112 protein-coding genes and 1 pseudogene (2 of these 113 cut by a window edge) are annotated in these 109494 nt (G+C 61.2%); 47 read left to right on the forward strand and 66 right to left on the reverse strand.

Annotated features, from left to right (window positions below; genetic code table 11):
- The 3 genes from yidC to ACSQ3F_RS03955 all read left to right on the forward strand — a co-directional run.
- On the forward strand, positions 1–1189 hold the 3' portion of the coding sequence (yidC, locus tag ACSQ3F_RS03945; protein ID WP_436099023.1) for a membrane protein insertase YidC. The gene continues 653 nt to the left of window position 1, outside the view; the window shows 1189 of its 1842 coding nt (coding positions 654–1842); its start codon lies off the left edge, out of view; the stop codon is at positions 1187–1189.
- A gap of 400 nt (positions 1190–1589) precedes the next feature.
- Positions 1590–2243, forward strand: coding sequence for a ribosome biogenesis GTP-binding protein YihA/YsxC (gene yihA, locus ACSQ3F_RS03950; RefSeq protein WP_436099024.1), 654 nt, complete (start codon positions 1590–1592; stop codon positions 2241–2243).
- A gap of 102 nt (positions 2244–2345) precedes the next feature.
- Entirely contained in the window at positions 2346–2885 is a 540-nt protein-coding gene (locus tag ACSQ3F_RS03955; RefSeq protein WP_436099025.1) for a DUF1269 domain-containing protein, read from the forward strand.
- A gap of 6 nt (positions 2886–2891) precedes the next feature.
- On the opposite strand, the gene msrB is transcribed toward ACSQ3F_RS03955, so the two are convergent.
- The 4 genes from msrB to ACSQ3F_RS03975 form a co-directional block, all read right to left on the reverse strand.
- Complete coding sequence (gene msrB, locus ACSQ3F_RS03960; protein ID WP_436099026.1) at positions 2892–3383, reverse strand: peptide-methionine (R)-S-oxide reductase MsrB; 492 nt, start codon at positions 3381–3383, stop codon at positions 2892–2894.
- A 236-nt stretch (positions 3384–3619) separates the two neighbouring features.
- Positions 3620–4177, reverse strand: a complete 558-nt coding sequence (locus ACSQ3F_RS03965) for a fasciclin domain-containing protein (RefSeq protein WP_436099027.1) — start codon at positions 4175–4177, stop codon at positions 3620–3622.
- Between the two features lie 249 nt (positions 4178–4426).
- Positions 4427–5143: an anti-sigma factor gene (locus ACSQ3F_RS03970; RefSeq protein ID WP_436099028.1), complete on the reverse strand. Its 717-nt coding sequence runs from the start codon at positions 5141–5143 to the stop codon at positions 4427–4429.
- A complete protein-coding gene (locus tag ACSQ3F_RS03975) occupies positions 5140–5679 on the reverse strand; it encodes a sigma-70 family RNA polymerase sigma factor (RefSeq protein ID WP_436099029.1) in 540 nt (179 codons plus the stop codon). The genes ACSQ3F_RS03970 and ACSQ3F_RS03975 overlap by 4 nt, the downstream gene beginning before the upstream one ends.
- A gap of 187 nt (positions 5680–5866) precedes the next feature.
- On the opposite strand from ACSQ3F_RS03975, the gene argB reads away from it, so the two are divergent.
- Entirely contained in the window at positions 5867–6754 is an 888-nt protein-coding gene (gene argB / locus ACSQ3F_RS03980; protein ID WP_436099030.1) for an acetylglutamate kinase, read from the forward strand.
- A 278-nt stretch (positions 6755–7032) separates the two neighbouring features.
- Here argB and ACSQ3F_RS03985 read toward each other — a convergent pair whose 3' ends face one another.
- The 3 genes from ACSQ3F_RS03985 to ACSQ3F_RS03995 form a co-directional block, all read right to left on the reverse strand.
- Positions 7033–7803 (reverse strand): isocitrate lyase/PEP mutase family protein, encoded by a 771-nt coding sequence (locus tag ACSQ3F_RS03985; RefSeq protein WP_436099031.1) that lies wholly within the window; start codon positions 7801–7803, stop codon positions 7033–7035.
- A gap of 94 nt (positions 7804–7897) precedes the next feature.
- Entirely contained in the window at positions 7898–8812 is a 915-nt protein-coding gene (locus tag ACSQ3F_RS03990; RefSeq protein ID WP_436099032.1) for an EamA family transporter, read from the reverse strand.
- Positions 8813–8872: 60 nt separating this feature from the next.
- The gene (locus tag ACSQ3F_RS03995; protein ID WP_436099033.1) at positions 8873–9664 is read right to left on the reverse strand and encodes a sterol desaturase family protein; all 792 of its coding nucleotides are present in this window, start codon (positions 9662–9664) and stop codon (positions 8873–8875) included.
- A gap of 171 nt (positions 9665–9835) precedes the next feature.
- Between ACSQ3F_RS03995 and ACSQ3F_RS04000 the strand changes: the two genes are divergently transcribed.
- The 3 genes from ACSQ3F_RS04000 to ACSQ3F_RS04010 all read left to right on the forward strand — a co-directional run bounded on the left by ACSQ3F_RS04000 (position 9836) and on the right by ACSQ3F_RS04010 (position 11992).
- The gene (locus ACSQ3F_RS04000) at positions 9836–10561 is read left to right on the forward strand and encodes a class I SAM-dependent methyltransferase (protein WP_436099034.1); all 726 of its coding nucleotides are present in this window, start codon (positions 9836–9838) and stop codon (positions 10559–10561) included.
- A gap of 56 nt (positions 10562–10617) precedes the next feature.
- Positions 10618–11331, forward strand: a complete 714-nt coding sequence (locus tag ACSQ3F_RS04005) for a pyrimidine 5'-nucleotidase (protein ID WP_436099035.1) — start codon at positions 10618–10620, stop codon at positions 11329–11331.
- A 139-nt stretch (positions 11332–11470) separates the two neighbouring features.
- A complete protein-coding gene (locus ACSQ3F_RS04010) occupies positions 11471–11992 on the forward strand; it encodes an EF-hand domain-containing protein (protein WP_436099036.1) in 522 nt (173 codons plus the stop codon).
- Between the two features lie 174 nt (positions 11993–12166).
- Here the strand turns inward: ACSQ3F_RS04010 and ACSQ3F_RS04015 are convergent, their stop codons facing one another.
- Positions 12167–13066, reverse strand: coding sequence for an LOG family protein (locus ACSQ3F_RS04015; RefSeq protein WP_436099037.1), 900 nt, complete (start codon positions 13064–13066; stop codon positions 12167–12169).
- 205 nt (positions 13067–13271) lie between these two features.
- Here ACSQ3F_RS04015 and dapD point away from each other — a divergent pair, with 205 nt between their 5' ends.
- Both dapD and ACSQ3F_RS04025 read left to right on the forward strand, forming a co-directional pair.
- On the forward strand, positions 13272–14132 hold the full coding sequence (dapD, locus tag ACSQ3F_RS04020) for a 2,3,4,5-tetrahydropyridine-2,6-dicarboxylate N-succinyltransferase (RefSeq protein WP_436099038.1): 861 nt from the start codon (positions 13272–13274) through the stop codon (positions 14130–14132).
- Between the two features lie 3 nt (positions 14133–14135).
- The gene (locus ACSQ3F_RS04025) at positions 14136–14495 is read left to right on the forward strand and encodes a DUF805 domain-containing protein (protein WP_436099039.1); all 360 of its coding nucleotides are present in this window, start codon (positions 14136–14138) and stop codon (positions 14493–14495) included.
- A gap of 7 nt (positions 14496–14502) precedes the next feature.
- Here the strand turns inward: ACSQ3F_RS04025 and ACSQ3F_RS04030 are convergent, their stop codons facing one another.
- From ACSQ3F_RS04030 to ACSQ3F_RS04050, 5 genes are all read right to left on the reverse strand, one after another.
- A complete protein-coding gene (locus ACSQ3F_RS04030; RefSeq protein WP_436099040.1) occupies positions 14503–15651 on the reverse strand; it encodes a GAF domain-containing sensor histidine kinase in 1149 nt (382 codons plus the stop codon).
- A 109-nt stretch (positions 15652–15760) separates the two neighbouring features.
- Complete coding sequence (locus tag ACSQ3F_RS04035) at positions 15761–16807, reverse strand: aldo/keto reductase (protein WP_436099041.1); 1047 nt, start codon at positions 16805–16807, stop codon at positions 15761–15763.
- Positions 16808–16947: 140 nt separating this feature from the next.
- On the reverse strand, positions 16948–18276 hold the full coding sequence (locus tag ACSQ3F_RS04040; protein ID WP_436102031.1) for a histidine kinase dimerization/phospho-acceptor domain-containing protein: 1329 nt from the start codon (positions 18274–18276) through the stop codon (positions 16948–16950).
- 26 nt (positions 18277–18302) lie between these two features.
- Positions 18303–18965: a response regulator transcription factor gene (locus ACSQ3F_RS04045; RefSeq protein WP_436099042.1), complete on the reverse strand. Its 663-nt coding sequence runs from the start codon at positions 18963–18965 to the stop codon at positions 18303–18305.
- A 147-nt stretch (positions 18966–19112) separates the two neighbouring features.
- Positions 19113–20756, reverse strand: coding sequence for a phosphoethanolamine transferase (locus ACSQ3F_RS04050; protein WP_436099043.1), 1644 nt, complete (start codon positions 20754–20756; stop codon positions 19113–19115).
- Between the two features lie 255 nt (positions 20757–21011).
- On the opposite strand from ACSQ3F_RS04050, the gene ACSQ3F_RS04055 reads away from it, so the two are divergent.
- The 4 genes from ACSQ3F_RS04055 to ACSQ3F_RS04070 all read left to right on the forward strand — a co-directional run bounded on the left by ACSQ3F_RS04055 (position 21012) and on the right by ACSQ3F_RS04070 (position 25285).
- Positions 21012–21173, forward strand: coding sequence for a hypothetical protein (locus tag ACSQ3F_RS04055; protein ID WP_436099044.1), 162 nt, complete (start codon positions 21012–21014; stop codon positions 21171–21173).
- A 575-nt stretch (positions 21174–21748) separates the two neighbouring features.
- Positions 21749–22816: a cyclic nucleotide-gated ion channel gene (locus ACSQ3F_RS04060; RefSeq protein WP_436099045.1), complete on the forward strand. Its 1068-nt coding sequence runs from the start codon at positions 21749–21751 to the stop codon at positions 22814–22816.
- Positions 22817–23508: 692 nt separating this feature from the next.
- A complete protein-coding gene (dapE, locus tag ACSQ3F_RS04065) occupies positions 23509–24702 on the forward strand; it encodes a succinyl-diaminopimelate desuccinylase (protein WP_436099046.1) in 1194 nt (397 codons plus the stop codon).
- Positions 24689–25285 (forward strand): hypothetical protein, encoded by a 597-nt coding sequence (locus tag ACSQ3F_RS04070; RefSeq protein ID WP_436099047.1) that lies wholly within the window; start codon positions 24689–24691, stop codon positions 25283–25285. Before dapE ends, ACSQ3F_RS04070 begins: the two co-directional genes overlap by 14 nt.
- An 11-nt stretch (positions 25286–25296) precedes the next feature.
- Here the strand turns inward: ACSQ3F_RS04070 and truA are convergent, their stop codons facing one another.
- From truA to def, 5 genes are all read right to left on the reverse strand, one after another.
- Positions 25297–26040 carry a tRNA pseudouridine(38-40) synthase TruA gene (gene truA, locus ACSQ3F_RS04075; protein ID WP_436099048.1) on the reverse strand — a complete coding sequence of 248 codons (744 nt, stop codon included), beginning with the start codon at positions 26038–26040 and terminating at the stop codon, positions 25297–25299.
- Positions 26040–26975 carry a methionyl-tRNA formyltransferase gene (gene fmt, locus ACSQ3F_RS04080; protein ID WP_436099049.1) on the reverse strand — a complete coding sequence of 312 codons (936 nt, stop codon included), beginning with the start codon at positions 26973–26975 and terminating at the stop codon, positions 26040–26042. Before fmt ends, truA begins: the two co-directional genes overlap by 1 nt.
- Positions 26976–26997: 22 nt before the next feature.
- The gene (locus ACSQ3F_RS04085; protein ID WP_436099050.1) at positions 26998–27420 is read right to left on the reverse strand and encodes a type II toxin-antitoxin system VapC family toxin; all 423 of its coding nucleotides are present in this window, start codon (positions 27418–27420) and stop codon (positions 26998–27000) included.
- Positions 27417–27704 carry a FitA-like ribbon-helix-helix domain-containing protein gene (locus ACSQ3F_RS04090; protein WP_436099051.1) on the reverse strand — a complete coding sequence of 96 codons (288 nt, stop codon included), beginning with the start codon at positions 27702–27704 and terminating at the stop codon, positions 27417–27419. Before ACSQ3F_RS04090 ends, ACSQ3F_RS04085 begins: the two co-directional genes overlap by 4 nt.
- Positions 27705–27769: 65 nt before the next feature.
- Positions 27770–28294: a peptide deformylase gene (gene def, locus ACSQ3F_RS04095; RefSeq protein WP_436099052.1), complete on the reverse strand. Its 525-nt coding sequence runs from the start codon at positions 28292–28294 to the stop codon at positions 27770–27772.
- A gap of 144 nt (positions 28295–28438) precedes the next feature.
- Between def and ACSQ3F_RS04100 the strand changes: the two genes are divergently transcribed.
- The 4 genes from ACSQ3F_RS04100 to ACSQ3F_RS04115 all read left to right on the forward strand — a co-directional run bounded on the left by ACSQ3F_RS04100 (position 28439) and on the right by ACSQ3F_RS04115 (position 33680).
- Entirely contained in the window at positions 28439–29638 is a 1200-nt protein-coding gene (locus ACSQ3F_RS04100; RefSeq protein WP_436099053.1) for a DNA recombination protein RmuC, read from the forward strand.
- Between the two features lie 50 nt (positions 29639–29688).
- Positions 29689–30588, forward strand: a complete 900-nt coding sequence (locus tag ACSQ3F_RS04105) for a ribokinase (protein WP_436099054.1) — start codon at positions 29689–29691, stop codon at positions 30586–30588.
- Positions 30589–30877: 289 nt separating this feature from the next.
- Positions 30878–33235, forward strand: coding sequence for a methyl-accepting chemotaxis protein (locus tag ACSQ3F_RS04110; protein WP_436099055.1), 2358 nt, complete (start codon positions 30878–30880; stop codon positions 33233–33235).
- A gap of 190 nt (positions 33236–33425) precedes the next feature.
- Positions 33426–33680: a hypothetical protein gene (locus tag ACSQ3F_RS04115; RefSeq protein ID WP_436099056.1), complete on the forward strand. Its 255-nt coding sequence runs from the start codon at positions 33426–33428 to the stop codon at positions 33678–33680.
- Positions 33681–33787: 107 nt separating this feature from the next.
- Here the strand turns inward: ACSQ3F_RS04115 and ACSQ3F_RS04120 are convergent, their stop codons facing one another.
- Positions 33788–34726, reverse strand: coding sequence for a nucleoside hydrolase (locus tag ACSQ3F_RS04120; protein ID WP_436099057.1), 939 nt, complete (start codon positions 34724–34726; stop codon positions 33788–33790).
- A gap of 154 nt (positions 34727–34880) precedes the next feature.
- On the opposite strand from ACSQ3F_RS04120, the gene ACSQ3F_RS04125 reads away from it, so the two are divergent.
- Together ACSQ3F_RS04125 and ACSQ3F_RS04130 are read left to right on the forward strand one after the other, a co-directional pair.
- The gene (locus ACSQ3F_RS04125) at positions 34881–35312 is read left to right on the forward strand and encodes an Hsp20 family protein (RefSeq protein WP_436099058.1); all 432 of its coding nucleotides are present in this window, start codon (positions 34881–34883) and stop codon (positions 35310–35312) included.
- Between the two features lie 142 nt (positions 35313–35454).
- On the forward strand, positions 35455–35712 hold the full coding sequence (locus ACSQ3F_RS04130) for a DUF1150 family protein (protein WP_037125415.1): 258 nt from the start codon (positions 35455–35457) through the stop codon (positions 35710–35712).
- A gap of 122 nt (positions 35713–35834) precedes the next feature.
- Here ACSQ3F_RS04130 and trmB read toward each other — a convergent pair whose 3' ends face one another.
- From trmB to trpS, 14 genes are all read right to left on the reverse strand, one after another.
- Entirely contained in the window at positions 35835–36533 is a 699-nt protein-coding gene (gene trmB / locus ACSQ3F_RS04135) for a tRNA (guanine(46)-N(7))-methyltransferase TrmB (RefSeq protein WP_436099059.1), read from the reverse strand.
- 92 nt (positions 36534–36625) lie between these two features.
- Positions 36626–37906: a methionine adenosyltransferase gene (gene metK, locus ACSQ3F_RS04140; protein ID WP_436099060.1), complete on the reverse strand. Its 1281-nt coding sequence runs from the start codon at positions 37904–37906 to the stop codon at positions 36626–36628.
- A 257-nt stretch (positions 37907–38163) separates the two neighbouring features.
- Positions 38164–38586, reverse strand: a complete 423-nt coding sequence (locus ACSQ3F_RS04145; RefSeq protein WP_436099061.1) for a helix-turn-helix domain-containing protein — start codon at positions 38584–38586, stop codon at positions 38164–38166.
- A 156-nt stretch (positions 38587–38742) separates the two neighbouring features.
- A complete protein-coding gene (gene lnt, locus ACSQ3F_RS04150; RefSeq protein WP_436099062.1) occupies positions 38743–40338 on the reverse strand; it encodes an apolipoprotein N-acyltransferase in 1596 nt (531 codons plus the stop codon).
- Between the two features lie 155 nt (positions 40339–40493).
- Entirely contained in the window at positions 40494–41657 is a 1164-nt protein-coding gene (locus tag ACSQ3F_RS04155; RefSeq protein WP_436099063.1) for a transporter associated domain-containing protein, read from the reverse strand.
- Positions 41658–41669: 12 nt separating this feature from the next.
- Positions 41670–42176 (reverse strand): rRNA maturation RNase YbeY, encoded by a 507-nt coding sequence (ybeY, locus tag ACSQ3F_RS04160; protein ID WP_436099064.1) that lies wholly within the window; start codon positions 42174–42176, stop codon positions 41670–41672.
- A gap of 18 nt (positions 42177–42194) precedes the next feature.
- Complete coding sequence (locus ACSQ3F_RS04165; RefSeq protein ID WP_436099065.1) at positions 42195–43250, reverse strand: PhoH family protein; 1056 nt, start codon at positions 43248–43250, stop codon at positions 42195–42197.
- Positions 43251–43279: 29 nt separating this feature from the next.
- A complete protein-coding gene (miaB, locus tag ACSQ3F_RS04170) occupies positions 43280–44680 on the reverse strand; it encodes a tRNA (N6-isopentenyl adenosine(37)-C2)-methylthiotransferase MiaB (RefSeq protein ID WP_436099066.1) in 1401 nt (466 codons plus the stop codon).
- A gap of 102 nt (positions 44681–44782) precedes the next feature.
- Entirely contained in the window at positions 44783–45571 is a 789-nt protein-coding gene (locus tag ACSQ3F_RS04175; protein ID WP_436099067.1) for a lysophospholipid acyltransferase family protein, read from the reverse strand.
- 111 nt (positions 45572–45682) lie between these two features.
- The gene (locus tag ACSQ3F_RS04180) at positions 45683–46180 is read right to left on the reverse strand and encodes a GNAT family N-acetyltransferase (protein WP_436099068.1); all 498 of its coding nucleotides are present in this window, start codon (positions 46178–46180) and stop codon (positions 45683–45685) included.
- A 9-nt stretch (positions 46181–46189) separates the two neighbouring features.
- Positions 46190–46855: a tRNA (adenosine(37)-N6)-threonylcarbamoyltransferase complex dimerization subunit type 1 TsaB gene (tsaB, locus tag ACSQ3F_RS04185; RefSeq protein WP_436099069.1), complete on the reverse strand. Its 666-nt coding sequence runs from the start codon at positions 46853–46855 to the stop codon at positions 46190–46192.
- Positions 46856–46902: 47 nt separating this feature from the next.
- Entirely contained in the window at positions 46903–47469 is a 567-nt protein-coding gene (locus tag ACSQ3F_RS04190; RefSeq protein WP_436099070.1) for a NifU family protein, read from the reverse strand.
- 142 nt (positions 47470–47611) lie between these two features.
- A complete protein-coding gene (locus tag ACSQ3F_RS04195; RefSeq protein ID WP_436099071.1) occupies positions 47612–48103 on the reverse strand; it encodes a universal stress protein in 492 nt (163 codons plus the stop codon).
- A 53-nt stretch (positions 48104–48156) separates the two neighbouring features.
- Positions 48157–49224, reverse strand: coding sequence for a tryptophan--tRNA ligase (trpS, locus tag ACSQ3F_RS04200; protein WP_436099072.1), 1068 nt, complete (start codon positions 49222–49224; stop codon positions 48157–48159).
- A gap of 444 nt (positions 49225–49668) precedes the next feature.
- On the opposite strand from trpS, the gene ACSQ3F_RS04205 reads away from it, so the two are divergent.
- Entirely contained in the window at positions 49669–50151 is a 483-nt protein-coding gene (locus ACSQ3F_RS04205) for a YcbK family protein (protein WP_436099073.1), read from the forward strand.
- Here the strand turns inward: ACSQ3F_RS04205 and murJ are convergent.
- From murJ to mutS, 3 genes are all read right to left on the reverse strand, one after another.
- On the reverse strand, positions 50123–51715 hold the full coding sequence (murJ, locus tag ACSQ3F_RS04210) for a murein biosynthesis integral membrane protein MurJ (RefSeq protein WP_436099074.1): 1593 nt from the start codon (positions 51713–51715) through the stop codon (positions 50123–50125). The two genes, ACSQ3F_RS04205 and murJ, sit on opposite strands and share 29 nt — an antisense overlap.
- The gene (locus ACSQ3F_RS04215) at positions 51712–54561 is read right to left on the reverse strand and encodes a [protein-PII] uridylyltransferase (RefSeq protein WP_436099075.1); all 2850 of its coding nucleotides are present in this window, start codon (positions 54559–54561) and stop codon (positions 51712–51714) included. The genes murJ and ACSQ3F_RS04215 overlap by 4 nt, the downstream gene beginning before the upstream one ends.
- Before the next feature lie 97 nt (positions 54562–54658).
- Positions 54659–57403, reverse strand: a complete 2745-nt coding sequence (gene mutS, locus ACSQ3F_RS04220) for a DNA mismatch repair protein MutS (protein WP_436099076.1) — start codon at positions 57401–57403, stop codon at positions 54659–54661.
- A gap of 102 nt (positions 57404–57505) precedes the next feature.
- Here mutS and ACSQ3F_RS04225 point away from each other — a divergent pair, with 102 nt between their 5' ends.
- Entirely contained in the window at positions 57506–59791 is a 2286-nt protein-coding gene (locus ACSQ3F_RS04225) for an NADP-dependent malic enzyme (RefSeq protein WP_436099077.1), read from the forward strand.
- Between the two features lie 220 nt (positions 59792–60011).
- On the opposite strand, the gene ACSQ3F_RS04230 is transcribed toward ACSQ3F_RS04225, so the two are convergent.
- From ACSQ3F_RS04230 to ACSQ3F_RS04250, 5 genes are all read right to left on the reverse strand, one after another.
- The gene (locus ACSQ3F_RS04230; RefSeq protein ID WP_436099078.1) at positions 60012–60890 is read right to left on the reverse strand and encodes a GNAT family N-acetyltransferase; all 879 of its coding nucleotides are present in this window, start codon (positions 60888–60890) and stop codon (positions 60012–60014) included.
- Between the two features lie 93 nt (positions 60891–60983).
- On the reverse strand, positions 60984–63287 hold the full coding sequence (locus ACSQ3F_RS04235) for an ATP-binding protein (protein WP_436099079.1): 2304 nt from the start codon (positions 63285–63287) through the stop codon (positions 60984–60986).
- Between the two features lie 55 nt (positions 63288–63342).
- Positions 63343–63834 carry a signal peptidase II gene (gene lspA / locus ACSQ3F_RS04240; RefSeq protein ID WP_436099080.1) on the reverse strand — a complete coding sequence of 164 codons (492 nt, stop codon included), beginning with the start codon at positions 63832–63834 and terminating at the stop codon, positions 63343–63345.
- The gene (locus ACSQ3F_RS04245; RefSeq protein ID WP_436099081.1) at positions 63831–64691 is read right to left on the reverse strand and encodes a TrmH family RNA methyltransferase; all 861 of its coding nucleotides are present in this window, start codon (positions 64689–64691) and stop codon (positions 63831–63833) included. Before ACSQ3F_RS04245 ends, lspA begins: the two co-directional genes overlap by 4 nt.
- Positions 64688–65656, reverse strand: coding sequence for a class I SAM-dependent methyltransferase (locus tag ACSQ3F_RS04250; protein ID WP_436099082.1), 969 nt, complete (start codon positions 65654–65656; stop codon positions 64688–64690). Before ACSQ3F_RS04250 ends, ACSQ3F_RS04245 begins: the two co-directional genes overlap by 4 nt.
- Positions 65657–65958: 302 nt before the next feature.
- Between ACSQ3F_RS04250 and ACSQ3F_RS04255 the strand changes: the two genes are divergently transcribed.
- On the forward strand, positions 65959–66411 hold the full coding sequence (locus ACSQ3F_RS04255) for a CoxG family protein (RefSeq protein WP_436099083.1): 453 nt from the start codon (positions 65959–65961) through the stop codon (positions 66409–66411).
- A gap of 3 nt (positions 66412–66414) precedes the next feature.
- Here ACSQ3F_RS04255 and ACSQ3F_RS04260 read toward each other — a convergent pair whose 3' ends face one another.
- From ACSQ3F_RS04260 to sppA, 3 genes are all read right to left on the reverse strand, one after another.
- On the reverse strand, positions 66415–66759 hold the full coding sequence (locus tag ACSQ3F_RS04260; protein WP_436102032.1) for a LapA family protein: 345 nt from the start codon (positions 66757–66759) through the stop codon (positions 66415–66417).
- 118 nt (positions 66760–66877) lie between these two features.
- Positions 66878–67261, reverse strand: a complete 384-nt coding sequence (locus ACSQ3F_RS04265) for an integration host factor subunit beta (protein WP_436102033.1) — start codon at positions 67259–67261, stop codon at positions 66878–66880.
- Positions 67262–67315: 54 nt separating this feature from the next.
- Positions 67316–68275 (reverse strand): signal peptide peptidase SppA, encoded by a 960-nt coding sequence (sppA, locus tag ACSQ3F_RS04270; RefSeq protein WP_436099084.1) that lies wholly within the window; start codon positions 68273–68275, stop codon positions 67316–67318.
- A 217-nt stretch (positions 68276–68492) separates the two neighbouring features.
- Here sppA and lptC point away from each other — a divergent pair, with 217 nt between their 5' ends.
- From lptC to ptsN, 6 genes are all read left to right on the forward strand, one after another.
- On the forward strand, positions 68493–69161 hold the full coding sequence (gene lptC / locus ACSQ3F_RS04275) for an LPS export ABC transporter periplasmic protein LptC (RefSeq protein WP_436099085.1): 669 nt from the start codon (positions 68493–68495) through the stop codon (positions 69159–69161).
- 16 nt (positions 69162–69177) lie between these two features.
- The gene (locus ACSQ3F_RS04280) at positions 69178–69738 is read left to right on the forward strand and encodes an LptA/OstA family protein (protein ID WP_436099086.1); all 561 of its coding nucleotides are present in this window, start codon (positions 69178–69180) and stop codon (positions 69736–69738) included.
- Positions 69739–69751: 13 nt separating this feature from the next.
- Positions 69752–70561, forward strand: a complete 810-nt coding sequence (lptB, locus tag ACSQ3F_RS04285) for an LPS export ABC transporter ATP-binding protein (protein ID WP_436099087.1) — start codon at positions 69752–69754, stop codon at positions 70559–70561.
- A gap of 404 nt (positions 70562–70965) precedes the next feature.
- Complete coding sequence (gene rpoN / locus ACSQ3F_RS04290; protein ID WP_436099088.1) at positions 70966–72540, forward strand: RNA polymerase factor sigma-54; 1575 nt, start codon at positions 70966–70968, stop codon at positions 72538–72540.
- Between the two features lie 307 nt (positions 72541–72847).
- Positions 72848–73423 carry a ribosome hibernation-promoting factor, HPF/YfiA family gene (gene hpf / locus ACSQ3F_RS04295; protein WP_436099089.1) on the forward strand — a complete coding sequence of 192 codons (576 nt, stop codon included), beginning with the start codon at positions 72848–72850 and terminating at the stop codon, positions 73421–73423.
- 173 nt (positions 73424–73596) lie between these two features.
- Positions 73597–74061, forward strand: a complete 465-nt coding sequence (ptsN, locus tag ACSQ3F_RS04300) for a PTS IIA-like nitrogen regulatory protein PtsN (protein ID WP_436099090.1) — start codon at positions 73597–73599, stop codon at positions 74059–74061.
- An 8-nt stretch (positions 74062–74069) separates the two neighbouring features.
- On the opposite strand, the gene ACSQ3F_RS04305 is transcribed toward ptsN, so the two are convergent.
- Positions 74070–74285: a helix-turn-helix domain-containing protein gene (locus ACSQ3F_RS04305; protein ID WP_436099091.1), complete on the reverse strand. Its 216-nt coding sequence runs from the start codon at positions 74283–74285 to the stop codon at positions 74070–74072.
- 99 nt (positions 74286–74384) lie between these two features.
- On the opposite strand from ACSQ3F_RS04305, the gene ACSQ3F_RS04310 reads away from it, so the two are divergent.
- Positions 74385–75152, forward strand: a complete 768-nt coding sequence (locus ACSQ3F_RS04310) for an SDR family NAD(P)-dependent oxidoreductase (RefSeq protein ID WP_436099092.1) — start codon at positions 74385–74387, stop codon at positions 75150–75152.
- Positions 75153–75175: 23 nt separating this feature from the next.
- On the forward strand, positions 75176–76411 hold the full coding sequence (locus ACSQ3F_RS04315) for a D-arabinono-1,4-lactone oxidase (protein ID WP_436099093.1): 1236 nt from the start codon (positions 75176–75178) through the stop codon (positions 76409–76411).
- 186 nt (positions 76412–76597) lie between these two features.
- On the opposite strand, the gene grpE is transcribed toward ACSQ3F_RS04315, so the two are convergent.
- Positions 76598–77212 carry a nucleotide exchange factor GrpE gene (gene grpE, locus ACSQ3F_RS04320; protein WP_436099094.1) on the reverse strand — a complete coding sequence of 205 codons (615 nt, stop codon included), beginning with the start codon at positions 77210–77212 and terminating at the stop codon, positions 76598–76600.
- 114 nt (positions 77213–77326) lie between these two features.
- The gene (gene hrcA / locus ACSQ3F_RS04325; protein WP_436099095.1) at positions 77327–78385 is read right to left on the reverse strand and encodes a heat-inducible transcriptional repressor HrcA; all 1059 of its coding nucleotides are present in this window, start codon (positions 78383–78385) and stop codon (positions 77327–77329) included.
- Between the two features lie 209 nt (positions 78386–78594).
- Here hrcA and rph point away from each other — a divergent pair, with 209 nt between their 5' ends.
- Genes rph through hemW form a run of 4 tightly spaced genes read left to right on the forward strand, consistent with a single transcriptional unit; the run spans position 78595 to position 81605 of the window.
- A complete protein-coding gene (rph, locus tag ACSQ3F_RS04330; protein ID WP_436102034.1) occupies positions 78595–79314 on the forward strand; it encodes a ribonuclease PH in 720 nt (239 codons plus the stop codon).
- Between the two features lie 3 nt (positions 79315–79317).
- A complete protein-coding gene (locus ACSQ3F_RS04335; RefSeq protein WP_436099096.1) occupies positions 79318–79734 on the forward strand; it encodes a VOC family protein in 417 nt (138 codons plus the stop codon).
- 35 nt (positions 79735–79769) lie between these two features.
- On the forward strand, positions 79770–80414 hold the full coding sequence (gene rdgB, locus ACSQ3F_RS04340; protein ID WP_436099097.1) for an RdgB/HAM1 family non-canonical purine NTP pyrophosphatase: 645 nt from the start codon (positions 79770–79772) through the stop codon (positions 80412–80414).
- A 15-nt stretch (positions 80415–80429) separates the two neighbouring features.
- Complete coding sequence (hemW, locus tag ACSQ3F_RS04345; protein WP_436099098.1) at positions 80430–81605, forward strand: radical SAM family heme chaperone HemW; 1176 nt, start codon at positions 80430–80432, stop codon at positions 81603–81605.
- A gap of 8 nt (positions 81606–81613) precedes the next feature.
- Here hemW and ACSQ3F_RS04350 read toward each other — a convergent pair whose 3' ends face one another.
- Positions 81614–82108, reverse strand: coding sequence for a MarR family winged helix-turn-helix transcriptional regulator (locus ACSQ3F_RS04350; RefSeq protein ID WP_436099099.1), 495 nt, complete (start codon positions 82106–82108; stop codon positions 81614–81616).
- Between the two features lie 81 nt (positions 82109–82189).
- Between ACSQ3F_RS04350 and ACSQ3F_RS04355 the strand changes: the two genes are divergently transcribed.
- A complete protein-coding gene (locus ACSQ3F_RS04355) occupies positions 82190–83092 on the forward strand; it encodes an EamA family transporter (protein ID WP_436099100.1) in 903 nt (300 codons plus the stop codon).
- A gap of 38 nt (positions 83093–83130) precedes the next feature.
- On the opposite strand, the gene ACSQ3F_RS04360 is transcribed toward ACSQ3F_RS04355, so the two are convergent.
- Together ACSQ3F_RS04360 and ACSQ3F_RS04365 are read right to left on the reverse strand one after the other, a co-directional pair.
- A complete protein-coding gene (locus ACSQ3F_RS04360; protein ID WP_436099101.1) occupies positions 83131–84384 on the reverse strand; it encodes an aminopeptidase in 1254 nt (417 codons plus the stop codon).
- Positions 84385–84480: 96 nt separating this feature from the next.
- Entirely contained in the window at positions 84481–85173 is a 693-nt protein-coding gene (locus ACSQ3F_RS04365; protein WP_436099102.1) for a glutathione S-transferase family protein, read from the reverse strand.
- Positions 85174–85252: 79 nt separating this feature from the next.
- Here ACSQ3F_RS04365 and ACSQ3F_RS04370 point away from each other — a divergent pair, with 79 nt between their 5' ends.
- Positions 85253–85708, forward strand: coding sequence for a MarR family winged helix-turn-helix transcriptional regulator (locus ACSQ3F_RS04370; RefSeq protein WP_436099103.1), 456 nt, complete (start codon positions 85253–85255; stop codon positions 85706–85708).
- Positions 85709–85717: 9 nt separating this feature from the next.
- On the opposite strand, the gene ybaK is transcribed toward ACSQ3F_RS04370, so the two are convergent.
- The 5 genes and pseudogenes from ybaK to ACSQ3F_RS04395 all read right to left on the reverse strand — a co-directional run bounded on the left by ybaK (position 85718) and on the right by ACSQ3F_RS04395 (position 87936).
- Entirely contained in the window at positions 85718–86191 is a 474-nt protein-coding gene (ybaK, locus tag ACSQ3F_RS04375) for a Cys-tRNA(Pro) deacylase (protein WP_436099104.1), read from the reverse strand.
- Positions 86192–86330: 139 nt separating this feature from the next.
- Positions 86331–86549 carry a toxin-antitoxin system HicB family antitoxin gene (locus ACSQ3F_RS04380; RefSeq protein WP_436099105.1) on the reverse strand — a complete coding sequence of 73 codons (219 nt, stop codon included), beginning with the start codon at positions 86547–86549 and terminating at the stop codon, positions 86331–86333.
- 27 nt (positions 86550–86576) lie between these two features.
- Positions 86577–86930 carry an ArsC family reductase gene (locus ACSQ3F_RS04385; protein WP_436099106.1) on the reverse strand — a complete coding sequence of 118 codons (354 nt, stop codon included), beginning with the start codon at positions 86928–86930 and terminating at the stop codon, positions 86577–86579.
- 86 nt (positions 86931–87016) lie between these two features.
- A pseudogene (locus tag ACSQ3F_RS04390) lies at positions 87017–87220 on the reverse strand (peptidase M14); the annotation flags it as partial.
- Between the two features lie 116 nt (positions 87221–87336).
- Positions 87337–87936: a 2'-5' RNA ligase family protein gene (locus ACSQ3F_RS04395; protein ID WP_436099107.1), complete on the reverse strand. Its 600-nt coding sequence runs from the start codon at positions 87934–87936 to the stop codon at positions 87337–87339.
- Between the two features lie 267 nt (positions 87937–88203).
- On the opposite strand from ACSQ3F_RS04395, the gene ACSQ3F_RS04400 reads away from it, so the two are divergent.
- From ACSQ3F_RS04400 to ACSQ3F_RS04410, 3 genes are all read left to right on the forward strand, one after another.
- Positions 88204–88338 (forward strand): hypothetical protein, encoded by a 135-nt coding sequence (locus ACSQ3F_RS04400; RefSeq protein WP_436099108.1) that lies wholly within the window; start codon positions 88204–88206, stop codon positions 88336–88338.
- A 62-nt stretch (positions 88339–88400) separates the two neighbouring features.
- Complete coding sequence (locus ACSQ3F_RS04405; RefSeq protein WP_436099109.1) at positions 88401–88952, forward strand: methylated-DNA--[protein]-cysteine S-methyltransferase; 552 nt, start codon at positions 88401–88403, stop codon at positions 88950–88952.
- Between the two features lie 163 nt (positions 88953–89115).
- The gene (locus ACSQ3F_RS04410) at positions 89116–89622 is read left to right on the forward strand and encodes an Hsp20/alpha crystallin family protein (RefSeq protein WP_436099110.1); all 507 of its coding nucleotides are present in this window, start codon (positions 89116–89118) and stop codon (positions 89620–89622) included.
- Between the two features lie 188 nt (positions 89623–89810).
- Here the strand turns inward: ACSQ3F_RS04410 and ACSQ3F_RS04415 are convergent, their stop codons facing one another.
- Positions 89811–91406 (reverse strand): sugar porter family MFS transporter, encoded by a 1596-nt coding sequence (locus ACSQ3F_RS04415; RefSeq protein WP_436099111.1) that lies wholly within the window; start codon positions 91404–91406, stop codon positions 89811–89813.
- Positions 91407–91516: 110 nt separating this feature from the next.
- Between ACSQ3F_RS04415 and ACSQ3F_RS04420 the strand changes: the two genes are divergently transcribed.
- The 5 genes from ACSQ3F_RS04420 to ACSQ3F_RS04440 are packed head-to-tail and all read left to right on the forward strand — an operon-like array spanning position 91517 to position 94923.
- Positions 91517–92554 (forward strand): LacI family DNA-binding transcriptional regulator, encoded by a 1038-nt coding sequence (locus ACSQ3F_RS04420; protein WP_436099112.1) that lies wholly within the window; start codon positions 91517–91519, stop codon positions 92552–92554.
- Between the two features lie 32 nt (positions 92555–92586).
- Entirely contained in the window at positions 92587–93288 is a 702-nt protein-coding gene (locus tag ACSQ3F_RS04425; protein WP_436099113.1) for a hypothetical protein, read from the forward strand.
- Positions 93212–93871 carry a helix-turn-helix domain-containing protein gene (locus tag ACSQ3F_RS04430; protein WP_436099114.1) on the forward strand — a complete coding sequence of 220 codons (660 nt, stop codon included), beginning with the start codon at positions 93212–93214 and terminating at the stop codon, positions 93869–93871. The genes ACSQ3F_RS04425 and ACSQ3F_RS04430 overlap by 77 nt, the downstream gene beginning before the upstream one ends.
- On the forward strand, positions 93868–94245 hold the full coding sequence (locus ACSQ3F_RS04435; RefSeq protein WP_436099115.1) for a nuclear transport factor 2 family protein: 378 nt from the start codon (positions 93868–93870) through the stop codon (positions 94243–94245). Before ACSQ3F_RS04430 ends, ACSQ3F_RS04435 begins: the two co-directional genes overlap by 4 nt.
- A 30-nt stretch (positions 94246–94275) precedes the next feature.
- Complete coding sequence (locus tag ACSQ3F_RS04440) at positions 94276–94923, forward strand: hydrolase (protein ID WP_436099116.1); 648 nt, start codon at positions 94276–94278, stop codon at positions 94921–94923.
- Positions 94924–95223: 300 nt separating this feature from the next.
- On the opposite strand, the gene ACSQ3F_RS04445 is transcribed toward ACSQ3F_RS04440, so the two are convergent.
- Entirely contained in the window at positions 95224–96129 is a 906-nt protein-coding gene (locus ACSQ3F_RS04445) for a LysR family transcriptional regulator (RefSeq protein WP_436099117.1), read from the reverse strand.
- A 112-nt stretch (positions 96130–96241) separates the two neighbouring features.
- Here ACSQ3F_RS04445 and ACSQ3F_RS04450 point away from each other — a divergent pair, with 112 nt between their 5' ends.
- Entirely contained in the window at positions 96242–96835 is a 594-nt protein-coding gene (locus ACSQ3F_RS04450; RefSeq protein WP_436099118.1) for an isochorismatase family protein, read from the forward strand.
- Positions 96836–96872: 37 nt separating this feature from the next.
- On the forward strand, positions 96873–97637 hold the full coding sequence (locus ACSQ3F_RS04455) for a pirin family protein (protein ID WP_436099119.1): 765 nt from the start codon (positions 96873–96875) through the stop codon (positions 97635–97637).
- A 399-nt stretch (positions 97638–98036) separates the two neighbouring features.
- On the opposite strand, the gene guaA is transcribed toward ACSQ3F_RS04455, so the two are convergent.
- The 3 genes from guaA to ACSQ3F_RS04470 form a co-directional block, all read right to left on the reverse strand.
- Positions 98037–99599, reverse strand: coding sequence for a glutamine-hydrolyzing GMP synthase (guaA, locus tag ACSQ3F_RS04460; RefSeq protein WP_436099120.1), 1563 nt, complete (start codon positions 99597–99599; stop codon positions 98037–98039).
- A gap of 108 nt (positions 99600–99707) precedes the next feature.
- Positions 99708–100346: a 5'-methylthioadenosine/S-adenosylhomocysteine nucleosidase gene (locus tag ACSQ3F_RS04465; protein WP_436099121.1), complete on the reverse strand. Its 639-nt coding sequence runs from the start codon at positions 100344–100346 to the stop codon at positions 99708–99710.
- Positions 100343–100729, reverse strand: a complete 387-nt coding sequence (locus ACSQ3F_RS04470; protein ID WP_436102035.1) for a PaaI family thioesterase — start codon at positions 100727–100729, stop codon at positions 100343–100345. Before ACSQ3F_RS04470 ends, ACSQ3F_RS04465 begins: the two co-directional genes overlap by 4 nt.
- Before the next feature lie 268 nt (positions 100730–100997).
- Here ACSQ3F_RS04470 and ACSQ3F_RS04475 point away from each other — a divergent pair, with 268 nt between their 5' ends.
- Positions 100998–101552, forward strand: a complete 555-nt coding sequence (locus ACSQ3F_RS04475) for an N-acetyltransferase family protein (RefSeq protein ID WP_436099122.1) — start codon at positions 100998–101000, stop codon at positions 101550–101552.
- On the opposite strand, the gene ACSQ3F_RS04480 is transcribed toward ACSQ3F_RS04475, so the two are convergent.
- From ACSQ3F_RS04480 to ACSQ3F_RS04505, 6 genes are all read right to left on the reverse strand, one after another.
- Positions 101543–102643, reverse strand: coding sequence for a DUF1513 domain-containing protein (locus ACSQ3F_RS04480; protein ID WP_436102036.1), 1101 nt, complete (start codon positions 102641–102643; stop codon positions 101543–101545). The two genes, ACSQ3F_RS04475 and ACSQ3F_RS04480, sit on opposite strands and share 10 nt — an antisense overlap.
- 96 nt (positions 102644–102739) lie before the next feature.
- On the reverse strand, positions 102740–103726 hold the full coding sequence (locus tag ACSQ3F_RS04485; protein WP_436099123.1) for a magnesium transporter CorA family protein: 987 nt from the start codon (positions 103724–103726) through the stop codon (positions 102740–102742).
- 228 nt (positions 103727–103954) lie between these two features.
- The gene (locus tag ACSQ3F_RS04490; protein ID WP_436099124.1) at positions 103955–105085 is read right to left on the reverse strand and encodes an imelysin family protein; all 1131 of its coding nucleotides are present in this window, start codon (positions 105083–105085) and stop codon (positions 103955–103957) included.
- Complete coding sequence (locus tag ACSQ3F_RS04495; protein WP_436099125.1) at positions 105085–106593, reverse strand: di-heme oxidoredictase family protein; 1509 nt, start codon at positions 106591–106593, stop codon at positions 105085–105087. Before ACSQ3F_RS04495 ends, ACSQ3F_RS04490 begins: the two co-directional genes overlap by 1 nt.
- 311 nt (positions 106594–106904) lie before the next feature.
- Positions 106905–108185 (reverse strand): imelysin family protein, encoded by a 1281-nt coding sequence (locus ACSQ3F_RS04500; protein WP_436099126.1) that lies wholly within the window; start codon positions 108183–108185, stop codon positions 106905–106907.
- 235 nt (positions 108186–108420) lie between these two features.
- Positions 108421–109494 carry the 3' portion of an RsmB/NOP family class I SAM-dependent RNA methyltransferase gene (locus ACSQ3F_RS04505; RefSeq protein WP_436099127.1) on the reverse strand. 216 nt of this gene lie beyond the right edge of the window, so the window shows 1074 of its 1290 coding nt (coding positions 217–1290); its start codon lies off the right edge, out of view; its stop codon occupies positions 108421–108423.

Raw genomic sequence — 109494 nt, forward strand, 5'->3', positions numbered from 1 at the left:
GACGACGCCGAGCGTCTACGTTCTTCATGAAGGCTTCATCGGCGTGATCGGTGAGCATGGCCTCAATGAAGTCGGCTATGGCAAGGTCGAGGACGAAGCGCCTCTCCAACCCGGCAAGGCAACCACCGGCTGGCTTGGCATCACCGACAAGTACTGGGCTGCCACGATCGTGCCGCCGCAGGCCACACCATACGAAGCAAAGTTCGCGCATTTCCCCGACGGCCGCCCGCGCTATCAGGCAGACTATAAGCAGGATGCGATCACGATCGCTCCTGGCCAGTCCACGGAACTCAAGAACCTCGTCTTCGCAGGCGCCAAGGAAGTCTCCGTTGTCCAGAGCTATTCAAAGGATGACAGTTGGTTCAGCTCGATCTTTTCGAGCTTCACGAACACCGATAAGACGAAGGCAGCGACCTACGCCATCCCGCAGTTTGACCTTCTGATCGACTGGGGCTGGTTTTACTTCATCACCAAACCGATGTTCATGCTGATGGACTTCTTCTTCCGTTATTTCGGAAACTTCGGCGTCGCCATCCTGATGACCACCATCGTCGTCAAGGGGCTGTTCTTCCCGCTCGCCAGCAAGCAGTACGCTTCGATGGCGAACATGAAGAAGGTTCAGCCGAAGATGGAGGAACTGAAGAAGAAGCACGGCGACGACCGCATGGCGCTGCAGCAGGCGATGATGCAGCTCTACAAGGACGAGAAAATCAACCCGATCGCCGGCTGCTGGCCGATCCTTCTGCAGATCCCGGTGTTCTTCGCGCTCTACAAGGTGATCTACGTCACCATTGAAATGCGCCACGCGCCGTTCTTCGGCTGGATCCAGGACCTTTCGGCGCCGGATCCGACCTCGCTGTTCAACCTGTTTGGCGTCCTGCCCTTCGACGTGCCGGCCGCGCTGATGATCGGCGTCTGGCCACTGATCATGGGCGTCACCATGTTCCTGCAGATGCGCATGAACCCGACGCCGCCGGATCCGACCCAGGCGATGCTCTTCACCTGGATGCCGCTGGTCTTCACCTTCATGCTGTCCAGCTTCCCCGCCGGCCTGGTCATCTACTGGGCCTGGAACAACACGCTGTCGATCGCTCAGCAGGCGGTCATCATGAAACGCCACGGCGTCAAGGTCGAACTGTTCGACAATCTCAAGGGGTTATTCGCGAGGAAGCCGAAACCGGCCGAATAGGCGGACATCGCTACGAATTGAAAAGCCCCGGACGCGCTGAACTGACCCCGTAAAATTGGACATCCACTTTCGGGGGTCAGTTCAGCGCATCCGGGGCTTTTTTCGTCTTTCGGCGGCGCAAAGAGCATCGTCACCTCAAGGTTTGCGACCTCTGCTCTTGCTGCGCTCCTCGGCACCGCCGAGACGGTGCTTGCGCCGCTCTGGGTCGCGGCCATCCACGGCGAGATCCCGAGCGTCAACACCATCCTTGGCGGAACGGTGGTGCTCTTACCTATCTCAGCGTCGAAATGTGGCGGCAGCGGCGCGCGCTCGATTGAAACAGAACCGCGAAAATCGCAAGTTTCCTTGACATGGCGGCGCAAAACCTCGAAGTCCTGAGCGAACCAAGGACAGGACCGCCATGACAGACATCAAGCCGCAGGACGACAAGCCCCTTTTCGGGCGGCCATGGATCTTCATTCGCGGCGTGCCGTCGATGAAGTTCCTGCCGCCGGAGGGTCCCTTCGAGATCGCCTTTGCCGGCCGCTCCAATGTCGGCAAGTCGTCGCTGATCAATGCGCTGGTCGGCCACAAGGGTCTCGCGCGCACCTCCAATACGCCGGGCCGCACCCAGGAACTCAACTATTTCGTGCCAGATGGCTTTTCCGGCGAAGCCGGGGACCTGCCGCCGATGGCGCTCGTCGATATGCCCGGCTACGGCTATGCGCAGGCGCCGAAGGAACATGTCGATGCCTGGACCAAGCTGGTCTTCGACTATCTGCGCGGCCGCTCGACGCTGAAGCGCGTCTACGTGCTGATCGACAGCCGCCATGGCCTCAAGAAAAACGACGAGGAAGTGCTCGCCCTGCTCGACAAGGCGGCGGTGTCTTACCAGATCGTGCTGACCAAGACCGACAAGATCAAGGAACCGGCGGTTCCAAGGCTGATTTCCGAAACGCTGGAAAAGATCAAAAAGAGGCCGGCGGCTTTCCCCGAGGTTCTCTCCACCTCGTCGGAAAAGGGCAACGGGCTCGAAGAGCTGCGCAGCGCCATCCGGACCGCAATCGCCTCTTAATCGGGGCAGTCACACTACCCCGACACCAAATGTGCCCTATCTCCCGGCGCGGGGTAGCCTTGCGGCCACCCGCGAGACGTCAAGCGTTGAGGGAGAAACGACATGTCTGATCTGATTGCCATCGGCTTCGACAACATGGACGAAGCCGACAAGGTGCTTCTGAAGCTGCACAAGCTGAAAAAGGAATATCTGGTCGATCTCGAGGACGCTGTCGTCGTCGTGCGTGACGAGGCCGGCAAGGTTCACCTGAAACAGAGCATGAACCTGACCGCGATCGGCGCAACCTCCGGCCTCTTGAGCGGTGCATTGTGGGGCGGGCTCGTCGGGCTTCTGTTCCTCAACCCGCTTGCAGGCTTTGCCATCGGCGGCGCGATCGGCGCAGGCACAGGCGCCCTCTCTGGCTCGCTTGCCGACTACGGCATCGATGACGACTTCATCAAGTCGCTCGGCGAAACCATTCCCAGCGACTCCTCGGCGCTTTTCGTGCTCGTGCGCAAGGTGCAGCCGGAAAAGGTGATGGCGGAATTTGCCGGGCTGCGCGGCAAGGTGATCAAGACCTCGCTCTCGCCGGAGCAGGAGACGAAGCTCCAGGAAGCGCTCTCCGGCACCCAGCCGCAATCGCCGACGCCGGGCACGTTCTAAGGCCGCTCAAGCCGCCGTCGCCGGCGTAAACGTCATCGCCATGCCGTTGATGCAGTGACGCATGCCGGTCGGCGGCGGGCCGTCGTCGAAGATATGGCCGAGATGCCCACCGCAGCGGCGGCAGTGGCACTCGGTGCGCGTCATGAACAGTGACGTGTCCTCGCGCGTGCCGATCGCATTGGGCAACGATTCCCAGAAGCTCGGCCAGCCCGTGCCGCTGTCATATTTCGCTTCCGAGGAATAGACCGGCAGGTCGCAGCCGGCGCAATGGAAGATGCCCTTGCGCTTCTCGGTGTTGAGCGCGCTGGTAAACGGCCGCTCGGTATCCTCATGGCGCAGTATCCGATACTGCTCGTCAGTCAGCATCGCCTTCCATTCCGCATCGGTTTTCGTCACTTCGAACGTTTCCGCAGCAACGCTTTTCGGCGTGAAAACGCGAAAGGCGGCGGCTGCCAAAACGGCGGTGCCGGAAAGAAGAAAAAAGCGGCGGCTCGTCATGGTCGTTCTCCCATTTGCCGGATGCGCCCAGCAATTCCTTGTGGTCAACCTAATGTTCCCGACCGCGGACTGCAAAACAAATACCGATCAATCCGGCGTGAGGAAGTGCTTGAATACGGATGCGAAAAGGCCACCGGCGAATGAAGCCGGTGGCCTTCAGGCCGGAAGGGACGTGGTCCGGCCCGGAGCCGAAAATGCAATCGAGATCGCATCCGGCTCCCAAGGCCGTGGCCCCGTCAGGACTTCGGCAGCAGCACCTTGTCGATCACGTGGATGACACCGTTCGACTGCTTGACGTCGGCGATGGTGACGGTCGCCACCCCGCCAGTCTCGTCCGTCAGCGTGATCTTGCCGCCATCGGCCTTGGCCTTCAGCACGCAGCCGCCGACCGTTTTCACATCATGCGTGCCGCCATCGTCCATCACCATCTTGTTGATGGCATCGGACATCGCATTGGCCGACACCACATGGCAGGTCAGCACCTTGGTCAGCATGTCCTTGTTTTCCGGCTTCAGGAGCGTATCCACCGTGCCGGCAGGCAGCGCGTCGAAAGCCGCATTGACCGGTGCAAACACCGTGAAGGGACCGGCGCCCTGGAGCGTTTCGACGAGGCCAGCAGCCTTGACGGCCGCAACCAGCGTCGTGTGATCTTTCGAATTCACCGCATTTTCGACGATATTCTTGTTGTCGTACATCGGAGCACCGCCGACCATCGGGTTTCCGGCATGGGCGGCAAAGGCGCCTGCAGCCAGTATCGAAGCAACGGTCACCGTGCGCAGCATGGACTTGAACATCTCTATTCCTTCCTATTGATCTCGCGGACCCGCCTTGCGGGTCTCTCCCAATTTTCTGGAGTTCATGTTCTCTGCGCAGAGGACAAAGCGAGTAACGGGAAATTTGAAAAAAGAGTTTCAGGAAAATCGAGAGATTTCCAACGGACTGAAATTAAAATGCTTTTTTAAAATATCGGCAGCGAAAATGAAAAATGCTGCGCAGCAGGGGCGCAGCATCTGGTCAGTGATAACTGACATACGATCAAACTGTCAGGGAAGCCGTGTCTTTCCAACAGCGACGACAGGTCCCGTCGCAGCGCCTGTCGGCGAGCCGCCGAACGGTTCGACACTGACGGCGAGCGTGACACCCTCGCCGAACTTCGCGCGCAGTTCCGGCGCGATGACGATCTCGCCCTCGCCCGTCTGCGGCAGGACGCCGAGTGATTTGGCGGGATTGTCGCCTTCGATCAGCCAGACTTCCAGCGACTTCGCCTCTGCCTGCCTGGCAGCAACCGGCGTCACCTTCAGCGCACCGGTGCCGGCGTCATACTGCGCCAGAAGATTGATCGCGGCGCTACCCTCGCCGGCAAGCTCGGCGACCAGCGGCCGTTTCTGGTCCGCGGGCTCGAGGATCCCCGACGCAACCGTGACAAAGGTGACGAAACCAGCAACGGACGCCAGCGACAAAATCCGCCAGAAAACCAGCGAGTTCCAGAATCCGCCGGCTGCGGCCTGCGGCTGCTCGACAAAGAGCCGGCGCTCGATCGCGGTGAAGACCTGCGGCGACGGCGGGAGCGGTTCATAGCTCTCATCGAAGGAAGAAAGATTGCTCTGCCAGTGCTTGACCATGGCCGCAAAAGCGCGGTCGAGGACCATGCGTGCCTCGACCTTTCGGCGGTCGTCGGCAGAGAGAACACCAAGCACATATTCGCCCGCGATCACCTGGTCGCGGCGGGAATCTCCGCTTTCGGGGTCCTGTGTGGTCATCGCTCCATGCACTCTCTCAGTTTCAAAAGGCTGCGGCGCAGCCATGTTCGCATCGTGTTCAGAGGAACGCCGAAAAGGCCGGCAAGTTCCTGGTAGCTCAGCCCTTCGACATAGGCCTTGCGCACCGCATCCGCGCGGTCTGCCTCAAGCTGGCCCATACAATTGTCGATTTTGCGGCCCTCTGCCTTGGTGATGGCGGATTTTTCAGGGTCAGGAGCAGAATCGGCCAAATCATAGGCCTCGTCAATCGTGTTTGCCACAGGCTTTCGCGCTCTCAACTGGTCGATTGCATGATTGCGTGCGATCGCCGAAAGCCAGGACATCGGATTGGTTTCGCCGGCGACATACCGGTCGGCACGCTGCCAGATCTTGATGTAGATTTCCTGCAGCGCTTCTTCCGCTTCAGCCCTGTCCCGCAAGATACGCACGCAAATGGCGAAAAGTTTCGGGCTGGTCTGGCGGTAGAGCGCCGTAAACGCCGCGCGGTCCTTCAGCGAAACCCGGCCGATCAGCGTGGAAATATCGTCAATGCCCATGAAAGCTTCCGGTCCTCGCCCCTGTGGCAGCGAAGATAGGGCAGAAATCCGGGGATAAAAAGGGAGGGCCGCCAGATAAAACCGACCAGCCAAACCAATGTCACATTGGCTTTATCTTTCGTGCAGATCATTCCCTCCGCCGGAAACATGCGCTAAACAGCACCCGGCTTTTTCCAGAGGTATTTCCATGTCCGCATCAGAGAGCGAAATCCAGGCAGACCTTCTCGCCAAGGCACTGCCCTATATGCAGCGCTACGAGAACAAGACGATTGTCGTCAAATATGGCGGCCACGCCATGGGCAATCCCGAGCTCGGCAAGGCGTTTGCCGCGGATATCGCGCTCCTGAAGCAGTCGGGTGTCAACCCGATCGTCGTCCACGGCGGCGGCCCGCAGATCGGCGCGATGCTGACCAAGATGGGCATCGAATCGAAATTCGAAGGCGGCCTGCGCGTCACCGATGCCAAGACCGTCGAGATCGTCGAAATGGTGCTGGCCGGCTCGATCAACAAGGAGATCGTCGCGCTGATCAACCAGACCGGCGAATGGGCCATCGGGCTCTGCGGCAAGGACGGCAACATGGTCTTTGCCGAAAAGGCCAAGAAGACCGTCAAGGACCCGGATTCCAACATCGAGCGCGTGCTCGACCTCGGCTTCGTCGGCGAGATCGTCGAAGTCGACCGCACCCTGCTCGATCTGCTCGCCCGCTCCGAAATGATCCCGGTCATTGCCCCGGTCGCGCCCGGCCGCGACGGCCATACCTACAACATCAACGCCGACACCTTCGCCGGTGCCATCGCCGGTGCGCTGAACGCCACCCGCCTGCTCTTCCTCACCGACGTTCCCGGCGTGCTCGACAAAAACGGCGAGCTGATCAAGGAACTCTCCGTCGTCCAGGCGCATGCGCTGATCAAGGACGGCACGATCTCCGGCGGCATGATCCCCAAGGTCGAAACCTGCATCGACGCCATCAAGGCCGGCGTCCAGGGCGTCGTCATCCTCAACGGCAAGACCGCCCATTCCGTGCTTCTGGAAATCTTCACGGAACAGGGCGCGGGAACGCTGATCGTTCCTTAAAGGAGATGAGAGGCAGCGCGGCCCCCGAGCCGCGTTGGCTACGATGGACCTTTCCACCCCTGATACCCCGGCGTCTTTTTTTTGACAGGCGCAAACCAACACCACCGTCATCCTCGCCCTTGTGGCGGGGATCCAGCGACCCGACGTCCGTCGGGTCAAAAGACTCTTTAAGCCCAAGGACTTGGGCTTGCTGGATTCCTGTGACGAGCACAGGAATGACGGAAAGTGAGTTGTCCGCAGCAGCCATTTCGGCCCCGCGTGGAGTGCGAACACCCCTGTTAGCGACGCTGATAAACGTTACCCGCCTCGACCTTCAGCCATTCAATCATCGCCCTATACGGCCCCGGTCCGTAGCTGACACGAGCGACGCCGAGGCCGGCGAGCGTCTGCACATCCGGCACGCCCGGCCGCATCATGATGTTGACCGGCAGCGCGACGGCCTCGCAGACTCTTCCGATCAAATCCGGGTTCGACAATCCCGGCACGAAGAAACCACTGGCGCCGGCCTCGGCATAGGCCGCTCCCCGCTCGATCGCCTCCTCCACCAGCAGCGGATGCCGGGCGGGGTCGGAGACCTTCAGGAACAGATCGGTGCGGGCATTGATGAAGAAGGGCACGCCCCTCTGGTCGGCCGTCGCCCGGATCGCCTTGATCCGCGCTGCCTGCGCCTCGAGCGTGTGCAGCCCGCTGCCGCCGACCACCTGGTCCTCGAAATTGATTCCGATGGCGCCGACGTCGATCACCCGCCCGACATTCAGCGCCGCCTCGGCGGCGGCGTCGGCGTAGCCGCCTTCAAAGTCGATCGACACAGGCAGATCGGTTGCTGCGACGATGGCGCGGGCGATATCGACGAGCTGCAACAGTGGAATTTCCTGGCCGTCGCCATAACCGTTGGCAGCCGCCACTGACCAGCTTCCTGTCGCCAGCGCCTTGGCACCCGCCTCCGCTACGGCCTTGGCTGTGCCGGCATCCCAGATATTGTAGAGCACCACCGGATCGCCCTTGCGGTGCAGTTGCGCGAACGCCCTTGCCTTCTCCACCTGGTTCATCGTTTTTCCTCCGAAAACAATCCCAGTGGACTTCATGCCGCAAAAGCCACTGCTTGCGCCAGAGGCGACCGTCAGATTTCGCGGGTCTGTTGGGTCAAACCACCAGCAGCATGACGACGCCGAGAACGATCAGCAGGCAGCCGATCACCTCCAGCCGGTTGATCCATTCGCGGAAGATGAAGACGGCCGAGGCGAAGGTGAACAGCATCTCCACCTGCGCCACCACCTTGACGATCGCCGCCTGCTGCAGCGTCATCGCCATGAACCAGCCGAAGGAGGCCGAGGCGCCGGCAAAACCGACCAGAAGGCCCGGCCGCCAGGCGGTAATCACCCGCTTCAACTGCTCCGGTTCTCGCAGCAATATCCAGGCAAGCATCGTCACCGTCTGCAGCAGAATGACGAAGCCCAGCGTAAAGCTCGCCTGCATGACGAAATCCGGCTGCGGCAGGCTGGGCGCCAGCGCCAGCGAGGCAGAGCGGTAGGACACCGCCGACAGGCCGAAGAAAGTGCCGGACAGAAGACCGACCCCAGCCGTTCGCGTGAAGACCGACGTCACCAGCGATTTGACGCTGAGCGGCGTGCGCGCCACCGAAATGATCATCACGCCGACGACCGAGATCGCAATCGCGATCAGCGTTCCCCGGCTTGCCGTCTCGCCAAGGAAAATCAGCCCGAAAACAGCCGCCTGCGCCGGCTCCGTGCGCGAATAGGCCGTGCCGACCGCGAAATTGCGAAAGGAAAACAGATGCACCAAAAGGAAGGTGGCGACGATCTGCGACATCCCGCCGACCACCGCCCAGAGGAAGAAATGCCCGTCCGGCACCGGCAATGGCCGATCGAAGCCGCGCCAGAGGATCGCGAGATAGAGGAGCGCAAAGGGCACGCCATAACCGAAGCGCACGAAGGTCGCCCCGGTCGTTCCCATGACGCCTTTCAGGTGTTTCTGCATGGCGGAGCGGATGTTCTGCAGAAAGGCAGCCGCGACGGTGATGAGGATCCAAGTTTGCATGGCTGCGGGCTAGCACGCAGGTCCGGACATTGCCAAGTACGGCGGGCGACTAAAGACGGCTCAGCCTGAATTTTCCTGAATCGCCGGCGCGGGCTCGGCCTGCCTGAATGTCAGCGACGGGACGTCCTCCTCGAATTTCTTCACGCGCTGGTCGTAGTCCGGCGAAACGGTGCCCAGCACGCGATCCCAGAAGGAGAAATAGTTGCCGTAATTGTACCGGAATCCCGAATGGTGCTGGTCGTGGAAGGTCGTGCACAACAACGGCGACGGGTAACGCGCCGTCGATGAGGCAAAATACTCGAATCCGCAGTGGCCGAACATGCCGTTGAAATGCTCGAACAGTCTTTGTCCCACCAGAATGGCCGGCGGGAACGGGACGACGAAGACGATGACGGCCGAAAAACTCTGCAGTAGAAAATTATCCAGCACATCCTCCGAATAGGTGCTCCAGATCGTCGGCGCGACACTTTTATGGTGAAGTGCGTGCAGCGGGTAGAGCCATTTCGTGTGCAGCAGCCGGTGCATGAAATAGAACCAGGTGTCGTAGAGGAACATGACGAGGATGAAGAGCGGCACCGCCGCCCACCAGTTGAAGGCCCAGGGCGCCGGCGCCCAGCCTTTTTGCTGGGCGTAGAGGCCGATCGTCACCGGCAGGCAGGCGCTGAACATCGAAGCCAGGCTCTGGCGGATTTCCGCCTTGCGGCGTTTGCCGGAGCCGCGCCCCTTCTGGATCTTCCGCTCCGGATTGCGGTCGTTGACCCAGGTCAGGCCGTAGCCGAGGGCGAAATAGGTAACGACTGTCGTGGCGTAGAATCCGAACAGAAATGCAAGATAGAAGACTTCATCCGACATCGGTATCAGCAGCTCCCGAACCAAAATCGCCCCGGCCGGGAACGTGCCACATCCTTTCCGCAATTCAAAGTGGAAATGCACGCAGGCACGACAAAGCCATTTCCTCGCCACAGTTGCCATGCCATAAGGCCTCATGGCCTCCATCGACAGACTTTGATCCGGGAAATCTCGATGCCTGACCTGCACTATGAAGACCCCTTGCTGGCGGACCTCTACGATCTCGACAGCGGCTGGTCGATCGACCGGGATTTCTATCTGGCGCTGGCCGGCAAGGAGCCGAAGCGCATTCTCGATCTAGGCTGCGGCACCGGGCTGCTCAGCGACGCCTATGCCGCTTTGGGCCACGCTGTCACCGGCGTCGATCCGGCGAAAGCCATGCTCGACGTCGCACGACAAAAACCCAATGGCGCGCGGATCGAATGGGTGCAATCGCCAGCGCAGGCGTTCCGCTGCGAGCAGCAATTCGACCTGATCATCATGACCGGCAACGCCTTTCAGGTGTTCCTCGAAGATGAGGACATCCTTGCGACCTTCGCAACGATGCGAAGGCACCTTGCTCCGGACGGCATGATTGCGTTTGAAACCCGCAACCCCGCAATAGACTGGCCAGCACTCTGGAACAGGGATACCGATCTCGACATTGGCGGGCGCGCCATTCGCCAGTCCCGCCGGATCCTGAAGACAAGAAACAGCCGCGTCTCGTTTGAAACCCGCTATGCGCTCGCTGAGCGAACGCTTGTCTCCACGAGCGAACTGCTTTTCCTGTCGCGCCCGGAGATCGAAGAGCGCCTGAACGCATCAGGCCTGCGCGCCGAAACCGTCTACGGAGATTGGCAGCACGAGCCATTCGACGAGGCCGTGTCGCACGAAATGGTCTTCATCGTCAGGGCCGCCTGACCACGCGCGGCACATTTCCCGTTTGCGTCCGCTGCTGCTCGTGGCATAAGGCGCCCATGACACAGCTCGATCGCCTGCCGACCAAAGCCGACTTCGCCCATGTGACGGACTGGGTGTTCGACCTCGACAACACGCTCTATCCGCACAGCGTCAATCTGTTCTCGCAGATCGACAGCAACATGACGGCCTATGTGGCGGCCTTGCTGATGATGGAGCCGGCGGAAGCCAGGGTCCTGCAGAAGCAATATTACCGGGATCACGGCACGACGCTACAGGGCCTGATGATCCATCACGGCATCGACCCGAACGACTTCCTCGAAAAGGCGCATGCGATCGACTATTCCGTCGTACCCGCCGATCCGGCGCTTGGCGACGCCATTCGCGCTTTACCGGGGCGTAAGTTCATCTTTACCAATGGCAGCATCAAGCATGCCGAGATGACGGCGCGGGCGCTCGGCATCCTCGATCATTTCGATGATATCTTCGACATCGTCGCGGCGGACTATGTGCCAAAGCCGGCCGGCGATACCTATCACAAGTTCATGAGCCTGCACCGGGTCGATACCCGCAATGCCGTCATGTTCGAGGACCTGCCGCGCAACCTCATCGTGCCGAAGGCGCTCGGCATGACAACCGTATTGCTGGTGCCGCGCAATTTCGAATACGAATTCGCCGAGGCCTGGGAAAAGACATCCGACGGCGACGCCCAGGTCGACTACGTCACCGAGGATCTGACGGGTTTTCTCACGCGGCTTGTTTCTGAAGGTTGAGCTCGCGTAACGAAACACAATTTCGACACGGAAAAATCCCTTTTTGATCAAAGGGTTATATTACCAAAAATTAACTGGTCATCCGGCCGGACCGGTCTATCCTCCTTTCAGGCACCATGATCGCTGAAAGGATTTTGACATGCGGAAGAACACGCTCATTCTCGGAGCCGTCGCAGCCAGCCTTGCCCTCACAAGCCTTGCCGCCCCGACATTCGCCGCCCGGCAGCGGCCGACGCCGGAACAGCGCGCCGAGTGGATGATGAAGCGCCTCGATGCCAATGGCGACAAGAAGGTGTCGCTTGAGGAAATCCAGGCCCGCGCATCCGAAGCCTTCAGGAGCTTCGATGCCGACGGCAACGGCCAGGTGACGCGCGACGAGATCGAGGCCAAGCGCCAGGCCTTCCGCGAAGCCCGCAAGGAATGGCGCGCCGCCAGGGACAAGACCGGCGCGGAACAGACCGCCGCCATGGGGAAGCTGAGAGAAATGCGCCCGGTGATGCTGCCCGGCATGCGCCCGCGCGTGTTCGCCACGGCTGACACGGACAAGAACGGCTCGCTCAGCCTTGCCGAGGTTTCCGAACAGGCCGGAAAAATGTTCAAGCGCCGCGACAAGAATGGCGACGGCTTCATCGACGCGTCTGATTTCACCCGCAAGATCTGACGTTGAAAAGGCCCGGCGCCAGCAGCATCGGGCACGGGCCCCATGCCCAGGTCGGCTGAGCCGACGGAAGACTATTCCTTCCCCTCATACCCGCCCTTGTGGCGGCTATCCGGCGCGCCCAAGTCCCTGGGTGCAAAAGACTCTTTTCACGAGGCCGGGAGCTGGCGATCTATCCTACCGAACGCCGGATGCCATCGGCACCTTCTTGGGGTCGATCGTCTGATAGAACTTCGCGATGATCTCCCAGGCCTCGTCCGCCGTTTCGACAAACCGGAGGAGGTCGATATCATTGGGCGCGATCGTGCCGAATTCGGCCAGCGCCTCGAAATCGATGATCTTGCGCCAGAATTTCTCACCGAACAGGATGAGCGGCACCAGCGCCAAGCGGCCTGTCTGCATCAGCGTGATCGTCTCGAACAGTTCATCCAGCGTGCCGAAGCCGCCCGGAAACACCACGACCGCCTTGGCGCGCAGCAGGAAGTGCATCTTGCGGATGGCGAAATAGTGGAAGTTGAAGGAAAGTTCCGGCGTTACGAAGCGGTTCGGCGCCTGCTCGTGCGGCAGCACGATGTTGAGGCCGATCGAGGGCGCGCCGATTTCGGCCGCGCCGCGGTTTCCCGCCTCCATCACGCCCGGCCCGCCGCCGGTGATGACGACATATTCCGTGTAGCCCGACTCCGCCGAATGCTGCGAACACAGCTTCGAAAACTTCCGAGCCTCTTCATAGTAGATCGACGCGGCCGTCAGGTTCTTGCGCTGCGTCTCGTTCCTCGCCGCCCAGGCGTCGCCGCCGGGTTCGGGAATGCGCGCGCCGCCGAACATCACGATCGTCGAATTGATACCGCGCTCGGAGAGGACCATTTCGGGCTTTAGAAGCTCGAGTTGCAGCCGCACGGGGCGCAGTTCCTCACGGGACAGAAAATCGTCGTCCGTATAGGCGAGCCTGTAGGAGGGCGACATCGATTGCGGCGTCTGCGGCACGCCTGCTGCCCGCACCCGCGCCTGCCGGCTGTCGACCAGCGGATCCCAGACCCCGTCCTTGCGCCGCAAATTCCGCTTTTTCATTCTTGCCATATCACACTTTCCTGCCGCAAACCGGCAGCCTTTCATCGCTGCCGAATGCTCCTTCGAACATACGGGGCGCTACGATCAAATCACCGCAGCCATTCCCGTGACATACACCTTCATCCATCGCCGACCGCAACCGAAAAGGCTTCAATTTTTCGGGATCATGCTCTAGAGCATGTTCACGATAGACGCCGAAGTTTAAGGAATTCCGATGACGAACCATGATCTCGCTTCCCTGTCCCAGACCATCGACACGGCTTACGACAATCGCGACAGCATCACCACCTCCACCAGGGGCGAAGTGCGCAACGCCGTCGACGCCGCGCTCAACCTGCTCGATGGCGGCAAGGTGCGGGTGGCCGAGCGCGGCGCGGACGGCAACTGGACCGTCAATCAGTGGCTGAAAAAGGCGGTCCTTCTCTCCTTCCGCCTCAACCCGATGGAAATCATCAAGGGCGGCCCCGGCGAAGCCGCCTGGTGGGACAAGGTGCCCTCCAAGTTCGACGGCTGGAGCGTCAACGAGTTCGAAAAGGCAGGCTTCCGCGCCGTGCCCAACGCCATCGTCCGTCGCTCGGCCTATATCGCCCCGAATGCCATCCTGATGCCGTCCTTCGTCAATCTCGGCGCCTATGTCGGCGAAGGCACGATGGTCGATACCTGGGCGACGGTCGGTTCCTGCGCCCAGATCGGCAAAAATGTGCACCTCTCCGGCGGCGTCGGCATCGGCGGCGTGCTGGAGCCGATGCAGGCCGGCCCGACGATCATCGAGGACAACTGCTTCATCGGCGCCCGCTCGGAAGTCGTCGAAGGCTGCATCGTGCGCGAGGGCTCGGTGCTCGGCATGGGCGTCTTCATCGGCAAGTCGACCAAGATCGTCGACCGCGCCACCGGCGAAGTCACCTATGGCGAAGTGCCGCCCTATTCGGTCGTCGTTGCCGGTTCCATGCCGTCCGGCAATGCGACCATGGCAAACGGCCAGCCTGCGCCGAACCTCTACTGCGCCGTCATCGTCAAGCGCGTCGATGAAAAGACCCGTTCCAAGACCGGCATCAACGAACTGTTGCGGGACTGAGCTATGCCTGCGGAGGGGCAGAAGACCATGCAATGGCTGTTCTTCAGCCCCTCCGGCCGCCTCAGCCGGCTGCCCTATTTCCTCGGCTGGCTGTTCTGGGTGGCGATCAGCGGCTTCGTGCTGACGCGCATGTTCGCCAATGAGGGAAACGACATTGCGCTCGCGCTCTGGACGCTGATCCTTGTTGTCACCGGTCTCGTCTCCACCGCGTCGGTCGTCATGCTGACGATCAAACGCCTGCACGATGTCGGCTATCCCGGCCCGCTCGCCATCTGCCTGTTCATTCCGGTCTTGAGCCCTGTCGTCTTCATCACGCTCTGTCTCTGGCCGGGAAAGCCGGGAGCCAATGAATACGGGCCGTGAAAAGGCCTTATTGCAACGGCATCCGGAAGGTGAAGCAGGTTTCCTCCGGCGTGGAGGACACCGAAAGCCTGCCCCTGTGCGCCTTGGCGATTTCCGAGGCGATGTAGAGCCCGAGACCCAACCCCTGCAGATTTGCCTTGGCTGAGGCGCGCACGAAGGGCTTAAACAAGTCCTTGACGACCGTTTCCGGAACCGGCTCCCCCGCATTTGCTACCGCAAGCTCGAAGCGATTGCCCACAATTGCAGAGCGAACCCGGATGGGTGTCTCCGGGTCGCCATGTGTCAGCGCGTTGGCGAGCAGGTTGGACAGAAGCTGGCCGATCCGGCCCTCGTCGCAGCGCACCAGCGCCTCGGTAAAATCAGCCTCGATCGTCCGCCCGGGATTGGCCATTCGAAGTTCCGCGACCACCTGCTCCATCACCGGCTTCAGCGGAACCCGGTCGGCCTGCTCCACGGGGATGCCGCCGCCGAGCCTGCCGCGGGCGAAATCGAGCACATTGTCGATCAGGCCGGACATGCGCGAAATGCTGCTCTGCATCAGCCCGAGCACGGTCTTGCCCTTCTCGTCCTCGACTAAACGCTGCAGCATGCGCGTGCCGGCATCGAGCGAGGCCAGCGGATTGCGCAGATCGTGCCCCAGCACGGCAATGAACTGCTCGCGCAATTCGCTGCCCTGCCGCTCCTGGTCGATGCGGTCATGGGTATCGAGATGAAAGGCGATCAGATTGGCGAAGAGCTGGAACATGCCGATGGTTTCCGGCCTGTTCAGTCTGCGCGGCACGGTATCGATGGCGCAGAGCGTGCCGAAGAAGGAACCATCGGCCAGCGTGATCGGCACGGAAATATAGCTCTGCAGGCCGTAGATCGCCGGTGTGTGGTGACTGGAATAGACCGGGTCGTCGGCGACGTTGTCAATGATCACCGCCTGCCGGTGTTCCCGGATCTCGTTGCAGATGGTCGTCTCGATCTTCAGTTCTCCGCCGGCCTCGAGCCCGAAGGCGATTTCATCGCGAACGCTGCAGGCGATCCACCGGTCTGCCGTCACCCGCGCCACCGCCGCAAAGCGCATGCCGGTCGTCTTGCAGACGACATCAAGGATGGTCGGCACGGCATGGATTTGCGCGATGGCGTCGACGGCAGCGATGGGTTCGTTCAATGCACGACTTTCGATCGACAGATATTTTCGGATCCCTTGTATGTCGGTGCATTACCGCCAGGATGCAAGCTTCCGCCTGAAAGACCCCGTAAACTGCGGTTCTACGGCATCATGCCTTCGGCTCGAACGGCTGCGGGCGCCGGGCGGCGCTCTGCCGCTCGAGCATCCAGCCGGGATATTCCGGCGGCAATGCGCTGACCGCATCAAGCCGTGCGAGATCGTCGGCGTCGAGCTTCAGCTTCACCGCCTTCAGGTTCTCTTCCAGTTGCTCCACCCGCTTGGCGCCGATGATGACGCTGGTGACGAAGGGTTTGGAGAGGATATAGGCGAGCGCGACTTCGGCGACGCTGGCATCGTGCTCGGCCGCGATTTCGCGCATGGCCGCAACGCATTCCCAGGCGCGGTCCTTGTCGACCGGCGGGAAATCGAAAGTCGCCCGGCGCCCCTCGCCATTGCCCGGCGCACCCGGACCGTATTTGCCGGAAAGCAGCCCGCCTGCCAGCGGCGACCAGACCATCAGCCCCATCTTCTCCTCGTTGAGCAGCGGCACGATGTCCCGCTCGAGGTCACGCCCGGCGATCGAATAATAGGCCTGCAGGCTTTCGAACCGGGCATAGCCCTTGCGCTCGGAAACGCCGAGCGCCTTGGCGATCTTCCAGGCTTGCCAGTTGGAGACGCCGGCGTATCGCACGAGCCCACGCGACACCAGATCGTCCAGCGCCCGGAGCGTCTCGTCGATCGGCGTGACCGTATCGGTCGCATGGATCTGGTAGAGATCGATATGATCCATCTGCAGCCGCTCGAGGCTCGCCTCGACCGAATCCATGATGTGCCCGCGCGAGGCGCCGCGATCGTTCGGCCCCGCGCCCATCTGGCCATAGACCTTGGTGGCGATCACCACATCCGTGCGCTTGACCCCGAGATTGCGCAGCGACTGCCCGAGCAGCCGTTCCGAATCGCCGAAGGAATAGACATCAGCCGTATCGATGAAATTGACGCCCGCTGCCAGAGATTTCTCGACGATCCGGTCGGCTGCATCCTGGTCGACGTCGGCGATCGCGCCCCAGAAGTCGCCATCGGCCGCGCCGAAGGTCATCGTCCCCAGGCAGATCTCCGAAACGAACAGGCCGGTATTGCCAAGCTGATTGTATCGCATGGTGTGTCTCCGTGTGTTTTTCAAAGAATTCATAAGGTGGGAGGGCCCGGCGTTGCGGGCGCTGACGGAATAAAATGTAGGGAGCGGAAGGCAATTTTCCAGCGCGGCCGACGCGAATTTACAAGGCAGCAGCTGGCTCGCTATACCGCAGCTTTGTCGGAAAACCGCATGACGACCTCGAAACCGTCCTTCCGCCCCGTCGCCGGCGAAAGGATCTCGAAGCGAACGTTCATCTGCTGCAGCAGCCGTTCGGCGATCGACAGGCCGAGGCCGGAACCGGGAGACAGAGTGGCGCCGCGGCCGAACCGCTTGCGGATGATTGCAAGTTCAGCCGGGGCGAGCGGCACGGCACCGTTGACGATCCGCATCACGCCGCCCTTCTCCAGCCGGACAACCACCGGCTCCTCGGCCCGGCCGTGCAGCAGGGCGTTCTCGATCAGGTTGCGCAGGACGATGGCAAAGGCGTCCTCGCTGTAGGGACCCTCCAGCCTGGCACCCTCCTCCCGCTCGAAACGCAGCCTTGATGAGGCTTGATCGCCGCGCTCAAAATCGATCAGCACCAGTTCGAGAACGCGGGCCAGATCAACGTTCGTGCTGCCCGCACCGATCCCCGCCTCGGCGCGGGCCAGCTGTAGCAATTTTTCGGCCGTATGGCCGAGATTGATGAGCGAGGCTTCGATCTGCTGGGCCCGGCGCTTCTTCGGTCCGTCAAGCTCGGCGATCAGCATCTGCGTCTGCGCCAGCGCGCCAGCGATCGGCGTGCGCAGTTCATGCGCGCTGTTTGCCGCAAACTCCCGCTCGGCGTCGAAGGCCGCCTGCAGGCGTGTCAGGAGATGGTTGACGGAGCGGGCGATCGGCTGGAGCTCGCGCGGCAGCATGCGCGATGGCACAGGCGCCATGTTGCCGCCGTCCTTCTCCTCGATCGCCCTTCGCAGGTCATCGACCGGCGCCAGCGTCCGGCGGACGATCAACCAGATCAGGCCGATGCTGACGGGAATGAGCACCAGCACCGGCAGGAAAAGCGCCATGCCGCCTTCGGTGATCGCCTCGTTCCGGTTTGCCATCGCATCCGCCACCTGCACGAAGACCGTGCCGTCGCCAGCGCTCGCGGTATAAAACTGGAAGTCGTCGTTTCCCCAGAAGCCGCGCTTCAGCGGCGCTTCGAACGGTTCCACCGGCGCATCATGCGAGCGGATAAGAACATGGCCTTGCGTATCGCGGACCTGATAGACGAGATACTCGTCGCCGATGTCTTCGGCCTGTCGCCGAAGATGCTGCGGCGACAAAGGCCCCTGCCGGCGCTTGAGGTCATCGAGGACGAGCGGCAACAGCCGTTCGGCCGTTTCCTGCAGCGAACCGTCGAAGAACTCGCCGAATTCATCCTGCATGACGGAAATGCCGAGGCCGGCGGCGATCAGCCAGAAGGCGGTGGTAGCACCCGTCAGCCAGAGGATCAGCCGCCGCGTCATGCTTTGCCGGCTTGCTCTTTGCTGCGTCACGCCGATGCTCCGATCTTGTAGCCGACGCCGCGCACCGTCACCACGTGATCCCTGCCGAGCTTCTTGCGCAGGCGGCTGACATAGACCTCCACCGTGTTGCTTTCGATCTCCGAACCGAAGGCATAGAGCGCCTCCTCGATCTGGGCCTTGGAGATGATGGCACCGGGCCGGGCAAGCAACGTGTCGAGCACAGCCCATTCGCGGCCGGAGAGACCCACTTCCTCGCCATCGGCAAACACGCGCCGGTCGACCGGGCTGATCGTCACGTCGCCGAAGCGGATCTCCGGCGAAATATTGCCGCCGTAGCGGCGGATGACCGCGAGCATGCGGGCGCTGAGTTCGCCGAGATCGAAGGGTTTGACGAGGTAATCGTCGGCGCCGCTGTTCAAGCCTTCGATCCGGTCGGAAATCTGGTCGTGCGCCGTGAGGATGATGACGGGCGTTGCCGTAGCCGCCGCCCGCAGTTCCCTCAATAGGGCAATACCGCTGCCATCCGGCAGCCGCAGGTCGAGGAGAATGAGCCCATAGGTAACGGTGCGCAGCGAGACGCGCGCATCCTCAAGCGTCTTCATCCAGTCGACGGCGTGATCGGCCGCCGCGACATGATCGCGGACCGCCTCGCCCAGAATGATGTTGTCCTCGACAAGCAGAATGCGCAAGCCGCTGGTCCTTCTTTCGGTCAGCTTCCCCCGCATTCTTATTTCCTCTTTGGGTTTTCCCGTCAAACGGCTTCGCTTGGCGCGACGAAACGTCCGCTATTCGGGCAGGGAGAGCGGACGCCGAATTCGGATCATATGGCCCGCCGGTTACGAAGCCGCACCAGTCCGGCAGGACGACAGGACGTCGAGCGCCGGGTCGTAGACCCTGGTGGCGACATTCATCATGCCGAGGACCGTGTGGAAGAGGTTGTCGTGGGACTTCGGTTCGCCGGTCTTTCCGGCAACGCATGACTGCTCGATGCCGGCCTTTGCCTCGCGGCCGAGCCAGAGGACGAAGGGAATATGCGTCTGCTGGGAGGGGGCGATGAAATAGGGAGCGCCATGCAGATAAAGCCCATGCTCGCCCAGCGATTCGCCGTGGTCGGACATGTAGATCATCGAACCGGCCATCCGGTTCTCGCGGTTCTTCAGCTTGTCGATGATCGTCGAGAGAACGTGGTCGGTATAGAGCACGGTGTTGTCATAGGCGTTGACGATCTCGCCGCGGCTGCAATTGCCGAGTTCCGAGGTGCGGCAATCCGGCGTGAAACGTCGGAAGGCATCGGGATAACGCTGGAAATAGGACGGCCCGTGGCTGCCGATCTGATGAAGCACCAGCACGCTGTCACTCTTCACCGCGTCCAGCCAGGCATCGAGGCCGGCAAGAAGCACGTCGTCGCGGCATTCGTGATTGATGCAGAAGCGGGGATCGTTCCGGTCCGAAAACGAGGTATAGGCGATGCGATTGGCGATCGCCTTGCTGCCGGTATTGTTGTCCCACCATTCCGCCTTGATGCCGGCATGCGTCAGCACGTCGACGAGGTTTTCGGTCTCCAGGCCCTTTTCATGGGTGTATTCGCCACGGGTATAGACCGAGAACATGCACGGCAGCGAAACGGCGGTTGCCGTGCCGCAGCTCGAGGTTTCCTTGAAATAGCTGATGTCCTGGCGCGACAGTTCCGGATTGGTCAGCCGCGAATAACCGCCAAGCGAGAAATCGTCCGCCCGCGCGGTTTCGCCGGCAACGATGATGGTGACCCGCGGTTTGCCGGAAACGGTCGGCGCGATCACATGCGCATCCGTTCCGAGCGGCTGGGCGACGATGTTCTTTTCTGCGCCGCTGGCCTTCAGATAGCGCGCGACGCTGGCGATCGGCGTCACCGGGTTCAGCGTCTCGACGAGATCGCGGTGTTGCCGGATCGTGGCGGCAAAGGTGCGGACATTGGCAAGTGCTGCGGCGGTGAACACCGCAAGGCAAGGCAGGATCACCACGAGATTCCAGAAAACCTTCTGGGCGATCGGCCGGTGGCGGATGCGCACCAGCGCGATCACCACGGACGGCACAAGGGCAAACACGGTCATGTGGGTCAGGAACCCGGCCGTCACCAGATGGCCGGCCTCCGAGCCCGTCGTCTCGGCCGCGTTGCGGATCATGTCGAGGTCGATGATGGTGCCGTACTTGTCCATGAACCACGAGGCGGTCGCGGCGCTTGTGACCAGAAAGATGAACAGCGGCTTGGTCAGATATTTGACCGAGACGGTGACGCACAGCGCCGTAAACAGCGCAGTGAGCCCGATGCAGAGCAGGATCAAACCGAAACTCGGCAGGCCGAGGTAAGTCACCGCCTTTCCCCAGAATGTGCCGTTGGTCACGAAGAGGAGATAGAGGGCGACCACCACGCTCAGCGTCGCACTGCCGATTGCCGGCCGCGCCAGCCGCGGCGCCGTTGCCGGAAGGGTTTCGAAAGCCATCAATCATCTCCTGCTTCATCACACGAGTGGATCCACGGGAGCGCTGATACGCACGCAAGATTTGCCTGGCGCTGCGCGTCAGCGGCGTCTCCACGGCGGACATCTGGGCCGGTTTTCTGACAGGAACCTGAATGGGGAATAAGCGGGATAAGGACATGCCGGGCGACGGCGCGCGGCAGGAGAGTGTCGGCCGTCAACGTTCAGCCTGCTGTCAGGATTGCCCGGCAGACTGCTGCGGATACGGGAGATTATTGTTTGAAAGCGCGTCGAATTCCTCTGGGGCTGCTCTACGTCGCCATTCTCATCCTCATCGTTATAACGATCCCGCTCGCCCAATTTGCCGAACGGCAGTCGATGACAATCAACCACAAGCAATCGACAGCACTTACGGTCCGCCTCGATCAAATGAAGATGTAGCGCAAGGGTCCACTATTGCGGGCAGCTCGTCTGCGTTGGCGCGCTTTGCGCCAGTCGGTAGGAACTGCCTCCAATACTGGCCTGTGGCCTAAGACTGGCGTTCGCGCGCCGTCGCGGCAACGTCGAGAAAGCGATTGAAACTGCCCCTGCGAACAACCGCTCTTCGTCTGGCCGTAACCACGACTACTGCCGCCACCTTGATCCCGAGAATTGCCAGTGAGAGACCAGCGGAAGACCGCGCAGGCGAACCCCGGTTCAACTTTTCACACTGTACCAAGGCCAGCTCTGCTTCAGGGCGGCTGGCGTTTTCCAAGCTACTGCATAATTCCTTAAATCGGAATCGATTTAGGGATAAAATTATGCAAAAGTTTCAAAGTGCTACAGCGTCCTTTGCGCGTCATGTTTGACGCGCGGCGCTGTAGCGGTCAGGAGAGGACAGGCTAGGATGTCGCAATGACGGACACCGCACGTGCCACTTGGGACCTGGCTGCAAGACGTCTCGCCGGCCCCTTTGCACTTGGCCTGAAGGCATCCTATTATTCCAGAAGGGTGGTAGGCGGGTCGGGGGGTATTGAATGTCGGCACTGCCTTTCTCGAAGCTTTCGGCGCCGCTCAACGCTCTCATCGCTGCGATTGGGCTCATGGCGGTAGCTGCGCTCACGATACCGGATATGGCCGGACGAACCAGGCTCACTTTGGAGGTCCTGCTCGCCGGCATCTGGGTCGTCTATTGCCTGCAACTGATCGAGACGCTGATTACCCAGCGGACGAGAGGCGTTCGGGACAGGATGCCGGCAATCGCCGTCGATGTACTCGCCGTCTTGGTCCCTCTCGCCGCTTTCCTGCTCGACGGCACGCGCGACCAGAGCCTCTACTGCGCCATCTGGCTGCTCAAGCCGCTGCGCGATTCGACCTTCTTCCGGCTGATGGGCAGGGTCCTCACCAACGAGGCGCGCAACCTGATCGGCGTTACTTCGGTCTTCGGCATCGTTCTGTTCGGTGCGGCACTTGCGGCCTATATCATCGAGCGCGACGTCCAGCCGGACAAGTTCGGCAGCATCCCCCAGGCGATGTGGTGGGCGGTGGTCACGCTGTCGACCACCGGCTATGGCGACGTTACTCCGCAAAGCTTCATCGGCCGGGTCCTTGCCGGGCTGATCATGATGTGCGGCATCGGCATATTTGCGCTCTGGGCCGGCATCCTTGCCACCGGCTTCTACGAAGAAGTCCGGCGCCAGGACTTCGTGCGCACTTGGCAGCTGGTTGCAGCCGTGCCGCTGTTCCAGAGGCTTGGCTCGGCCGCTCTGGTCGAGATCGTGCGAGCGCTGAGACCTCGCGTCGTGCCGGCCGGCACCGTCATCTGCCGCAAGGGCGAGACCGGCGACCGGATGTTCTTCATCGTCGAGGGCCGCGTCAGTGTCGCGACTCCGAACCCGGTAGAGCTTGGTTCCGGCAGCTTCTTCGGCGAGATGGCGCTGATCACCGGCGAGCCCCGCTCGGCAACCGTCAGCGCCGTGACTGAGGTCTCGCTTCTGTCGCTGTACTCGGTGGATTTCCAGATGCTGTCTAAAAGCAGTCCGGAGATCGCGGACATCATCCGCAAGACCGCACTCGAGCGGCGCGGCGCGCCACCGAAGGCCTGACGGGCTGCCCCGGAGCTTGCCTCTCCCCTTGTGGGAGAGGACACAAAATCAACCTTAGCCAAAGGCTAAGTATTAGATTTTGTTGGTGAGGGGATCCGTCCGCGAGCCCGAAATTTCCCCGCTTATCCCCGCCCTCAAAACCTGTGCCATGATCATGCCGTTCCGTCATCGGCTACCCCGCGAGGCGTCGCGGCGAGGCGGGACCGGTGCCGGGTGCGGGAAGGACGTGAGCCTTCATCCGGTGGGCGATCAGAAAATGGTTCCCCTCCGCAGGCTGTTGCTGCTGCGGGCGTGCCTGTGTGGCACAGAGGGTCGGCGCGAATGCCGGTCGTAGAGGAACCGGAGTTGCCGCCGACGACCACCGAACGGGGCGCTGGGAAGCGTCATATACATTACCTTCGTCTCGGCACTTTTCAGCGCCCCGGCCAAGTGAACAACAAGCAGAATCACGGCGGATTTTTCCGGGCGTGGTTATCGGGCGTTGGGACCGCGGCACCCTCCCACCTCCCCTAGAGGGGGAGGTCGCAGCTAAGCGGCGGGTGGGGTGATCCATTGTTTGACGCAAAAAGTCACCCCATCCCGGAGCTTCGCTCTCACCCTCCCCTTCACGGGGAGGGTGAGAGGGTGGCCCCCGTGACAGCCCGGTGGGGATCGGCTAAACCAAGCCCTTAAAAAACAACAGGCCTTTCTTGATGACCGCTACCGATCCCGTCGCCAATCTCGCCACCCTGATCCGCTGCCCGTCCGTGACCCCTGCCGAAGGCGGCGCCTTGAGTGCGCTCGAAACGATGCTGAAACCGCTCGGTTTTGCCGTCGATCGGGTGATGGCCACCGAGGACGGCACGCCGGATATCGAAAACCTCTATGCCCGCCTTGGCACCGATGGTCCGCACCTGATGTTTGCCGGCCATACCGACGTCGTGCCGGTCGGCGACGAGACGGCCTGGACGCATGGCCCCTTTTCGGCCGATATCGCCGGCGGCGAGATGTATGGCCGCGGCGCCGTCGACATGAAGGGCGGCATTGCCTGTTTTGCCGCCGCCGTCGCCCGCCATATCGAAAAACATGGGCCACCGGAGGGTTCGATTTCCTTCCTGATTACCGGCGACGAGGAAGGCCCGGCGATCAACGGCACCGTCAAGCTGCTCGAATGGGCGGCGGCGAAGGGCGAGCGCTGGGATGCCTGCCTCGTCGGCGAGCCGACCAATCCGGACAAGCTCGGCGACATGATCAAGATCGGCCGGCGCGGCTCGCTCTCGGGCACCATCACCGTGCACGGCGTGCAGGGCCACGCCGCCTATCCGCATCTCGCCGACAGCCCGGTGCGCGGCATCCTCGCCTTGACGCAAGCGCTGATGGATCCGCCCTTCGACGGCGGCACGGACAATTTCCAGCCGTCCAATCTCGAGGTGACGACGATCGACGTCGCCAACAAGGCGGTCAACGTCATTCCGGCCAAGGCAACGGCGCGCTTCAACATCCGCTTCAACGACAGTTGGGACGCCGATAGTCTGAAAGCCGAGATCATCACCCGCCTCGACCGCGCCAGCGCCGACAGCGTGCTTCGTCCAGGCCGGCCGCCGGTCAAATACGATATCGTCTGGAGCGAGCGTCCGAGCCAGGTCTTCCTCACCCGCAACAACGCACTGATCGCTTCCCTGTCGGGCGCCGTCGAAGCCGTCACCGGCCGCGAACCGAAGCTGTCGACCACCGGCGGCACGTCGGATGCGCGCTTCATCAAGGACTATTGCCCGGTCGTCGAATTCGGCCTGGTCGGCCAGACCATGCACATGGTCGACGAACGCGTTGCTGTTGCCGATCTTGAGACGCTGACACAGATCTACGAAACCTTCATCAGCCGCTGGTTTGGCCATGCCGCAGATTGAAGAGGTCGGCAACTACATCAAGGGCCTCTGGCTGCTGATCCTGGGTGACCGGAGCGGATTCGACTGGCTCGACATCACCGCGCTCGGCGTCTGGCGCTCCTTTGCCGCGTTTCTCTGGTGCCTTCCGGCCATGGCCGTCGGCTGGGCCGCCTGGCGTCTCTACTACCTGGCGAACATGCCGCAGGGCGCCGAGACGGGGCTGGTTTTCATCCTCAAGCTGCTCTTCGTCGATATGGCCATGTGGGTCGTGCCGCTGGTCCTTGTCGCTGCCCTCGCAAAGCCGCTCGGCTACGCCGAACTGCTTGCGCCGATCATCATCACCAGCAACTGGCTGGCAGTGCCCACTGTCTATGCGATGGCTGTTCCGCTTGCGATCAGGCTGGTCATTCCCAACAGCGAGGGCCTGACAAGCGTGCTGTCGCTGATCCTTCTGCTGGCGAATTTCACCGCAATTTTCCGGCTGGTGAAAACCATCGCCAAAGACCAGACGCTACTCGCCTCGGCGCTTTCCGCCCTGCTGATCCTGCCCTCGCTCATGCTCAGCGAAAGTCTTCCGCGCGTGCTCGGCCTGATGCCGGCCTGAATCGCTGGTTGTCAGTAATCGACCTGCATGAAATAGAGCCCGTCCGGCGGCGCCACCGGACCGCAGGCCCTGCGGTCCCTGGCCTCCAGTGCAGCGCGTACATCGTCCGGCGTCCACTTGCCCTCACCCACCAGCTTCAGAGTGCCGGCGAAGGAGCGTATCTGGTTGTGCAGGAAGCTCTGCGCCGTGGCGCGAATCTCGACGAGGTCGCCGTCCCGCGTCACGTCGAGCCGGTCGATCGTGCGCATCGGGCTGTTGGCCTGGCAATGGGTCGAGCGGAAAGTGGTGAAGTCGTGATGCCCGACGAGCATTTGCGCCGCCGCATGCATCGCCACGTGATCGAGCTTCTTCGGTACCCACCACGCCCGCTTCGCCTCCAGCGCCAGGGGCGCCGGACGCGAGATGATACGGTAAAGATAATGCCTCCTGAGCGCGGAAAAACGCGCGTCGAACTCCGGCGTCACCTCGGCGACATCAATGATCGCCACCTGTTCGCAAGCCTGTCCGAGATGGGCATTCAGGGCATTGCGCAGGGTCGCGGGCTTCCACGGCCGCGAGAGGTCGGCATGCGCCACCTGTCCCTTGGCGTGCACGCCGGAATCGGTACGCCCTGCGCCACGGATCGAAACGGTCTCGCCGGTGAGGCTGAGGATGGCCTTTTCGATGGCGCCTTGTATCGATGGACCATTCTCCTGCCGCTGCCAGCCGACATAGGCCGAGCCGTCATATTCGATCGTCATGCGGAAACGCGGCATCAGAAAAGCCTTGTGCCGGCCGGAATGGGCGTGCCGCGGCGGAAATCATCGGCATCGAGCACCTTGCCGCCCGCCTTCTGCAGGCGTGTCAGCCGCACCGAACCATTGTCGCAGGCAATCGTCAGGTCATCGAACAGGGCGGCGCCGGTTTCGCCACCCACCTTTTCGACAACGGACGAGAGAACCTTGATCCGCTCCATCTTGCCACCGATTTCGACCTCGAACCAGGCGCCGGGGAAAGGCGAAAGACCGCGAATATGATTGTGAACCTCGGCCGCCGTCCTGGAGAAATTGATGCGCGTTTCCGCCTTGCTGATCTTGGCGGCATAAATGACGCCATGCTCCGCCTGCGGCGTCAGCGGCAGATCGCCGCCGTCGAGCTTTTCCATGGCGTCCTTCATCAGGTCCGCGCCAACCAGCATCAGCTTGTCGTGCAGTTCGCCGGCCGTCATCTCGTTGCCGATGGCCACCACCTTGGTCAGCGCCACCGGGCCCGTGTCGAGCCCCTTATCCATCTTCATCGCCATCATGCCGGTCTCGTGGTCGCCAGCCATGATCGCCCGCTGTATCGGTGCCGCCCCGCGCCAACGCGGCAGAAGCGAGGCGTGGCCGTTGTAGCAGCCAAGCCGCGTTCCGTTGAGGATGTCCTCCGGCAAAAGCAGGCCATAGGCGACGACGACCGCCACATCCGCATCGAAATCGCGAAAGGTCTGGCGATCGGCAGCCTCCTTGAAGTTGACGGGCGTCAATACCTCGATGCCAAGTAGCTCGGCCGCCTGATGGACCGGCGACTTTTGCAGATCAAGACCGCGGCGTCCGCCCGGCCGTGGCGGCTGCGTATAGACGGCAACGATCTTGTGACCGGCCTCGGCCAGCGCCGCCAATGTCGGAACCGAGAACTCGGGGGTTCCCATGAAGATGATACGAAGCGGCACGGCGCGCGGACTCCCGTTCTGATCAGGCCCCTTCAAACGGGTTTACAAGCTTCAAATCAAGCCCCTCGAAGTCTTTTATGTTACGCGTCGCCAGCGTTGCATCGTGGGAAAGGCAGATCGCGGCGATCATGGCGTCCTGAACCGAGATCGGGCGCCCCACGCTTTCACGCTTGGCACGGATACGGCCGGAAAGGACGGGCGTTCCTTCGACAAATTCCAGGACACGTCCTCGAAACTGGGTCGCCAGCAGATTTTCCAATGACCGAATATATCGGTCTGAACCTGTACGCAGATAATACCGCTCCGCCCCGAATGATTGCTCCATGACGACGACGGAATTCAAATACAAATACGATTGAGCCTCACGCCGAAACCATACGACGACATTTCGATCCGGGGATGATTTTACGAGCTCCGAAATGATATTCGTATCGAGGACGATCATTCAAATTCCACCGGCGGGCGACCAAAGTCTTTCTTCCGCTCCGCCTCTACTTCATCCAGAATAGCGGAAAAATCGTCACCCCACCCTTCGTCGGCCCCAAAGGCAGCGCGTAGAACATCGTAGGCGGATTGTTCTTCCACAGGCTTGATATCTTTTTCGGCTATCAGCCCCTTGCGTAAAAGCTCCTTGGCTTCATCGGAAAGACTGCGCCCGGTACGGTCGGCCGCAGCGGCGATGTCGCGCTTCAGAGCATCGGAAATATTTCGGATCAGCAGATCGCCCATGCGCAACCTCCACTATGATATCACTGATATCATAGGCCCGAACGTGATCATTTCCAATGGAATCGTCAGATCGCCTTGGCGCCGCGGACCTTGGCGGCTTTGGTGAATTTGCGGATCACCATTTCGCGCTTGAGCTTGGAGAGATGGTCGATGAACAGCACGCCGTTCAGGTGGTCGATCTCGTGCTGCAGGCAGGTCGCCAGCAGGCCATCCGCCTCCACCGTCTGCTGCTTGCCGTCGCGATCGACATATTCGACGGTGATCGCGGCGGGGCGTTCGACTTCGGCATAGTAGTCCGGGATCGACAGGCAGCCTTCCTCGTAGACCGAGCGCTCGTCGGAGGACTTCAGGATCTGCGGGTTGATGAAGACCAGTGGCTGCTTTTCCTCGCCTTCCTTCGATACGTCGATCACCAGCAGGCGGCGGGGAACGCCGATCTGGATCGCCGCAAGGCCGATGCCGGGCGCGTCATACATCGTGTCCAGCATATCTTCCGCGAGGCGGCGAACGTCGGCATCGACCGTTTCCACCGGCATGGAAAGCTGGCGCAGCACGGGATCGGGGAGGATGATGAGCGGCTTGATTGTCATCCGGCTCCCATAACCGATCTTTGGCGTTGATGGAATTCTCGTTTTCAAGATTTTTGCCGGGAAAGTGGCAGCTTATGCCTTTTGATTCACCAATGTTCTCGTTTTGATCTGGCCACAAACGTCGAATCCGCTTAGGTTGCGCCCATGGAACCTGTGACACTCACTCTCGACCAGCCTCTTTTCATCCTCGGTGCCTATCCGGTCACGCTCGGCATGTGCCTGTTCGCCACCGTCGCGATCCTGCTCTTCGCCGGCATTCCGGCCGTGCTTCGGCGGCAGCGCACACGGCGGGCGGCACTGGAGGCGGAACAGCGGATGACGGCACTCTTGGCCGCCCAGACGGAGATGCAGGGCCGCATCGCGGCGATGGCGGAGGTGTTCGGCGCCCGGCAATCCGAGCTCAACCAGTCGATCAGCCAGAGGATCGACGGCATGACGCACCGGCTCGGCACCTCGATCAGCGAGCAGACCAAGGCGACACACGAGAACCTGCGCCGGCTGCAGGAGCGGCTGGCGGTGATCGACACGGCGCAGACCAATATCCAGTCACTCGCCAAGGACATGGCAGGGCTACAGAGCATTCTTTCCAACAAACAGACACGCGGCGCCTTCGGCCAGTCGCGCATGGAAACGATCATAGCCGATGGCCTGCCGATGGGCTCCTATGCCTTCCAGACGACGCTCTCGAACGGCTCGCGGCCAGACTGTACGGTCCGGATGCCGAATGGCCAGCCGGTGCTGGTGATCGATGCGAAGTTTCCGCTGGAAGGCTGGAACGCAATCCGCAACGCCGCTGATCCGGAAGCTTCCCGGCAGGCGGCGCAGCAGTTCCGCCGCGACATGGAGGTGCATATCCGGGATATTTCGGGGAAATACCTGATCCCCGGCGAAACCCAGGACACCGCTTTCCTTTTCGTACCCTCCGAATCGATCTTTGCCGAAATCCACGAGAATTTCGAGGCCATTGTCCAGAAGGCGCACCGGGCGCGGATCGTCATCGTCTCGCCGTCGCTGCTGATGCTGTCGATCCAGGTCATCCAGGCCATCCTGCGCGATGCCCGGATGCGCGAACAGGCACATCTCATTCAGGGTGAGGTCATCCGGCTGATGGAAGACCTGACCCGGCTCGACGACCGGGTGCGCAAACTGCATGGCCACTTCCTCACCACGCAGAAGGATGTCGACGATATCCTAACCTCGTCGGAGAAGCTCAAGCGGCGTGGCATCAGGATCGAGGCGCTGGACCTCGAAACCGCCGGCTCGCCGCCCGATGCCAAGCCGGAACAGAAAACCTTCGACAATCGCATGGGGCAATTGAAGCTGCGGGTGGTTGACGAGGACTGACGGTCTCGGGCACTGTCCGGCAAAATCGCCTGCCGGGGGAGACGCATCAGATGATTACAGTTTTTGGTTCCATCAACATGGACCTGATCGCCACCACGGCGCGGCTGCCGAAGCCCGGCGAAACCGTTGCCGGAACGGGTTTCTCGACGGCCGCCGGCGGCAAGGGCGCCAATCAGGCCTTGGCGGCGCGACGCGCCGGAGCGGCTGTGCGCATGGCGGGTGCCGTCGGATCGGACAGTTTTTCCGATGGCGCGCTAGCGCTGCTGAAGCAGGCCGGGACCGACCTTTCCCTGACCAAGACCGTGAGCGAACCGACCGGCACCGCTCACATCCTCGTCGGCGGTGACGGGGAGAATGTCATCGTGGTGGTGGCGAGCGCCAACGGCACGGTTAGCGAGGGCGACGCCCTGACTGCCTTAGAGGCGATGGGTGCCGGCGACACGCTGATGCTGCAACTCGAAATTCCGCCGCAATCCGTGGAACGGGCACTGGTAACGGCGAAGGAACAGGGCGTCACCTCGATCATCAACATCGCCCCGCTGACGAAAGACGCGGCGCGCCTCGGACGCATGGCCGATATCGTCGTTGCCAACGAGACGGAATTCGAGTTGCTGGCGGGCCGTCAAGGATTGTCGGCTGAGGAGCGTATAGAGGCGATGCACAGCCTTTCGCGCGAAACAGGGCAAACGGTAATCGTAACCCTCGGCGCCGAGGGTGTGGTTGCCGTGCGCAATGGCAATGTACATCGCGCCAGGGGGCTGAAAATTGAGCCGGTCGACACCGTCGGGGCGGGCGATACATTCTGCGGCTATCTCGCCGCCAGTCTCGACGCGGGCATCGATTTCGACAAGGCGCTTCGCCGTGCCGCTGTCGCCGGCTCGCTCGCCTGCCTGAAAGCCGGTGCGCAGCCCGCCATTCCGGAAGCCGCCGAGGTCGACGCAGAAGTCTGATCGCGTCGGACGCAGTCGAACGTCTGCGCAATCAGGACACTGAACGTCGTCGCTGTGGCATAAGCGTTTGATTTGTCCATGAAACGCGCGATTTAGCCACATCGCGTTGGCCTATTTTTAATAAATACCGCGTTATTCAAGCAGCTACAAAGGCTCGCCTTCCCAGGATCAAAGACGGCCTTACGATGTCGGTCGGCATCTGGCGCTCCATGAAGGAGCATCTCCCAAAATAGATCGCGTCACGCCGCGGCTTTGAAAACCCGCGGACCTTCACCATGCGGGGACATTCATGTTCAAGTTCCAAGCCAAATCGCTGGCGACCAAACTGATCGCGGTAACGGGCGGCATCATTGCGCTCGTCCTTCTTGCCTCCAACTATGTACTGATTTCCCAGACCCAGGACCGTGTCGAAACGCTGGTGCTCGACCAGGCGCGGACCGAAGCGAAGGCGATTGCATCCGACATCGCCAGCAACATTGCCGAACTTGCGGGCGCCGCCCGCTCGACGGCAGGTGTGATCGGCCGCGGCCACGAAGGCGGCTATCTCGACCGCAAGGGCGTCGTCGACATGCTGAAGGCCAATGTCGAGAAGAACGCATTCGCGTTCGGCAGCTGGTTTGCAGAGGAGCCGAATGCCTTTGACGGCAAGGCCAAGGACTATGCCGGCAAGAAGGATTTTGGCGCCAGCAAGGACGGAACGCTCAATCCCTACTGGACGAAGGGCAAGACGGGCATCGACTTCTCGACCTTCGATTCCGATTATCCGGCCGACTGGTATGCGCTGGCGGCCAAGAGCCTCAAGGGCGCGATGTCGCCGCCCTATGTCGAAACGACCACAGGCGACAACAACTCGATGTCCTCGATCGCCTACCCGGTCACGTCGAACGGCAAACTGCTCGGCATCTCCGGCGTCGACGTTTCGCTGACGTCGCTTGCCAACAAGGTGAAGGACATCCGTCCCTTTGGTTCCGGCCGCGTGACGCTGCTGTCGCAGACCGGCAAATGGCTTGTGGCCCCGATCCCGGACCTTCTGATGAAGGATTATGACGGCATCGGTGCCGATGTGGTCAAGACTGCGCTTTCAGCGTCGCAGCCGGGCATGATCCACGACCTGAGCTATGACGGCCACGAGACCTTCGACCGCGTCGTCTATCCCTTCACCCTGCCGGACGTGAACACGACCTGGGTCGTCCTGGTCGATGTACCGCAAACCGCAATCAATGCGCCGATCGTCGACCAGACCTACATGATGATCATCGGTGGCCTGATCGTGCTCGGCGCCGTGCTTCTCGGCCTTTATCTCGCCGTTCGCCGCTTCGTTCAGAAGCCGCTTGCTGGCCTGGTCAGCGATGTCGAAAACCTGAGCAAGGGCGTCTACACCGCCCCGGTTTCCGGTCAGGATCGCACCGACGAGACCGGTTCGGTCGCCAAGGCACTGGAAGGCTTCCGTCACCAGCTGGCCGACACCAAACGGCTGGAAGCGGAAGCCCAGCACGAACGTGAACAGTCCGAGCAGCAGCGCAACCAGTCCGAAGCCGAACGCGCTGAGGCGAACGCGACGCAGCGCGAGATTGTCGCCAAGCTTGCCAAGGGCCTGTCGCAACTTTCCGCCGGTGATCTGGCCTATCGCATCACCGAGGATTTCCCGGGCGAATACGCCCAGTTGAAGAGCGACTTCAACGCTGCCATGGAAAGCCTCGAAGAGACGATCCAGACCGTCAACACCTCCGTTGTCAACATCGGCACCGGCACCAGCGAAATCAGCAATGCTGCCAACGACCTTTCGCACCGCACCGAGCAGCAGGCCGCAAGCCTGGAAGAAACGGCAGCCGCGCTCGATCAGCTCACCTCGCAGGTCAACGCCAGCGCCGACAACGCCAAGGTCGCGGCGAAATCGGTCGAGACCGCCAGCAACGACGCCGAGCAGTCGGGCGAAGTCGTGCAGAAGGCGATCGCTGCGATGAAGGGCATCGAGCAATCGTCCGGCGAAGTCAGCCGCATCATCGGCGTCATTGACGAAATCGCCTTCCAGACCAACCTGCTGGCACTGAACGCAGGCGTCGAAGCAGCCCGCGCCGGCGATGCCGGCAAGGGCTTCGCGGTTGTCGCCCAGGAAGTGCGCGAACTCGCCCAGCGCTCGGCAAACGCCGCCAAGGAGATCAAGACGCTAATCAACACCTCGGCCGGCCAGGTGCGCGACGGTGTCGACCTCGTCGGCCGTGCCGGCGGGGCGCTGCAGAAGATCGCCGACCAGGTGGTCCAGATCAACGGCCTGATCCGCCAGATCTCCGGCTCTGCCTCTGAACAGGCCGTCGGCCTCAAGGAGATCAATACGGCGGTCAACCAGATGGACCAGGTGACGCAGCAGAACGCCGCGATGGTGGAAGAAACCACCGCTGCCAGCATGGCCCTGAACGAAGAGGCGCGCGCGCTGAGTACACTCGTCTCCCGCTTCCACGTCGCGCGCCAAGGCCGGGCCGAAATGCTGCGCAACACCGCCGAAAAGATGCGCGCGCCTGCCAAGGCAGCGAGCTACAGCGCCCCTGCCAAGCCGGCGCCGGCACGCTACGTCGCTCCACTGCCAAAGGCCGTGCCGCAGGTTTCCGGCAACACGGCACTCGCCCAGGACAACTGGGAAGAGTTCTGAGCCGCAGGCCTGCCTATTAGAACGGCTGATGCAAACGGCGCCCGTGTGGCGCCGTTTCGACTTTGATCCGCCGCGCGGCGGCGCTGCGGGCATCGGGCCATCGGCAACTCATGGCAGATCGCCAACCTATGGGGGAACTTTCGCGGCATTTCTGCGTTGAAGCTTTAACATCAACCCGGAGGAGTTCGAGATGGCTGATCGTGAACCAACAGTTATCAAAACAGGCGGTGGCGGAAATGCAAGGTGGGTCGTGGCTGTGATTGTGGCGCTTGTGGTCATCGGCGCGCTGCTGGTGTTTACCGGCGTTATCGACATCTACGGCGGCGGTGGCGGGGCCGATGTCAATGTGAACGTACCGGCTGTCGAAACCCCTTCGACGGAAAAGCCAGCAACAGACACACCGGCGACGGGCACACCTGCGACGGGCACGACCACCACCCAATAAGTGGGAAATTCTGGCGTGGGCCATGTGCTCGAGAGCTGCGGCAAACGGAAGAACGGCGCCCTGCGGCGCCGTTTTCTATGCCAGACGCTGGAATTACCGTTTGGGGATTAGAGACGCGCCAAGCGCTCCGTCAAAAGGTCGAAGAAGCCCTGATCGTCGATCTCACGCATGACCTTGGCGTTGTGCTTGCGCTTGGTGACCTGCCACCAGTCGACGACCGTCATGCCGACCGTCAAATCCGACTTGGTCTCGATCTCGACATTGCAATCACGGCCCTTGAACAATTCCGGGCGCAGGAGATAGGCGATCACCGTCGGGTCGTGCAGCGGGCCACCATCGGAGCCGTATTTCTCGATGTCGAAACGCTCGAAGAACTCCAGCATCTCGGCCATGGCGACGGCAGCCGGCGAGCCGATCGCCTTGATCTTTTCGACGCGGGCCTTGTAGGTCAGCACCCGGTGGGTGACATCGAGCGGCATCATGACGATCGGGATGCCGGACTTGAAGACGATCTCGGCGGCATCCGGATCGACGTAGATGTTGAATTCGGCGGCGGGCGTGATGTTGCCGCCCTCGAAGAAGCCGCCGCCCATCATGACGAGTTCGCGCACACGCGGCGCGATTTCGGGCGCCTTGATAAGCGCCAAAGCGATGTTGGTGAGAGCTCCGAGCGTACAGAGTGTGACGGAGCCGGGCTCTTCGGCAAGCAGGGTCTCGATGATGAAATCGACTGCGTGCTGCGGCTGCAGCGGCATGGTGGGCTCATCGACCACGGGTCCGTCGAGGCCGGTCTTGCCGTGCACATGTTCGGCGGTCACGAGTTGGCGAACCAGCGGCCTGTCGGCGCCGGCGAACACCTTCACATCGCGACGGCCGCAGAGCTCGCAGACAACCCGGACGTTGCGGGAGGTGAGTGCAACGGGAACATTGCCCGCGACGGCGGTGATGCCAAGCACGTCGAGTTCGTCCGGGCTGCCGAGCGCCAGCATGATCGCGGCGGCATCGTCCTGCCCCGGATCGGTATCGATGATGATCTTTCTCGGCATCCGGGTCTCCTTACCAAATCAGCGGGCGGACTATGATTTGCCTCTCAGCCCGGCGCAAGCGCCTTGCGCTCGCTACGCACAGCTACCATATTGGGAGCAGCGGATGCCGCCCCGCGGGTCCGCAAACGGTCGCTTGAGAGCCAAGGACTACTGTATGACCCGGATTACGCCTTTTACGAGCCCGCTTCTGCTCGGTTTCGATGCCATGGAAAAGACCCTTGAGCGGATTGCCAAGGGCAATGATGGCTACCCTCCCTACAATATCGAGCGCATCCATAGGGACGAATCGTCCGGCGAGCCGGAGCGTTTGCGAATCACGCTGGCCGTCGCCGGGTTTTCCGACGACGATCTCGACGTGACGACCGAGGAAAACCAGCTGATCATCCGAGGCCGCCAGACGGAAACAGGCGAACGCGACTATCTGCACCGCGGCATTGCGGCGCGCCAGTTCCAGCGGATGTTCGTGCTTGCCGACGGCATGCAGGTTTCCAAGGCGGAATTGCGTAACGGTCTGCTGTCCGTCGATCTCATCCGGCCGGAACCTGTCCGTATGGTAAAGAAAATTAATATTTTAGTCCCAGAGTAGGATAACCGGCATGCTTTGCCGGCTGCATAAAGGTACCCGGCAGCCCAAGATAGCCGCGAACTTCGTGCAGAAAATCAATGAGTTGCGGTTCCTGTATGTCCTTTCAGGGCAGAAAGCGCCGCAAAGCCACGGAGTAAGTCTCATGGGATTGAAACACGTCAGCACCGCCCTGTCGAAAAACGACCTGGCGCATCTGGGCGCCGGTGAAGTCGGCTATATCCGCAAGATGCGCTCGGAGGAAGTGTCGCGCGTCTTCCCGGAAGCCCCCGACATGGATCCTGGCCTTGACCTGTGGGCCCTGTTCGGCGCCGACGGTACGCCGATCCTCCTGACCGACAACCGTTCCAGCACCTTCTTCAAGGCCGCCGAAGACGACCTGAAGACGGTCAGCCTGCACTAAAGCGCCTGGCGCTTTAGATTCTTGTTTTATGCATGTCGTTATCCCAAAACCGCGGTACACTTTTGGGCGACATGCACTAAGCTGCCAGCGTTTCTCCGTCCAGCGTTTCTCCGTTTGGGCCGTCAGACCCGCCGGAACGTCAGATAGGCGGACTTGCGCCCTTCGCGGCGCGCCTTGGCCTCGTAGCGCGTGCTCGGCCAGCCGGGATAGGGCGTCAGCCAGTCGCTGGCATTTTCCGCCGTCCAGTCGAAGGCCGCGTGATCGCGGCAGCGCAACAGCGTCCAGTTGACATAGGTATCGATATCCGAGGCGAAGCAGAACACACCGCCGGGTTTCAGCACGCGTGCAAACCGATCGAGATTGACCTTTGAAACGAAACGGCGTTTCCAGTGCTTCCGCTTCGGCCAGGGGTCCGGATAGAGCAGATCGATGTGGTCGATCGATGCTTCCGGCAGCCAATCCAGCACCTGCGTGGCGTCGTCGTCGTGCAGACGGATGTTTTCTGCGCCGCGCTCCTCGATATGGCCTACCAGCTTCGCCATGGAATTGACGAATGGCTCGACGCCGATGAAACCGGTCGATGGGCTTTCGATGGCCCTGTGGATCAGATGTTCGCCGCCGCCGAAACCGATCTCCAGCCTGACCTGATCGACGGGATGCCAGAACAGCGTCTTGATGTCCGACGGCGCCGGCGCCGCCAGATCCAACCGAAGGAGCGGCAGCACCGTTTCGAGATGGGTTGCCTGCAGCGCGCGCAAGGGCTTGCCCTTGCGGCGTCCGAAGAAGGCTTCGGTCGAGCGGCTGCGGTGCTGTTCAGTCATGTGTGGGTCTTTCACCTATAGAAAAGCGGGCGTCTCCCGAAGGAAACACCCGCTCTTTACTGTCTTCTACAGTCGTGCGTCCAGAGGCGGGATCAAGCGGCCTTCAAAGTATCCTCTTTCAGGGCGTCCTTGAGCGGCTTGACCAGATCGAGCTTCTCCCAGGAGAAGGAGCCGTCACGGCCGGCCTTGCGGCCGAAATGGCCGTAGGCGGAGGTCTTGGCGTAGATCGGCTTGTTGAGATCGAGATGACGGCGGATGCCGGAGGGCGACAGGTCCATCGTCTTGCGGATGGCCTGTTCGACCTGGTCCTCGGTCACCTTGCCGGTGCCATGCAGATCGACATAGATCGACAGCGGCTGGGCAACACCGATCGCATAGGAGATCTGGATCGTGCAGCGATCGGACAGGCCGGCGGCGACGACGTTCTTTGCCAGATAGCGGGCGGCGTAGGCTGCCGAACGGTCGACCTTGGTCGTGTCCTTGCCGGAGAAGGCGCCACCGCCGTGCGGCGCAGCACCGCCATAGGTGTCCACGATGATCTTGCGGCCGGTCAAACCCGCATCGCCGTCAGGACCGCCAATGACGAATTTGCCGGTCGGGTTGATGTACCAGTTGCAATCGTCGGCAATCTCGATGTCGTGCAGCGCTTCGCGGATATAGGGTTCGACGACAGCGCGAACCTTCGCGGAATCCCAGTTCTCATCGAGATGCTGCGTCGACAGGACGATCGACGTAACTTCACGCGGCTTGCCGTTGACGTACCGGACGGTCACCTGGCTCTTTGCATCCGGCCCGAGCAGACCGGCATCACCCTGCCCGGCCTTACGGGCAGTTGCGAGCAGGGCCAGGATGCGGTGCGAGTAATAGATCGGCGCAGGCATAAGGTCGGCCGTTTCGCGGCAAGCATAGCCGAACATGATGCCTTGGTCGCCGGCGCCTTCGTCGCCTTGCTTGTCGGCTGCGTTATCAACGCCCTGGGCGATGTCGGCCGACTGCGGATGCAGCAGCACATCGATCTTTGCGGTTTTCCAGTGGAAGCCAGCCTGTTCATAGCCGATTTCACGGATCGCCTTGCGGGCGGCAGCCTTGAATTTAGCGGGATTGATCAGCGGATGCCCGACCGCATCCTTTACGACGTTGCCATCCCTGTCCTTCTTCAGCAGGGTATCAGGTACACGGACTTCGCCGGCGATGACGACCCGGTTGGTCGTTGCCAGCGTTTCGCAGGCGATGCGAACAGTCCAGGGGTCAACGCCCGTTTTTGCAGCTTCACGATACACAAGATCAACAATTTCATCCGAGATCCGGTCACAGACCTTGTCCGGATGGCCTTCTGCCACGGACTCACTCGTAAACAGGTAGTTTGCGCGCATGCGGGAAGTCCCCTCAAAGAAAAAACGGCTTGGAACGTGTTAGTGATAATGCCACTAAAAGACAAGCACACAAGGACATAAATATATCTTTATATGTGCGTTATGGGAACGTTTTTCCTGCCTTTCGGGGGGTTAAGCGGCATTTTCCGGGTGATGGATGCTCGACCCAGGGCCGCCGCTCTATCGGCGTCTTGCGCCAGGCACAAAAAAAGCGGCACTATCCGGCCGCTTTTTTTCAGTCCAGCCTCGCGTCAGCCTTATTCGGCTTCCGCCTCTGCTGCCAAGGCCTTGACCAGGTCCACCAGCTTGCGGCGCACCTTGGGATCGCCGATCTTGACGAAGGCTCGGTTGAGTTGAAGCCCTTCCGAAGACGACAGGAAGTCGACCACGTAGTTCGAGCTTGACGCTTCGGCCATGCCCGACGGACCGGAAGACGACGAGTCGCCCGGTGCATCTTCGAAAAAGAATGAAACCGGGACATTCAAGATGCTTGAAATGTTCTGGAGACGGCTCGCGCCGACCCGGTTCGTTCCTTTTTCATATTTCTGGATCTGCTGGAAGGTGATCCCGAGGCTCTCTCCGAGCTTTTCCTGGCTCATGCCCAGCATGGTGCGGCGAAGACGGATCCGGCTACCGACATGAATGTCGATCGGGTTCGGTTTTTTCTTGTTCTCTATCATAACGGTTTCCTAATAAGCGAGTTTCAGTTGCCCCATAACCTGGCCACTTACAGAGAGCAGACTACACACGCTGCGTTGTGCCGCCGGGCGGAAACCCTCTGAACCATAGGTAAAGATCATTGGTGAGTACCACTATGCAATTTTAGGGGTTTTTGGTCAATTCTCTCGAAAAATAAAACTTGCGCGGGAAATAATCGCGAGAGCGAGGAGAAGACACGCAAGCAGCACTCCATTTCGCCCTTGTTCTTGAGGGCTCATTGGTGGAGCAAGCTTTCCCGGCAAGATTGTGTCCACAAACCCCTTGGTGCCGAACGGAAAACCGGTCACGATTTCACCGCGCGCATTGACGATTGCAGATACGCCGGTGTTGGCGTCGCGGATCAACGGCAGGCCCGTCTCGACGGTCCGCAACTGCGCCTGCTGGAAATGCTGGTAGGGTCCGGGCGTGTTGCCGAACCAGGCATCATTGGTGATATTGAGCAGAGCATTTGCGGCAAGGGCATCATTGCCGATCTCACGCGGGAAGATCGCCTCATAGCAAATCAACGGGTAAAGCGTCTTGCCACCCGGCAAGGTCAGGAGCGAGCGCGTCGCGGCGGACGAGAAACCGCCGGGCATGGTGGCTGCGATCGCATTCAAACCCGCCGACATCAACAGGTTTTCCAGCGGCAGGTACTCTCCGAAGGGCACGAGGTGCATTTTGTCGGAAGCGCCGACGATCTGGCCGCGATCATCGATCACATAGATCGAATTATAGTAACGCGGCGGCTGGCCGGCCCCTGCATCCTCAGCCCGGACCGCACCGGCAATGAGGATCTGGCCCTCCTGCAGGACATCGGAAATCCTGATGAGCGCATCCGGATTTTCGGTCAGGATGAACGGCACGGCGGTTTCCGGCCAGACGACGACATCGGGGCGCTTGCCGCCATCTTCCACTGGCGCCTCGGTGAGCTTGAGATGCTGTTCAAAGATCGATAGCCGCTCGCCGTCATCGAACTTCTTTGACTGGTCGATCAGCGGCTGAACGAGACGGATGGTGACGGCCGGGTCTGCCGGAGGCGACAGCGGCTGGTTCAACCGGTAAAATCCGTAACCGAAATGGGCCGCGACGAGAAGCGCCGCGAGGCCCAGGCCAGTCCGCAGACCCTTGCGGGTGCCGATAAGTGCAGGAGACGCAAAGACAAAGACGGCCAGCATGTTCACGCCGGCAAGACCGATCACCGCTGCCGACTGCATCATCAGCGGCACCGGCATGACCGCATAGCCGATCGCGTTCCATGGAAAGCCGGTGAGGATGAAGCTGCGCAGCCACTCGAACAGTCCGAAAGCGAAGGCGAGCGCGGCGACACGACCCACGCCATCCGACCAGAGAAGGCGGGCGAGCGCCGCCGAGGAGGCATAGAAGAAGGCAAGAAAAGCAGGCAAACCGACAACGGCGAGCGGCACGGCCCAGGCGAATTCGTCGGCCTCGACGAGCAGCGCGTTGCCCAGCCACCACAGGCCGCCAAGGAAATAGCCGAAGCCGAAACACCAGCCGACGAAGAAGGCGGGAAAGCTGCGCCTCAGCACTCCATGGTCAGGATTGCCCGATGCGCCGTCGATGAGCCAGACGAGGATGGGGAAAGACAGAAACGGTGCCGCGAATATGCCGAAGGGCGGCAGGGCAAAGACGGCAATCAGTCCGGCGGTAAAGGCGACAAGCGCCCGGCGAGCTCCTGACAACAGCATGATCCTGCCCGCAAGCCACTCCATTCATTTCCCCCAAACCGGCGCGAACCGCACTTTGCCAGGCAAGGCATGCGGCCGAGGCGCAAACCGTCCATTCGAATCAACGCGCCGGCAGTCTTCCAAAAAAGCGGCTGCTTGTCGTGCCTCGAAACAGCGTCCGGCTACGGGAAACGAAGCTTTTATCCGGTTTCGCGCAGGGATTTTTCGTCGCTGGCAAACGGCGTTGCCTCAAGGGGCGCATCCTCGTCGCCCTTGAGCGGGCGGCGGCGGGCCGGAGGACGCTTGCGGACGATCCGCACGCGCTTCACCCGGCGAGGGTCGGCGTCGAGAACCTGGAATTCGAAGCCCGGGATCGCCTGGACGACTTCACCGCGGGCCGGAATGCGGCCGAGCGAGGCAAAGACCAGACCACCCAGCGTATCGACGTCTTCGAGCTGCTGGCGCACATCGAAATCAGGACCGATCGCCGCGGCAATCTCCTCCAATTCCACGCGAGCGTCGGCGACGAACACGTCGTCGGAGGTCTTGGCGAACATGACCTCTTCATCGTCATGCTCGTCCTCGATATCGCCGACGACCATTTCGACGATATCCTCGAGCGAGGCGAGACCATCGGTGCCGCCATATTCGTCAATGACGAGTGCCATCTGGATGCGGGCCGCCTGCATGCGCTGCATCAGGTCGGATGCGTGCATGGACGGCGGCACGAACAGGACCTGGCGGATGATGCCGGCCTCTTCGACCGTCTTCGACAGATCGATGCGTCCCAAATCGAAGCCCGGCTTCGGCTGGCGCGCCGGCTTCTCTGATTTTTCAGCTGTGTTTGCGGCAGCGCTTGCGGTGGAACGGCTGCTGGCACGGCGCTTGTTGCGCGCCTGCTTGGTGACATAGGAAAGCAGGTCGCGGATGTGCACCATGCCGCGCGGATCATCGAGGCTTTCGCTATAGACCGGCATACGCGAGCGGCCGGATTCGTCGAAGATGACCATCAGTTCACCGATGGTGATCGAGAGATCGACAGCTTCGATATCGGCGCGCGGAACCATCACGTCCTCGACACGCACCTCACGGAAGCGAAGAATGTTGTTAAGCATGGCCCGTTCGGCCGGCGAAAAGGCCGCGTCGCCTTCGGCTCCGCCAGTCATCAGGGCGTCGGCAAGATCTTCACGAATACTGGAGCTGCTGCTGGCACGCCAAATTCGGGCTGCGCGGCTCCAGAAGGAGGAACCGGATTTGCCGCTCTCAGGTTTCTGAGCGGCGCTACTACTGCCCGCTTCGTCCTGACTGGAGGCTTCCGCCTCATCTCTTACAGCCGCGGCCGGCTGTGTTCTATAATCGCTCATCGTTCCAAACTATCATACGGGATCACTGTCCCCATAGGGATCAGATAACCCAAGACCGGCCAAAATGCGAGTCTCAAGGCCCTCCATTCTTTCGGCATCGCTCTCTTCCATGTGATCATACCCGAAAAGATGCAGAAATCCATGCACGAGGAGATGAGTCAAATGCTCGTCGAAAGGCTTGTCGAGAGCCTGTGCTTCACGCACCAGCGTTTCCTGGGCGAGGATGATATCGCCGAGCATCGGCCCCGGCATCTTGCCGGGCGTGAGCGGAAAAGCCGGGAATGAAAGCACATTGGTCGGCTTGTCCTGACTGCGCCATTCCGCATTGATTTCACGGATGGAGGCGTCGTCCGTGAACACCAGCGAGACTTCCGGCGGCATTTTCGGAAACGGCTGCTTTTCCTCCTGGCGGAGAAAATCGGCGGCCGCGCCGAGGACGCGCGCGCTCAGAGACTGGAGTTTGGCCTCGGAGGGCCAGGGGCCCTCCTCGACACTGATCTGGATATCAAGGGTGGTCATGATTGGCTGCGGCCGCCTTTACCGGTCGCTCTGCTCGCTTTCGTCATGTACGGCAGTCGATGCCTCGTAGGCGCGGACAATGCGGGCGACCATCGGATGGCGCACGACATCGGCATCCTTGAAGCGGACGACGGACACGCCTTCGACGCCCCGCAGTATCTGCAGTGCCTCGACGAGGCCGGACTTGACGCCGCGCGGCAGGTCCACCTGGCTCGGGTCACCGGTGACGATCATGCGGCCATTTTCGCCGAGACGCGTCAGGAACATCTTCATCTGCATTGCCGTGGTGTTCTGCGCTTCGTCAAGAATGACGGCGGCATTGGCGAGCGTGCGGCCGCGCATGAAAGCGAGCGGGGCGATTTCGATGACACCGGCTGTGATCGCGCGCTCGACCTTATCGCCCGGCATCATGTCGTAAAGCGCGTCGTAGAGCGGCCGCAGATAGGGATCGACCTTGTCCTTCATGTCGCCCGGCAGGAAGCCGAGGCGTTCGCCCGCCTCCACGGCGGGACGCGACAGGACGATGCGATCGACCGCGCCGCGCTCCAGAAGCTGGGCCGCATGGGCCACCGCAAGATAGGTCTTGCCGGTGCCGGCCGGGCCGATGCCGAAGACCAACTCGGAACGTTCCAGCGCGCGGATATAGGCATCCTGTGTCGGCGTGCGGGCCGCAACGGTCTTCTTGCGGGTGGAAATCTGGGCGAGGTTCAGCCTGGCTTTCTTTTCCAGGGTCGGAAGCTGCAGCTGATCATCCGCGGCAACGGCCATGCGAATGGCGCCTTCAACATCGGAGACTTCGACGGTGCTGCCGTTCTGCAGGCGACCATAGAGATAATCGAGCGCCCGGCGAGCCTGATTGGTGGCGACCATGTCACCCGAGATCGCAACCGAATTGCCGCGCGGGCGCGCATCGATGTTGAGACGCTGCTCGATCAGCTTCAGATTCTGGTCGAATTGGCCGAAAAGCTCACTGGCAAAGCGGTTATTCTCGAATGTGAGCACGAAGTGATTGACGTCTGTCGCGGATGTTTTCGACTGGCGCGGCGATGATGAGACCAATTCGTGTCCGTTCAAGCGGTCAGGCTCCTTGAGTTAGCGGTCCCTTAGCTTACCACCTCGGCAAACAGACTGTTAGGGCCCGCACCAGTGATTCGTACAGAGACAATGTCACCGATTTGCGATGACTTTGCATCAACATTCACCGACTGCAGCCAGGGCGAGCGGCCGATCAGCTGGCCCGGCATGCGGCCCGGCTTCTCCAGAAGCAGGTCGATGGTCTTGCCGATGCACTGCTCGGCAAAGGCATGTTGCTGCTTCAGCAGCAAAGTCTGCAATCTTTCCAATCGCTTGGCTTTGACATCTTCCGGCACCTGATCCTCGAGATCGGCGCCCGGCGTGCCCGGACGGGTCGAATACTTGAAGGAAAATGCCTGTGCATAACCGACCGCCTCTACGAGCCGGAGCGTATCCTCGAAGTCCTCATCGGTTTCGCCGGGAAAGCCGACAATGAAATCGCCAGACAACGCCAGATCGGGCCGCGCCGCCTTGATGCGGGCAATCAGCGCGATGTATTCGGCCGTCGTGTGGCGCCGGTTCATCGCCTTCAATATACGGTTGGAGCCGGACTGGATCGGCAGGTGCAGATAGGGCATCAGTTGCGGGAGGTCGCGATGCGCGGCGATCAGGCTGTCGTCCATATCGCGCGGATGGCTGGTCGTGTAGCGCAAGCGGGCGAGGCCGTCGATCTCCGTCAGACGGTGCAGAAGCTCACCGAGCCCCCATTTTTCGCCATTCGGGCCGGTGCCGTGCCAGGCATTGACGTTCTGGCCGAGCAGCGTGATTTCGCGCACGCCGCCATCGACGAGCTTCTGCGCTTCAGAAACGATCTGGGCGACCGGGCGGGAGACTTCGGAGCCGCGCGTATAGGGCACAACGCAGAAGGTGCAGAACTTGTCGCAGCCTTCCTGAACGGTGAGGAAGGCGGTGACGCCCCTTGCCCTGGTCTTTGCCTTGTCCGGCGCCGGCAGATGCTCGAACTTGTCCTCGATGGCGTAGTCGGTCTCGAGCACGCGCTCGCCGCGCTTGACACGCTTCAGGGCTTCGGGAAGCCGGTGATAGGTCTGCGGGCCGATGACGAGGTCGACGGCCGGCGCCCGGCGCAGAATCTCGTCGCCCTCGGCCTGAGCGACACAGCCGGCGACGCCGATCATCATTTCGCGGCCTTCGCCGGCCTTTTTCTTCTTCAACTCGCGCAGACGGCCAAGCGCCGAATAGATCTTTTCGGCCGCCTTCTCGCGGATGTGACAGGTGTTGAGCAGCACCAGATCGGCGTCTTCCATGACGTCGGTCGAGACATAGCCGTCCTTCACCAGCGCGTCCGTCATCCGGTCGGAATCATAGACGTTCATCTGACAGCCATAGGTCTTCACAAAAACCTTGCGGACTGCTGAGCTCTCGAGCGCCATTTCGGGCTTTGCGGACAAAACTGCTGTTTCCTGTGTCATGGGCGGTTCCATAGAGCAAACAGGGGCAAAATTGAAGCCCTAAGAGACCGTTTGGAATTGATGAGGCCGGCCTGACCAATTCCGAAACGGTCTCTTGCGCGTTCAGCGGCCGCGCAGCTTGAGCGCCAGCATGGAACGGATGCTCTTCTCCACCTGCCGGCTGACAGCCTTGCGGTTGCTCTGCGGCGTATAGGTGATCTGTTCGCCATAAATGACATCCACATCGACCGCACCCTCGTAAAGGATGCCGAGCAGGTGCGGTGCCAGCGCGATATCGCCGGGCCAGGCTGCGATCGGCCGATGGTAGCGCCCCATCGGCATGCCGTGAATGCCGGTATAGGCGATGGCAACCGGCTGGACATGCACGACACCCGTCGGGGATAGCGGAACTGCGGCGGCGGCGGCGCCGAAGAGCGATGTCTTGATTTCGAGCAGCCGGTTGCCGTCTGAGGTCGTGCCTTCGGGAAAGAGAACGACTATCTCGCCGTCGGCCAGCCGCTTGCCGATCTCGTTGACCTGATTGCCGGTGGTGCGCTTCTGGTCGCGTTCTATGAAGATCGTCTTCTGGAGCAGGGCAAGGATGCCGAAGACCGGCCAGGCCTTCACGTCGGACTTGGCAACGAAGACCACGTCGGCGATGGAGCCGAGAACGAGAATATCCTTCCAGCTCGCATGGTTTGACACCAGCATCAGCGGCCGCTGACGGTCCGGCATGCCGTGAACGCGGACGCGGATGCCGACCAGGCGGCAGGCCATTCGGTGCCAGAGACGCGGAAGCCTGCGCCGCTGCGGCGTATCCAGCCAGAGAAAGACCAATTGCATCGGGATGAGGACGAGCGTCGCGACAAACAACAGTGTCATGCAGAGCGTGACGCGCAGCCAATTGATCACGCGCGCAAACTCCACGCCTGCAGCCGGACAGCGGCGCGGCGTATATCTCGATCCCTGATTGTCTCGTCGGCGTGGCGGCGCAAGTGCGTCCCTCTTTCAAAGCCAGTACGGCTAGCCAAGATCAAGGCGCATGACAAGGGCTGCGGTTCTGGTACCACCAACACCTTGATAATAGGCCCGTCTTTCGCCGACATTGGCAAAACCGAGCTTGCGATAAAGGCCAATGGCAGCAACATTGGTTTCATCGACTTCGAGGAAGACCGCTTCAGCCGCCTGATCGCGCGCCTCGCGCAGTGCCGCCCGCATCAGCCGCCAGCCGAGGCCCAGGCGCGAAAAACGCGGATCGACGCCGATGGTCAGGATTTCCGCCTCGCCGGCGGCGACACGCGACAGCACGAAGCCGCCGGTCAAAGGCCGCGCAGAGGCATTGCTCTGGCGCGCGATAAACCCAAAGACAGTATCCTGAACCAAGAGGGAATGCAGTTCGCCATCGCTCCACGGGGATGTGAAGCGCAACTTGTGAATGGCAGCGGCCTGCGGCAGATCATCCGTTTCCAGCGTGACGATTTCGAACTCGGGTTTGCGGGTAAAATAGTCAGTCAGTGCCATCTTACGCTCTTACGCCCGCGCCACGGCAAAGCCGGCCTGCGGCCTCACGTCCGGCCCGCGCAAATAGAGCGGGCTCGGTTTGCCCAACGACGGATCGGCAACCACGCCAAGCCGTGCCACAGTGCCGATGTCGGCGACGTCGATCTGCGCCACATCCGGCAGTGGAGCATCAGTAAGATGCCTTGTGGCGGAGCCGCAGATTACGCCGTCGAAACCCGCGAACATGTGGCGCGCATCGTCAAGCCCGACGATCTGCGCCTCGGCCCGCGGAGCGCCGGCCGCCTCGAATATCTGGCAATAGAGTTCTTCGCGTTTGGCATCCATTGCGGCAAGGACCGGCCGTCCCGGATGTTTCTCGCCCGCGGATTTGGCAAGCGCTGCGAGGATGGAAACACCGACGGAAGGTACACCCAAGGCCAGAGCAAAGCCCCGCGCGGCGGCAACGCCGACCCGGATACCGGTGAAGGAGCCCGGACCGACGGTGACGGCAATGCGATCGACGTCGGACAAGACCTTGCCGCTTTCGGCAAGTGCCTGATCGATGAAAGCTAAAAGCTGCTCGGCATGGCCACGGCCGATGTCGGCGCCGGCAGACGCCAGTACCTTATCGGTGGTGCTGTCATAAACGGCTGCAAAACATCCCGTCCCAGCCGTATCGATGGCCAGGACGATCATGGGTTGCGCACTCCAATGCATAGTAGCGACACTGTTGGAACGCTCGCTCAGACAGCTTCGACCGCCTGCACTTCGGGGATGAAATGGTGCAACAAATTCTGCACCCCATGCTTCAGCGTCGCCGTCGAGGACGGGCAGCCGGAGCAGGCACCCTTCATGTTGAGGAAGACAACCCCATCGCGGAACCCCTTGAAGGTGATATCGCCCCCATCCTGGGCAACGGCGGGGCGGACGCGGCTTTCCAGCAATTCCTTGATCGTCGCGACGATGGTTTCATCGCCTTCCTCGAAGAACTCGCCATTCAGGTCACTCTCTTCGGCGCGGGTCTGAACCGCCATGACCGGCTGGCCGGACATGAAATGTTCCATGATCGAGCCGAGAATGGCCGGCTTCAGGTGCTGCCACTCCTGATCTTCCTTGGTCACGGTGATGAAATCGTAGCCGAAATAAACGCCGGTGACGCCGGGGATCGAAAACAGGCGGGAGGCAAGCGCCGAACCGGCAGCGGCTTCTTCCGCATCACGGAACTCCGCCGTGCCGTTTTCCATGACCACCTTGCCAGGCAGGAATTTCAGCGTCGCCGGGTTCGGGGTGGCTTCAGTCTGGATGAACATATCTTTCTCCGCGTCGGCCAGGATGACGTTCAACCAGCCTGTTTAGAATTATTCAAAAGAATATAGGCCGTTTGAACAACGGCTTCAAGATGCGCCAGGGACCGTTTCCAACCGGGAAGGATGAAAACGAGTGATGCTGCTTTCAGCTTAGCGCATCGATTTCCGCGTCCGTTAGACTGTCCGGTATGACGGTCACCGGAATCGGAAATGCCGCCGTCTTGCCGGCGATCGAGGACACCAGCGGCCCCGGACCATCTTTGGCAGAACCGGCAGCAAGCACGAGGATCGCGATGTCCCGGTCTTCCTCGATCAGGCTGTAAATCTGCTCGGTTGCGCTGCCTTCGCGGATCACCATTTCCGGCTCGATGCCGATCGTCTCGCGCACCGTCTGGGCGATCCTGGCCAGCGTCGCCTCGGCCTCTTCACGCGCTTCTGCCCGCATGATGCCTTCGACGCCCAGCCATTGCTGGAAATCGCCATCGGCAATGACGTACAGAAGAACCATGCCGCCATTGGAATTCTTGGCCCTCATGCCGGCATAGTGAACGGCCCGGCTGCATTCCGGCGTATCGTCGATCACCGCCATAAACTTGCGGCGGTGACCTTCCAGTCGTGAGAGTCGTGTTGAAACCATAGCGGGACTCTTACACCCGATATTTTTGGCTGCAAGAACTCTTTTGCGGCGAATTATTGCAGAAAGCCGACGATTTCCCGGACCTGTTTCATCGTCACTTCCGCCCGCGTCCGGGCCCGCTCCCCGCCATCGCGCAGGATGGCGTCGATGTGGGTCGTGTCATCCATCAGGCGACGCATTTCGCCCGAAATCGGCGCGAGAACGTTGACCGCCAGATCCACCAACGCCGGCTTGAAGACGGAGAACTGCTGGCCGCCGAACTCGTCCAGAACCTGGCTCTTGGTCTTGTCGGCAAGGGCCGCATAGATGCCGACGAGATTGTCCGCTTCCGCGCGCCCCTTGAGGCCCTCGACCTCGCCCGGCAATGCATCCGGGTCGGTCTTTGCCTTGCGGATCTTCTTCGAGATTGTATCGGCATCATCCATCAGGTTGATGCGCGACAGGTCGGAGGCATCCGATTTCGACATTTTCTTGGTGCCGTCGCGCAGGCTCATGACGCGAGGGGCCGGGCCGTCGATCAGCGGCTCGACCATCGGGAAATAGGCGTGAACCGGCTCTTCGCCGACCTTGATGTCAACGCCGTAGCCGGTCTTGCGGATATGCTCCATGAAGTCGATGTTGAACTTCATCGCAATATCGCGGGCAAGCTCCAGATGCTGCTTCTGGTCATCCCCGACCGGCACGTGCGTGCCGCGGTAGACGAGGATGTCGGCGGCCATCAGGCTCGGATAGGCAAGCAGGCCAAGCGACATCTGCTCGGCGTTCTTGCCGCCGGACTTGTCCTTGAACTGCGTCATGCGTTCCATCCAGCCGATGCGGGCGACGCAATTGAAGATCCAGGCAAGCTCGGCATGCTGCGGCACAGCCGACTGGTTGAAGACGATGTGCTTCTTCGGGTCGATGCCGGAGGCGATGAAGGCGGCGGCGATCGAGCGTATCTGGCCGGGCATGTCCTCATGGACGAGTTGCGCGGTGATCGCGTGCAGGTCGACGACGCAATAGATGCAATCGTTGTTTTCCTGCAGCGCCACGAACTTGCGGATCGCGCCGAGATAATTGCCGAGATGGAGATTGCCGGTGGGCTGGACGCCGGAAAAAACGAGCGGCTTGAAGTCTGACATTATGTCCTCATTCGGGCTTGTGGAGGGCCCGGCCTCTGTTGCTGTTGGCGGGCTTATGCACACAGGTGTGGCGGTGATCAAGAGGCGAGCCACGGTGTTTTGGCTTTCGCTCGCTCAAGCGTCCGCCAAATGAGGTAGCTGACTGCCGGCCGTATGCCCCGCAGGCTGGCGCCAAGGCTTTGATTCTCCATCCCCAAGTTGGAATTTTATCCTCTAATATTCCATTAGCGTTAACAAAGAAGGCCAAATTGCGGGCTACTACTTTCGAGGTATCGGTAGAAAATTTCATAAAATTGCTACATTTCAGATTATTTTCCCAATTCGCGACCATGGCCAAGGTCGTCCTGTTGTACCGCGCGCATCGAACCGCGCGGCGAACCGACATTTGCGTGCGCCCCCATCCAAAAGCGGATGTTGAACGGGGCTTATGCCAAGGGGATTGCAATGCGTGACATACTCTGGATTGCTCTTGCATGCCTGCTGACCGTTTCTAACGTTGCCACGGCCGATGCCAAGGATGGCCGGGCGCGCAAAGTGAAGCTCCCTGCGTACGGCAGGTCTACCGCCTACACCGCCCAGACCGTGTCGGTCAGGACGGGCTGTTTTTCACCCCGTCTGGAGGGAATATTGGCGCATATCGCCATGAAAATCGGTCAACGCCCGCTGGTCACATCAGGTCACCGCCCCCGCGCATATCGCCGCGGCTCGCTGCACCGACTGTGTCAGGCCGCCGACATTCGCGTGCCCGGGGTGTCGGAAAGCAGGATCATCGCCGCAGCAAGGACAGCGCCGGGCATCGGCGGCATCGGCCGCTACTGCAACGGTATCGTTCATGTCGATACCGGTCCCCGTCGCCAATGGGTTCATTGTGGGAGGGGGAAAGGCGGCCTCCTGGCCCTCAAGCGTCGGTCGGCGCGTCGGGCTTGACGGCTGCTTTCCGCTTCAAATTCCGCCGGATCATGCCGAGATCGGCGCCGCCGATCAGGAAGGCGACGGCGAAATAGACGATCATCGAGACGGCAATCAGCAGGCCCAGCGCGCCGATCTTCGTCAACAGCGACGCGCCTGAGGCGAGCGATGCCTCGAAGATATTGCGCAAATAATAAAGCACGCCGCCCATGACAGCCGCGGAAACGATGAGAAGAGCTGTCCGGCGCATAAGCGCCCATTCCCACACGAGATGGCCGCGGCGCAGCAGCGTCACAAAGAGGAGAATGGTGCTGATCCACCCCGCCGTGGCTTCGGCAGCCGCGATGCCCGGCGCACCGAGACGGGGAAATAGCGTCAGCGCGAGGCCGCAGTTTACCGCAACGGCGACGACGGAAAAACGCATCGGCGTCTTCGTGTCCTCACGGGCGTAAAAGCCCGGCTGCAGCGCCTTGATCAGGACGAAGGCCGGCAGGCCGATACCGTAGATGGCGAGGATCGACCCGACGATGGCGGTGTTCTGGGCGTGGAAGGCGCCGCGCTCATAGAGCACGCGGATGATCTCGTCGGACAGAACCCAGAGCGCGAAAGCCGCCGGGATCGTCAGGAACAGGACGAATTCGATCGAGCGGTTCTGCAGGTTTCCGGCTTCGCGCAGATTGCCGCCCTTCAGCGCGCGCGACAGTTCCGGCAGAAGCACAACGCCGACGGCAATGCCGACGACACCGAGCGGCAGTTGATAGATGCGATCGGCATACTGCAAGGCGGCGATGGCGCCATCCTGGGCCGAGGCGATCGCCTGGCCGACCAGTTGGTTGATCTGGGTGATGCCGCCGGTGATCGCGGCAGGCACGGCAAGGATCAACAGGCGCTTGACGTTGGGCGTGAAGCGTGGAAAGCGCAGGCCGATGCTCATGCCGGCATGGAGGACGCCGAAATAGACGACGGCCAGCTGCAGGACGCCCGCCGCCAGCACGCCCCAGGACAGGTACCAGGCGGTCGCCAACGGATCCGCGCCAGTATAGAGCGCATAGAACAGCGCACCGATCATCACGACATTGAGGAAGATCGGCGCGACGGCGGCGGCGAAGAAATGATGCAGCGAATTCAGCATGCCGCTCATCATCGCCGTCAGCGACATGCACATCAGATAGGGGAACATCACCGCCGCCATGCTGATGGTGATGCCAAATTTTTCCGGATCGTCGGCAAAGCCCGGCGCGATGATGAAGCGCACCAGGAGCGGCATGGAAAGCTCCATCACGATGGTGAGGAGAAAGAGCACCGAAAAGAGCACACCGAAGACTTCTTCGGAGAAGCGCTTGGCGCCTTCCGTCCCGTTCGCCTCGATCTCCTTGGAAAACAGCGGCACGAAGGCGGCGTTGAAAGCGCCCTCGGCAAAGAGACGGCGAAAGAGGTTCGGGAAACGGAAAGCAGCGTAGAAGACGTCGGCCATCGGGCCGGTGCCGAGCGCTGCCGCCATCAGCGTTTCGCGGGCGAAGCCGAAGATGCGGCTGCCGAGCGTGGCGCCGCCCACGGTCATGAATTTCCGGACGAGGCTCATGAATCCGCCTTGGCTTTTCTGGGAGCAGCCGCCGGGCGATGGCTGTTCTGCGGCGCAATCATGCCCGATGGCATGCGGTCCCTCATCTCGTCGGCCTCGTCCGACATGACGGCCTTCAGCCTGGCCACGATATTGCTGTGCCGGGCCTCGTTGGTGATCTTCTGGCCGACGAGGTCGGTCACGTAGAAGGTATCGATGACCTTCTCGCCGAAGGTGGTGATGTGCGCGGAGGCGATATCGAGCGAAAGATCGGACAGCACGGCCGTGATTTCAGACAGGAGGCCGGTGCGGTCGAGGCATTCCACCTCGACGACGGTGAACTTGTTGGAGAGGCTGTTGCTGATGGTAACGGCCGGCGGCACCGTGAAGGCCTTGTTGCGCTTGCGGTGCTTGGTACGGCTGGCGATCACTTCGGGCAGGCGCTTCTTGCCCGACAGTACATCCTCGATCATCTTGCCGATGCTGGCGGCGCGGCGCGTCTCGTCATCATCGACCGGGAATTCGCGATTGACGAGGATAGTGTCCAGTGCCCGGCCGTCGGACGTCGTGAAGATCTGCGCGTCCACGATGTTGGCGCCGGCCGCGGCACAGGCGCCGGCGATGACAGCCAGCAGGCGCGGATGGTCGGGCGACAGCACTGTGATTTCGGTGATGGCGTGGAACTGGTGCGTCCTGACCATCGTCGCCAGCGCCCGGCCTGCCTTGTCGGCCTCGCGGATGAAGCGGGCGTGGCGGAGCTGATCCTCCAGCGGCACGGAGAGCAGATAGGGCTGGTAGTGCAGCTTGGTATAGGTCTTGCGGTCCTTCTGGCTCCAGTCGGACAGCGCGTTGTAGAGCACGTCGGCCGCATGTGCTGCCCGCTCCTTGCGCGGCAGATCGGAAAAACCACCGGAGAGAAGAAGCTCGGTTTCGTAGTAGAGCGTGCGCAGAAGCTGGCCCTTCCAGCCGTTCCAGACGCCGGGACCGACGGCGCGGATATCGGCGATCGTCAGCACGAGCAGCATTTTCAGGCGGTCGAGCGACTGGACCTTTTCAGCGAAATCGATGATCGTCTTGCGGTCGTTGAGATCGCGCGTCTGCGCGACCATCGACATGGTCAGGTGTTCCTCGATCAGCCAGGCAACGGTCTCGGTCTGCTTCGGCGTCAGGCCGAAGCGTGGGCAGAGCTTGCGCGCAACCCTGGCGCCGGCGCTCGAATGATCTTCAGGACGACCCTTGGCGACATCATGCAGGAGCACGGCGACGAACAGCGCGGTGCGATCCTCGACATTCGGCATCAGCTTGACAGCGAGCGGATGCAGTTCCTCGTCGCGGCCCTGGTCGATGCGGGAGAGCACATCGACAGCGCGCAGCAGATGTTCATCCACCGTATAGTGGTGATACATGTTGAACTGCATCAGCGAGACGATCTTGCCGAATTCCGGGATGAAGCGGCCGAGTACACCGGCCTCGTTCATCCGCCGCAGGATCAGTTCCGGATCGCGGCGCGAGGTCAGCATCGAGATGAAGAGCCGGTTGGCCTCCTCATTGTCACGCACGGCCTGGGTGATCAGGCTTAGCGACCGGGTCACCTGCTTCAAGGCGGCGGGGTGGAACTCCAGGCCATTGATATCGGCGACATGGAAGATGCGGATCAGGTTGACCGGATCGCGCTTGAAGATGTCCGGGCTCGCAAGCGCGATGCGCCCGCCGTCATCGACGAATTCCAGCGTCCCGGCTATCTTGCGGACACGGTGGGTGAAACGGCTGAGCGCCGCGGTGAAGCCCGGAAGCTGTTTGGCCTGCTGGTCTTCGAGCGCTGCACAGAAGATGCGGGTCAGGTCGCCGACGTTCTTTGCCACCAGGAAATAATGCTTCATGAAGCGTTCGACGGCGGTCATGCCGGGGTGATCATGATAGCCGAGGGCTTCCGCGATCTCGCGCTGGATGTCGAAGGACAACCGCTCCTCGGCCTTCTCGGTCAGGAAATGCATATGGCAGCGCACGGCCCACAGGAAATCATCAGACTTCTGGAAAAGCTCGTATTCCTGGCGTGAGAGAACACCGAGCTTGACCAGGTCGGCCGAATCCTTGACCCGGTAGAAATACTTGGCGATCCAGAACAGCGTGTGGATGTCGCGCAGGCCACCCTTGCCTTCCTTGACGTTCGGCTCGACCAGATAGCGCGTATCGCCGGCCTTGCGGTGGCGCTCGTCGCGCTCGGCGAGCTTGGCGGCGATGAAATCGGGGCCGGTGTTCTTGACGATTTCGCTGTCGAAACGGGTTTCCAGCTCGTCCGCCAGCTCGCGCGAGCCGCAGATGTAGCGCGATTCGAGGATTGCGGTGCGGATCGTCATGTCGCCCCGCGCCAGCCGGATGCACTCGTCGATCGTGCGCGTGGCGTGGCCGACCTTGAAGCCGAGATCCCACAGGATATAGAGCATGAACTCGATCGCCGGCTCGGCCCAGACGGCCTTCTTCGCCGGCAGCAGGAAGAGAAGATCGATATCCGAGCCCGGCGCCAGCGTGCCGCGGCCATAGCCGCCGACGGCGGTAACGGCGATGCGGGCCGCGGGCTGCGCATTGGCAGCATCGAAGACCTCGTTCAGGACGAAATCATGCAGGACGGTGATCATCTGGTCCTGCAGCCAGGAAATCCGCTCGGCGCATTTGAGACCGCTGCCATCCTGAAGCAGCAGTTGACGGGCGTTTTCGCGGCCGTCGAGATTGGCCTGCTTGAAGGCGGCGAGCAACGCCCGGCGCATGAGGTCGCGCTGCTCCGCATGCGCTGAAGCGATGAAACTGCACTTGGCCCTCAGCGCTGCGACATTCAGGATATCGGGAAATGACGTTTCATGTATGGTCATCAAATGCCGACCGTGTTCCTGTCCGGCGGGCTCAACGAGCCGCTGCTTTTGCATGCGCTATAGACCTTTTGTCCGAGAATGGACAGGACTGTAGCCGTCAAGAATTGCCAAGTTGTTTCTTCAGCGCATAAAGCGCATCCATCGCTTCGCGCGGCGTCATATCATCCGGATTGAGGCTTTTCAAAGCCTCCTCCACTTTGGACGGACCGGCCCTGGTGTATTCCTCGCGGCGGATGGCGACCTGGAACAGCGGCAGGTCGTCGATCAGCTGGCTTGCCGGGTTCTTGCGATCGGCATCCTCGAGCTTTGCCAGCACATCCTTGGCACGCGCCACGACGGACGCCGGAAGCCCTGCAAGGCGGGCGACCTGAATGCCGTAGGAACGGTCGGCGGCACCCGGGCCGACTTCATGCAGGAAAATGACGTCGCCATGCCATTCCTTGACCCGCATGGTAGCATTGGACAGCCGCGTCAGCTTTTCCGAAAGCACCGTCAATTCATGGAAATGCGTGGCGAAAAGACCGCGGCAACGATTGGCTTCGTGCAGATGTTCGACGGCGGCCCAGGCGATCGACAGGCCGTCGAAGGTGGCGGTACCGCGGCCGATCTCGTCGAGGATGACGAGGGAACGATCAGTCGCCTGGTTGAGGATTGCTGCCGTCTCGACCATCTCGACCATGAAGGTGGAGCGGCCGCGGGCCAGATCGTCGGAGGCGCCGACACGGGAAAACAGCCGGTCGACAATGCCGACATGGGCGGATGCGGCAGGCACGAAACTGCCCATCTGCGCCATGATGACGATCAGCGCGTTCTGGCGCAGGAAGGTCGATTTACCGCCCATGTTGGGGCCAGTGAGCAACCAGATCGCTCCGTCGCCCTCGCCATCATGCGGCGACAGATCGCAGGCATTGGCGACGAAAGCGGTTCCCGCCTGGCGGCGCAGCGCCTGTTCGACGACCGGGTGACGGCCGCCGTCTATGGCAAACATCTTCGACAGATCGACCAGAGGACGGCAATAGGCCTGCTCCTCGGCGAGCGTCGCGAGACCGGCCGATACGTCCACGACCGCGAGCGCCAGCGCCGCTGACTTGATCGCCTCTGCTTCGGCGACCACAGCAGCGGTCAGCCTGTCGAAGGCCTCGAGCTCGATCGACAGCGCCCGGTCGGCGGCATTGGCGATCTTGGTTTCGAGATCGGACAGCTCCGTCGTGGTGAAACGCATGGCATTGGCCATGGTCTGGCGGTGGATGAAGCGCGCCCGCGCCTCGGGACCTTCGGTCATCGGCCCGGCATTGCCCTGCGTCACCTCGATGAAATAGCCGAGCACGTTGTTGTACTTGATCTTCAGCGACTTGATGCCGGTTTCCTCGGCATAGTTCAGCTGCAGACCGGCGATGACGCGGCGAGACTGGTCGCGCAGCGCCCGCATCTCGTCAAGCTCGGGGCTCGCGCCATCGCGCAGGAAGCCGCCGTCTCGCTTCAAGAGGGGAAGCTCGTCACCGAGAACCGTTGCGAGTTTCTGCACAAGCTCGCCCGGCAGCGCCCTCAGCGCCTGCAACGAGCCGGCCAGTTCTTCGGAAAGATTTCCGCTGCCAAGCAGCCCCGCCACTTCAACCGCCGCCTTGCAACCCGCCAGGATCGCGCCGAGATCCCGCGGACCGCCGCGGCCGAGCGACAGACGCGACAAGGCCCGCGGCATATCCGGCACGTGTTTCAGCGCGGAACGCAGGTCGCTGCAGAAGGCGGGTTGATCGGAGAGCGCGGTGATCGAATCGAGCCGGGCGTTGATCCGCTCCGGATCCGTTAGCGGCGACATCAGCCGCTCGGCAAGCAGACGGGCGCCGCCGCCGGTCACTGTCCGATCCAGCGCCTTCAGGAGCGTGCCGTTGCGATCGCCGGACTGCGTCTTGACGAGTTCGAGATTGGCGCGGGTGGCGGGATCGATGAACAGCGTCGAGGCGGCACTTTCCCGCTCGGGCGTGCCGAGCGGCGGACGTTCGGCGAACTGCGTCTTCTCCACATAGGAAATCGCGGCTGAAGCGGCGGCGAGTTCGGCGCGGGAAAAACTGCCGAAGCCATCGAGCGTCTTCACGCCGTAATAGCGGGTGACGCGGTTCTCCGCCGTGGCGCTGTCGAACAGGACGCCGGGTTGCGGAACGGCGACGCGGCCGAGAATGTCGATGACCGGGCGCATCTCCGGATCATGGAAGACGGTATCGGCGAGAATAAGTTCTCGCGGCTCGATGCGCAGGATATCGGCGAGCAGCCGCGTCTCGGTGGTTTCGGCGAGCCGGAAGACGCCCGTGGAAATATCGATCCAGGCGAGCGCGATTGCCGGCTCCGAACTGCCGCGAATGCGGGCGAGCGCCATCAGGTAGTTCGATTCGGACGGCGAGAGCAGCTTGTCCTCGGTGATCGTACCGGGCGTGACGAGGCGCACGACGTCGCGCTTGACCACCGACTTGGAGCCGCGTTTCTTGGCTTCCGCCGGATCTTCGACCTGCTCGCAGACGGCGACGCGGAAACCGAGCCCGATCAGCTTCTGCAGGTAGTCGTCGGCCGCATGCACCGGCACGCCGCACATCGGGATTTCCTGACCGAGATGCTGGCCGCGCTTGGTGAGCGTGATGCCGAGTGCCCGCGAGGCCTCGACGGCGTCCTGGAAGAACAATTCGTAAAAATCGCCCATGCGATAGAACAAGAGCGAATCCGGATTGTTCGCCTTGATCTCGATATACTGCTCCATCATCGGCGTGGCGGTGGCGCGGCTTTCCTCCGTCGCCAGTTGAACGGCGGTGAGAACCTCGGCATTGTGGGTGATTGGCTCGGCTATAAAAGTCATGCTTGTCCCAAAAAAGTGGTGCCACACTATCCATGCGCGTTTATAGAAGACAACAACAAAGCGGCGCAGGAGTGCCGTCGCCCACAAAAGGTTGGAGGATCCATGCCGGCAAAGGACAAGAGCAGTCGCAGCACGACCAGCGTAACGGACCAGGAAGCGCTCGACTTCCACTCCCAGGGAAGGCCCGGCAAGCTCGAAATTTCTCCAACCAAGCCTATGGCGACACAGCGCGACCTGTCGCTTGCCTATTCGCCCGGCGTCGCCGTCCCGGTCAAGGCAATCGCGGCCAACCCCGCAACCGCCTATGACTACACGACCCGAGGCAACATGGTGGCCGTCATTTCCAACGGCACCGCCATTCTCGGCCTCGGAAATCTCGGCGCACTGGCTTCAAAGCCGGTGATGGAAGGAAAGTCGGTCCTGTTCAAGCGTTTCGCCGACGTTGATTCGATCGACCTCGAAGTCGATACGGAAGACGCCGACGAATTCATCAATTGCGTGCGGTTCCTCGGCCCCTCCTTCGGGGGTATCAATCTGGAGGACATCAAGGCGCCGGAATGCTTCATCATCGAGCAGAAACTGCGCGAGATCATGGATATCCCCGTCTTCCATGACGACCAGCACGGCACGGCGATCATCGCAACTGCAGGCCTCATCAACGCGCTACAGCTGACAGGCCGCGATCTCAAGACCACACGGCTGGTGTGCAACGGCGCAGGTGCGGCGGCGATTGCCTGCGTCGAGCTCATCAAGTCGATGGGTTTTGCGCCCGAAAACATCATCATGTGCGACACGAAGGGCGTCATCTATCAGGGCCGCACCGAAGGCATGAACCAATGGAAGTCCGCGCATGCGGTCAAGACCGACCGGCGTACGCTCGAAGACGCAATGGACGGCGCGGATGTGGTGCTCGGCCTATCGCAAAAGGGTGCCTTCTCGGTGGCGATGATCCGCTCCATGGCGGCGAAGCCGATCATCTTCGCGATGGCCAATCCCGATCCGGAAATCACGCCGGAGGAGGTGTCTGCCATTCGCGACGACGTGATCATGGCCACCGGCCGATCCGACTATCCGAACCAAGTCAACAATGTGCTTTGCTTTCCCTACATGTTCCGCGGTGCGCTCGACGTCCATGCCTCGACCATCAACGAAGCCATGAAGATTGCGGCGGCCGAGGCCTTGGCAAACCTTGCCAAGGAAGACGTGCCGGATGACGTGGCTGCCGCCTATCAGGGCAACCGGCCGCGCTTCGGGCCGCAATACATCATTCCCGTGCCGTTCGATCCGCGTCTCATCTCGGCCATCCCGGTCGCCGTCGCCAAGGCTGCGATGGACAGCGGCGTTGCCCGCAAACCGATTGCCGACCTTGCCGCCTATGGCCGCCAGCTTTCCGCACGCCGCGACCCGATCGCTTCGACGCTGCAGCGCATCTACGAGCGCGTACGCCGCCAGCCGAAGCGGATCGTCTTTGCCGAAGGCGAAGAGGTGCAGATGATGCGCTCGGCGCTCGCCTATGTGAACCAGGAACTCGGCACGGCGCTGCTTCTCGGCCGCGAAGAGCAGATGCGGGAGATGGCTGAACGCGAGGGCATCGACCTCGACCGGCCTGGCATCCAGATCGTCAATGCGCGCATTTCCAAGCGCACCGGCGCCTATACGGACTATCTCTACGCTCGGCTGCAGCGGAAGGGCTACCTGTTCCGCGACGCGCAGCGCCTGATCAACAACGACCGCAATCACTTCGCCGCCTGCATGGTGGCTTTGGGTGACGCGGACGGCATGGTGACGGGCATTACCCGCAACTATTCGACGGCGCTCGAGGACGTGCGCCGCTGCATCGACCCGAAACCGGGACACCGCGTCATCGGCGTGTCGCTGGCGCTTTGCCGCGGCCGCACGGTGCTGGTCGCTGATACCGCCGTGCACGACATGCCGTCGGCGGAAGAACTGGCCGATATCGCCGAGGAAGCGGCAGGTCTCGCCCGCCGGCTCGGTTATCTCCCGCGCGTGGCGATGCTTGCCTATTCGACCTTCGGCCACCCCTCCGGCGAACGGTCGGAGCGGGTCCGCGAGGCCGTCAACATCCTCGACAAGCGCCGCGTCGATTTCGAGTATGACGGCGAGATGGGCGCTGACGTAGCGCTCAATGCGCGGGTGATGGAACAGTATCCGTTCTGCCGCCTGTCCGGCACCGCCAACGTGCTCGTCATGCCGGCATTCCACTCTGCCTCGATCTCAACCAAGATGCTGCAGGAACTGGGCGGATCGACCGTCATCGGTCCGCTGCTCGTCGGCCTCGACAAATCGGTTCAGATCGTTTCGATGGCCGCCAAGGATTCCGACATCGTCAACATGGCGGCACTTGCGGCACACAACGCCGGCAGTTGATCGGAGTAAACCGACAAACGAAAAAAGCCCGCTCGGGAAACCGGAGCGGGCTTTTTCATGCAATATGTCGATCTTGATCAAAAATACTCAGGACGAGCCTGCTGAATACTTGTTACGCAATGCAGAAGGTCTGCTCAAAAAGCTGCCACTCACGAGCAAACTGTATTCAAAAATGCTGCATCGCGTCAAGATATTTTGCGCCTGCGAAGGCTTTTTTCAATCAACTGGCGAACCGGCCTGCATCTGCACCGTAATAGTTGAGGTAACGGCCGGAGATATTGGTGATCGGCAGGACGATCAGAACATCCGTGGTGCGGAAGGCATGATCGACGACTGCGCCCCTGCCGACCATGGCGCCGAGGCGCATGTAACCCTTGATCAACGGCGGCAGGGCGGCGAGCGCCTTGCGCATGTTGATCGCTTCGACCGGCATCAGATCCATCGTGCGGAACAGTTCCGGGCGGGCCGAGACGTCCCATTCCTCGCGCACCACCATGTTGTGATGCAGGAAGGAGAGCGCCAGTGCATGTTCTTCCGGAATGACGCCGGGGAAGGAGCCGCAGCCGAACATGGTGTCGACGCCGTATTTCAGAGCATAGGCCCAGTTGCCCTGCCACAGAAGCTCGACGGTGCGCTTGGTGCGATATTCCGGCAGGACGCAGGAGCGGCCGAGTTCCATGAACTTCTTGTCGGGGTGGCGTTCCAGCAGGGAACCGACGGAAAATTCGGAAGCCGAGTAAAAGCCGCCCGTCGTGGCCGCGACGTCCTGGCGAAGCAGCCGATACGTACCGACGATCTGGTCTTCCGGATCGCCCTCGATCGACGTATCCAGCACCAGCAGATGATCGCAGACGAGGTCCCACGCATCGGCATCGCGCTTGCGGCGGTCGGCATCCGGCGGGATCTGCGCCTTCATTTCCTCGACGAAGACCTTGTAGCGCACCGCCTGCGCGGCATCGATCTCCGCCGCATTGCGGGCAAGGCGGGTTTCGAGATTTCCGATACGACCGAGCACATCCGGTGCCGGGGCACTGACGCCCCGGACACGGGTCTGCGGCTGGTCAGCCACGATCACCAGATCCAAAGGTTCGACTGTCATTGCGCGTCATCCTGGTCTCTACAATCCTGCCTGGCTTAAACCACGTTTCTGCGACAGGATAGTGACATCGGAGCTACAAGCAAAGACCGGCCGTCATTGATCGAGCAAGCGGCCGATTTCCACGGTCAGCACCTTCGGGTCGGCAGGCTTCGAAAGGACCGCGCTCGCCCCGGCGGCCAGCAATTGTTCACGGGTGCCAGTCTGGTGGTCAGACGTAAGCACGATGACCGGAACGGCCCTTCTTCCCGACTGGCGCTCCTCCTCGCGAACCCGTCTCAGCATCGAGAGTCCGTCGCCGCCGGGCATGTTGAGATCGGTGATGATCAGTTCCGGGGCGACGCGGATCGCCGCCGGCGCATCAAACAGGGCGACAGCAAGCGCTTCGAAATCCCCGACGACGCGCACCGAGTGACCGGCGCGCTCCAGGACAGCGCGGACCATGAAGGCGTTGACCGGATCGTCTTCCGCCAGAAGCACGCCGCCTTCGACCGGCTTTTCGCGCAAGGCCGGGGCTTCACGCAGCACCGGTCGGTTGTCGTTGATGGCGTCGCGCACTTCCATTCCCTTCATGCGGCCCCGCAGGACCTCGACCAATGACTTTTCCCGCAACGGCCGAATGAGCCATGCATGATACCCGTCCATCTGGTTGATCGGCCGACCGTTGCGTTCTTCCGGATTGACGAGATAGGTCTTGCGCAGCTTCTGCTGCTCAAGGCTTGGCATCTCCACCAAGAGCTGCCGGAACTGCGCGGCGTGCCGGTGATCGACGATGATGTCCGTCAGCAACGTTGCCGCCGAAAGCGCATGAACGGCGACTGCCTGCGCCTCTTCTAGCGTTTCGGCGCATTCGCAGAAGCCGCCAAGTGTTCTGATTGTCGAAGAGAGTGCCTTGGAGGCAGGACCTGCAGGCGCCATCACCAGAACCCGAGAACCGGCAAGGACACCTTTTCTGGCAAGGGCGGCAGCGGCAAGGTCGCAGCCGAGGGCAGGAAAGCGGATTTCGAAAGTGCTGCCTTTGCCTGGAACGCTGGAGACCGTCAGCGAGCCGCCGAATTCCTCCATGATGCGCCGCGAGATCGCCAAACCAAGACCGGAACCGCCGGAGCGCTGGGCGTTGCCTCCCGCCTGTTCGAACTCGTCGAAGACACGGGCCTGCTCCTGTGCGGTCATGCCCGGGCCGCTGTCGTCGATTCGGATGACAATGGCCTCGCGCTCGACGGAGGCACTGACGAGAACACCGCCAGTACGCGTGAACTTGACGGCGTTGCCGACGACATTGAACAGAACCTGGCGCAGGCGGGCTGCGTCGAAATCCATCAGGCCCGGCACGTCCGCGGTGACGGTAGCGCCGATTTCAATGCCTTTTTCATGCGCCCGGTGCGACAGCATCTCGACGACGCTTTCGACCGTCTCGCGCAGCGGCTCCGGCGTCGGGCGGAGCTGGAAGCGGCCAGCCTCGATCGAGGAGAAATCGAGCAGGTCATCAACCAGCTGCACCAACGCATGGCCGGACTGGCACATGCCGGCGAGATAGTTTTTCTGCTCGCTGGTCAGCCGCGTCTGGCTGATCAGATCGCTCATGCCGAGAATGCCGGACAACGGCGTGCGGATTTCATGGCTGACCGTTGCCAGCAGCCGCGACTTCGCCTGGCTGGCGATTTCGGCCTTGCGGCGCGCTTCCTCGCGTTCACGGGCAACCCGGCTTTCCTCGGTAACATCGCGGGCGATGCTGTGCAGCATGAAGACGCCGCTCGCCGGCTCGCGGGCGATGACGTCATGCCAATCGAACAGCTTCACGCCGGAATCGGTGCCGATCCGCACGATATAGTGATTGGGGCCGGTTGCAGGCTCGAAATCGATGCCGAGCACCTCGCAGGTCATGCCTTCCGGCTGCAGCCATCCGGTCACACGGCGGAAGACGGTGTTGGCCTGCACGATCTTGCCGCCCGGTTCGCGGATGATCGCGATATCGCCGAGTGCGTCGTGGATGGTGGAAAGAAGCTGCGATGTTTCGCTACGCTCCCAGTGTTTGTCGCTCGCCTTTTCCGCGCGGACACGGCCATAGGCCGCAGCGGGGCGAGCGACGGAGCGATACCAATCCCTGAGCAGCAGAGCAGAACCCGTGATACCGGCGCCAGCAAGGCCTGCAGACAGCAGGTAGAGGCCCGCGTCGATGCCGGCACCGAGAATGGCGGCGGAGCAAAGCAGGCCCGTAACGGCCAATGCCGGTTTCAGCGCCGGAAATTTTTCCTTGGGCACATCGAAGCGGTCGTTCGGCTCCAGCGAATGGGGGTCGTCGCCCGGCGAGACCCCGGACGCGCCTTGCTGCCCCAGCGTGCGGCCGGGCGCGCTGAACTCGGCTGCAATCCGCTTCTTGAGGTTTGGCAGGTCGCTCATGACGCCTGCCTAACACGACAAGCGTTTTGATTGGCTTCAACCGGTCTTTAAAATTTTACACGTCCTGCTTTTTCATATGCAGGATCTCGTCGAGGATGATCGCGCCGGCGCCAAGCGTAATGAAACTGTCAGCGAGATTGAAGACGGCGAACGACCATGTCGGCAGGTGAAACAGCACGTAGTCGATAACATAGCCAAGCAGCAGGCCATCGATGAGATTGCCGATGGCGCCGGCGATGATCAGCGCATAGCCGAGATGCGTGAAGTACCGGCCATCAGGTGTCTTTCGCCATAGCCAGATGACGAAGGCAACAACGACGACCCTGAGGCCAATGATGAACCAGCGCTCGACGCCCGAGAACAGCGAAAAGGCAACGCCGTAGTTGTAGACGCGGTGCAGCGCCAGGAACGGCAGGACGGGCACGTCCTGACCATAGGGCAGCCAGAGCTCGACTGCCGCCTTGATCACTTGGTCGAGCAGGACCGCCACGACGATGAGGACCGCGATGGGCAGCGGCCGGGAAAACAAAGCCGGACGATGCGTCATGCCCTGGCGTCCAGCGTCAGGAGATGGCGGCGCGCCTCGAACAGCATGATGCCGGTGGCGATCGCCAGGTTGAGCGAATCGGCGCGGCCCTGTTGGGGAATACGGGCGAGTGCGGTCGCCTCCTTTGCCAGCTCGTCGGGCAGGCCCGCCTGCTCGTTGCCCATCAAGAGAACGACGGGCTTCTTGCGGTAGTCGATGGTGCGATAATCGACGGCGCCGGCGAGATGCGTGGCAACCACCTGAACGCCGGCCGCCTTCTGCCATTTGATGAAATCGGCGACGTTGGCGCGGATGACCGGCATTGCAAAGACCGAGCCCATGGTCGCCCGCACCGTTTCCAGCGAAAAGGGATCCGTGGTCTCGCCGATCAGGATGACGCCGGACGCCCCTGCCGCATCGGCGGTGCGGATGATGGTGCCGAGATTGCCGGGATCGCGGACGCGATCGAGCGCCACATAGGTCTCACCCAGTTCGGGCCTAATATCCTTCAGGCTTGCATAGCGCTGCTCGAAGACGCCGACGACCATCTGCGGATTGTCGCGACGGGTAATGGCCGACAGCACCTTTTCGCTGACTTCCAGCACCAGGCCGCCGGTCGATACAGTCTTCAGCGCCACCTGCTCGACCTGCGCCTTGCCCTTGGCCGCCTTGGCGTAGACCAGCGTCTTTATGGTCCAGCCGAGATCGAGCGCGTCGATGACGAGCTTCAGCCCTTCGGCGATGAAGGAATGCGTCTCGTCGCGCTCCTTCTTGTTGGACAGCGCCTTGATGTCCTTGATGATCGGATTGGCAAGGCTGGTGACTTCCTTTACCTGGCCGACGCGGCGGGGGCCGTGGTCCCTGTGGTCATAGTTCATTTCGGCACCCATCGGCTAAAAAGGGAGGTGGAAAGCGCCCGGCCCGGCTCATTGCCGTCAAGCCCGCCTTCCCTCAAGATAAGTTCGCCCGATTCCACCACGCCGCCACGCCCGCGCATCGTCTCGCGCATCAACTCATGGATGGAATAGAAGCTCGCGCGGATCGAATAGGCTGTGAGGACGAGGCCCCTCGCCTCCGGCGACAGTATCTCGCGGCAGATGTCGAGCATCAAGGCGAGATGGTCGAAAAGCTGCCAGACCTCGCCATTCGGGCCGCGGCCGAATTTCGGCGGGTCGGTCAGGATGATGTCATAGCGGCTGCCGCGGCGCTCCTCGCGCTGGATGAACTTCATCGCATCCTCGCAGATCCACCGGATCGGCAGATGCTCGGCACGGCCCAGCGCCTGGTTTTCCCGCGCCCAGCCGATCGCCTTCTTGGAGGCATCGACGTGGGTCACCTCTGCACCGGCCTTGGCGGCGATCAGCGAGGCGACGCCGGTATAGCCAAAGAGGTTAAGCACTTTCAGCGGCCGGCCTGCGGTTTCGATCTCACCCTTCATCCAGCTCCAGTGGGCGAGCTGCTCGGGAAAGACGCCGACATGGCGGAATGCGGTGAAGCGGCCGTAGAACTCGGCGTCTAGGATCTGCATCGGCCATGTCTCGCCGAGCGCATCCTTCGGAAACCGCCAGCGGCCCATGCCGTCCTCGTCCGTGTCTCCGGTGAAGATCGAATCCACATTATCCCAAACATGCGGCGGCAATGTCTTCGGCCAGAGCGCCTGGGCCTCCGGCCGCACGATCCGGTAGGGGCCGTATTGCTCGAGCTTCAGGCCGTCGCCGCTGTCGATCAGGTGATAGTCACGCGCGCCCTTTGTCTCGAGGATGACCGGGATGCGCTCCTGTGGCTTCGCTCCGCTGCGGATACGAACTTCGGCGCGGGGCGGCTGGCTCTCGAGGGCTGCCATCTTTGCGGCGACCTTTTGGGTGACTGGCTTTTCTACGCTTTTGCGAACGAAAGGAACGCCATCGCCACGCGCCGGATATCCCTGCGATGTTTTCTTGGCCAACGGTTTACCGGCGCCAGGCGGTTTTCCGCGCACAGCCACCGTCTGCCCGGCTTTTCCTTTGGGCCGTCGATCTTTGTCTTTCACTCGGGGTCGTCCGTCATCTCTTCGCTTCAAGCGCTGCAAATAGCACCGCTCCTCCTGTTGGCAAAGCTGTTTCACGTCTTACATACGGGGCACAATCGCGACGAGGGAGAATCATCATGGAAATGAAGGGGGAAGAGCGCATCGCCGCTCAACGGGATGCGGTCTGGGCAGCGCTCAACGACCCCGACGTTCTCAAGCAGTGCATACCGGGCTGCCAGTCGATCGAACGAAAGTCAGCAACCGAGTTTTCGGCGTCGCTGAAGGTGAAGATCGGTCCGATCCCGATAGTCTTCTTCGGCAAGATTACTCTTTCGAATGTCAAAGCATCCAACAGCTATACGATTTCCGGTGAAAGCGCAGGCGGTATCGCCGGCCTTGCGAAAGGCCGCGCCGATGTGACGCTGACCGAATATGGCGACGAGACCATATTGGCCTATGATGCGAGCGCGGAAATCGGCGGCAAGCTGGCGCAGCTTGGGTCGCGGCTGGTCGGCTCAAGCGCCAGCAAACTGGCCACAAAATTCTTCTCCGATTTCAGCGCCGCCGCCAACGCCGTATCGGAAGCCTGAGGCCTACTTCGATGAAACGGGAAGCATGGTCTGCGACGCCATGGTTTCCGCGCGGGTACGGTGCTTCTCCGCCTCGGCATGCCACTTGAGCGCTTCGCTGGCCTCGTTGCGCGCCCGCTTGCGATACTTGCCCTGGCTGAACCAGGTGGCAAGGGACCCGAGGATCATGCCGATGATCACGGCAAGAAACAGGAAAACGAAGAACGGCGCCGAGGCGGACAAAACGCTATCGGCCGGATTGAACGGATTGAGCGCCAGGGTGACCATCTGCCGATTGGCGACCGACAGCACGATCAGGACGATGCCGATCGGAACCAGCACCACGATATTCACCAGCTTCTTCATCATCATTCCGTCTCCGTCATTCTAGCCCGACGCAGTGGCACTTTGATCTGCGGCATAATTTTGTCCTTAAATCGGTGGGATCTAAGGAATTATGCAGGCGCATCGAGCGGACCTGTACGGCTCATTCATCATCTTCATCGTCGGAACCGGGATTGAGCCGCTCACGCAGTTCCTTGCCGGTCTTGAAGAAGGGAACCCATTTTTCCTCGACGAACACACTGTCGCCGGTGCGCGGGTTGCGCCCGGAGCGCGAAGGCCGGTTCTTGACCGAAAACGCGCCGAAACCGCGCAATTCGACCCGGTTTCCGCCAGCCAGGGCATCTGTGATTTCATCGAGAACTGCGTTGACGATATTTTCGACATCACGGTGATAGAGGTGCGGATTGCGAGCCGCAACAATCTGCACCAGTTCTGACTTGATCACTGTCGCCCCCTCTTGTGAATTTACGTTTGTTCTTAAAGTGTTATGCCCATCGAATGGCCATGTCCACCTGTTGTGCAGGATGCCGAGCCGTTTTCAGGCCTCCCAAAACGGCAGACAAGAGATCATCGGGCGTTTTCAATCGCTGCCAACCTGCCAAACGGAAACCAGACCGTCAAGAAACAACTTCTCGCGACCCATTTTTTCAAGGTTGCCAAGGAGCGGAAAAGCTTCATATCCCAAGGATTTGAGCCATGCGGCCGCGGCCGACCCTAGCCCGAACGGCAAGGACGTGCCGGGCGCCTTCCACTCGATAATCTCAAGCTCCTTGTCGACCTTGCGGCCGTTCAGAAAGGAGCGGATCTCTTCATCGCCGCCGAGTTCGTCGACCAGCTTCAGCTTGAGCGCCTGGCGGCCGGTAAAGATGCGCCCGTCGGCAAGCTGCCGGGCTTCGTCGCGCGGCATTTTCCGCCGGTCGGCGACCAGATCGATGAACCAGTTGAGACTATCATCGATCATCGCCTGGATCACGGCCTTGGCGTCGTCGCTCGGCGGGTGGAAAGGCGAAGGCTCGGCCTTGAGTGGCGCCGATTTGATCTCCTCGAGCGAGACGCCGACCTTGTCCATCAGGGTCTTGATCTGCGGGTATTGGAAGAGAACACCGATCGAACCGGTGATCGAGGTCTCGCCTGCGATGATGCGGTCGCCGGCAAGCGCGATCATGTAGCCGGCCGAAGCGGCCAGCGTGCGAATATCGGCGACGACCGGCTTCTTGGCTGCCACCTTGCGGATAGCCTTGAACAGCACTTCGCCTCCATAGGTGGTTCCGCCCGGCGAGGTAATGGTGACGACCAGCGCCTTGACGGCATTGGTTTCGGCGATGCGATCAAGGCGCTCCAGCAGTTCGCGGTCATCCTGGACGATCCCGGAGATATGGACCCGCGCGATGTGTGGTCGGCTGAAAGCGCCCGTCTGCCCCGCGGTCGAATAGACATAGGCCGCGATGCCGGCGCAGAGTATCAGAGCGATGGACACGAGCCGCCAGAAACCGAGTTTCCGCCGAAGCTGCCGCCGGTCGGCGATAGCGAGTTGATCCATGACTTTCCTCCTCTTCAAGGCCGGGACAAACCGCCCCTTGCACGAAACGAACAATCCATAACTGCGGCACCGCCACGTTGTAACCCGGTTTGAACAAAATTCGAGCCTCCATTGTCGCGGAACAAAAAAATCTCCATATTCAGGGCCACTCACATCGTCGGCCCAGCAGGTCCTCTGTGCATTTGCGCCGCGATGATTTTGAACGACAGGCTATTTCATGTTGAATGACGTGCAATTTTCCGGCGCCTTGCCGCATTCGGGGCCGCCCCTCGCCGACGCTTATACGGTGGCCGCGCGCCATTCCCGGCTGGTCAAGCGGCTGAAGATCATCCTGCCGCTGCTGGCTGTTCTGATCGGCGCAATTTTCGTCGCCGTTTCAGTGGTGCGTGCCTTCCTGCCGGAAAACCTGCAGATCGAAAATGCGACGATCGAAAACGGCAAGATCGTCATGCAAAATCCGGCAATCTCCGGCCGCAACAAGCAGGACATCAGCTATTCGATGAAAGCGGTGCGCGCGCTGCAGGACATCGCAAATCCCGATATCATCACGCTTGAGACGATCCATGCGGAGATGCCCGTCAACGACACGCTGATCGCCACCGTCGAGGCGACCAGCGGTATCTACGATCGCGGCGGCAACACATTGAATATGAATGCGCCTTTCAGCATCAGCATGAACAATGGCATCGTCGCCGATTTTCAGACGGCCTATCTCGACATCAATGCCGGCGAGATGGAAACCAGGAAGCCGATCGCAATCAGCATGAACGGCGGTTCCATTGTTGCACAGTCGTTGAGAATGACGGATAAGGGGCGCATTGTTACATTTGAAGGCATGGTGAAGGTCGTCGTCGATCCCAAAACCATTCGCAAAACCGCCAACTAGAAAAACCGGTGCACATATGTCGGCTATTTCCGCCTTTTCCTTTCGGCTTGCCGGAACATTCATTCTCTTGAGCCTTTTTGCCGGCACCTCCGCATCTCCAGTCGCCGCCCAGGAGACGAAGAGCAAGATGAAGGGGCTCGAACTTTCCAACGACGAGCCGATCCAGATCGAGAGCGACAAGCTCGAAATCAAGGACCCCGAAAGCAAGGCCATATTCACCGGCAATGTGAAGGTCGTTCAGGGAACGACGACGTTGCAGGCCGGCAACATGGTTGTCTATTACAAAAAAGGCGGCGGCGCGATTTCCAGCGGCAATGCCGATATCGACCGCATCGAGGTCGACAAGAAGGTGTTCCTGCAATCGGGCACGCAGCAGGCGACGGCCGATAGCGGCGAATTCAACTTGACGGCGCAGACGCTGGTGCTGAAGGGCAAGCAGGTCGTTCTGTCGGAAGGCAAGAACGTCTTCACCGGCTGCCAGTTGAACGTCCAGATGGATACCGGCGAAGCGCAGCTCGAAGCTTGCGGCGGTCGCGTCCAGATTCAGCTCGATCCGAAGTCCCAGAAAACGAACTGATGCAGACGCCGACGTGAACATCCCCTTCCTTCACAAACACAAGCGGGCCGGCAAGCACGACGCGGCCGTACCGGCCCGCGTCGTCGACAAGGCGCGCTACGAAGGCACGCTGATTGCGCGCGGCCTGACGAAGGCCTATCGCGGACGCCGGGTCGTCAATGGCGTGTCGCTGGTCGTGCGCCGTGGTGAAGCCGTCGGCCTTCTCGGACCCAACGGCGCCGGCAAGACGACCTGTTTCTACATGATCACCGGCCTGGTGCCGGTCGATGAAGGCTCGATCGAGATCAACGGCAACGAAGTCACCACGATGCCGATGTATCGCCGCGCCCGCCTCGGCGTCGGCTATCTGCCGCAGGAAGCCTCGATCTTTCGCGGCCTGACCGTCGAGGAGAATATCCGCGCCGTTCTCGAGGTTCACGACAAGAACCGCGACCGGCGCGAGAGCAAGCTCAATGAGCTGCTCGGCGAATTCAACATCTCCCACTTGCGCAAGTCGCCTGCCGTGGCGCTTTCGGGTGGCGAACGCCGCCGCCTGGAAATTGCCCGGGCGCTCGCAACCGACCCGACCTTCATGCTACTCGACGAACCCTTCGCGGGCGTCGATCCGATTTCGGTCGCCGATATCCAGGCGCTGGTGCGGCACCTGACATCGCGCGGGATCGGCGTATTGATCACCGACCATAATGTCCGCGAGACGCTCGGCCTGATCGATCGCGCCTATATCATCCATGCGGGCGAAGTACTGACGCATGGGCGCGCCAACGACATCGTCACCAATGCGGATGTCCGCCGCCTTTATCTCGGCGACAATTTCAGCCTTTGAGGCTCGTTCTCTCTATTTCATGGTAAACGAAAATAGCGGCGGCAGACAAAAATCTGCCGCTTCCGGGACATTTCTCTTGACCGTTCGCCGGATTTGCGCAAATTTTGCTCACCCGCCGATGCTGCAGCGCAATATACCGACAGCAACCACCGGGTTTCGCAGGTTCCGATGACATCGACCCGGAGTATCGCAAGCCGAAAGCGGGCTCCGCCGTGCCGCTTTGCGCATTTTATATGCCTATTGCATAGAAAAATGCCCGACCGCCTCGATATTCATCTTATTTCCCATGAGTGCTTGACCAAACCTCATTAATAAGCAATTTTTGGGCCAGTTGAAGAATTGGCGAATTCACTCCGCAAAAGATGAACGCCGGCTCGGAGAATTGAGGGGAGTTTCGCGTCCGCATGGCCCTGTCAGCCAGCCTCTTCCTGCGTCAAAGCCAGACCCTGGCAATGACCCCGCAACTGATGCAGTCCATCCAGCTGCTGCAGATGACGCATTTCGAGCTGAACCAGTTCATCGAGCTCGAAGTCGAGAAGAATCCGCTGCTCGAATTCGCCGCGAATGACGACGCCTCCGGCGGAACGGACCGCCTCGGCAAGGACGAACTCCATATCACACCCGACGAACGCAGCGAGCGCGACAGCGGCGATACCGCATCCTTCGACCCGATGGGCGACGTCTACGACAGCACGACATCTGCGACCGGCGAACGGATGAGCGAGCAGCTCGACGCCAATTTCGAGAACGTCTTTCCCGACGACACGACGCCGCAGCGGGCGGATGCGCCGGAATTGCTCAGCCAGTGGAAATCCATGCCGGGTGGCGGCGAGGGCGAAAGCAGCGACGGCTACGATCTCGACGATTTCGTCGCCAACCGCGTGACGCTGCGCGATTTCCTCAATGAACAGGTGCCGTTCAGCGTGCACGGCGCGGCCGACCGGCTGATTGCCCAGCATCTGATCGACCAGCTCGACGAGGCCGGCTATCTGCATGCCGATATCAGCGAGATTGCCGAACGGCTGAGCTGCGCGGTGGCCGATGTGGCGCGGGTGCTCGACAGCCTGCAGCAGCTCGATCCGCCCGGTGTTTTCGCTCGAACCCTGAGCGAGTGCCTGGCCATCCAGTTGCGCCTGCGCGACCGGCTCGACCCCGCCATGGCGGCGCTGCTCCAGAACCTGGAACTGCTTGCCCGGCGCGATTTCGCCAGCCTGAAGCGGATTTGCGGCGTCGATGAAGAAGACCTCATCGACATGCTGGCGGAAATCCGCAAGCTCGATCCGAAGCCCGGCACCAGTTTCGAGGCAAGCCCATCGGAGGCGATCGTTCCGGATATCGTCGTGCGCCCCGCACAGGACGGCAGCTGGGCCGTGGAGCTCAACCCGGATACGCTGCCGCGCGTGCTGGTCAACCAGACCTATTACGCGACCGTTTCCCGCCACGCGCCGAAGAACAGCGCCGACCATGCCTTCCTGACCGAATGCCTGCAGACGGCCAACTGGCTGACCCGCAGTCTCGACCAGCGCGCCAAGACAATCATGAAGGTGGCGACCGAGATCGTTCGGCAGCAGGACTCCTTCCTCGTCAACGGTGTCGATCATCTGCGGCCGCTCAACCTGAAGACCGTCGCCGACGCCATCAAGATGCATGAATCGACCGTCAGCCGCGTCACGTCGAACAAATACATGCTGACGCCGCGCGGGCTGTTCGAGCTGAAATACTTCTTCACGGTGTCGATCGGATCGGCCGAGGGCGGAGACGGACATTCTGCGGAATCGGTGCGCCACCGCATCCGCAACATGATCGTGCTGGAAAGCCCGGACGCCGTGCTTTCAGACGATGATATCGTCGACATCCTGAAGAAGGGCGGTGTCGATATCGCTCGCCGGACGGTGGCGAAATACCGGGAGGCGATGAACATCCCTTCCTCTGTCCAGCGCCGCCGCGAAAAACGGGCGATGGCCAAGGTCTCCGCCTGACCAGGCGATTTCCCACAGAGCAGGGCTGGCCAACGCTCCGTGCCTACCACGAAAGGCGCGTCCCGGACATTGTCCTCGCTATTCCAGCGTTCAACAGGACCGACCTTGTTAACTCTTCGTTTGACTTTTCGAACAACCTGAAGTATGAGGCGGCCGCAATGAGCAAGGGGCTTAGAGCCCGCCGTAAGCATATCCCTCCAAATCTTGGCCATTAGACGCAAAATTCGCTTGCGTGCGTGAAATGCTTGGATGACGGATGCGGTTGGAATAGACTGGCTGCGCAAATCACGAAAAGAGAGGAAACTCCATGAGTGTGCGTGTATCCGGTAAACATATGGAAATCGGCGAAGCGTTCCGTCTGCGCATTGAAGACCAGATCGAACAGGCCGTAACCAAATATTTTGACGGAGGATATTCAAGCCAGGTCACCGTGGAAAAGTCTGGATCCCGTTTCAGCGCCGATTGCAAGATTCACCTGGATTCAGGTGCTGCCTTGCAGGCCAACGGCCAGGCGAATGACCCGCAAGCTGCGTTCGACGCGGCATCCGAGCGGATTGCCAAGCGCATCCGCCGGTACAAGCGCAAGCTCAAGGATCACCACAATGGCAATGGTAATGCAGGATTTGCCGAAGTAGCCTACACCGTGATGGATTCCGTGCCCGATGAAGACGACGAGCTTCCGGATAATTATGCACCGACGATCGTCGCGGAGAGTTCAAAACAACTGAAGACGATGTCTGTCGCAAACGCCGTGATGGCGCTCGACATGACAGACGAACCCGTCCTGATGTTCCGTAGCCCTGGCAATGAGCAGTTGAATATCGTCTATCGACGCAACGATGGAAACATTGGCTGGATCGATGCAGCCAATATCAAGGGCTGAGTGGATCAGATTGAGTGCCGGCTCGCCGGCGCTCAATCGACCGCTTTTTTCTGGTGGTGGATGCAGGCGAGACCGTTGACGGTCCGTCAGGAACCACCGAGAAAGATGGATGGAGCCGCCGTCCGGCATTGCCTGCCGGACGCGGTTTTCACCGGCGAACGAGGACAAAAAGAATGGCATTGGCAGGTTTGCTGCAGCAGAATGCGATACTTCCAGCCATGAAGGCCAATTCAAAGAAGCAGTTGCTTCAGGAATTGGCGGCAAAAGCATCCAAAATCACTGGACTTCCCGAACGGGAAATTTTCGACGTTATTCTCCAGCGTGAACGATTGGGTTCCACCGGTGTCGGCAACGGCATCGCGATCCCCCATGGCAAGCTCGCCCACCTTTCGTCGATCGTCGGCATTTTCGCGCGGTTGGAATCTCCGGTCGATTTCGAAGCGCTGGACGACCAGCCGGTCGACCTCGTCTTCCTGCTTCTGGCGCCCGAAGGCGCCGGCGCCGATCATCTGAAGGCGCTGTCGCGCATCGCCCGTGTTCTGCGCGATCCCGATACGGTCGCCAAGCTGCGCGCAACGGATTCGGCCTCCGGCATCTACGCATTCCTCAGCGACGACCAGGCTTCCAACGCGGCCTGATCCCCGCCTCAATACAGCTTCTGCTGGTTGAGGTGGTCTATGAATATGCGGAAGAGCTCCGCCTGGCTGGAAATGGCCAGGCGCCGATAAATATTCTTTCGGTGAATGCGCACCGTACCTTCGGAAATTCCAATAGTTTCGCCGATCGACGCATTGCTGTGGCCGCGCAAGATGAGCCGCACGATGTTGCGCTGCTGCAGTGTCAGCCGTTCCGCAGGCAGCAAGATGGGGCTTTCGTTTCTATTTCCATATCCCTTATGGGATATCGACAGCCGCCTCGCCGTCAACAATAATCCTCGCAATGATAAACGAGGAGAACGGCGATGGCAGGCAGACTTTCCGGAAAGACGGCATTGATCAGTGGAGGCGCTGGAGGCTGCGGCCTTGCCGCTTCCCAGCTTTTCGCCCGAGAAGGCGCCCGGGTCGGCATTGTGGATCTGCCGCGCAGCAAGGGCGAGGAGGTCGCGGCCGCGATCCGCGCCGAGGGCGGGCAGGCGGTCTTCGCGCCGGCGGACGTGTCCGTATCCTCCGAGGTGAAATCGGCGGTGAAAGCCGTTGAGGATGCTTTCGGGCCGATCACCGTCCTCTTCAACCATGCCGGCATCCTAGCAGTCGGGCCGTTCCTTGAGACAGAGGAAGACGAGTGGGACCGGCTGATGGCCGTCAATGTGCGCTCGATGTTCCTGATGACCAAGGCCGTGCTGCCCGGCATGCTGGCGGCGGGTGGCGGCAGCATCGTCTCCACCTCCTCGATCTCCGCCGTCGCCGCGACGCCGATGGAAGTGCTGTACGACACGACCAAGGGCGCCTGCCACATGTTCGCCCGCGCCATCGCCGTTGAATTCCGCGACCGCGGCATCCGCTCCAACGCCGTCTGCCCCGGCTTCATCGCCACCGACCACGGCAAGCGCGAGCTGGTGGGTCTGACAAAATATGGCGTCGATGTCTCCGACGCGGCAATCGCTGCCCAGCAGGGCCGGATGTGCGACCCTATGGAAGTGGCGCAGGCGGCGCTGTTCCTGGCAAGCGACGAATCCAGCTTCGTCAACGGCACGCATCTTTTCGTCGACAACTGCTTCACGGCCGTCTGAACAACAAAGGGGAGAACGGGAACATGATGGACGCAGGCGGACACTGGCGAAACTGGGTGGGAAATCAATCGTGCATCGTTCGCCACAGGGGGGCGCCCGAGAGCGAAGCGGCACTTTCGGAAATGGTGCGGGAGGCGACGTCGAACGGACTGAATGTCCGCTGTGCCGGGTCCGGTCATTCCTTTACCCCGGTGGCGCTGACCAGCGGGCTGCATCTGACGCTATCGAAGCTGCAGGGCATCACCAATATCGACACGGCGCGCAAGCGCGTTTCCGTCCATGCCGGCACGACGATCAACACGCTCGGCAAGGCGCTTAAAGCAAACGGCCTATCGATGATCAACCAGGGCGATATCGACAGCCAGGCGCTGGCGGGCGCTCTGACCACCGGCACGCACGGCACCGGCTTGAAGCTCGGCAACATGGCCTCGCAGATCGTCGGCATGCGGCTGGTGCAGCCTGACGGCAGCATTCTGGCGATCGACGACAGCCAGCCGGATATGCTGAACGCCGCCCGTGTCTCCCTCGGCATGCTCGGCGTCATCTCCGAAATCACACTGCAGGTGATGGACAGCTACAATCTGCATGAGAAGCTCTGGCGCTGTACCTTCGACGAATGCATGGAGAGCCACGACGATCTCGCCGCCAACCACCGGCATTTCGGCTTCTTCTGGTGTCCGGTGCCGGAAAGCCGGCATTGCTACTGCCTGCCGGACACATCATCGGTCTCAACGACGACAAGCCTCTCCGATGTCTGCGAGATGAAGACGATCGACATCACCGGCCGGCCGCCGATGGAAAGCGCCTTCGAGAAGATCGCCTATTCCTCGGAGATCTACCCGATCGAATACGTTCCGAATTTCCACGAGCTGGAATATGCCGTGCCGGTCCGATACGGCAAGCAGGCCTGCATGGAAGTGCGCAAGCTGATGCTGGAAAAACACCCGACCTGCATCTATCCGATCGAATACCGCTTCACCGCTGGCGACGGCGGCTGGATCAGCCCGTTCTTCGAGCAGGATTCGATCACGCTCTCGGTCTCCGGCGAGCCGGGCACGGACTACTGGAATTATTTGAAGGACGTTGACGATATCCTGCGCCAATTCGGCTCGCGCCCGCATTGGGGCAAGCTGCATTTTCTCGGCGCAGAGGATGTAACAGCGCTTTATCCGCGCTCGGGGGATTTTAGGGCGCTGCGGGCAAAGCTGGATCCGGAGGGGCGGTTTTTGAACGACCATCTGCGGCAGTTGTTCGGGTAATTTCGGGCGGAGCATGCCGAGGCCCACCCCCCCTCTGTCACTGCGTGACATCTCCCCCTCAAGGGGGGAGATCATTCTTTTCCCTTTATACGCCCTGAAGCCAATGGCAATCTCCCCCCTTGAGGGGGAGATGTCGGCGTCGCCGACAGAGGGGGGTTCCACGGCACATAGCCGGCTGCCCGTGTCTCAACCCGCCGGCGTCTCTTCCGCTGCAACCGCCTTCGGGCCGCCCTTGGCGACGCCGACCATGGCGGGGCGGAGCACGCGTTCGCCGATGGTGTAGCCGTCCTGGACCACCTGGACGACGGTGTTGTTCGGCACTTCGGTGTTCGGAACCTCGAACATCGCCTGATGGAAATTCGGGTCGAACTTCTGGCCGACCGGTTCCAGCTTCTGTACGCCATGGCGCTCAAGCGCCGAAAGCATGGCCCGCTCAGTCATTTCCACGCCTTCGACCAGCGCGTTGAAGCCCGCATCACCCGCCTGGCGCGCTTCGGTTGGGATGGCATCAAGCGCGCGGCGCAGATTGTCGGAGACGGCCAGCATGTCGCGGGCAAAGCCGGCGACGGAATAGGACTTCGCGTCCTTGACATCGCGCGCGGTGCGGCGGCGCAGATTGTCCATCTCGGCAGCAAGCCGCAGGTAACGGTCGCGATAATCAGCGGCTTCGGCCCTGGCGACTTCCAGGGGATCGGGTTCGACAGCGGCGGCTTCGACCTGCTCAGCGGCAGCGTCAGCGTTCACCGCGGCTTCTTCGGCTGCGTTGGCATCTGCTGCATGTTTGTTCGTGTCGTCGGTCATGACGGTCTCCGGAATGTCGCTATGTTAGGATTTGCAGCCGATATCGAGCTTTGAAGGGGAAAAATCAAGGGTTCAATCGAACGAGCGCGGCAAAAACCGGCGTTTCGGGTGTGATCATCGCGACAGCCGCGACATCAATTGCGCGGTATAGTCCACCATCGGCACGATGCGCGAATAGTTGAGCCGGGTCGGGCCGATGACCCCGACCGCGCCGATGATCTTGTCGTCGCCATCCTTGTAGGGCGCGACGATCAGCGACGAGCCGGAAAGCGAAAACAGCTTGTTTTCCGAGCCGATGAAGATGCGAACCCCAGGCCCGCTTTCGGCCAAGTTGAGAATTTCGATCAGGCTATCCTTCTTTTCCAGATCGTCGAACAGCATGCGCAGCCGGTCGATATCCTCGGCACCGGCAAGTCCCTCAAGCAGGTTGGCGCGGCCGCGGACGATCAGCTTGGTCGGGTTTCCTTCCGTTTCACTGCCCGCCCAGATGGCGAGGCCCCGCTCGACGAGGTCTTGGCTCAGCGTATCGAGTTCGCGCCGGACGGTTTCCTTGACCTTCTCCAGTTGGCTACGCACTTCGGGCAGCGTCTGGCCGGCGAGATGCGCATTCAGGAAATTGGCGGCCTCGGTCAGCTGCGAACTGGTGACGCCCGCGGGAAGCTCGATGATGCGGTTTTCGACCTGATCGTGTTCGCCGACCAATACGGCAAGCGCCTTGGTCGGCGCCAGGCGCATGAATTCGACATGTTTCAGCACCGGATCGCTCTTGGCCGTGATCACCAGCCCTGCCCCGCGCGACATGCCCGACAGCATCTGGCTCGCTTCGTTCAGGAGGGTCTCGACGGGCTGGTCGCGATCGTTGCGGCGCACGTGCCGGTCGATCGAGGCACGATCCTCGGCCGACAGGTCGCCCACCTGCATGAAGGCATCGACAAAAAAGCGCAGGCCGATCTGGGTCGGCAGACGACCGGCGCTGATATGCGGGGAATAGATCAGGCCGAGATCTTCCAGGTCGCTCATGACGTTGCGCACGGAGGCCGGAGACAGCGACATCGGCAACAGCCGCGACAGGCTACGGGAGCCGAGCGGCTCGCCGCTTTCCAGATAGCTCTCCACGATACGACGGAAAATTTCGCCCGAACGCTCGTCGAGCGCGATCAGCCTTTCCCGCATCGCAGATTTATCCACCATCATTCGAACGCAAAACCCATTCTGTTCAGATCAACTGAAATATAGTGATCCCGGCCCGGATAGCAAAAGGGAAATTGGCCCGGAAGCCTTCGCCTCCAGCACTTGCCCGGTCATTTGTTCTTTTCCTCGCAAGTGATTTCCCTTCCTCCCAACATAGGCTAGAAGGCTGACAAACATCACAGGAGTTCATGATGCGGCCTTCCGGCAGAAAAACCGATCAGATGCGCAAAGTCTCGTTCGAGCGCGGCGTTTCCAAACATGCCGAGGGGTCCTGTCTCGTCAAGTTCGGGGATACGCATGTGCTGTGCACCGCGAGCCTTGAAGACAAGACGCCGCCGTGGCTGCGCAACAGCGGCAAGGGCTGGGTGACAGCCGAATACGGCATGTTGCCACGCGCCACCGGCGAGCGCATGAAACGCGAGGCCGCCAGCGGCAAGCAGAGCGGCCGCACCCAGGAAATCCAGCGGCTGATCGGACGCTCACTCAGGGCCGTGGTCGACCTGCAGGCGCTCGGCGAACGCCAGATCTCCATCGACTGCGACGTCATCCAGGCCGATGGCGGCACCCGTACCGCCTCCATCACCGGCGCCTGGATCGCTCTGCGCGACTGCCTTGCCTGGATGGAAGCGCGCAACATGATCAAGGTCGAGAAGGTTCTGAAGGACCATATCGCCGCGATTTCCTGCGGCATCTTTGCGAACCAGCCGGTGATCGATCTCGATTATCTGGAAGACTCGGCTGCTGAAACCGACGCCAACTTCGTCATTACCGGCTCGGGCGGTATCGTCGAAATCCAGGGCACGGCGGAAGGCAAGCCTTTCTCGGAAGAGGAATTCGGCACGCTGATGGGCCTTGCCAAGAACGGCATTGCCGAGTTGGTCGCCCTGCAGAAGCGGACGATCGAGGGCTGAGCCATGGCCGCGGCATTCGAAGGCATACTTGAGACGGCGCTCTATGTTGACGATCTCGACCAGGCGGAGGCGTTTTATGGCTCCGTTCTCGGGCTCGAAAAGATCAGCCGCGCCGGCAACCGGCATGTCTTCTTTCGCTGCGGTCCCGGCGTTCTTCTGATCTTCAACCCGGCGGAAACGGTGAAACCGCCGCCGGAAAACGGCCTGCAGGTGCCCCCGCACGGCACGCGCGGGCCGGGGCATATGTGCTTGCGGGTATCTACCGGGGACCTCGATGCCTGGAAAGAAAAATTGAAGGCGGCCGGGATCGCGATCGAATCAGATGTGCATTGGCCGTCGGGTGCACGGTCCTTCTATTTCCGCGATCCGGCCGGAAACAGCCTGGAATGCGCCGAAGCCAGACTCTGGAATATAGATTGACACAAGGCTGAACGGCCCGGATGAGAAAGACGCAGATGCGCAAACTTGAAGACAAGACCCTGATCGTCGCCAGCCACAATGCCGGCAAGATCCGCGAAATCCGCGACCTGATCGGCCCACTCGGTTTTGAGGCGAAATCCGCCGCGGACCTCAGTTTCGTCGAGCCGGACGAGACCGGCACGACCTTCGAGGAAAACGCGACGATCAAGGCGCTGGCCTCCGCGAAGGCCTCGGGCCTGCCCGCCCTTTCCGACGATTCCGGGCTTGTCGTCGATGCGCTGAACGGTGATCCGGGCGTCTACACAGCCAATTGGGCGGAGACCGCCGACGGCACGCGCGATTTCGCCATGGCCATGGAGAAGGTCGAAACCGCCCTTCAGGAAGCGGGAGTAACTGCATTCAACCGGCGCACCGGCCGCTTCGTCTCGGTGCTTTGCCTCGCCTGGCCGGACGGACATGTCGAACTGTTCCGTGGCGAGGTCGAAGGCCACATCGTCTGGCCGCCGCGCGGGACGCAAGGATTCGGCTACGACCCGGTCTTTCAACCGCTCGGTTACGACACCACATTCGGTGAAATGAGCGCCGACGCGAAACACGGCTGGAAGCATGGCGATACGGAAGCGCTGTCGCATCGCGCCCGCGCCTTCAAGCTTTTTGCCGAGACCTGCCTCGGCGCCTGAAAGAACCAAGACAGAATGGCCACGTTCTCCTCCATTGGTGACAGCACCGACCCCGGCTTCGGGGTCTATGTGCATTGGCCTTTCTGTGCCGCCAAATGCCCCTATTGCGATTTCAACAGCCATGTACGGCATCAACCGGTCGATCAGCCGCGTTTCGTCTCGGCGTTCCTGACCGAAATGGCTGAGGCCCGCCGGCTTTCCGGTCCGCGCACGGTCACCAGCATCTTCATGGGCGGCGGCACGCCGTCGCTAATGGACCCGGAAACGGTCGAGGCGGTGCTGAACGGCATCGCCAAATTCTGGCACGTGCCTGACGGCATCGAGATCACCATGGAAGCCAACCCTTCCAGCGTCGAGGCAACGCGCTTTCATGGTTACAGGGCTGCCGGCGTCAACCGCGTTTCGCTTGGCGTTCAGGCGCTGAACGACCGGGATCTCAAGTTCCTTGGCCGGCTGCACAATGTCGAGGATGCGCTGAAGGCGATCGGGCTGGCGCGCGACATTTTTCCGCGCATGTCCTTCGACCTGATCTATGCCCGCCCGAACCAAACTGTCGAGGAGTGGGAACAGGAGCTGAAACAGGCGGTCTCCTACGCCGTCGATCACCTGTCGCTCTATCAACTGACGATCGAGGAAGGCACGCCCTTCTACGGCCTGCACAAGGCGGGCAAGCTGATCGTTCCGGATGGTGAGCAGTCGGCCGTGCTCTACGAGGCGACGCAGGAGATTACCGAGGGCTTCGGCATGCCGGCCTACGAGGTGTCCAATCATGCCGCCCCCGGCGCCGAAAGCCGCCACAACCTGACTTACTGGCGCTATGGCGACTATGCCGGCATCGGTCCCGGTGCGCATGGGCGGCTCAGCATGGGCCGAAACAAGATCGCCACCGCCACCGAGCGCAAGCCGGAAGAGTGGCTGAGACTGGTGGAGGAGCACGGCCACGGCATGATCGACCAGGAGGTTCTCGGCCTCGACGAACAGGCCGACGAACTGCTGCTGATGGGGCTGCGACTGAAGGAAGGCATCGACCTCGTGCGCTGGCAGAGCCTGTCCGGACGCGAGCCCGATCCTGATCGCGAGCAGTTCCTGATCGAGCACGGCTTCATCGAGCGTCTGGGCAATTCCCGCCTGCGCTGCACGCCCGCCGGCATGCTGATCCTCGATGCGGTGGTCGCCGATCTCGCCTGCTGAGGCCCGCCTTATTCAAACTGGACGAGATATTTCCGAAGCAGCCTGTCAAGCGCTGCCTGCTCTTCCGGCTCCAGAAGCGCGGTCAGCCGATGCTGGTTGGCGACATGGGCGGTGACGGCGCGCTCGACCAGATCGAGCCCCTCCGGCTTCATCGCAATCAGCACGCTGCGCCGATCCTCGGGATTGGTCAAGCGCTCGACAAGGCCCGCTTTTTCCAACTGGTCGATGCGGTTTGTCATCGTGCCCGAGGTGATCATCATCGTCGCCAGCAGATCACCGGGCGAGAGGCGATAGGGCTTGCCGGAGCGCCGGAGCGCCGCCAGCACATCGAAACTCGCGGAAGACAGGCCCAGTTCCAGAAATGTCTTTTCGACCTCGCGCCCGAGATAGGTCGCCAGCCGCGCCAGGCGGCCGAGCAGGCCCATCGGCCCGACATCGAGGTCGGGGCGTTCCCTGCGCCACTGTGCCAGGATCCTATCGACATGATCGTTTTCCATGTTCATCGTCCTAGCTAGGAAGATTTCATCTTGACGTCAAGATAAATGGCGCTATCCTGATCTTATCTTGAAATCGATATACTTGAAATGAAGATAAATTCCGCCTCCTCCGCCGATATCGCCCTGACCGCCATTGCGCCAGCCATCTGGGGCAGCACCTATCTGGTCACCACAGAATTCCTGCCGCATGGATATCCGCTCACGGTTGCCATGCTGCGTGCCCTGCCCGCCGGTATCATCCTTCTGTTGATCGTCCGGCAGCTACCGCAGGGCATCTGGTGGCTCCGAAGCTTCATCCTTGGTGCGCTCAATTTCTCGTTCTTCTGGGCGATGCTGTTCGTCTCCGCCTACCGGCTACCGGGCGGCGTCGCCGCCACCGTAGGCGCCATCCAGCCGCTGATCGTCGTGGTGCTGGCGCGCCTGCTGATCGGCTCGGCAATCAGGCCGCTCGCCATCGTGGCAGGCTCTGTCGGCATGGCCGGGGTCGGCCTTCTGGTGCTGACGCCGTCGGCGGCACTCGATCCCATCGGCATCATTGCCGGGCTGGCCGGTGCGGTATCGATGGCCTTCGGGACGGCGCTGACGCGGCACTGGGCGCCGCCTGTCTCGAGTCTGACCTTCACCGCATGGCAATTGACGGCCGGCGGCTTGCTCCTGCTGCCGGTTGCGCTCGTCCTCGAACCTGCCCTGCCGACGCCGACACTGGCAAATGTCCTCGGCATGGCCTGGCTCGGCCTCATCGGCGCTGCCTTCACCTATCTCTTGTGGTTTCGTGGCCTGTCAAAACTGGAGCCAGCGGCCGTCGCGTCACTCGGCTTCCTGAGCCCGCTGGTGGCAACGTTGCTTGGCTGGGGCATGCTCGGTCAGAACCTTTCACCGGCTCAGATCATCGGCATGGTTGCGGTGCTGGCGAGCGTCTGGCTGGGACAACGGGCGCAGATGGCGCGGCGGCCCGGAGCGCCCGCCGTCGCGGCACCAGTCAGCCCCTAGCGGCCTTTTGCTCCGCCGCCGGAGCCACCCGACTGTGGTCAAGCCCACTCGCCCTTGCGCATCACCGGAACCCTGGCGCCATCCGCGCGAACGCCGTCGATGTCGACCTCACCGGAGCCAATCATCCAGTCGATGTGGATCAGGCTCGAATTGCCGCCCCGCGTCTTGATCTGCTCCGCGCTGAGCGATGCGCCGTCGAGGAAACATTTCGAATAGCACTGGCCAAGCGCGATGTGGCAGGAGGCATTTTCGTCGAACAGCGTGTTGTAGAACAGGACGCCGCTGGCCGAAATCGGGGAGGAATGCGGCACCAGTGCCACCTCGCCGAGACGCCGCGCGCCCTCGTCGGTATCCAGCACCTTTTTCAGCACTTCCTCGCCCTTGGTGGCCTTGGCCTCGACAATTCGGCCGCCTTCGAAACGGACCTGGATATTGTCGATCAGCGTGCCCTGATGCGACAGCGGCTTGGTGCTCGACACATAACCCTCGACGCGCAGTGCATGCGGCGTGGTGAAGACTTCCTCCGTCGGGATGTTCGGATTGCAGGTGATGCCATTTTTCGCCGTCGACGCGCCGCCGTGCCATTCATGGCCGTCAGCCAGGCCGACGGTCAGGTCCGTGCCCGGGCCGGTGAAATGCAACGCCGAAAAACGCTCACCGTTCAGCCAGGACGACCGCTTGGCGAGATTGGCATTGTGCTCGGCCCAGGCCGCGATCGGGTCCTCGACATCGACGCGCGAGGCGGCGAAGATCGCATTGGCGAGCTTTTCGACGGCAACAGCTTCGGGATCACCCGGAAACATCTGCTTTGCCCAGGCCGGGTTCGGATAGGAGACGATGTTCCAGTTGATGTCGAAATTGGAGATCTTCTCCAGCGCCGGCTTGTAGGCGATCGAGTTCGCCTTGTTGGCGCGAGCGACCTTGGCCGGGTCCTGCGCCGCCAGCATCATCGGGTTGTCGCCGGAAATGGCGAGACGGGCGGCATTCTTGCCGTAAGCCTTGGCCATGCCGTCATAGAGCCAGTCCGTCGCCCGGTCGAAGCTCTCGTCCGGCGCATGCTGATAGCGCGCAAGCGTCGTTTCCTCGTCCGAATAGAAGGTTGAGACCAGTCCGGCGCCGGCGATGTAGGCGTGCTTGGTTATCAACCGAACCAGCGGCAAGGCAGCGATCGGAGACGTGATCACCAGATCCTGCCCGCGCTCGAGCCTCAAGCCCACCTTGACGGCAACTTCGGCGAGCTTTTCCAGTTTGACGGGATCGACGGCTTGATGGGCGGGGGAATGGAAGGTCATCGCATATCCTGCTGGCTTGTTGGTCCGAACCACCTGTTTAATGCGCTTCGGACCAAAACAGAAGGCTTTTGCGATGACCGCCCATCACATCATCGGTCAGGCCGCCAGCTTGCCGCGGGCTAAAAGGCAGGCGTCATGCTGGCGCAGGAAGACCATCAGGCGCTGCTGATAATCTTCCGTGACCGCCTCGACGACGCTTGGTCTGACGGCAAGCGCCTTGCGCCAAGCGTTGACGCGCGACAACCCATCGAAGATGCCGCTTTCGAACAGGGTTTCGAACATCTCGAAATAGCGGAACACCGGCGCGAAGACGGCATCGACCATGCTGAAGTGTTTCCCTGCGAAATACAGTCCTTCGCCCAATTCCTGTTCAAGCATCGCGAGTTTTGCCGCGAGCGTCTGACGCTTGGCATCGAACTGTTCGGCGTCCTTCGTTGTCTCGTAAACCCAGAGATCGGCAAGGACCGACGAACCGAATTCCATCCAGCCGCGATGGCGGGCGCGGATCATCCGATCGGCCGGATGCAGCGGCGCACCAGCTTGGGTTTCCTCCAGATATTCGCAGATCACGGCACTTTCGAACAGGATCGCGTCATCCCGGCCGGCCCGCGGGATTGCCAGCAGCGGCACCTTGCCGAGCGGCGAGATGCGCAGGAACCAATCCGGCTTGGCTGCAAGGTCGATATAGTGCCGCTCGAAGGCGACGCCCTTTTCAGACAGCACGATCGAGGCGCGTTGGACGTAGGGGCAGAGGTAATGGCTGACAAGGGTGAGCTTCTCGGACTGCATGGGCTTAGCTCCGGCTGTTTAGATGCATCTGCATATATTATCATTTGCCAACACCGTCAAGATAGATGTAGATGCATGCATGTCTGATAAAACAGAGACTTCCGATCCCACGCCGAGCACCAACGCCACGCAGGCCTGGATCAACCTGATGCGGGCGCAGCAACGGGTGCTTGCCGCGATCGAGCGTGACTTCAAGGCCGCTGGCCTGCCGGGGCTTGGCTGGTACGATGTGCTCTGGGAGCTTTCCCGCGCCGACGGCGGACGGCTACGGCCATTCGAGATCGAAGAGCGCACGCTTCTGGCGCAATACAATCTCTCGCGTCTGATCGACAGGCTGGAGCGGGAAGGCCTGGCCGAACGCCAGACCTTCGACGAGGATGGCCGCGGACGGTGGGTGCTGATCACGGAAAAAGGCCGCGTCTTGCGTTCGGCAATGTGGGACGTCTATGCCAAGGCAATCGCAAGGAACGTGGGTGCAAGATTGCCCGAAGCCGACGCTGCGCAACTCTCGGCATTGCTGTCGCGGTTGCTCTGACGACAATCTTCAGGCAATCAGCGGCGCGGCAACGGCATTCAACACCTTGCGCGCATCGCCAGGTGCCAGCCGCACCTGCAAGCCACGCTGACCGCCATTGATATAGACCAGCGGCGCGGCAAGCGCTTCTTCCTCGATCGCCGTCGGTACTTGCTTCTTCTGTCCGAACGGACTGATACCACCGACGTGATAGCCGGTCAGCCGCTCGGCCTCCGCCGGTTTCATCATGTTCGCCGACTTGCCGCCAAAGGCCGCCGCCAGCTTCTTCATGCTGACCTCGCGATCGGACGGCACGACGACGCAGACCGGCCTGCCATCCACCTCCGCCATCAGCGTCTTCAGCACACGGCGCGGCTCTTCGTTCAGCGCTTCCGCCGCCGCCATGCCGATCCGGTCGGCCGAAGGATCGTAATCGTAAGTATGAACCGTAAAGGCGGCTCCGGCCTTTGTCAGCGCAAGCGTCGCACGGGTGCTTTTCGACATGGTTTCCATCAATTTCGCTACTGCATAATTCCTTAAATCGGAATCGATTTAAGGATAAAATTATGCAGTATTTCAAAGTGTTACAGCGACATTAGCACGTCTTTAAAAGACGCGCGGCGCTGTAAAAGGATGTTGCGGTTCAGCCCTTGTGCGCGCGATCGAGGTGATCGAGAATTTCCAAGCGCCCCTTGCTTCCTCGATCAGCTCCCGGCCGAAAACGAGTTTCAGCATCGAACTCTGCAAGCGCCTTGGCGGAAAGCTCTTCGAAGAGCTTGTTGAGACTGATCCCACGCGCCGAAGCAAGCGCCTTCAAGCGCCCGTGCTGATCATTCGGAAGACGGATCGTCAGTGTCCTCATTTCCATACCTCCGCTCCGCCATTAAGCTCATCTGCCAGAAAAGATACCTTCATAGACGTCCGGCTTGAAGCCTGCGGTGAACTTTCCATCATGATCCAGCAGCGGCCGCTTGATCATCGAGGGCTGGGCGAGCGTCAGGGCAATCACCTTGTCTTCGTTCAAATCCCGCTTTTCTGCATCGGAAAGAGCGCGAAAGGTCGTGCCGGCGCGGTTGAGCACGGTTTCCCAGCCGAGCACCGCGCACCAGCGCTGGAGCAGTTCGCGGGAGATGCCGGATGCCTTGTAGTCGTGGAAATCATAGGCGATACCTTGGCCTTCCAGCCAGGTGCGCGCCTTCTTCATCGTGTCGCAGTTCTTGATCCCGTAAACCGTCACGCTCATGCGCCATGCCATCCCTTTGCTAACCGGCAGGCGGGATAGCATGACGCGGACAGGCTGCAAATATGCAAGAGCCGGCCGTATCAGCGCTCCACCCGTAGCCGGCGGCTGTTTACTAGCCGCGCTGGCTTTTCTGCGGTTTCATATTTCCGGGCATAGCCGACAACCTCCTCGAAGCCGGAGCTTTCGCCATCAGCGAGGAAGACCGCCGCCATGTCGAGCGCCGAGGCGAGATCGGCAGCCTCGGGTCAGAAGGCTTCGTCAATATAGGCATATTGCAGAGATCCATCGTCGCGTAGAGGTCGAGAGGGCAAGCACTGCGTGGATACCCTCTGCCACCGATGTTTACCGCACAGTTAATGCCTCGGCTTCGCACAGCATTTCGAGCCTCTTGCGATTGATGACGGCCTTAATCCAGAAGCGGCCAGCGGTCGATATATTCGCATTCGCTCTTACCGATGAAACTGCGGATGAGAACGAACTCGCGCGCAATCCAGCTGACCGGTTCGGCGAGCATGTGCTCGGTAACAGGCGCCTCATCATAGAAGAGCGTCATGTGCGGCGTGAAGCGAGGATTGTAGGTGAATGTCAGGCCGACAGCCCACATCTCCTTGGCCAGCTGGACATGCAGATCCATCATTTCTTCGCTGCGCACGGCATTGCCAAGCACGACTGCATTGGCACTGGCAAAATGCATGACCCGGTCGAACATCACCTCGAATGGTGCTGCCTTGACCGTGGCCATCGCCGCCGACACGGCAAAGACGACATCCTCCGGAAAATCGGCATATTTTCCGATCGCGTTCAGCGAGACATGCATCAGCTCGTGCGGACGCGGACCTTTCGACAACCCATGTCGTTGCGATACATCCAAGCCGATTTCGACTGCCCGAAGCGCCACATCGCGCTCCGGCACGATGGCCAGAAACAGATTGCTCTTTCCGGCATCATCGAATTTTCGCGCTTTCCTTCCATTTGCAAATGCAAACGACTTCTGATCACGACGCACGGCTTCATTCCCGGCTTTTCCAAGCATGGCAGACCTCATCCCTTTTTGAATGACGCGATTATAGCCGAGTCACCTGCGAGTTCAAGAACAAAACAGGAACAATGCGAATCTATTCCCACATACGCAATAATTTTGGAATGACCTGAAACGCTCATTTATTGGAAAAACGTTGATTTTCGCCGGGCAGCAGAGCGGCTCGGCTTCGTCACCGATATCGGGCGATGCAAGAAACGGGTGGCATCTACGCCGAAACTGGAAGAGGATTAAATGGCCTATATCTTTCCAGAAAAAAGTCTGGGAAGCGTGCTCGCGATTGGCCAGTTGCACGGTTTCGCCGGCGGGCTGGACGCCAAGCGATTTCTGTTGGCGATGGAGGGCAGACGAGAAAGCGTCACGGCGTGATGTTCGCCGGTCGCTCGAATACCATGACCCGCTCGGCGGGAACGAACTGAAGGAGCGATGGCATGGCGCAATATCAGGTCTTCGAAACCGCCGGCGGTTACTGCGGCATCGCCTGGAACAGCGTCGGCATCGTGCGTTTTCAACTGCCGACACGCAGCGCCGAGGCAGCGACGCGAAATCTCCTGCGCCGCGTGCCTGACGCCGAGCGCACGGCACCAACGCTGGAAGTGAGTGATGCCATCGCCGCCGCGAAACGCTATTTCAACGGCGAAAAGATCGATTTTTCAAACGTCCGGCTCGATCTCGATGGGCAGGATGAATTCTTCAAGCAGATCTATGCCGCCCTGCGCCGCGTCGGCTGGGGTTGTACGACCACCTATGGCACCTTGGCAAAGGAACTGGGCGCCGGGCCCGAAGCCGCACGCGATGTCGGCCAGGCCATGGCAAAGAATCCAGTGCCTTTGATCATCCCATGTCATCGGGTGCTCGCTGCCGGCGGCAAGGTGGGCGGTTTTTCGGCCCCCGGCGGCGCCACGGCCAAGGTCCATATGCTCGAACTGGAAGGCGTCCATCTCGGACCGCCAGTGCCGGCACAGCAATCACTCGGGCTGTGATCGCGCGCATCTGCGCATGCGGAACGCTTCGCCGTCATCAGTCGCCGCCCTCGTCGCCGATGCAGACAAAAAAAACGTTTCAAGGCGGATCGAAGGGAACGTAGCGGCTTAAATTCCGTTTACCACATTGCCCACCACTGTCGCAAAGCAGAAAGGAAGGACAATGAGTGTACGTGATTTGATTCCATGGAACCGTGGCAACCGGGCTCCAAGCGTCTATCGCGGCGGCGACCTGGATCCGTTCCAGTTGCTGCACCGCAACGTCGACCGTCTGTTCGACGAAGCCTTGCGTGGCTTCGACATGCCTTCGGCATTTGGCCAGATGATGACGCGCAACGGCACCTGGCCGACTGTTGAAGTCGCGGAGAACGAAAAGGAAATACGCGTCATCGCGGAAGTGCCCGGCCTCGAAGAGAAGGACATCGAGGTCATGCTGGACGATGGCGTGCTGACACTTCGCGGCGAAAGGAAATCGGAAACCGAGGACAAGGATCGCCAATTCAGCGAGCGCTACTACGGACGCTTTGAACGACGCCTCGCTCTCGGCCACGAAATTGAAGAGGACAAAGTCGCGGCGACATTCAAGAACGGTGTTCTTATGGTAGTGCTGCCGAAGACCGCAAAAGCGCAGGCGAGTGCCAAGCGGATTGCGATCAACAGCAACAATTGAACCCGATCTTGGCAAGCCAACCGGGCGCGTCATGGTGCGCCCGGCGCTGGGCCATGACCAATCCAGTTCGCAATAGCCTCAACAGTAAATAGCTGTTGAAACAATCGTGGCGGCGTCTGCGGCCGCCGATGTCCTTCTCGACGACCTCGGTGAGGGAACCGCGGCGCTGGCCGCGGTTTCCTTGCGCATTATGTCAGCGCCGGCTCGCCCGCTTCCTCGGCATATTTCGCACGAACTTCGTCCTCGAACTCCTCCAATGTCTTCCCTCGAGTTTCCGGCACCATGGTCGCGATGAAGATCAGTGCGAACACACCCAGAATGGCAAAGATGAAGAACGATGGTGCTATGCCGAGTGTTTGAACGATCGGGGGAAATGCGAACGCGACGACGGCATTGGCCATCCAAAGCATAAACACGCAAACCCCCATCGCAAAGCTGCGGATCTTAAGCGGGAACATCTCCGCAAGCAGCAGCCAAACGAGCGGGCCGATCGTGCCTTGCATCGAAAACACGAACCCCACCACGAAGAGCAGGATGACATATGGCTTGAGGCCGACGTCCGGCATCATGAGGGCTGTGAGCCCGATCAGCAGATGGCAGGTGGTCGTCAAGGCGAAGCCGCCCAACAACATGACGCGCCTGTCGATCTTGTTCATCACAAGGAGACCGCACGCAATTCCCAGCACACTGAAGAGCCCATTGAAGGTGTTGGCGATGATCGCCCCTCCGCTGGAAAAGCCGGCATCCTGCAGCAATTGGGTGCCGTAGTACATGATCGAGTTAATGCCGGTCAGTTGCTGGAAAATGCCAAGCCCCATCCCGATGAAAAGGAGGCGGCGAATCCAGGGCGTGCGAAGATCGGCCCAGCCCCCCATCCGCTCGTCCTTTTCCTCTGCGGCCAGCCTGCGCACTTCGGCCATCTCCGCCTCGGCCCGTGCCGGCGTGCGGATCTGCTTGAGAACAGCAAGTGCTTCCTTGTCGCGGTTCTGCGACGACAGCCAGCGTGGGCTCTCCGGCATGCGCAGCATGCCAATCAGCAGGGCAATTGCCGGGAGGACCGCGATAACCAGCATGTAGCGCCACACACTGTCGTTCCCACCCCACAGATTGAAGATGATTGCGTTGATGACGAAGGCTGCAAACTGCCCGGAGACGATCATCACCTCGTTTCGGCTGACCAAACTGCCGCGCCGCTCGTAGGGCGAGACTTCGGCCAGGTAGATCGGCACGGTTGCCGAGGCCCCGCCCACAGCAAGTCCCAGCACAAAGCGGAAGAAACCCAGAACCTGCCAGTTCGGCGAAAGCACGCAGCCAAGCGTACCAACGATGAAGATAAGTGAAAGCATCAGTATGTTTTGACGACGCCCGTACTTGTCGGCAAGCTGGCCGCCGACGAGAGCCCCGATCGCAGCGCCGAAGATCAGAATGCTGACCACGAAGCCTTCCTTGGCGGGGGAAAGTCCCAGATCTGCCTTCATCGGTTCCAGCGCGCCGTTGATCACGCCGGTATCGTAGCCGAACAACAGGCCGCCAAAGGTCGCTATGACGCAGATCAGGCCGAGGCGCGCGGTATGCGGCCCAGGCGCATCCGCCGGCAAAGGCGTGTTAAGTCTCGCAATATGAGTCAATTGACTTCTCCTCCTGTTTGACAGGTCCCGTCCGCGCATGATTGGCGCAGAGAGATCGAACGTGACACCACTCCTCGGGTGGCGGCTCATCGAAACAAGCATTCCAACCATATAGACATTTGGAATAAATGTTCGTAAAATATTGATTGTTTTCAATCACTTACGGAAGATTCTCCCTATTGATGACATGAACGTTCTACGTGTATTGAACTCATAGAACAAAACCACCACGGGGAATCGCCCAGTTTTTCAGGATAGCTGCGACTATGGGAAAAGACCGAAAACATCAGCGTGTAAGGCTCGACCACGTGGCAAAGCTGGCAGGTGTCGGCGTTGCGACGGTGGACCGGGTGCTCAACGAGCGAGGAAATGTCAGCGTCAAGACGGCCCATAAGGTCCTCGAAGCGGCTCGAGCGCTGCAGATCAACCGAATCCTTCCCAGCGCTCATCAGAAGATCGTCCGGGTAGAACTGTTGCTGGCTCGCCCCGAAATCCCGCTTGTTGCCCGCATGAGTGACGAGTTTCGCAAGTTACCAGCGAGCATGGGCCGTTCGGTTGTCGTCCAGCAGACCATTGTGGCAGACGAGAGACCCGAAACCATGGCTCACGCTCTTCGACGGACCCAGTGCGACGCAGTTATCGTCTATACCCAGGAGCACGACGCCATACATCGCGCGATCGGCTCGATTGCCGCCAAAGGTATACCGACCGTCACCATCATCTCTGATCTGCCCCGATCCCTGCGGCTTGCCTATGCCGGAATCGACCACCACAAAGCGGGACGGACGGCCGGTTATTTCGTCGAGAGCATGGTCCGCAAGGAGGGGTCCATCCTTGTCCTTTGCAATCACCTCGGCTTCCAGGCCCACGCTGCGCGATTGCGAGGCTTCAAGGAGTTTCTCGACGGTTCTGCGCGGAGCCTCCACATTTCCGAAATATTGGAGGGGCGCGACGACCACGTCTTCTCAGAACTGCTCCTTCGTCCCGCTTTGGCCCGGCACCCGGACACGGTGGCGATTTATAACGTTGGAGGGGGAAACAGAGGCGTAGCGGCGGCCATTAAAAGCTTGACACGCAATGATCGCCCCCTGTTTGTCGGCCACGAGCTTACCGATGTAACCCGGGAGTTGCTGAACTCGCGCCTCATGGCGCTGGCGATCGACCAGAACCCCGAAAAACAGGCGCGTCTTGCTCTGGAGATGGCTCTCGAGCGGGTAGGATTTGCCGGAGCGCCGCGGACAAAACCGGCCCACCACCCGAGCTTACCCTTCACCGTCTACAGCCCGGAGAACATTGTAGAATAAGACGATGCGCCTCGTGCGCGAAGGCAACGGTCTTGGTGATCGCCAGGCTTGCCCAGCTCGACCTTATGATTTTTCCAAAGCGGTCGAACTGCTTTTCCGCTTGCCTCAATGACTCGGACGGTGTTGTTGTTTTTGCCGTGGCAGTATCTGGCCTTGCCGTCAGCGGCACCCAATTCGCAAAATGGCCTGCACGCGAATTCGACTGCCGTACCCGTTTAAGGTTTCGATTTTTTCGACTACAAACGGGTGATGTGGCTTCTTCCCGACAGCCGGAGTATTCATCCATGCTCACCCGCGCCGACGCAGTGACACTCCTGCCCGAAAACGCTCTGAGCTTGCAGGTATCGCAGCGAGCTTGGAACGGTGTGTGTGTCGACGTCAACGAATGGCATTGCTCCGGCAGGGTGGCACACCAATTTCGCCATGAGACGGACACCCGCCTCGTCGCCCTGCTGGAAGAGGTCGGCAGTCCCTGCGAACCGCGCCTGCGCGAGAACCAGCCCTGCCCCATCGGCTATACCCCCAGGCACATGGACTTCGCACCAGCCGGCATGGAAGTGTGGGGCTACAGCGCCGACATCCGCTTCGTGAAGGACGCCACCCTGACCTTTGATCTTGCAGTGCTGGGCGAGCGGCTGGCCACCGAATTCGACGCCGATGCGACCGCGACGCCACGGCTACGGTTCTCCGACGATCGCATCTGGACCTGGTCAAGCTGCTCTCCGACGCGGTGAACGACCCCGATCCGTCGACGCAGCTCTATGGCGACGGGCTGACCGCCGCGATCGCGGCGCGGCTCTTCCCACGGAGCCCGGTGCGGATGGCAAGGGCCTGGCTCCCTGGCAACTTCGGCGTATCGTCGAGTATCTCGACGCGCACCTCCCTCAGCGCATCGACCTAGCGGACCTGGCGGCGCTGGCGGGCCTGTCACAGTCGCACTTCAGCCGGGCGTTCAAGGCCTCGACCGGGATGGCGCCCTATCGTTGGCAACTCGACGCGCGCGTTCGGCGCGCGCAGGCTCTGCTGATCGATACCCGCGCCTCGCTCGACCAGGTGGCCGAGGCCACCGGATTTGCCGACGCGGTCCATTTCGGGCGGACATTCCGGAAATTCACCGGAGCACACCGGCCGCGTGGCGACGCGACCGGAAAAACTGATCGCGATCCCGTAGCGGATTCGGACTGGAAATCGCAGAATCGAACAGTGTCTTCCGCAAACTGGCAAGGCAACATTCGCTCGACCGGACAGGCGGGCGAAGCCGTTGCGTTTGACGACACTCGTCTTCCGGAACCCATGCCCCCGGAAGGCGGAAGATGATCGCAGAATTTATCAACTATGACGGCCTCATGCAGGCGAACCTTGCGCGGGTGTTCGGCGAGCGAGACACCTCCCGCCGGATGAACGCCATCGCGGAGCTCTATGCCGAAGACGCCGTGCTCCACGAGCCGGAAGCCTCGGTTACCGGCCATGCCGCCATCAATCGGGCGGTGGATGCGCTATTGTCGAGCCTGCCGCCAAACTTCGGCTTCACCGCGACTGGCCCTGCCGTCGGCCACCACGGTGTCGGGCGGCTGCGCTGGCAATCCTGGCCGCCGGACGGCCCCGTAGCCGTGACCGGAACCGATGTTGTCCGGATTGAAGGCGACCGCATCCAAACCCTCCATGTCTTTATCGACCCCATCGGCGCCTGAGCCGCCACCTGCGTATCCCAAGGAGTTCCCATGCCCAAGACCGGTCTCGACGCCCTCCTGCGTCCCGAAGACAGCATCCTCGTGCTGATCGACCATCAGCCGTACCAGTTCACCAACCTCAACAGCCACGATCCGACGATGATCGTCAACAACGTCATCGGCCTCGCCAAGACGGCGAAGGTCTTCAACGTACCGACGATCCTGACCACGGTGATCGAGGAGCGCGGTGGCTATATCATCAAGGGGCTTCAGGATGTCTTTCCGGACCAGAAGCCGATCGATCGCACCTTCATCAATACCTGGGAAGATCCTAAAGTCGTCGATATCGTGAAGAAGAGCGGGCGCAAGCAGCTCGTGCTGGCCGCGCTCTACACAGAGATCTGCCTCGCCATGCCGGCGATCCAGGCGCTCGCCGAGGGATATGACGTCTTTATCGTGACCGATGCCTCTGGTGGCGTCACGGCGGAAGCCCATGACATGGCCGTGCGCCGCATGGTCGCCGCCGGTGCGGTGCCGATCACCTGGCTTGCCGTGCTCGGCGAATGGCAGCGTGATTGGGCACGCGAGGAGACGGCGGCTGGTGTCGCGGGCGTCGTTCTCGAACATGGCGGCGCCAGCGGTGTCGCCTTGGCCTGGGAACTGCAGCTTCTCGCCGGGCGCGCTGGAGCGGGTCTCTGATCATGCCTTCCGCTTCATCGCCAATTCGCATCGGGTACTGCCTGTCGCTGACCGGTCCGCTCGCGGGCAACAGCCGGTCGGCGCAGCTCGCCCATGTTGCACTTGGCGTAGATTCTCCAGGTAAATGGCGAATGGACAAAGCCACTGGTCTTGCAGGTCCAATTCCAGGGAATATCCGGCCATGAGGTTGGCCAATTCCGGAATGGGTCGAGGCAAATCGTCGTGTCACCACCAAACTTCACCTCGGGAGAGCTTATTTTTCCTTCCTTATGCAGAAGCTCACTCCGCCGAGCAAGGCGGTTAGACCTCGGTAGGTTTGGTAGACAACGCTTCCTCAAATGCTCCGACGATGGCCTTGATCAGGCGTCCTGTGATCCTGTCCCTTTGCCACAATGCGGTCATCTCTACGGGTGACGGCTCCCAATCAGGCAGGACGGGAACGAGCGCGCCGGTTGCTACGGCATCCTCGATCAGGAACTCGGGCAGAATGGCGATGCCGAGACCAGCGCGGGCGGCGTCGACAAGAATGGTCTGGCGGTTTGCGGCAAAGCCGATCCTGGGACGTACGATAGCGCGTGTCCCGTGAGCATCTTTCAGATCCCATTCGACCAGATCGCGGCGGATCGCGAGAGCTGGCAGCATTTCCAGGTCCTGGGGCGTGCTAAGATCGGAATGAACTGCGAGAAAGGCGGGGCTCGCGACCAGCGCGCGCGGCAAATCGGCAATTTTCCTGAACCTAAGTTCGGAGTCCGCAACCGGTCCCATACGTACGACGAGATCGTATCCTTCTTCGATGAGCGACACCCTGCGATCCGCAAGCGTCATCTCTATTGTGACGTCGGGATATCTGGTCTTGAAGCCGATCAGGGCAGGGGCAAGAACCGCGGTCGCCATGTCGGGGGGAAGCGACAAGCGAACTATGCCCGACAGTGCGACGCGGTCATCCTGAACCTCGGCAACAGCCTGCTCAGCCAGCATGAAGGCGGTCTGGCCTCGCACGAAGAGTTGCTGCCCCTGTTCGGTCAGTACCACTCCCTTCTTTGTCCGGCGCGCAAGCCGGACGTTCAGGGTCTCTTCCAGCGCTGATAGCCGGCGCGAGAGCGTGGCCTTCGGGATACCCGTCGCGCGTTCGGCCGAGGCCAGCCCGCCAGCTTGTGCGATGCGGATAAACAGCGCGAGTCCGTCAAAGTCGCCAAATGTCTTCATGTTCCACTTATGGAACATAACGATGACAAATATCAAGCCTCCCCAAGGCTTCGTTCCAGATCCACCTTCCAAGACGAGCAATGACGCTCACAGCGAGCACAGGAGATTAGCCATGACCACGACATTCACCCCCGAGAACTCGGCGCTGCTGCTGATCGACCATCAGATCGGTACGATGCAGCTCATCAAGAACATCGATGTCGAGCAGGCCAGGCGCATGTCGCTTGCGCTGGCAAAGACCGCCAGCATCCTTGGCATCCCGACCGTGCTGACCTCCAGCCAGGAAGACCGGCTGCAGGGACCTTTGTTGCCGGAGTTGAAGGACATTCTGCCTGAGGCTTTCGAAAAGCGCGTCAAGCGCGAAGGCATCGTCAACGCCTGGACCGACGCCAACTTCAAGGCGGCGGTCGAGGCGACGGGGCGGAAAAACCTGATCATGGCCGGCGTGACGACCGACGTATGCCTCGTCTTCCCGGCGATCGACGCGGTTACCGAGGGTTATAACGTGCAGGCCGTCATGGATGCTTCGGGATCGCCGTTCGAGCTTTCCGAGGACATGTCGCGCCGCCGCATGCAGGACGCCGGCGTCGTTTTGACCGCAACCAACACCATGATCGCGGAACTTGCCCAGAACTGGGGCACGCCTCAAGGCCAACAGCTTATCCAGTTGCTGTTCACCGAGGTTCTTCCGCCCATCCAGTCGTAACCGATATCCAGTCCGCGCGAAGCCAGGAGCAAAGAACATGACCGTAAAAGCAGCCGCCATCGGGGGATTTGGCGTGGTCGCGCCGGATACCCATCTGGTAAGGGCGCAGGGCCCGTTTCAACTCCGCCGCATCCGGCCCGGTATCTCGCTTGGACGCACGGATGATGCAGGCTTCGGCGGGCTGGGCCTCATCGACCACGCCCGACTGCAACCCGGCCTCGTGGTCAGGATGCATGAGCATCGCAACGATGAGATCATCAGCTATATGCGCGCGGGCCGCATGCAGCACACGGATTCAGCCGGTCGGAGCGAGGTCATCTCGCCCGATCGTCTGATGGTGATGAACGCCGGGGCAGGTTTCTCGCATGAAGAAGCGGTGCTCGGGGACGATCCGATCGAGATGCTTCAGATCTTCGTGCGGCCCGAAGCCGCCAATATGGATGCAGGGGTCCAGTTTGTCAGCCTCGACAAAACCGAGAGCATCGATCGCTGGCGGCTTCTCGCGGGGCCGGTTGGCTCGGCGGCACCGAGCTTTGTCCGCCAGGCCATTTACCTCTACGATACCCACCTGTCGGCAGGTGGGAGCATCGGCCTGCCGACGGTTCCGGGGTTCGATCGCTGGCTGTATGTTTTCCGCGGCGCGGTATCGGTTGGAGACAAACAAGCCGAAACGCATACTGCGTTGACGATCAGCGCCGACCAAACCGCGTTTGAAGTGACGGCGAGCCGGGAGGCGGACCTGGTCCTCTTCTTGGTCGACCGACAGGCTCCTTTTTCCCGCACAGGCACGATGAGCGGGTGACCGTCGAAGACCCGCCCATGCTACACTACGCTTTACAGCGCCGCGCGTCTTTTCAGACGCGCAAAGCTGTAACACTTTGAAATGCTGCATAATTTTATCCTTAAATCGACTCCGATTTAAGGAATTATGCAGTAGCCCTACGCGTCGCTGAAGGCGTTTTGCTTGCACGGTCAGCCGCGTTTTAGGCTTGCACGTTGTTTGGAAGACGCGCTGGAGGCGATCAAAGGCAAATCACGGGGCACACTACAGCGCCGCGCGTCAAATATGACGCGCAAAGGACGCTGTAGCACTTTGAAACTGCTGCATAATTTTATCCTTAAATCGATTCCGATTTAAGGAATTATGCAGTAGCGGAGGGCGATAACCCGCCGAACCTACGCCATTGCCGCCGTTTACCCCTCACTCCCACTCGATCGTACCCGGCGGCTTGCTTGTGACGTCGTAGACGACGCGATTGATGCCGCGGACTTCGTTGATGATGCGGGTGGCGGCGCGGCCGAGGAATTCCATGTCGTAGTGGTAGAAATCCGCGGTCATGCCGTCGACCGAGGTCACGGCGCGCAGCGCGCAGACGAATTCGTAGGTGCGGCCGTCGCCCATCACACCGACGGTCTGGACCGGCAGGAGCACGGCGAAGGCCTGCCAGATGGCGTCGTAGAGGCCGGCCTTGCGGATTTCGTCGAGATAGATCGCGTCGGCTTCGCGCAGGATTTCGAGTTTTTCGCGGGTGATGCCGCCGGGGCAGCGGATGGCGAGACCCGGACCCGGGAAGGGATGGCGGCCGATGAAGCTGTCCGGCAGGCCGAGTTCCTTGCCGAGGACGCGGACTTCGTCCTTGAACAGTTCGCGCAGTGGCTCGACCAGCTGCATGTTCATGCGCGCCGGCAAGCCGCCGACATTGTGGTGCGACTTGATGGTGACCGAAGGGCCGCCGGTGAAGGAGACGCTTTCGATCACATCCGGATAGAGCGTGCCCTGCGCGAGAAACTCGGCGCCGCCGATCTTCTTGGCTTCCGCTTCGAACACATCGATGAACAGGCGACCGATGGTCTTGCGCTTGGTTTCCGGATCGCTCTCGCCTTCCAGCGCATTGATGAAGAGGTCCGATGCATCGACGTGCACGAGATGCAGGTTGTAGTGCTCCTTGAACATGGCAACAACGTCGGCCGCCTCGTTCTTGCGCATCAGGCCGTGGTCGACGAGAATGCAGGTCAGCTGATCGCCGACTGCCTCGTGGATCAGGAGAGCGGCGACCGAGCTATCGACGCCGCCGGACAGACCGCAGATGACGCGCTTGTCGCCCACTTGCTTGCGGATTTCGGCAATGGCCTTGTCGCGATAGGCGGCCATCGACCAGTCGCCCTTGAGGCCGGCGATCTTATTGACGAAATTGGCAAGCAGCTTGGCGCCATCCGGCGTGTGCACGACTTCCGGGTGAAATTGCACCGCGTAGAACTTTCGCGCCTCGTTGGCGATGAAAGCGAAGGGCGCATTCGGCGAGGTGGCGACGACTTCGAAGCCGGCCGGGATCGCTGTCACGCGGTCGCCATGGCTCATCCAGACCTGATGGCGGGAGCCGACGGTCCAGATGCCGTCGTAAAGCGCGCATTCCTTGTCGATCTCGATGAAGGCGCGGCCGAATTCGCGGTGATGGCCGGCCTCGACCTTGCCGCCCAGCTGTTCGCACATGGTCTGCTGACCGTAGCAGATGCCGAGGACCGGAAGGCCGCTGTCGAACACCACCTGCGGCGCGCGCGGCGAGCCGATATCGAGCGTCGAGGCCGGGCTGCCGGACAGGATGATCGCCTTCGGGTTCAGCCGCTTGAAGCCTTCGTCGGCGGACTGGAAGGGCACGATCTCGCAGTAGACGCCGGTTTCGCGGACGCGGCGGGCGATCAGCTGCGTGACCTGGCTGCCGAAATCGATGATGAGAACGGTATCGGGATGGACTGTCGCTGTCATGACGCGCTTCCGCTGGCTTGGGATCATCTGAGGGGAACTATGGCGAGCCTTTAAATAAAGGCGGCCGCAAGCGCAATGATTACATTGCACCCCGACAATTTTGCGGCTTCAGACGGCGACGTGGCCGGTTTCGACGGCATTTTCCAGCGCATCGATGGCGGCGGCGAGCTTCTCGTCGATCACGTGCAGATATTCGATCCAATCGTCGACATGCTTCAGCTCTGCCTTGCCGTCGGAAATACCGCGCAGGCCGATGAGCGGGATGCCGAAGGACTGGCAGGCGCGCAGGATGGCGAAAGTCTCCATCTCGACCATATCAGCGGCGATCGTCTCATAGGTCGTGCCGGAAACGATATTGGCTCCGGTGGAAAGGCTCGCTTTCTTCACGGCGGGAATGCGCAGCGGCAGATCGACACTGACGGGCAGGTCGAGAAACGGTGTCGCGCCCTTCTCAAAGCCGAGCGGCGAGGCATCCATGTCGCGATAGGCAACCGAGATCGCCTGATAAACTTCGGTCTGTTCGAGCCGGGCCGAGCCGGCGGAGCCGAGCGAAACGACGAGGTCTGGCTGATTGTCGCGTCGCTGTAATTCGGCGAGCGTTCGGGTCAGCGTCACGGCGGCCTCGACCGGACCGACGCCGGTCATCAGCGGCGAAATGCGCTCGCGCAGATGCACGCCATATTCCGCATCGACGGCCATGACGTAGAGCAGCGTCTTACCCGCCACATGCTTCAGTTCGAATGTCATCCCTCAATTCCCTCGCGTCCGCGGATCACCATCATCGTGCCGGTCATCGAGGCGATCAGCTTGGCTGGTCCATCGGCGGAAAGCGCATAACCGCGGCCGTCGGAGACGATGATCGTTGTGCCGGGCTTCGTCACCTGGCCGCGAAACAGGAACCGCTCTCCCCTGCCCGGCGACATCAAGTTGACCTTGAACTCGATCGTGAGGATCGACGCATCCGGATCGATGACCGAATAGGCGGCATAGGTGCAGGCGGCATCGAGCGCCGCCGAAATGATGCCGGCATGCAGGAAACCGTGCTGCTGCGTCAGTTTCGCGTCGAAAGGAAGCTCGATCTCGACCGTACCCTGCTCGACCCGCGTCAGCTCGGCGCCGATCGTCGCCATGGCGGCCTGCCTGCCGAAACTGTTGCGGATGCGGTCGCGAAATTCCACTGTGTGCTCTCAATCGTCTGCGCGGATATTGGGTCTTGCGCCGAGATATCCCGGCGGACAGACAGTCGCATGGCGGAAAAACAAGGACAAGCTCAGTTCAAGAGGAAAATCGATGCGTTGAGCAAAGGGGCGAAGGACGATCCAGGCGAGATGGGGCACGAACAAGAGCGCAAACCGGCGCAGGCATGAAAATAGGCCATGCAATCCCCATATCGATTGCATGGATGAACACAGGCCCTTCGAGATACGGCCAGGCACCGGCGACGATATCTTCGCGATCGCCGGGGTGCTGGTCGATACCTGGCGCTCGACATTTCGCGGGCTGCTGACCGATGCCTTTCTCGACGGCATGTCGCGCGAGGATGAGGCCATTCGCCTCGCGCGGCGGATGGGCGTGCCGGATGTCTATTATCTCGTCGCCGTCGAGCCTGCCACAAGCAACATCGTCGGCTTCGCCAATTTCGGCCCGCCGCGCGGCCGCGTTCCAGCGCATATTCATGAACTTTACGCGCTCTATATCCGCAGCGAGCATCAGAAGGCCGGCATTGGCGCCGCCTTGGTGCGGTCGGTGGCAGCACAATGCGCCGGGCAAGGGGCTAAGTCCCTGTTTGCCTGGGTTCTCGCCGGCAATCCCAACCGGCAGTTTTATGAACGGCTTGGCGCGAAAGCGATCGGAACGAGCCGGATCGGGGTCGGAGACCAGAGTTATGAACAGGTCGCCTATCTCTGGGAGGATATTGATGCCTTATTCCGACGGGCCGGTGGTCAATCGTGAACCACCCGATTTCCGAGCTTCCCGACCCCGACGATGTGCTGGTCCCAGGCGACCTTGCTCTGCGCATCACCGAACTGGCCGCCGTAGGATGACGCGATGAAGCCATGTGCGGCGGCAGCGATGCCGGCCGCATCGGCGAGGCTGTCCTGCCTGACGACTTGACGGGTTTTCGCATCCACCATCACCGCCGTGCCGCCCTTGGGCGACGTCAGACCCACCAGCCCGTCTTGCCGGTTCACCGCTATGGCCCCGACGTAATTGGCGAGCGCGAGCGTCGTCTTCTCCGGCAACGCGAGAAAGCGGATGTCCTCGCCGCGCGCGAAGGAGCCAGCAAGCGGTGGCAGTTCGTTGCGAGCGCCCTCATATTGGCAGGCGAACCAGATCCGGCCGTCGGCATCAATATCGACATGCCGGGTCGACAGCTGACGCAGGTTATCCGGCATGGCATGCCGCTCGATCAGCGCGCCCGTTTGCGTGTCGACCAGCGCCAGCGAAGGCTCCATGTGGTCGAGATTGAGCTTGGTGCGGCCGAAATCCGGATGCGTTTCGATGCCGCCATTGGCGACGACGAGCATCCGGCCATCACCAGAAAGGGTCATGTCGTGCGGGCCGATGCCATGCGACGGAAATTCGCCGAGGCGGGCAAAATTGTTCGTGCCGTCATAGACGCCGATCATGCCGCGATTGCCGGCGAAATCATTCTCCGTCGCATAAAGCAGCCGACCATCGGCCGAAAAGCAGCCATGGCCGTAAAAATGCCGCCCCTCGACCGAGGTGATGACGATCGGCTCCATGCTGTTATCCGGCGCAAAGATCATCGCATAGGTGCCGGGCCGGCGGGCAAAGGCGACCGCCCGGTTGGTGATCGGCGAATAGGTCATGCCGTGGGCACGGGCCGGCAGCGGCTCGCGCGCGATGATCTCCCCCTCCTCCGTCAGCGTCGCCACGCCATAGGAGCCATCCGCCGCCTTGAAGCCGGAGGCATAGACGGCATCCGTGCGCGAAAGCGCGAAAGCAGCCCGCGGTGCAAGCGCCGCCGCCCAAGCCGCACCTGCCATTGTAAGAAAGGCTCGGCGGTCGATCAAACCCATGGATCTGTAGGGATTAAGGTTCATGAGAATGCTGCCAGTTCGAAATGGTGCCACGCACCGACGCGACACTCTTTTGCCGCCTATCGGACTATTGCTCTAAAGCCAGCCCCGCCGCTTGAAATAGAGGAAGGGCAGGTAGGCCGACAGGACCATCATCAACAGCGCTACCGGATAGCCGAACTGGAACTTCAGCTCCGGCATGGCATCGAAATTCATGCCGTAGATCGAAGCCACCAAGGTCGGCGGCAGGAAGACGACGGCCGCGACGGAGAATATCTTGATGATCTGGTTCTGCTCCAGATTGATCAGCCCCAGGGTCGCATCGAGCAGGAAGTTGATCTTGTTCGACAGAAAGAGTGCGTGGTCACCAAGCGAGGTCGCATCGCGCTGGATCAGCTTGACCCGCTGGCGGCTTTCCTTGATCGCCTTGCGGGTGCCGATCCCGTCGAGTGCCGTGTGATAAGCAACAAGCCGGCCGACACTGACGAGGCTTTCGCGGATGACGCTCAGGAAATCGCCTTTCTGACCGATCTGCTCGATCAGCGACTGCAGGTCGCGGGTCTTCTTCGTGACGCTGGAATTGTTCTTGCGGAACACCTCCCGCGAGATGCCGTCGACCTCGTTGCCAATACGCTCAAGCGCATCGGCCGTGCGGTCAATCATCGCTTCCAGAAGCCCCAGCATGGCCAGTTCACCGCTCTCGCAGGAAACGCCGTTGGGGCGCTGCATGCGCGCAGCATAGAGATGAAACGGCTTCGGATCGGCATGGCGAACCGTGACCAATGTCGATCCCTTCAGGATGAACGTGACCGGCACCTTGACGGGGTTATCACCGTCGAGCTCCGTCGCCGCGGTCATGGTCATGAACTCGGCGCCGTCCTCTTGGTAGAGACGGTCGGAAAGTTCGATCTCCTGCATTTCGTCCCGCGTCGGGATTTCAATACCGAGATGCTGTTCGACGATGCGGGTCTCGTCCTGAGCGGGATTGAACAGGTCGAACCACACGACAGGCGTGGTTTCAGCCAGTTCCATGGCGTCAAGCAGGGCAAACTGATTGTTCTGGCTTTGGTAGATGCGCAGCATATCGGGCTTCCAATCTGGCAAGTCTGTCGACCGCCAGCGGACCCCTTGCTGTCAGGGTCTGACGGTCGGCAAAATCGAAGCGGTACTTCGACTGTCGGGGTTCATGATCCGTTGATCCTTGTTTGGCCGTGTTCGCGCGTGGAACACAGATGACGCTTTGCACCTGTGACCTGCTTTTGTCAACTTGTTTCAATAGCTTGCAGGCCCGCCACGGTTGGGGCGCGGCGTTCAGTCGCCGTCGGCGAAGGAGAACCCCGCGCCCAGCCCGATGGCGCCGCCGAAATCGAGATTGAGCCGCTGGAGAGCGTCGTTGGTATTCTGCAGGATACGGTTCAGCCTGTCGCGTTGTTCCTCGTCTTCGATGGCCTCGTCGATCGGCAGATCGATCTGGTCGGCATCGTCGACAATGGCCTGCAGGACATAGTTGATCGCGCGCACCATGTAACGCTTGTCATCGGGCAGCAGCGCCTGCATATCGGCTGTGTTGAACAGCGTCTGCAGCGCCATGAAATTCGCCGAGAGCGCCGGCATGGTGTTGCCGGAGCGCCAGTAGATCGCCAGCTTCGGATGCCCCTTGTCCGGCATGCCTTTGATGATGCCGGCATAGAACGGCCGCAGGCGCTGGTCCCTGATGCTTTCGACGCCATGGACGAGAATGCCGAGCAGTTCGGTCGCCGCTTCCTTGCCGTCGCGATAGACCGGATTGTCCGGGCCGGGCGTCTTCCAGGCGGCCTGGATACCGTCCGGCTTTTCCCATTCGGCATGAAGTTCGGCGGCAACGGATTTCAGATTGTCGGCGATCGCCACGCCGTAGCGGCAGCGGAACCCGTTCTTTTCCGAGCTCAGAACCTCCGCGCCCGTGCCGTAGAGAACATACTCCAGTGCGCCGAGACCCTGCGCAGCAACGCTCTTGCCCTTGAGGGTCCCGGCCGAGGTCGCCGTTTCGTCATTCGTCGCAAGAATGCGCTGGACCTGTTTCAGGCCGGTGCTCTTGCGATCCGGAAAAAACAGGAACCGCTCGAACCGGTTGCCTTCGATGACCGGCCCGACCCGGACGATCTCGATCGTCGACCATTGCTGGACCACCTCGTCGAACGTCATCTGCACATCGCCGAGCGTCTCCTCGGATGGCTTCTCGCAGAGCACATGCGCGGCCGCGGCGAGCGATTCCGTGCCCTCCATGAGATCGCGGTAGCCGGGACGGATGAAATCGTCGACGGCCTTCTGCATGACGCCCGGCACCGCCTCCAGCTTGAGCCCGGAACGCGGCGACGCGGCCTCATCCACATCCTCAGCCATGGCGGGGAGCGACAGGAAGGCGAGGCCGAGGCTGAGAAGCAGGGAAAGCCGGTGGCGCATCAAAGAGACTCCAGAAAGATGATCAGGGCTTGTCTATCGGCTTTTTCCTGTGTGGCAAACCGGTCGCGGGCTTTTGCCGCCTCGCCGCCGTGCCAGAGGATCGCTTCGGTCAGATTGCGGGCGCGTCCGTCGTGCAGGAAGAACGTGTGCCCGCTCACCGTCTTCGTCAGTCCGATGCCCCAGAGCGGCGGTGTGCGCCATTCGCTGCCCGATGCTCCGCCCACTTGCTGGCCGTCGGCAAGGCCGTCGCCCATGTCATGCAGCAGGAAGTCGGAATAGGGCCAGATCAGCTGGAAGGCATGTGCCTTGTTGGCAGCATCGCGGCGGGTCACGAATTTCGGCACATGACAGGAAATGCAGCCGGTTTCATAGAAAACCTTCTTGCCCGCCAGCGTTTCCGCAAAACTCGCCTTGCGCCGCGCGGGGACCGCCAGGTTTTCCGAGTAGAAGGTGATGAGATCGAGAACGGGATCGGGCGCCTCGGTATCACCCAGCCGCGCCTGAACGCCGTCGGCCATGGCCAAACAGGCGGCTTGCTCCGCCGTGCAATCACCGTGGCTGCGTTTGGCGTCGGGCGAGGAGATGCCGATATCTCCGGCCAGGGCATCGGCAGCTTGCTGGCGCACCGTGGCGCTCTGCGCCTTCCAGCCAAAGCGACCGAGGATGGGTTGGCCGGAGACGGGATCACGCACCAGCGCCGGTTTGCCGCTTATGCCGTCGCCGTTCTTGTCGTCCGGATCGGCATTTGTAAGGATATCGGCGGGGTGGATCGCCTCGACCAGCCCGAGCCCGCTCATCGCCTGCGTCACGCGCGGCGACAGCGTGGTCGTTTCGTCGAGGGCACCATAACCAGGTTTATCGATCGAATACTGCGGCTTGCGCAGGGAAACCGTTTCTCCGCCCGCAAGGGTCACCGGGGTCTCCGTGTAGCTGATCGTCATATGGCCTTCCGCTGGAAGACCGGGCACCGCACTATCCTGCAATTGCGTGCCGTAGACAGGATCGGGGAAATTCAGAACCTCGTGGGCCGCAATCGCCGCCCGCTCGGCGTCGGTTTTCGGCACGCGGGCAAGACGCAGGAACATTGACGTCGCGTCCGCCGACCCTTCCGGCGGGTGCCCGCGCCCATCCTTCAAATGACAGGTCTGGCAGGCGCGGGCGTTGTAGAGCGGCCCGAGGCCATCCGACGCCTGCGTCGATGAGGGTGAAGAGACCCAGAGTTTTCGAAACAGCGCATTGCCGAGCTTGAACGTCCCTTCCTCGGCAAAGGTGATATTGGCGGAGAACTGCGAAAAGCTGTCCTGATTGACCGAGGCGATGGACGTGCCCCCGCCGCCGGCCATGGCCTCGAATTTTTCGGCTTTGGAAAAATTGGTGGCGGGGCGGGTTACGGCCTGGACACGGCGACGATCCGTATCGGAAAGGTCGTCGCGTGTCGCGGAAGTCGGAAGCTCTGCCGCACCGTCCGCGTGTGAGGAGGCATTACCCCCCTCTGCCCTGTCGGGCATCTCCCCCTCAAGGGGGGAGATCGATGTGGCAACCTCGCGCTCCTTCTCAACCTGCGGAGTTTTAGTGGTTCCTTTTCCCGAAATATCGGCTGGCTCGAAACCAATCTCCCCCCTTGAGGGGGAGATGTCACGCAGTGACAGAGGGGGGTATGCCGCCCTCGATGCCATCCCCTCCTCGCCAAAAACGGAAAAGCCGCCCGCCGCTAGCAAAAGTGCAGCGGCAGACGGCAAAATCACACGTTGGACGAGCCAAACAGGCATTCAGAAAAAACCAGGCCGCAAACCAGAAGCGGCGGCCCGCCTTTGCTTTCTCATTGGAAGACAGCGTTAGGATTATCCAGGCTGTCTGAACCTTCAAGCTCGATCGTGCCGAGATCCAGCGACGCAATGACGCGCTCGACTGTCTTTGCCTGCGCGACGAGGCCATCGATAGCGGCCTGGACGACGGCGTTACCCTCTGCGTTGCCCTCGGCGATCATCTGGTCGTACACCTCGACCGTCTGGCCACGTTTTGCCATGGCTTCCATTGCGGTGATGGTCGCTGCCAGCTTTTCCTTCATTTCCTTGTCGAGCGCCGGGTCCTTGGCGGCAACGAGTTCAGAGAGCGAAGGACCGGTCAGTTTGGTGCCGTCGACCTTGGTGTATTCGCTGGTATAGGCGGCCTGGATGCCGATCGCATCATGCAGATGCGAGTTGTAGGTGTTGTCGGAGAAGCAGTCATGCTCCTCTTCCGGATCGTGCAGCAGGAGGCCGAGCTTCATGCGTTCGCCCGCCAGTTCGCCGTAGGACAGCGAGCCCATGCCGGTCAGGATCGCCGCAATGCCGGCCTTGGCATCGCCCTCGACATTTTTGGTGGCCGCACCATCCGGCGCCCAGCTGGCGACCATGTCCTTGAGGTCGGACACGAGCAGGTCGCTGGCGGCCTTCAGATAGGCGGCGCGGCGGTCGCAATTGCCGTTGGTGCAATTCTTCGTGTCATAGTCGGTAAAGGAGCGGTTGCCGGCGCCCTTGCCGGTGCCGTTCAAATCCTGGCCCCAGAGCAGGAATTCGATGGCATGGTAGCCGGTCGCGACATTCGCCTCGATGCCGCCTGCTTCCTGCAGCGTGCCCGACAGGAATTCCGGCGTGATGTTGGTTGCATCCACATCCTTGCCGTCGATCTTGATCGTGTTGTTGGCGATGACGTTGGCGGTGAACAGCGCGTTCTCATCGCTTTCCGTGCCGTAGCTCGGATCGACGTAATCGATGAGGCCTTCGTCCAGCGGCCAGGCGTTGACCTTGCCTTCCCACTCGTCAACGATCGGGTTGCCGAAACGGTAGACTTCAGTTTCCTGATAGGGATTGCGGGCAGCTAGCCAGGCTTCGCGCGCGGCCTTCAGTGTCGCTTCGCTCGGCGCCGCGATCAGCGCATCGACGGCCTTGTCGAGCGCCTCGGCGGTCGAAAGCGCGTCCGAATATTTGGCATAAGCCACGTCGGCATAGTGCTTGACGACGGCTGCGGCATCGGTGGCGGCCTGAGCCGGCTGCAGCGCCAGCATCGATGTTGCGGTTGCAAACGCCAGCGCGGCGCTGCGAAGGAATGATGTGGTCATGACCTCTCCTGGTATTTTTCCGGATGAATTCGGTGGTCCCCGCCGCCCGGTGCCCCGGTCGCGCAATCCGCGCGGACCGAGATATGGACGTGGCTGTTCAGCCCGGTTTTCATGAACCAAAACTAAACTTGTGTCAAAGTGTATAGTTTGGAACATTTTCAATGTGAGCAGGATGGGGGGACGCTCGTCGCAAAGTGTGCGAAGAGCTGATTTTCTCCCGGATGGAAGAGGCCGTTCAGGCCTTGCGTCCCATCATGCAGAAGAAGAAGCCATCGGTATTGGTTGAGGCTGGGGTCAGGGTGACGGTCTTCATGTCGGCCGACCAGGGCTGCGGCTTGTCAATGCCGAACAGACCTGCCCAGGCATCGGCGCCAGACAGGATCTCGAATTCCGGATTGTCCTCGCAGAAGCTGTAGACCTGCGCCTCGTTTTCTTCGGGCAGCACCGAACAGGTGACGTAGATGAGACGGCCGCCGGGACGCACGAAAGGTGCGGCGCCCGCTAGCGCCTCCTGCTGCTGCGAGAGGCGCTCCTCGAGATTCTTCTGCGTCAATCGCCATTTCGTGTCCGGGCGGCGGCGCCAGGTACCGGTGCCGGTGCAGGGCGCATCGACGAGAACGCGGTCGAACTTGCCGGCAAGCGGCATCAGCCCTTCGAGACGGTCATGGACCTGGACATTTCGGGTCCCTGCCCGCTTCAGCCGTTCGATGATCGGCGCCAGACGCTTGCGGTCCGTGTCATAGGCATGCACCTGGCCCTTGTTGTTCATGGCCGCCGCCATGGCCAGCGTCTTGCCGCCGCCACCGGCGCAATAATCGAGAACCTGGTCTCCTTCCTTCGGCATGACGAGATCGGCGACGATCTGCGATCCTTCGTCCTGAACCTCGAACCAGCCTTTCTGGAATGACAATTCGGCCGTCACATTGGGCAGCCGCGACGGCCCCTCGCCCGCCTGCACGCGAATGCCTTGCCGCGCGATCACGGTCGGCTCGACGCCGCTACGCTCCAGCGCCTTCAACACTTTCTCGCGGGACGCCTTCAGCGTGTTGGCGCGCAGATCAAGAGCGGGACGCCCCGCCAACGCCTTTGCCTCGGCAAGCCAGTCCTCGGAGAAATTTTCCTCGAAGGACGGCTGCACCCATTCCGGGATATCGCCCTGCACATAGAGCGGGGCGTCTTCCAGCTTGCGGCTGGCGAAAGCCGCCTTCATCTCTTCGGTGAGGGGTTCGGGGGCGAACCTGTCGCCCTCCAGTTCGGCCGCCAATTGTTCCGGGGAAACGCCCCATTGGCGGAACATGACGGCATGGCC

Source organism: Pararhizobium sp. LjRoot238, assembly GCF_964252955.1.
In the GTDB taxonomy this organism is placed as follows: Bacteria; Pseudomonadota; Alphaproteobacteria; order Rhizobiales; family Rhizobiaceae; genus Pararhizobium.

What these genes read in the sequence shown, in the direction of transcription:
- yihA (WP_436099024.1), top strand. Translation starts at nt 1,590, where the DNA reads ATGACAGACATCAAGCCGCAGGACGACAAGCCCCTTTTCGGGCGGCCA.
- ACSQ3F_RS03955 (WP_436099025.1), top strand. Translation starts at nt 2,346, where the DNA reads ATGTCTGATCTGATTGCCATCGGCTTCGACAACATGGACGAAGCCGAC.
- msrB (WP_436099026.1), bottom strand. Translation starts at nt 3,383, where the DNA reads ATGACGAGCCGCCGCTTTTTTCTTCTTTCCGGCACCGCCGTTTTGGCA.
- ACSQ3F_RS03965 (WP_436099027.1), bottom strand. Translation starts at nt 4,177, where the DNA reads ATGTTCAAGTCCATGCTGCGCACGGTGACCGTTGCTTCGATACTGGCT.
- ACSQ3F_RS03970 (WP_436099028.1), bottom strand. Translation starts at nt 5,143, where the DNA reads ATGACCACACAGGACCCCGAAAGCGGAGATTCCCGCCGCGACCAGGTG.
- ACSQ3F_RS03975 (WP_436099029.1), bottom strand. Translation starts at nt 5,679, where the DNA reads ATGGGCATTGACGATATTTCCACGCTGATCGGCCGGGTTTCGCTGAAG.
- argB (WP_436099030.1), top strand. Translation starts at nt 5,867, where the DNA reads ATGTCCGCATCAGAGAGCGAAATCCAGGCAGACCTTCTCGCCAAGGCA.
- ACSQ3F_RS03985 (WP_436099031.1), bottom strand. Translation starts at nt 7,803, where the DNA reads ATGAACCAGGTGGAGAAGGCAAGGGCGTTCGCGCAACTGCACCGCAAG.
- ACSQ3F_RS03990 (WP_436099032.1), bottom strand. Translation starts at nt 8,812, where the DNA reads ATGCAAACTTGGATCCTCATCACCGTCGCGGCTGCCTTTCTGCAGAAC.
- ACSQ3F_RS03995 (WP_436099033.1), bottom strand. Translation starts at nt 9,664, where the DNA reads ATGTCGGATGAAGTCTTCTATCTTGCATTTCTGTTCGGATTCTACGCC.
- ACSQ3F_RS04000 (WP_436099034.1), top strand. Translation starts at nt 9,836, where the DNA reads ATGCCTGACCTGCACTATGAAGACCCCTTGCTGGCGGACCTCTACGAT.
- ACSQ3F_RS04005 (WP_436099035.1), top strand. Translation starts at nt 10,618, where the DNA reads ATGACACAGCTCGATCGCCTGCCGACCAAAGCCGACTTCGCCCATGTG.
- ACSQ3F_RS04010 (WP_436099036.1), top strand. Translation starts at nt 11,471, where the DNA reads ATGCGGAAGAACACGCTCATTCTCGGAGCCGTCGCAGCCAGCCTTGCC.
- ACSQ3F_RS04015 (WP_436099037.1), bottom strand. Translation starts at nt 13,066, where the DNA reads ATGGCAAGAATGAAAAAGCGGAATTTGCGGCGCAAGGACGGGGTCTGG.
- dapD (WP_436099038.1), top strand. Translation starts at nt 13,272, where the DNA reads ATGACGAACCATGATCTCGCTTCCCTGTCCCAGACCATCGACACGGCT.
- ACSQ3F_RS04025 (WP_436099039.1), top strand. Translation starts at nt 14,136, where the DNA reads ATGCCTGCGGAGGGGCAGAAGACCATGCAATGGCTGTTCTTCAGCCCC.
- ACSQ3F_RS04035 (WP_436099041.1), bottom strand. Translation starts at nt 16,807, where the DNA reads ATGCGATACAATCAGCTTGGCAATACCGGCCTGTTCGTTTCGGAGATC.
- ACSQ3F_RS04040 (WP_436102031.1), bottom strand. Translation starts at nt 18,276, where the DNA reads ATGACGCGGCGGCTGATCCTCTGGCTGACGGGTGCTACCACCGCCTTC.
- ACSQ3F_RS04050 (WP_436099043.1), bottom strand. Translation starts at nt 20,756, where the DNA reads ATGGCTTTCGAAACCCTTCCGGCAACGGCGCCGCGGCTGGCGCGGCCG.
- ACSQ3F_RS04060 (WP_436099045.1), top strand. Translation starts at nt 21,749, where the DNA reads ATGTCGGCACTGCCTTTCTCGAAGCTTTCGGCGCCGCTCAACGCTCTC.
- dapE (WP_436099046.1), top strand. Translation starts at nt 23,509, where the DNA reads ATGACCGCTACCGATCCCGTCGCCAATCTCGCCACCCTGATCCGCTGC.
- ACSQ3F_RS04070 (WP_436099047.1), top strand. Translation starts at nt 24,689, where the DNA reads ATGCCGCAGATTGAAGAGGTCGGCAACTACATCAAGGGCCTCTGGCTG.
- truA (WP_436099048.1), bottom strand. Translation starts at nt 26,040, where the DNA reads ATGCCGCGTTTCCGCATGACGATCGAATATGACGGCTCGGCCTATGTC.
- ACSQ3F_RS04085 (WP_436099050.1), bottom strand. Translation starts at nt 27,420, where the DNA reads ATGATCGTCCTCGATACGAATATCATTTCGGAGCTCGTAAAATCATCC.
- ACSQ3F_RS04090 (WP_436099051.1), bottom strand. Translation starts at nt 27,704, where the DNA reads ATGGGCGATCTGCTGATCCGAAATATTTCCGATGCTCTGAAGCGCGAC.
- def (WP_436099052.1), bottom strand. Translation starts at nt 28,294, where the DNA reads ATGACAATCAAGCCGCTCATCATCCTCCCCGATCCCGTGCTGCGCCAG.
- ACSQ3F_RS04100 (WP_436099053.1), top strand. Translation starts at nt 28,439, where the DNA reads ATGGAACCTGTGACACTCACTCTCGACCAGCCTCTTTTCATCCTCGGT.
- ACSQ3F_RS04105 (WP_436099054.1), top strand. Translation starts at nt 29,689, where the DNA reads ATGATTACAGTTTTTGGTTCCATCAACATGGACCTGATCGCCACCACG.
- ACSQ3F_RS04110 (WP_436099055.1), top strand. Translation starts at nt 30,878, where the DNA reads ATGTTCAAGTTCCAAGCCAAATCGCTGGCGACCAAACTGATCGCGGTA.
- ACSQ3F_RS04115 (WP_436099056.1), top strand. Translation starts at nt 33,426, where the DNA reads ATGGCTGATCGTGAACCAACAGTTATCAAAACAGGCGGTGGCGGAAAT.
- ACSQ3F_RS04120 (WP_436099057.1), bottom strand. Translation starts at nt 34,726, where the DNA reads ATGCCGAGAAAGATCATCATCGATACCGATCCGGGGCAGGACGATGCC.
- ACSQ3F_RS04125 (WP_436099058.1), top strand. Translation starts at nt 34,881, where the DNA reads ATGACCCGGATTACGCCTTTTACGAGCCCGCTTCTGCTCGGTTTCGAT.
- ACSQ3F_RS04130 (WP_037125415.1), top strand. Translation starts at nt 35,455, where the DNA reads ATGGGATTGAAACACGTCAGCACCGCCCTGTCGAAAAACGACCTGGCG.
- trmB (WP_436099059.1), bottom strand. Translation starts at nt 36,533, where the DNA reads ATGACTGAACAGCACCGCAGCCGCTCGACCGAAGCCTTCTTCGGACGC.
- metK (WP_436099060.1), bottom strand. Translation starts at nt 37,906, where the DNA reads ATGCGCGCAAACTACCTGTTTACGAGTGAGTCCGTGGCAGAAGGCCAT.
- ACSQ3F_RS04145 (WP_436099061.1), bottom strand. Translation starts at nt 38,586, where the DNA reads ATGATAGAGAACAAGAAAAAACCGAACCCGATCGACATTCATGTCGGT.
- lnt (WP_436099062.1), bottom strand. Translation starts at nt 40,338, where the DNA reads ATGGAGTGGCTTGCGGGCAGGATCATGCTGTTGTCAGGAGCTCGCCGG.
- ACSQ3F_RS04155 (WP_436099063.1), bottom strand. Translation starts at nt 41,657, where the DNA reads ATGAGCGATTATAGAACACAGCCGGCCGCGGCTGTAAGAGATGAGGCG.
- ybeY (WP_436099064.1), bottom strand. Translation starts at nt 42,176, where the DNA reads ATGACCACCCTTGATATCCAGATCAGTGTCGAGGAGGGCCCCTGGCCC.
- miaB (WP_436099066.1), bottom strand. Translation starts at nt 44,680, where the DNA reads ATGACACAGGAAACAGCAGTTTTGTCCGCAAAGCCCGAAATGGCGCTC.
- ACSQ3F_RS04180 (WP_436099068.1), bottom strand. Translation starts at nt 46,180, where the DNA reads ATGGCACTGACTGACTATTTTACCCGCAAACCCGAGTTCGAAATCGTC.
- tsaB (WP_436099069.1), bottom strand. Translation starts at nt 46,855, where the DNA reads ATGATCGTCCTGGCCATCGATACGGCTGGGACGGGATGTTTTGCAGCC.
- ACSQ3F_RS04190 (WP_436099070.1), bottom strand. Translation starts at nt 47,469, where the DNA reads ATGTTCATCCAGACTGAAGCCACCCCGAACCCGGCGACGCTGAAATTC.
- ACSQ3F_RS04195 (WP_436099071.1), bottom strand. Translation starts at nt 48,103, where the DNA reads ATGGTTTCAACACGACTCTCACGACTGGAAGGTCACCGCCGCAAGTTT.
- trpS (WP_436099072.1), bottom strand. Translation starts at nt 49,224, where the DNA reads ATGTCAGACTTCAAGCCGCTCGTTTTTTCCGGCGTCCAGCCCACCGGC.
- ACSQ3F_RS04205 (WP_436099073.1), top strand. Translation starts at nt 49,669, where the DNA reads ATGCGTGACATACTCTGGATTGCTCTTGCATGCCTGCTGACCGTTTCT.
- murJ (WP_436099074.1), bottom strand. Translation starts at nt 51,715, where the DNA reads ATGAGCCTCGTCCGGAAATTCATGACCGTGGGCGGCGCCACGCTCGGC.
- ACSQ3F_RS04215 (WP_436099075.1), bottom strand. Translation starts at nt 54,561, where the DNA reads ATGACCATACATGAAACGTCATTTCCCGATATCCTGAATGTCGCAGCG.
- mutS (WP_436099076.1), bottom strand. Translation starts at nt 57,403, where the DNA reads ATGACTTTTATAGCCGAGCCAATCACCCACAATGCCGAGGTTCTCACC.
- ACSQ3F_RS04225 (WP_436099077.1), top strand. Translation starts at nt 57,506, where the DNA reads ATGCCGGCAAAGGACAAGAGCAGTCGCAGCACGACCAGCGTAACGGAC.
- ACSQ3F_RS04230 (WP_436099078.1), bottom strand. Translation starts at nt 60,890, where the DNA reads ATGACAGTCGAACCTTTGGATCTGGTGATCGTGGCTGACCAGCCGCAG.
- ACSQ3F_RS04235 (WP_436099079.1), bottom strand. Translation starts at nt 63,287, where the DNA reads ATGAGCGACCTGCCAAACCTCAAGAAGCGGATTGCAGCCGAGTTCAGC.
- lspA (WP_436099080.1), bottom strand. Translation starts at nt 63,834, where the DNA reads ATGACGCATCGTCCGGCTTTGTTTTCCCGGCCGCTGCCCATCGCGGTC.
- ACSQ3F_RS04245 (WP_436099081.1), bottom strand. Translation starts at nt 64,691, where the DNA reads ATGAACTATGACCACAGGGACCACGGCCCCCGCCGCGTCGGCCAGGTA.
- ACSQ3F_RS04250 (WP_436099082.1), bottom strand. Translation starts at nt 65,656, where the DNA reads ATGGCAGCCCTCGAGAGCCAGCCGCCCCGCGCCGAAGTTCGTATCCGC.
- ACSQ3F_RS04255 (WP_436099083.1), top strand. Translation starts at nt 65,959, where the DNA reads ATGGAAATGAAGGGGGAAGAGCGCATCGCCGCTCAACGGGATGCGGTC.
- ACSQ3F_RS04260 (WP_436102032.1), bottom strand. Translation starts at nt 66,759, where the DNA reads ATGATGAAGAAGCTGGTGAATATCGTGGTGCTGGTTCCGATCGGCATC.
- sppA (WP_436099084.1), bottom strand. Translation starts at nt 68,275, where the DNA reads ATGGATCAACTCGCTATCGCCGACCGGCGGCAGCTTCGGCGGAAACTC.
- lptC (WP_436099085.1), top strand. Translation starts at nt 68,493, where the DNA reads ATGTTGAATGACGTGCAATTTTCCGGCGCCTTGCCGCATTCGGGGCCG.
- ACSQ3F_RS04280 (WP_436099086.1), top strand. Translation starts at nt 69,178, where the DNA reads ATGTCGGCTATTTCCGCCTTTTCCTTTCGGCTTGCCGGAACATTCATT.
- rpoN (WP_436099088.1), top strand. Translation starts at nt 70,966, where the DNA reads ATGGCCCTGTCAGCCAGCCTCTTCCTGCGTCAAAGCCAGACCCTGGCA.
- hpf (WP_436099089.1), top strand. Translation starts at nt 72,848, where the DNA reads ATGAGTGTGCGTGTATCCGGTAAACATATGGAAATCGGCGAAGCGTTC.
- ptsN (WP_436099090.1), top strand. Translation starts at nt 73,597, where the DNA reads ATGGCATTGGCAGGTTTGCTGCAGCAGAATGCGATACTTCCAGCCATG.
- ACSQ3F_RS04310 (WP_436099092.1), top strand. Translation starts at nt 74,385, where the DNA reads ATGGCAGGCAGACTTTCCGGAAAGACGGCATTGATCAGTGGAGGCGCT.
- ACSQ3F_RS04315 (WP_436099093.1), top strand. Translation starts at nt 75,176, where the DNA reads ATGATGGACGCAGGCGGACACTGGCGAAACTGGGTGGGAAATCAATCG.
- grpE (WP_436099094.1), bottom strand. Translation starts at nt 77,212, where the DNA reads ATGACCGACGACACGAACAAACATGCAGCAGATGCCAACGCAGCCGAA.
- hrcA (WP_436099095.1), bottom strand. Translation starts at nt 78,385, where the DNA reads ATGCGGGAAAGGCTGATCGCGCTCGACGAGCGTTCGGGCGAAATTTTC.
- rph (WP_436102034.1), top strand. Translation starts at nt 78,595, where the DNA reads ATGCGGCCTTCCGGCAGAAAAACCGATCAGATGCGCAAAGTCTCGTTC.
- ACSQ3F_RS04335 (WP_436099096.1), top strand. Translation starts at nt 79,318, where the DNA reads ATGGCCGCGGCATTCGAAGGCATACTTGAGACGGCGCTCTATGTTGAC.
- rdgB (WP_436099097.1), top strand. Translation starts at nt 79,770, where the DNA reads ATGCGCAAACTTGAAGACAAGACCCTGATCGTCGCCAGCCACAATGCC.
- hemW (WP_436099098.1), top strand. Translation starts at nt 80,430, where the DNA reads ATGGCCACGTTCTCCTCCATTGGTGACAGCACCGACCCCGGCTTCGGG.
- ACSQ3F_RS04350 (WP_436099099.1), bottom strand. Translation starts at nt 82,108, where the DNA reads ATGAACATGGAAAACGATCATGTCGATAGGATCCTGGCACAGTGGCGC.
- ACSQ3F_RS04355 (WP_436099100.1), top strand. Translation starts at nt 82,190, where the DNA reads ATGAAGATAAATTCCGCCTCCTCCGCCGATATCGCCCTGACCGCCATT.
- ACSQ3F_RS04360 (WP_436099101.1), bottom strand. Translation starts at nt 84,384, where the DNA reads ATGACCTTCCATTCCCCCGCCCATCAAGCCGTCGATCCCGTCAAACTG.
- ACSQ3F_RS04365 (WP_436099102.1), bottom strand. Translation starts at nt 85,173, where the DNA reads ATGCAGTCCGAGAAGCTCACCCTTGTCAGCCATTACCTCTGCCCCTAC.
- ACSQ3F_RS04370 (WP_436099103.1), top strand. Translation starts at nt 85,253, where the DNA reads ATGTCTGATAAAACAGAGACTTCCGATCCCACGCCGAGCACCAACGCC.
- ybaK (WP_436099104.1), bottom strand. Translation starts at nt 86,191, where the DNA reads ATGTCGAAAAGCACCCGTGCGACGCTTGCGCTGACAAAGGCCGGAGCC.
- ACSQ3F_RS04380 (WP_436099105.1), bottom strand. Translation starts at nt 86,549, where the DNA reads ATGAGGACACTGACGATCCGTCTTCCGAATGATCAGCACGGGCGCTTG.
- ACSQ3F_RS04385 (WP_436099106.1), bottom strand. Translation starts at nt 86,930, where the DNA reads ATGAGCGTGACGGTTTACGGGATCAAGAACTGCGACACGATGAAGAAG.
- ACSQ3F_RS04400 (WP_436099108.1), top strand. Translation starts at nt 88,204, where the DNA reads ATGGCCTATATCTTTCCAGAAAAAAGTCTGGGAAGCGTGCTCGCGATT.
- ACSQ3F_RS04405 (WP_436099109.1), top strand. Translation starts at nt 88,401, where the DNA reads ATGGCGCAATATCAGGTCTTCGAAACCGCCGGCGGTTACTGCGGCATC.
- ACSQ3F_RS04410 (WP_436099110.1), top strand. Translation starts at nt 89,116, where the DNA reads ATGAGTGTACGTGATTTGATTCCATGGAACCGTGGCAACCGGGCTCCA.
- ACSQ3F_RS04420 (WP_436099112.1), top strand. Translation starts at nt 91,517, where the DNA reads ATGGGAAAAGACCGAAAACATCAGCGTGTAAGGCTCGACCACGTGGCA.
- ACSQ3F_RS04430 (WP_436099114.1), top strand. Translation starts at nt 93,212, where the DNA reads ATGCGACCGCGACGCCACGGCTACGGTTCTCCGACGATCGCATCTGGA.
- ACSQ3F_RS04435 (WP_436099115.1), top strand. Translation starts at nt 93,868, where the DNA reads ATGATCGCAGAATTTATCAACTATGACGGCCTCATGCAGGCGAACCTT.
- ACSQ3F_RS04440 (WP_436099116.1), top strand. Translation starts at nt 94,276, where the DNA reads ATGCCCAAGACCGGTCTCGACGCCCTCCTGCGTCCCGAAGACAGCATC.
- ACSQ3F_RS04445 (WP_436099117.1), bottom strand. Translation starts at nt 96,129, where the DNA reads ATGAAGACATTTGGCGACTTTGACGGACTCGCGCTGTTTATCCGCATC.
- ACSQ3F_RS04450 (WP_436099118.1), top strand. Translation starts at nt 96,242, where the DNA reads ATGACCACGACATTCACCCCCGAGAACTCGGCGCTGCTGCTGATCGAC.
- ACSQ3F_RS04455 (WP_436099119.1), top strand. Translation starts at nt 96,873, where the DNA reads ATGACCGTAAAAGCAGCCGCCATCGGGGGATTTGGCGTGGTCGCGCCG.
- guaA (WP_436099120.1), bottom strand. Translation starts at nt 99,599, where the DNA reads ATGACAGCGACAGTCCATCCCGATACCGTTCTCATCATCGATTTCGGC.
- ACSQ3F_RS04465 (WP_436099121.1), bottom strand. Translation starts at nt 100,346, where the DNA reads ATGACATTCGAACTGAAGCATGTGGCGGGTAAGACGCTGCTCTACGTC.
- ACSQ3F_RS04470 (WP_436102035.1), bottom strand. Translation starts at nt 100,729, where the DNA reads ATGGCGACGATCGGCGCCGAGCTGACGCGGGTCGAGCAGGGTACGGTC.
- ACSQ3F_RS04475 (WP_436099122.1), top strand. Translation starts at nt 100,998, where the DNA reads ATGGATGAACACAGGCCCTTCGAGATACGGCCAGGCACCGGCGACGAT.
- ACSQ3F_RS04480 (WP_436102036.1), bottom strand. Translation starts at nt 102,643, where the DNA reads ATGGGTTTGATCGACCGCCGAGCCTTTCTTACAATGGCAGGTGCGGCT.
- ACSQ3F_RS04485 (WP_436099123.1), bottom strand. Translation starts at nt 103,726, where the DNA reads ATGCTGCGCATCTACCAAAGCCAGAACAATCAGTTTGCCCTGCTTGAC.
- ACSQ3F_RS04490 (WP_436099124.1), bottom strand. Translation starts at nt 105,085, where the DNA reads ATGCGCCACCGGCTTTCCCTGCTTCTCAGCCTCGGCCTCGCCTTCCTG.
- ACSQ3F_RS04495 (WP_436099125.1), bottom strand. Translation starts at nt 106,593, where the DNA reads ATGCCCGACAGGGCAGAGGGGGGTAATGCCTCCTCACACGCGGACGGT.
- ACSQ3F_RS04500 (WP_436099126.1), bottom strand. Translation starts at nt 108,185, where the DNA reads ATGACCACATCATTCCTTCGCAGCGCCGCGCTGGCGTTTGCAACCGCA.